This is a genomic window from Kribbella caucasensis (genome assembly GCF_004361855.1).
GTDB classification, from domain to species: domain Bacteria; phylum Actinomycetota; class Actinomycetes; order Propionibacteriales; family Kribbellaceae; genus Kribbella; species Kribbella caucasensis.
The window spans coordinates 113,861-206,550 of the sequence record NZ_SNWQ01000017.1 but is presented as its reverse complement, the minus strand read 5'-3'; the positions used below and the strand labels follow the sequence as shown (position 1 = coordinate 206,550).

The following is a 92,690-nucleotide window of genomic DNA, read 5'->3' as shown; positions in this document are numbered from 1 at the left end:
ACCCCACGCCACATGCACGACACGCCCCTGTTCACCACAACGTTGCTCCAGGCAACAGCGCCGCGCAGTCAACCAATGCCCGGTGAGAAAACCTCCCTGATCCTCGAAACGTAGTGAAGCCTGCGTGCTCTACGCAAGGGACATCGTCTCCACGTAGGTGTTCTCCGATGGAATGTACTCGTAAAGGACAGTGGTCGGCATCATGTTCCAGTAGTGGCCAAGCATCAGCGCTGTACCGGCAGGCGCGGCGACGAACATGTGCACGCGCCGGGCGCTACTACTGGCGACCGTCTGCCGGACGGTCTCGCGGGCAGCCCGAGCCCATCCAGCCGACCAGTCCCCGCCCGGCACTGCGGTGTGGCTTGGCGCTCCGTCGGGGCCGAGGACGAGCAGACGGCCGATGGCCGAGCCGTTGGACGCTGCCCAGGTCTCGATGCTCACGGTGGGGTCGGACGTGAGCGCGACTGCCACGGCGAGGTCTGCGCCGCCACCCAATTGGCGGTCGCTGAACACGCGCGGCGCGACAGTCGCTGGGGCAGCGGTTACCCACTCCTCGCCATGCTGGTCCCAGCTGAGAACCCAGCCGCGCACGTCTGGCAACGCCCGGCCCACGGCGAACAGCATCGGCAGGCGCATCGACCCGGTCGCGTGAACCCGGCGCGGTCCGTACGCCTCCAGCTCCCGGACCTTCTCCCTCAGGAGCGGCAGCACACGGTCGTTCCAGTCACGGGGCTCGCGCAGCTTGCGCCGTGCAAACGGTTCCTCGCCCTCGTACAGATCGACGATGTCGAGTTCCACGGTCGGCTGCACCCGGTCCGGCGTCCGATCGATGGCGTGAACGGCGAAGACCAGCGTCCCCGACCGAGCCAGCAGGCCCTTTTCGGCGACTTGGCGTCGGAGCTCGTCTCGGCTGTGTCGGCCGAGCCCTTGCTTGACCCACTCCCGCACCATTGTCTTGCCGATGACCACAGCGTCCGGGTCCGCACGCAGCCCGACGTTGCGCATCACCGCCTGCGAGGCCCTGTCCACCGATGACTCGTTGCCTTCGGGGAGCAGCCGCAGGTCGCCGAGGAAGGCGAGCAGGTCATCGGGATCGACCTCGAGGTGCTTCGTCCAGCGGTCCCGTGCCTTGCCGAGATTCGAGCGAGATCCAGCGGTGCGGATTTCGTCGGTGCGCAGCTTGCCGTCGTACAAGCTCCGGGCCGCCCCGAGGATGGGATGCCCTCCGTCGAAGCCGCGGTTGGCGACGAGGGCGAGCTCGAGCGGTTCCCCGGCGTCGCGAAGGGTGCGCCATGTGTCGTGGAAGTGCTGGAGCGGGCTGGACCCACTCTCGGTCTTCTTCGTGAGCAACCAGTCCTCGGTGACCATGGTGTCGCCGTAGTTCGAGCTCTTGACCTGCCAGTAGACGTTCGGCTGCGTGCGTCGCCGGACGACGATGTCGTCGAACGCTCCACCCTCCCTGTCCTCGATGCTCACCGACTCGACGTCCGGGTCGTCCAGGGCCTCGCAAACCCACTGCCAGCCGATGGCATGTTGATAGTCGTCACCGCGGAGTGCTGCTGCGCGAGCAGGAAGTTTCATGAGTGGATCCTCGGGTCCTGGCGGGAGACGGAGACAGAGCAGGCGCGACCGCCATGCGCTGCGGATATGTCGAGGGTCTCGTCCGGTAGATGCACGATGAGCAGCAGCGGATAGGCGTACTGCTCGGACGTAGCGGCGAGCGACCAGATGTCGCGACCACTAGCGCCACATACCTCGGGGTGCGAGTGCCAGTCGCCGATGTATCCGAGCAAGGGGTGATCCAGGTCAGCCAGGGCGGTCTGGAGCACGCGCTTGGCGACCCGGGGTCGACGAGTCCATGAGAAGCGGGTTGCCCGCTGGTCCGGAACCTCGAGGGCGTGCCGCACGACCAAGGCGCCGTCGTCCCACCAGCCCACCAGCAAGCCGCCGGTCTCCCGCGGCCTGGCAGCGCTGGCCAGGCCGGCGATCTCCGTCGCGACCGGCCCGGCGAGCCACACGCGGAGGGGCCCCCTCACCGGTCCGACCCCGGGTCGGACGTCAAGGTCCGGAGCGTGTCGTAGGGCGCGTCGGGCTGCGGCCGGAGCACGCGAAGAACGGTGGCGGGCAGTCGGCGGTCGTTGGTCAACTCGTCGAGGCTCACCTGGGTGGCGAGTTCGGCGGCAGCCACTACAGCCGACGGCGGGGTGGGCGAGACGATGTCGCCGCAGCCACGCTCCCGGTACGGGCCGGGCAGGTCGTCGCGCGGTGTTACAGGGGGCCGGTGCCGCTCATCAAATCGGAGCGGGAACCGGTCCACCCGGGCGACGCCGCCGTCGCGCATGACCGCGACCGAGACCAGCGGACGTTGGGTCTGCTCGGCAGCCCACCGGAGCACGGCAGTCGCGCGCTCGTCGGCAGTGGCGTCGACGACAACGTCGTGCGTTTGCAGCAGCGTGATGGCGGCAGTCGGGTCCGTGACCGAGGTGACGTGCGTATCGACGTGCGTCACGTCGAGGCCCGTGGCGCTGAGGCAAGCCTTCGTCGCGGCGACCTTCGGGAGCCCCACATAGATGTCCCCGGCGAGGTGCCGAATGACGTTCCCGGGTCGCAGCTTCTGCGGATCCCGCAGGTCGAGGTGGCTTACACCGTCGCGGAACAACATATCGGCTGTGAACGAGCCCACCGCGCCGCAACCGACGATGGCCACCTTACGGTCGGCGACCTGCGCAGAGATCGCGCCGGACCGCAGCCGACGAGACGCCTCGCTGGAGTCGGCGGCCTCGCAGCGGCGGAGGATCGGCTTCCCATCGAGTTTGGCCGTAGCCAGGACGAGTATTCCGGGCCGGCGGCCGCGCCGGTAGCGGAGCATGAGCAGTTCGAGCGAGCCCTGCATCACGAGACGCCGCACCGTCGCCGCATCGGCCCCGAGGGCGCTTTCGACCTCATCCCATCGTGTCAGCGGTCGGGTTACGTTCCCCAGGTCGGCCAGCCAGGCGAGGTGCTTGGCGCTGCGCTGAACGCCTTTCTTGGGTCGTTGCTGGGGCGGCACGCCGCGTGGCTCCGGCAGCACGGTGATCGTCGTCTCACGCTCGTCGGTCTTCGTGCTTAGACAGCCCCCGAGCCCCGCCAGCTCAGCGTCGTCGTACATGACCAGTCGCGCGTCGACATCTGCGTCGATGTACCGCTCGAGATCAGTGTCGTCGTCGTCCGGCCACCCCTGAGCCGTCTTGGTGAGCCAGCCCGCTACCCGCTCCAGGAGCCGCTCAGAGTCGGTCCAGGGAGCGTCGTTGACCGGCTCGGTGTTGTCCCAGAGGCACAGGGCGCCGTTGTCCTCGACGTGGAAGGTGACGTCCAGCTCAGTACCGGCCTCGACCAGCTGGACCCGCGGCGGGCCAAAGGGGTACCGATCGAGGATGGTGACGTCGATGGTGGCCGTGGCGATCCCCGTGGTGGGGTGGGTCCACACCACCGGTCCACGCAGCACCTCGCCGTCGTCGGCGAAGCCGAGCGCCCCAAGTCTGCGACGCAGCTCCGCGCGTGCCGCCGCGAGCTCGCGGAGGTGCGGCTCCGTCACGCGTAGCGGCCGGTGCCCGCGGGCGAGCCGGCACCCTTCACCGTCGTGGCGGTCGCCCGGCGGGTGCCGTCGGCGTTGCAGTACTCCGGGGTAGGGAACACCTGCTCGTCTTCCGTGGTCTCGCCGAGTAGGCGTTGCCATAGAACGGCGGCCTGGCAGTCGTCGTCCTCGTCCAGGGCCTCGCGCGCGAGCTCGCTGGCCTCGTCGAACTTCTTGATCGCAATCTTGAAGTCTTCCTCGGTCGCGCGGGTGGCGATCTTCTTGCCGTCGAGCGTTGGGTCGTCGAGACCGTCCTCGGCGACGTTAGGCAGCACATCGGCGATCTGCTCCAAGACGAGGGTGAGGTACTCGGCCTGACTGCCGCCCTGGGGCTCGTTGTCGCGGAACGCCCCGTACGTCATCAGCTCGAAGAACAGGCCGCCGGGCTGATCGCCTAGCCACGTGCGTCGGATCTGACGAACGAGCTTGACAGTTGGCACGTAGATTCCCTTGCCGTTGAGGGTGAAGTCCGTGTTCGCCTGCGTCGTGAGCTCGTTGAGCCTGAGAGGGTTGGTCTCGATCCAGCTCGCGCGGTTGTCCTGGTCGGTCTTCTTCGGGATCTCCCAGTTGTCGCCAGCCCTGCGGGCGGGGACGACGTCGACGGTGAGGTCGTAGTCTGGGAAATCGACCTTGAATGACCGGTGCTGTGTGTGGACGCGGTTCTTGTCGTATCCGCCCAAGAGGGCATCATGGAACAGCTCGAGAGCGTAGCCGGGGCGCAGCGTGTCGTCCGCGGCGTCCAGCCGGCCGAAGACGTCGACGTCTTTCACGCGGCGGATGGAGACGTTGCGCTTGTATGAGCCGATGAGAACGGGGTTGATGCCGAGGGCCCGCAGGTCCTGCGACTGTTGCAGAACATTGCGGACTTCGGCGTGGGCATCCCTGGCGTGGTCGGCGTCCTCGCCGGGTTCAATGTTCTTCAGGGCCTCGCGAAAGTAGCTGGAAAGCGTCGCCATTGGTCCTCCTGGTCGGCGTGCGCGGTGGTGGTCTGGTTGCGGTGCGCGCCACCTGAGGGCCCGTCCTGCTAACAAACCTGCTAAGACCAGGCTAGGCGTCGGGTCGGACAAATCCCGTGGTGTCCGAGCCCAGCACCGAGCGCTTCGCCCGGAGTGAGGCGCGGACACCTGGTAGATGGCGTGTCCGCACCATGAGCACGGCCAGTGCACCGGCACAGCCAGCTTGCCGACACATCGACGATGTGACCCCCCCCCCCGAAGCTCCGGCCAATCATCACGATAGGTCTCGACGGAGCAGGGACGGAGCACACGCGATGGAGCCAGGCCGACAAACCTACTCGGGCGTATGGCCGACATGGACACCAGGTGGCGAGCGTTCCTCTGACCTGCGGTTAACTCGTCAGCCCAGGCCCTTCAACAGCTGGCGGGCCATGACGATGCGCTGGACCTGGTTGGTGCCTTCGTAGATCTGGGTGATCTTGGCGTCGCGCATCATGCGTTCGACTGGGTAGTCGTGGGTGTAGCCGTAGCCGCCGAGGAGCTGGACGGCGTCGGTGGTGACGGCCATGGCGGTGTCGGAGGCGAAGCACTTCGCGGCGGCGCCGAAGTAGGTGAGGTCCGCATCACCGCGTTCGGAGCGGGCGGCAGCGGCGTACGTGAGCTGGCGGGCGGCCTCGATCTTCATGCCCATGTCGGCGAGCATGAACTGCAGGCCCTGGAACTCCGCGATCGCCTTGCCGAACTGCTTGCGCTCCTTGACGTAGCCGAGCGCGTAGTCGAGCGCGCCCTGGGCGATACCGAGGGCCTGGGCGGCGATCGTCACCCGGGTGTGGTCGAGGGTGGCCATCGCGGTGCTGAAGCCGGTGCCCGGCTCGCCGATGAGACGCGAGGCGGGGATACGGACGTTGTCCAGGTAGACCTCGCGGGTCGGCGAGCCCTTGATGCCGAGCTTCTTCTCCGGCGCCCCGAAGGAGACGCCCTCGTCAGACTTCTCGACCACGAAGGCGCTGATGCCCTTCGAGCTGGCGTCCGGATCCGTCACCGCGAAGACCGTGTAGTAGTCGCTCACGCCGGCGTTGGTGATCCAGCGCTTCACGCCATTCAGGACAAAACCATCCCCGTCGAGCACCGCGCGGGTCTTCATCGAGGCCGCGTCCGAACCGGCTTCGGGCTCGGACAGGCAGTAGGAGAACATCGCGTCACCCGCCGCGACCGGCGGCAGGTAGCGCTGCTTGACCTCGTCCGAGGCGGACAGCAGCAGCGGCAGCGAGCCGAGCTTGTTCACCGCGGGGATCAGCGAGGTCGACGCGCAGGCCCGGGCGACCTCCTCGATCACGATCACGGTGGCGAGCGCGTCCGCCCCGGCCCCGCCGTACTGCTCGGGGATGTGCGGCGCGTGGAAGTCCGACGCCTTCAGCGCGTCGTACGAGGCCTTCGGGAACTCGGCGAGCTCGTCCGCGTCACCGGCGTGCGGGGCCACTTTGGCGTCGCACACGTCGCGGACCGCCTCGCGGATCGCCTGGTGCTCCTCGGACAGCGCGTACAGGTCGAATGAGTTACTCACGAGTTGCAATGTACGACGGAACGCCCGCGACGGGGACCCGTGATAGGCGGAAAGTGACGAACGGCGCACAGGAAATGAACGGTTGGACATGATCCGGTCACCAGGTGATAACCGGCCTGGGTAAAGTCCCTCGCATGACTGAAGGCACGCCCACCAGCGAGCGACCGCTGCGGATCGCGGTGATCGGCACCAACTACCTCGGCGCGAACACCGCCGCGGGGATGGCCGAGTTCGGCTTCGATGTGATCGGGGTCGAGATCGACGAGCACCGGCTGAAGCTGCTCAGCGACGGCAAGGCCCCGCTCTACGAACCCGGGCTGGACCCGCTGCTGAAGAAGCACACCGACTCCGGCCGGCTGCGCTTCACCAAGGACTATCACGAGATCGCCGACTGGGCGGACGTGCACTTCATCTGCGTCGGTACGCCGCAGACGGAGGGTAGCGACTCCGCTGACCTGGCCCAGGTGAACTCGGTGGTCGACATGCTCGCGCCGTTGCTGACCCGGCCGTGTCTCGTGGTCGGCCGGTCCACCGTGCCGGTCGGTACGTCGAAGCGGGTGGAGCAGCGGTTCCACACCGAGGCCCCGGCTGGTGCGGGTGTGGAGATCGCCTGGCAACCCGAGTTCCTCCGCGAGGCGCACGGCGTCGACGACACGTTGCACCCGGACCGGCTGGTGTTCGGCGTCCAGTCCGCCGCGGCGGAGGCCACGCTGCGGCAGGTGTTCGCCACGCCGATCGCCGAGGGTTCACCGGTCGTCGTCTGCAACCTGCCCACCGCCGAACTGGTCAAGGGCGGCGCGAACGCCTTCCTGGCCACCAAGATCTCGTTCATCAACGCGCTCGCCGAGATGGCCGACGCGACCGGCGCGGACGTCACCCAGCTGGCCGACGCGCTCGGCTTCGACAAGCGGATCGGCCGCGGCATGCTGAACGCGGGCCCGGGGTACGGCGGCGGCTGCCTGCCGAAGGACCTGCGCGCGTTCATGGCCCGGGCCGGCGAGCTCGGCGTCGAAGAGGTCATCACGCTGCTCCGCGAGGTCGACGACATCAACTACCGCCGGCGGGCGCGGATCGTGGACACCGCCCACGAGCTGCTCGGCGCCGAGTGGGTCGGCCGCAACGTGACCGTGCTCGGCGCCGCCTTCAAGGCCGGTACCGACGACGTCCGCGACTCGCCCGCGCTCGACGTGGCCGGCCGGATCCAGCTGCACGGCGCGACCGTCAGCGTGTACGACCCGGAGGCGATGGAGAACGCGCGCCGGGTCCGCCCGACGCTGCGGTACGCCGCGTCCGCGGCCGAGGCCTGCGAGGACGCACACCTGGTCCTGCACCTGACCGAGTGGCCGGAGTTCCAGCAGCTGGACCCGGTCGCGCTCAAGGACGCGGTGTCGATCCCGGTGCTGCTGGACGCCCGGCTGTCCCTCGACAGCGCCCAGTGGCGCGCGGCCGGCTGGACCTATCGGGCCCCCGGCAAGCCTTAGGAGACTGTCGCGTTTCTCAGGACGGGGCGGGTAAGGGCGATGGCTCCGATCAGCGCCGAGCAGATGCTGATCCCGAGGCAGACCCCGGTGATCCCGACCCCGTCCAGGTCCGCGAACGTGCCCAGCACCGGGTTCATCACCACCAGCGCGAGGCTCTGGCACAGCACCACCACCGACTGCAGCCGGGACTGGTACTCGCGCTCGACCGAGTTCATCAGCAACGGCAGCACATGCCCGGTGAACGTCCCGACCCCGATACCGCTCACCACAGCGGCCGCGATCGTCAACGGCAACGGCTCGAACACCGACAGCCCCAGCAACCCGACCCCGGCGAGCAGCAACCCCATCGCCGCGACCATCCCCGGCCGGGGGAAGGCCCCGCGCAACAGGATCCGCAACGCGATCACCCCGACCCCGAGGCTCCGGCTGGCGACCAGCAGACCCGCCGTCGCCGCGTCCCATTGGTGATCTCTGGCCAGCAACGGCAGCAGCAACGCGTCCATCGGCATCAGCAACCCGGCCGCGACTGTCATGGTGATCAGCAGCGCGCGCGTCAGCGGCCGCCCGAACGCCATCTTCACGCCGTCCGCGATGGACCGGAACATGCCCGTCGTCACCTTGCCGGTCGGCGCGATCGTGTTCCGCAGCAGGATCAGCACCACGATCATCACGGCGAACGTCAGCGCGTCGAACCCTGCCGCCGCGGTCAGGCCGGCCCAGCTGACCAGGACGCCGCCGACCGCCGTACCGGTGACCGCGAAGACCACGCCGGTGACCTGGAAGCTCGCCAGCGCGCGGGGGACCTGCTCAGGCGGGACCAGTAGACGGGGCATCGACCGGGACGACGGCAGGAAGAACGCGTCGATCACGCCGACCACCAGCGCCGTACCGAGCAGCAGCGAGACCGGTTCGTCGATCGCGAGCGTGACCGGGACCAGGGCCGCGGTGACGCAGAACATCGCCATACAGCTGAACAGCAGGACCCTGGGCGCACCGAACCGGTCGCCGACCGCACCGCCGATCAGCAGCAGCGCGGCCCGGGGAGCCGCGGCGAGCAGCAGGACCAGGCCGGCGATGCGGCCGCCGTGGGAGCTCGCCGACCAGCCGATGGCGAATGTCATGGTGAGATCGCCGAGGAGCGAAACGACAGCGCCGAACAGCCAGAGCCAGTATCTGACCGGGATGCTCTGCGTGTCCGGTTCTGCGGGCGGAGTCACGATCGACGACCTTAGACGACAATGGATGGGATCACACGGCTACCCATCCCAAGTGTGCGGAAAACCGTTACGAGGTCAGCCTTGACGCAGCTCTGCCGCGCCGTTACGCACGGTACTTCCCTTGCCCCGGGCCAGCTCGGCGAGCGACTCCTGGAAATCACTCATCCGCTCCCGCAGTCCGTCGTCGGACGTCGCCAGGATCCGGACCGCGAGCAGCCCCGCGTTCCGCGCGTTCCCGATCGACACCGTGGCCACCGGTACGCCGGCCGGCATCTGCACGATGGACAGCAGCGAGTCCATCCCGTCCAGGTACTTCAGCGGCACCGGTACGCCGATCACCGGCAGCGGGGTCACCGCAGCGAGCATGCCGGGCAGGTGGGCGGCCCCACCGGCGCCCGCGATCAGCACCTTCAACCCCCGCTCGTGGGCTGACCGTCCGTAGTCGATCATCTCGACCGGCATCCGGTGCGCGGAGATCACATCTGCCTCAAAGGGCACATCGAACTCGACGCAGGTCTCGGCCGCGGCCTTCATCACCGGCCAGTCGGAGTCCGAGCCCATCACGATGCCCACGCTCATGCTGCCATCCTCAAATTGAAAACCAGGCTCATTCGTCGATCGTGCCGGTCAGGTACGCCGCCGCGTGGCGGGCGCGCTCACGGGTCTCCTCGAGGTCGTCCCCGTACGCCGTGACGTGGCCGATCTTGCGACCGGGCTGCACGGACTTGCCGTAGAAGTGCACCCTCAGCCCCGGGTCCCGGGCCATGCAGTGCAGCAGCCCGAGATGCATGTCCTCGACGTCGCCGCCGAGCACGTTCACCATCACCGTGTACGGCGCCCGCGCGGCCGGTGATCCGAGCGGCAGGTCCAGTACGGCGCGCAGGTGGTTCTCGAACTGACTGGTGACCGCACCGTCGATCGACCAGTGACCGGTGTTGTGCGGCCGCATCGCCAGTTCGTTGACCAGCAACCGGCCGTCCCGGGCCTCGAACATCTCGACCGCGAGGATCCCGACCATGCCCAGCTCGCCAGCGATCCGGAGCGCGGTCTGCTGCGCCTGAGCGGCCTTCTCCGGCGGCAGCCCGGGTGCGGGCGCGGTCACCTCGACGCAGACACCGTTCTCCTGGACGGACTCCACGATCGGGTAGGCGACGGCCTGGCCGTGCGGGCTGCGGGCCACGATCGCGGACAGCTCGCGGACGAAGTCGACCTTCTCCTCGGCCAAGATCGGGACGCCGGCTCCGAAGGCCGCCTGGACGCCCTCGTCATCGGGGCCGTCGACCACCCAGACGCCCTTGCCGTCGTACCCGCCGCGGGTGGTCTTCAGGATGATCGGGAAGCCGCCGATCCGTTTGGCGAAGTCGGCGACGTCCTCGCGCGTGGCGACCATCTGGTGGGCCGGCGCGGGCGCGTCGAAGGTGTCCAGCCGCTGCCGCATCACCGCCTTGTCCTGGGCGTGTACGAGGGCGTCCGGCCCCGGCCGTACCTTGATCCCGGCGGCCTCCAACTCGTGCAGCAGGTCGGTCGGCACGTGCTCGTGATCGAACGTGACCACATCCGCCTCGGCGGCGAAGCGGCGTACCGTCTCCGGGTCGCGGTAGTCGCCGACCGGCGCGTCGGCCACCGCCTGGGCCGCCGACACCGTCGGCCCCTCGGCCAGCACCCGCAGCTGGATCCCCAGCGCGATCGCCGTCTCCTGAGTCATCCGGGCCAGCTGGCCGCCGCCGATCATCCCCACCACGGGCGTGCCGACCGGGAGGTCCTTGCGCTCAAACTTCACGGTGGGAGCCTAATGCCCGCACGAATTTCGTGTCGGCCCCGTCGTTGGGTACCGTGAAGACTGCCCTCACCCGTCGTCCGTCTTCACAGAGAGTCTTCCAGTCCGTTGAAGGTCGTCACCGCGCTGTATCGCCAGGTCGAGCATCTGGTGCACGAAGTGGCCAAGTTCGGGCTGGTCGGTCTGCTCGGTATGGTCGTCGACCTGCCGATCTACAACTGGCTGGTGTTCAACAACCCGCTGGTTGTGGTCGGCCACCACGGCGACGGCATGCTGGCCGACAAACCGGTCACCGCGAAGTTCATCTCGGTGACCGTGGCCACCGTGGCGACGTACTTGGGCAACCGGCACTGGACGTGGCGGCACCGCGAGCGCTCCGGGCTGCACCGGGAGTACGTGCTGTTCTTCGTGCTCAACGGCATCGGTCTGCTGATCGCCGCCGGCTGCCTGGGCTTCTCCCGGTACGTCCTGGACCTGCACACCGCGCTGGCCGACAACATCTCCGCCAACGTGATCGGCCTGGGCTTGGGCACGCTGTTCCGGTTCTGGTCCTACCGCAAGTGGGTGTTCCGCGAGGAACTCGCCCTGGACGAGGTCGAGCACAACACCAAGACCCCGGACTCCCCAGCCGACCTCGACGCCGAATCCACCGGCGACCTCCCCGTCGTCCGCTGAGCTCAGCCGCGTTTCAGGACTTCCCCCAAGCGAGTCAGCCGTGATCGAGCGTCGTACTCGCGGGCAAAGGAACGCTTAAGGGCAGGTCTGCCGGAGCGTTGATCCGAGCGTTGAGGAGACCGGGTGATGCGGTTCAGCGTGCTGGGCCGCTGGAGGTGCTGGCGGACGACGGGGAGGTCCTGTCGGCTGGGAGCCCGAAGCAACGAACGCTGCTTGTCCTGTTGCTGCTCGCAGAAGGCCGGGCGGTGCCTGCCAGCTCGAAGAGGGCTCCAGCGGCCCCCGGCATGACGCTGGCCGAGGTTGTTGACCGGCTGCTGCGCTAGCTTCGGTCGTTGTCGTCCGAGCTGAACAGGGTCTCGCTGTCCGGCTCCTGCCGCTGCTGGCGGCGGCGCTGCTGCTGCTGCTGTTCCGCCGGGTTCTCGTCGTCGAGGATGCCGTCACCGGGCCTGCCCTCCGGCCCGCCGAAGAGCAGGTCGGACATCTGCAGGTGGACGTGCTCGACGTGCGGGACGTCCGGCAGCACCACCTGACCGCGTTCCCCGGCCGACTCGATGTGCAGGGTGCCGCAGCCGAGGATCCGGTCGACCAGGCCGTGCTCGTACGAGACGTCGTTGATCCGCATCAGCGGGATGTCCCGGCCGGTCCGGGTCAGGATGCCGTGCCGGGTGATCAACCGCCGGTTGGTGATCGTATAGGTGGAGAAGAACCAGTTCAGGAACGGCTTGGCCGCGAACGCCACCAGCAGCACCACGCCGACCGCGAGAATCGCGATCCGGGCGGGCGTCTGGAAGCCGCCGTCCGGCACGATCGCGGCCAGGAAACCGCCACCGGCCGCCACCGCCAGGAGCAGGAAGACGGGGAAGATCAGCGCCTTCCAGTGGGTCCGGGTGCTGACGACGACGTGCTCGTCCTCACCCAACAACTTCGCCGAGATCGCCATGGGTCCAGTCTCACAGCTTCCGGGGCGACTTGGCACCAGGCACTCTCGGGCACCTCAGCGGGTCCGGACGGGCACAGTCGGTGATTGAACACTTCACAAATTGCATACAAGTGGGTCAGGATGCGCGATGGGATCCACCACCTGGGGGGTCGATACCTGAAGGAGCCGTGATGGGCATCTTGTCGGTCCTCGATCGGGAGCACACCATCGCGCCGCCGGGATACAGCCGCTGGCTGATCCCGCCGGCCGCACTGGCGGTTCACCTGTGCATCGGTCAGGCCTATGCGACATCGGTCTACAAGACCTCGCTGATCAGGCACTTCGATGCCTCTCAGACCGCGATCGGGGTCATCTTCAGCATCGCGATCGTGATGCTCGGCCTGTCCGCCGCGGTCGGCGGCACCTGGGTGGAGCGGAACGGCCCGCGCAAGGCGATGTTCGTGTCCGCCTGTTTCTGGGCCACCGGCTTCGCGGTCGGTGCCCTGGGCATCGGCACCGGCCAGCTCTGGATCGTCTACCTCGGGTACGGCGTGATCGGCGGCATCGGCCTCGGCATCGGCTACATCTCGCCGGTGTCGACGCTGATCAAGTGGTTCCCGGACCGCCCGCCTGGCCACCGGCCTGGCGATCATGGGCTTCGGCGGCGGCGCCCTGGTCGCCAGCCCGCTGTCCCGGCAACTGCTCAGCATGTACGACGACAACTACGACCCGGGCAACTCCGCGTCGGTCGCCGGTGGGGGTGCCCTGGTCGCGTTGTTCCTCACCCTCGGCATCGGCTACTTCGTGATCATGATGTTCGGGGTGTTCAACATCCGGGTCCCGGCCGACGGCTGGAAACCGGACGGGTTCGACCCGGCGACGGTGAAGCGGAAGAGCCTGGTCACCACGGCCAGCGTGTCGGCCGCGAACGCGATCAAGACGCCGCAGTTCTGGTGCCTGTGGGTTGTGCTGCTCTGCAACGTCACCGCCGGCATCGGCATCCTCGAACAGGCCAGCCCGATGATCCAGGACTTCTTCCGCGGTGCCGACGGCAAGTCCACGGTCGCGGTCGCGGCCGCGTCCGGTTTCGTCGGCCTGCTGTCGATCTTCAACATGGCCGGCCGGTTCGCCTGGTCCAGTACGTCGGACATCATCGGCCGCAAACCGATCTACGCGATGTACCTCGGCGTCGGCATCATCGCCTACTTCCTGCTGGCCACGGTCGGCCACCACAGCACGGTGATCTTCGTCCTGCTGGCGGCCGTGATCCTGTCCTTCTACGGCGGCGGATTCGCGACCGTTCCGGCGTACCTGCGCGACCTGTTCGGCACCTACCAAGTCGGCGCGATCCACGGCCGACTGCTGACCGCCTGGTCGGTCGCCGGGGTCGCCGGACCACTGATCATCAACGGATTCCTCGACCGGGAAGGTAAACCGGGCACACTGACCGCCGAGGCCTACCGCCCCGCGCTGTTCACCATGGTCGGCGTCCTGGCCCTCGGCTTCGTCGCCAACCTGCTGATCCGCCCGGTCGCCGCCCGATTCCACCAGCAGACCACCGAGAAGACCGTGGAGGCATCGAAATGAACCAGACCCCTCGCCTGGTCATCTCCTGGCTCCTTGTCGCCGTCCTGCTCGGCTACGGCATCATCCAAACCCTCATCACCGCCGCCAAACTCTTTACCAGTTGAGCGAAAACGATCAAGCGAGTCGCCGGTGGCAGGTCCGATGATGGATGGATGAACCAGCCCACCGACGTCTTCGCGACCTTCGTCGACGTGCTCGCCGAGGCACTGGACGACCACGACGTCACCGGGGCGGAGCTGGCCGATCGGGTTCAGCTCTCAAGGTCGCACCTCGACCGGCTCGTCGCGGCCGCCGCCGGCGAACGACCCGGGGCTTTCCGCCGGCGAGTCCTGCTCGAGCGGGCGGCGTATCGGCTGCTCACCGCGACGGGCAGCATCCTCGACATCGCGGTCGAGGCGGGCTACTCGTCCCACGAGGCCTTCACGCGTGCGTTCAGCCGGGCATACGGCATGAGCCCCGGCCGGTGGCGGGAGCGTCCGGCCCGGCTGCGGCTTGAGGCGCCTAGCGACATCCACTTCCACCCGCCGAGCGGCCTGCGGGTGCCGGCCCGGGACAAGGTGACCTCCATGGATCTTCTCCGCACGATGGTCGACCACCACATCTGGCTGGTCGGGCAGATGATCGACCGGGCGGCGACGCTGACCGGCGAGCAACTGGACGCGCGGATCGAGCTGTCCGTCGAGGGCATCGACGACGAGCCGACCCTGCGATCGCTGTTGTCCCGGCTGGTCGGTCAGCTGGGCATGTGGCACGCCACGCTCGCCGGTGAGGAGTACGACTTCGGTGTGGAGCGGGGCGAAAGCGTGCTGAGCATGCGGCAGCGGTTGGCCGACGTCGGCCCGGCGTTCGCCGGTCAGGTCGACGAGATCTGCCGGGACGGCCGGCTCGACGAGCTGATCGTCTGCCCGGGCGAGCGGGTCGAGGTCTACACCAACGGCGCGATGATCGCGCATGTGCTCACGTTCGCGGCACACCGCCGGACGCTGGTCGCTGGCGCCCTGCACGACGCCGGTTTCACCGACCTCGACGGTGGGGACCCGATCCGCTGGATCACCGGGGCGACCTGATGACAGCGAAACGTCCGGCGCAATCATCGGAGCTGGCCGAACGCGTTGTCCGGCGTGGATCAGGAGTCAGTTCGCGGGGCGCAGGTGAGTGACGTCGCCGGCGGCCAGCGGACGCGGACCGTCGGCGGTGTCGATCACCAGCCGGCCGTCATCAGCGAGGGCGGACGCCACGCCTTCGAGGAACGTCCCGTCCGGCAGTTCCACGCGGACGGATCGGCCTAAGGTCGCCGACAACTCTTCGTAGTCCGGCAGGATCACCGAAGGGTTGCCTTCGGCATCTACCCATTCCTGGTACCGGGTCGCGAGATCGCGGAGGATGGCGGCCATCACGGTCGCGCGGTCGGTGGTCGCCGCGTTCTCCAGGGCCAGCGAGGTCGCGGTCGGCAGGGGTCGCTCGTCGGCTCGGAGCGTTACGTTCAGGCCGATGCCGACGACTGCGGCCGGGCCGTCCACCCGTTCCAACAGGATCCCGGCGAGCTTGCGGTCCTCGACCAGTACGTCGTTCGGCCACTTCACCTGTGCGGGGATCTCCGCGACCCGTCGTACGGCGGACGCGACAGCCAGTGGAACCAGCAACCCCAACCAAGGCCACCGACCGGCCGGGACAGCTGTCGGACGCAGCAGGGCCGACATCAGCAGCGCAGATCGGGGCGGAGTGGTCCAGGTGCGCCCCAGCCGCCCGCGGCCCGATGACTGGTACTCCGCTGCGACCAGCAGCCCCTCGGGCGTCCCCGATCGAGCAGCAGCGGTGACAACGGCGTTGGTGGACTCCGTCTCGGCCAGTACGTCGATCCGCGTCCACAGCCCGCCCGGTTTGACCAGACGCGCCCGCAGGAACCGCTCATCCAGGGGCGGGCGGTCCAGGTTCGAATAGCTCCCCATCAGCCGGTGTTCTGCAGGCCGGCGGCCACACCCGACACGGTGAGCAGCAGCAGTCGCCTGGTCCGCACGATCTGCTCTTCCGTCAACGAGTCGTCCGTGCGCAGGGTCCGCAGCGCGCGCAGCTGCAGGTAGCTCAGGGCGTCGACGTACGGGTTCCGCAGTTCGACAGCGCGGCCCAGCACCCGACGTCCACTCAGCAGCCGCTCACTGCCGAGTACCTTGAGCACCCACTCGGTGGTGAGCTCGTGCTCGTCCAGCATCTGCTGGGTCAGGTCCGGCCGATCCCCCAGCTCGAGGTACCGCCCGAGGATCCGCCGGTCCGTCTTCGCGAGCGACATCTCGGCGTTCTCCAGCATCACCTGGAACAGCGGCCAGTTCTGGTTCGCGTCCTGCAGTACGGCGACGTCGCCCACCGCCGCGAGCGCGGAACCCAGTCCGTACCACCCTGGCGCGTTCACCCGGGCCTGGGACCACGCGAACACCCACGGGATCGCCCGCAGGTCCTCCAGCGACGACACCGCGACACCACGACGGGCCGGCCGCGACCCGAGCGGCAACTGCCCGAGCTCCTCCAACGGTGTCACCCGGCCGAACCACTCCGCGAACCCGTCCGCCTTGACCAGCCGGTGGTACGCCGTCCGGGCGGCCTCGTCCAAAGTCTTCTCCACCACGGCGAACCGCTCCGCCGCCGCGGCCGCGCGCTCCTCGACGGCAGGCGTGGACGCCAACAGGGTCGCGGCCGTCACCTGCTCGATGTGCCGCTGCGCGATCGGCGCGTTCCCGTACCGGGCCGGGATCGCCTCTCCCTGCTCAGTCAGCTTGAACCGCCCGGCCACAGACCCCGGAGCCTGCGCCAGCACTGCGCGGTTCGCGGGGCCACCACCACGACCGAGGGCACCACCACGACCGTGGAACAGGGTCAGCCGGATCGCGTTGCGCTGGGCCCAGGCGGTGATCCGCGCCTGCGCGTCGTACAGGGCGAGCGTGGCCGACACCGGGCCGACGTCCTTGGCGGAGTCGGAGTACCCGAGCATCACTTCGAAGCGACGGTCGTTCGCGGTCAGCCGGTGCCGGACCCGGGTCAGCTGGATCGCGTTGTCCAGCACCTCGACGGAGTTCTGCAGGTCCTCGCCGGTCTCGAACAGCGGGACCACGTCCAGCTCGATCGGCCGGCCGTCCATCGCGGCGTCGGCCAGCTCGTAGACGGCGGCGAGATCACCGGCGTTGCGGGTGAAGGACACGACGTACCGGCGGCACGCCTCGGGGCCGAACCGCTGCTGGATCTGCCCGATCACCCGCAGCGTGGCCAGCACCTCCTCGGTCTGGTCGGACAGCTCACCGCCGCTCAGCACCTCTTCCAGCGCCTTGGCGTGCACCGACGAGTGCTGCCGGACCTCCAGCTCGGCCAGGTGGAAGCCGAACGAGCTCACCTGCCAGATCAGCTGCTGCAGTTCGCCGTACGCCTGCCGCTGGGCGCCGGCCGTGACCAGGGAGTCCTGCAGCACCTTCAGCTCGTGCAGGAAGTCCGCGGACCGGGGGTAGCCGAAGTCGGCGTCGCGGGACCGGGTCGCCGCCAGCCGCCGGGCCGCCAGCAGCAGGAACTGGCGATGCGGTTCGGAGGGCGACCGGGTCTCGATGTCCGCGATCAGGTCGGGGTTGACGGCCCGCGCGTCCTCCAGGATCCGCCGGACCGGTGCCGACGGAGGTGTGGTCGACGCGTCCAGGGTGAGCGCGCGGCCCAGCTCGTCGGTGGCCTGCTCGAGCGCCCGCAGGACGTGGTCGGCCTGGATCTGCATCGCCTCACGGGTGATCGCGGCGGTGACGTTCGGGTTGCCGTCCCGGTCGCCGCCGATCCACGAGCCGAGCCGGACGAACGGCGCGACCACCGGCGGCCTGGTCCCGGCCGCATCACCGGCCAGCGCGTCGTCGAGCCGGCGGTAGACGCCTGCGACGACCTCGAACAGGGTCTCCTCGAACACCGCCATCGCCGAGCGCACCTCGTCCAGCGGTGACGGCCGGCTGGTCCGCAGCTGCGACGTCCGCCAGAGGATGTCGACCTGCTCGATCAGCCGCCGCCGGTTCTCGGCCAGCTCGGTGTCCCCGGTCCGCGGATCGTTGCGCTCCTCCAGCAGGGCCGAGATCCGCCGGATGGTCGCCAGTACGGCGCGCCGCCGGGCTTCGGTCGGATGGGCGGTCAGGACCGGGCGGAACTCCAGGCTGTTGAGCAACGCGCGAGCCTGCTGCTCACCGGACTCGGTGGAGATCTGCTCGACCGCCTGGGCCAGCTCGGACACTACGGGGGCGTCCCCCGCGCGGTCACGCGCGCGTAGTACCCGGGCTCGGTGCAGTTCCTCGCTCAGGTTGGTCAGGTGGAAGTAGCAGGTGAAGGCCCGGGCGACGTCCTCGGCCCGCTCGTACGGCCAGGACGCGACCAGCCGCTCGGCCGCCGCGCCGTCGCCGGCGATGGTCAGTTCCCGCAGTTTCTCGACGTCGTCCAGCAGCGGCTGACCGGCGTACTCGACCAGGACGCGGCCGAGGATCTCACCGAGCAGGCGCACGTCGGCGCGCAGTTCCTCGGGCACCTCGAAACGCGCTCGGGTACGGGTGCGGGCACTCGCCTGACTACCGGTCTCGGTCACGTTCGCCCACCCTATCCAGCGGCGCCCGATCCCGCCTCCCGTTCCGACCTGTGGGCACGAACTAGACCGTACGGAATCCGCCGCCGACGATCTGCGACACCACCTGGGCGAGCTCGCGGGGGGTGCGGTCGGTGCCGTCGACGGCGAGCATCCGGGCGCAGCTCTCGGTCATCGAGGCCAGCATCTCGGCCAGCACCGGCAGGTTGGCATCCGGATCGGTCACGCCGGGCAACGACTTCAGCAGCGTCAACCGCAAGCCCTCGACCAGGAAGGCACGGGCGGCCCGGACCCGCTCCGCCACCGCAGGCGCCGCGCCGTACTGCGCGCCGAACACGATCCGCCAGGAGTGCGGGGTCTTCGCGGCGGTCTCCAGGAACGCGGTCAGGCCGTCGAGCACGTGCTCCTCGGGCGTCCCCACGGTCGGGTCGGCGGGCAGCGCGGCCATGATCGAGAGCACCAGGTGCTGCTCTTCCCGGGCCAGCAGGGCGAGCAGCAGTTCGTCGCGATTGGCGAAGGAGTCGTAGACCACCGGTTTGGTCACTCCGGCGGCGTCGGCGACCGCCTGCATCGTCGTACCGGCGTAGCCGCGCTGGTCGAACACTTCGAGGGCGGCATCCAGGATCAGTGGGCGGCGGCGCTCCGGACCGAGGTGCGCGGCCCGGCGGCGCGGCTCTTCGGCATCCACCACTTGACAAAGCTAGCAGCACATAGGAAATTCCTACGGTCTGGTAGGAACTGCCGGGGAGGTCGGATGGCCGAGCGCGGCAGTGGCTACTGGCTCGAGTCCGGCGATCTCGCCGCGCTCGATCCCGCCGAGCTGGCCCGGTTGGTGGACCGCACCTCGGACCGGGAACTTCGGCATCGGCTCATCGGGGGTGTGCGAGAGATCGCGGTGCGCGAGATCTTTCGCCGGATGCCGGAGTACCTGCGCCCCGCCCGCGCCGCCGGATTCGATGCGGTCATCGCCTGGCAGATAACCGGCGCGGGACGGGGCGGGGCGGGCGGTCGGCCGGGCGTCGACCAGTACTGGATCCAGGTCCGCGGCGGCCGCTGCAGCGTGCTGACGGAGCACGCCGAGCCGGCCGAGATCTCGGTCCGCACCGATCCGGCCACGCTGCTGAAGATCGTCACCGGCAACGAGGACCCGGTCACCGCCGTCCTGAAGCAGCGCCTCTCCGTCCGCGGCGACCTGGCCCTGGCCGCCCGGCTGAGCAAGGTCTTCGCCGTCGGCCCGGCCTGATCCTCAGCGCTCCCGGCCGCGGGGACCCGGCTGCTCGCCGGTGGCAGACCGGGCTGCCGTCGGCGCGCTGCCCGGAGCCTTGGCCTTGCCCAACGGCTGCATCGCCGGATCGCCTCCCGCGAACCTCGCCGCCACCTCCTCCGATCCGCCGGCGGCTTCGCGCTGGTGGCGCAGGATCTCCCGGTCTGCGACTTCGCTGGCCTTGTCGATCGCCTCCGCACCCAGCTCGACGGCGTCCACCCGGTCCAGGTAGTCGCTGGCAATGCCTTCCGGTACGTCCCGCAGCGGCTTCTCCACGTCAACGTTCGGCGCGAACCTGGCCTCGATGTGGTCGGTGACCACGTCCGCGATCTGGTACCGGTCCAGCGGCGGTACGTCCTCGTACTCGGGCTTCGTGCTGAGCAAGATCTCCGCCGCCAGCCGGCCGGCACCGCCTGATCCGGCCCCGGCCAGGTCGCGCAGCTCCTCATCGGGCGACCGGCCGGTCCGCGAAGCGAGACTGACGGCCAGCGACCACCCTTCCGCGGCGTAGCCCTGCCGCTGCCGCTCGGGGAACTCGCCGAGTTCGGCGGCACCACCGTCGGTCAGCAACTCCCGCATCAGGCGAGGCGTCGCGGTCTCGGCGTACGCGCTGGCGACCGCAACGGTCAGCGGCTCGCGCCAATCCCCCGGCTGAAGGCGGTGCTGCAGGTTGTCCGGCTCCAGCCCGGCCACGCAGTACCGCACGACCGCTGTCGCCGCCCGCCGGATCTCCGGCCGCAGATCCGGCTGGCCGGTCCCTTTCGGCAGCAACCGGGTGGGGATGTCCCGGTTCAGGGCGAGCGGCTCGATCGCGTCGCGGATCTGCTGCGGGATCTCCGGGATGGCGCCCGGTGGCGACCAGCCGCCGGTGTCACGCATGACCAACCGGTTGATACTGCGAATGAGGTCGTCCACATCGGATGCCGCCACCCGAGAGAAGTTACCGACGAGTGGGTTCAACCGGGGCTGCGGCGGACGTCACAGCACCTGGTACCGGATATTGAAGTTAGGCTGCCCGCTTATGGGAGAGACCGTGAACATCCACACCACCGCCGGGAAGCTCGCGGATCTGGAGCAACGGCTGGACGAGGCCGTGCACGCCGGGTCGGAGCGCGCGGTCGAGAAGCAGCACGCCCGCGGCAAGAAGACCGCCCGGGAGCGGATCGCGCTGCTGCTGGACGAGGGGTCGTTCTCCGAGCTGGACGAGTTCGCCCGGCACCGATCGACCGCGTTCGGCCTGGACGACAACCGCCCGTACGGCGACGGCGTGGTGACCGGGTTCGGCACCATCGACGGCCGCCAGGTGTGCGTGTTCGCGCAGGACTTCACCATCTTCGGCGGCAGCCTGGGTGAGGTGTTCGGCGAGAAGATCGTCAAGGTGATGGACCTGGCGATGAAGATCGGCTGCCCGCTGATCGGCATCAACGACTCCGGCGGCGCCCGGATCCAGGAAGGCGTGGTGAGTCTCGGCCTGTACGGCGAGATCTTCCGCCGCAACGTCCGCGCATCCGGCGTGATCCCGCAGATCTCGCTGATCATGGGCCCGTGCGCGGGTGGCGCGGTCTACTCCCCCGCCGTCACCGACTTCACCGTGATGGTGGACGAGTCGTCGTACATGTTCATCACCGGCCCGGACGTGATCAAGACCGTCACCGGCGAGGACGTCACCCAGGAGGAGCTCGGCGGCGCCCGGACGCACAACACCAAATCCGGTAACGCGCACTACCTCGGCAGCGACGAGGAGGACGCGATCGAGTGGGTGAAGACGCTGGTCGGTCACCTGCCGCAGAACAACCTGGAGGACCCGCCGGTCTACGACTCCGCGGCGGACCTGGAGCCCACCGAGACCGATCTCGCGCTGGACACACTGATCCCGGACTCGCCGAACCAGCCGTACGACATGCACACCGCGCTCGAGGCAGTGCTGGACGACGGCGACTTCCTCGAGGTGCAGGCGTTGTTCGCGCCGAACATGATCGTCGGCTTCGGCCGGGTCGAGGGCCGACCGGTCGGCGTGGTGGCGAACCAGCCGATGCAGTTCGCCGGCACCCTCGACATCGACGCGTCCGAGAAGGCGGCCCGGTTCGTCCGCACCTGCGACGCGTTCAACCTGCCGATCCTGACGTTCGTCGACGTACCGGGCTTCCTGCCGGGCACCGACCAGGAGTGGAACGGCATCATCCGCCGCGGCGCCAAACTGATCTACGCGTACGCCGAGGCGACCGTGCCGATGATCACCGTGATCACCCGGAAGGCGTACGGCGGCGCGTATGACGTGATGGGCTCGAAGCACCTCGGCGCCGACATGAACATCGCCTGGCCGACCGCGCAGATCGCCGTGATGGGCGCGCAGGGTGCTGTCAACATCCTCTACCGCCGTGAGCTCGCGGCCGCCGAGGACGCCGAAACACGCCGGCAGCAACTGATCACCGAGTACGAGGACCATCTGGCCAACCCGTACGTGGCGGCCGAACGCGGCTACATCGACGCCGTGATCAAGCCCAGCGAGACCCGCGCCGAGATCATCCGCGCCCTCCGCCTCCTCCGGACCAAACGCGACACCCTCCCACCCAAGAAGCACGGCAACATCCCGCTCTGATCGGAGACCGTGGTCATGTCCGATACCCCAGTACTACGTGTCGTCAAGGGCGACCCGACTCCCGAGGAACTGGCCGCCGTGGTCGCCGTGGTGGCCGCCCGCGCGGCCGCCCCTACTCCCCAAGCGGAGCCGGGCCGCGCCAGTGACTGGGCGACCTACTGGCGCCACGCCAAACGCCCCCTGCACCCCGGCCCAGGTCGTTGGCGCGCCAGCGCTCATCCGTGACACTGGCCGTATGGCCAAGTACGCGGTCGACCCGGTGGCGGTCGAGCAGGCGAAGCGGCTGATCGAGAGCCGGCAGTATGTGCTGGACAGCGAATGGGGTGAGGTTCAGCCGAACGCCGAGGCGCAGAACGCGTTCCTGGCCAACCACAGCTGGGACGAGTACGCTGCCTGGCACCTTGGGCTGACCGAAGGCGCCAATGACGAGACGAAAGCGCGGTACGCCTTCGTGTACGGCGACTTCCGGCGCATCCACCGGACCGGGCTGATCGCCTGCGTCTACCGAGCCGCCGAGTGGCGGCACAAGTCCATCGAACTGGCCGCCCACGACCTTCTACAGTTGCTGGACGCGAAGGCCGGGATCAAGGACTAGCCAAGGCCCTCAGCCGAGGGTGCGGCGGAATCGGACCAGCGGGTACAGCGGATCCGGGTGATTCCCGCGCGACTGGTTCACGCCGGTGAACGTGGTCGCGGCGTCCAGGACCAGCCCGTACTGCGCGGCGCGCGCGACCAGCAACGCGAGGGAGTCCTGCGATCGTTGGTCCTTCGGGGTGCGCCCGTCGGCGACCCGGCTGGCCTCGGACTTCTCGGTCGTGGTGATGAAAACCCCGTCGGGGCGTAGTACTCGGGCCACTTCGGCCAGCACCGGCTCGCTGTCGTCCAGGAGATGCAGCAACCAGACCGCGACGATCGCGTCGCACCGCCGATCGGCAAAAGGCAACCGCTCGGCATCCGCGGCAGCAACGTGTCCCGGCAGCCGGACGCGGGCGTGCCGCAACATCGCCGGCGACAGGTCCACCCCGTGCACCAGGTTGCCCAGAGCAACCAGTTCGGCGGCGACGATGCCGGTGCCGACGGCCAGTTCGATCACCCGTCCGCCCTTCGGCAGCAGGGAATCCACCGCCTCCGCCGCGGCTCGGGCCCGCTCCGGACCACCACGCGTCTCGTCGTACTTCGCGGCCTCGTCCTCGTCGTACGCGAAGTACGGCGACTCCCACAACGCCGGCCACGGGATGCCGACCTCGGCCAGCATCCGGCGTACCAGCGGCAGCGAGACGCCGACCACGTTGTGGTAGTCGCCTTCGATCCCGGTGACGAACGGCCCACCGAGACCGTCCACCGTGAACGAGCCGGCCACCACCAGCGGCTCGCCCGTCGCCACGTAGGCGTCGATCTCGTCGTCGGTGAGATCCGCGAAGTACACGGTCGTGGACTCCAGCTCACGCAACTCCTGCTTGCCGGCCGTGTCGATCAGGCAGTGCCCGGTGTGCAGGATGCCGCTGCGTCCACGCATCGTCCGCAACCGTTCGCGCGCGACCTCGGGCGATTCGGGTTTGCCGTAGGCGACACCGTCGATCTCCAGCACGGAGTCGCAGCCGAGCACGGTCGCGTGCTCGGTCAACGTCGCCACCACCGCGCGCGCCTTCAAGGTCGCCAGGACTCGCGCCAGCTCGCCCGGGTTCTCCGCGGTGACGTGATCCTCGTCGACCCCCGAGACGATCACCTCCGGCTCGACCCCGGCGCTGCGCAGCGTCTGCAACCTGGCCGGCGACGCAGAGGCGAGGACGAACCGCGGCCTCTTCGCTCCCGGATTCACAGCTTCGCGAGGGCGCGGCGCAGCGGGTCGAGACCGAGCGAGCCGAGGTTCAGCGCGTCGGAGTGGAACTTCCGCAGGTCGAAGGCGGCACGTGCGCGCTGCTTGGCCTCCTCCCGGGCCTGCAGCCAGATCCGCTCGCCCACCTTGTACGACGGCGCCTGCCCCGGCCAGCCGAGGTACCGGTTCAGCTCGGCCCGCAGGTAGTCGGTCTCCATCCGGCAGTGCGCGCGGAGGAACTCGAACCCCCGCTCGGCGTTCCAGATCTCGCCCGGACGCCAGCCGAACGGGTTGTCCTGCGGCACCGCCAGCTCCAGGTGCATGCCGATGTCGACGATCACCCGGGCCGACCGGAACGCCTGCGCGTCGAGCATGCCGAGCCGGGCACCCGGTTCATCGAGGTACCCGAGCTCCTCCATCAGCCGTTCGGCGTACAGGGCCCAGCCTTCACCGTGGCCGGAGACCCAGCACCCCATCCGCTGCCAGCGGTTCAGCTGGTCGGCGCGGAGCATGGTCTGGGCGACCTGGAGGTGATGGCCGGGCACGCCCTCGTGGTACACGGTGGTGACCTCGCGCCAGGTGGCGAAGTCCTCGACGCCGGCCGGAACCGCCCACCACATCCGGCCGGGCCGGCTGGTCAGGTCCTCGCTCGGGCCGGTGTAGTAGATCGACCCGTCGGACGTCGGCGCGATCATGCACTCGATCCGCTTGATCTCGTCCGGGATGTCGAAATGCGTCCCGGCCAGCTCCCCGACCGCGCCGTCGGCCAGCCGCTGCATCCAGTCGCGGAACGCCTCCTTGCCGTGGATCTTGCGGTCCGGGTCCTGGTCCAGCCGCGCCGCGACGGCCTCGATGCTCGGGTCGCCGTCGTTCAGCGTGGCGGCGATCTTCTGCATCTCGCCCTCGACCCGGGCCAGCTCCTGCCAGCCCCAGGCGTAGGTCTCCTCCAGGTCGATCGCGGCGCCGAGGAAGTTGCGCGAGGCCAGCTCGTACACCTCCCGGCCGACCGCGTCCCGCTGCGGGGCCTTCGGCAACAGCTCGGTGGTCAGCCACTCGCCGAACTGCTCGTACGCCTTGCGGGCGGCGGTCGCGGCGGCCTCGACCGTCGCCTTCACCCCGCTCTGCGGAGCCCGGGCCGCCAGCCCGGCGAAGAAGTCGTCGCCGTCGGCACCGGCCCAGCTGGCGATCCGCTTGGCCAGGTCCTCCACCTGCCGCGCCGCCGACACCCGGCCCTGGCCGGCCTGGTCGAGCAGGGACTCGCGGAACCCGTCCAGCGTCGTACCGACCTGGTTCAGCCGGATCGCGATCGTCTCCCAGTCCGACTCGGTCTCGGTCGGCATCAGGTCGAACACCTGCCGGATCTCGGCCGGCACCGACGCGAGCGCGTTCAGCTGGTACTGCGGTACGCCGGCCTCGTACGTCTCGAGTTCGAGGCCGAGGCGCTCGAGCAGGGCGTCCTTGGCGACCTCCTCGCGCGGACTCCCCGGTACGGCGGCGGTCGCGTCGGCGATGGTCCGGCGGTTCAGCTCGGTCAGAGCCTCGAACCCGGCCGGGGAGAAGTCGGGCAGCCGGTGGTCGTGCCCCGGGATCCCCATGTAGGTCGCCGCGGTGGGCGAGAGCTCGACGTAGGCCTCGAGGAATCGCTCGGAGATCTCGTCGATCGGGCTGGTCGGTGTGGTGGCGTCCGTCACCCGGCCGACACTACCCCGCGAAATGGCCGCGCCGCCGGGTAGTGTGTCGCTCTCTTCAGCGCTGTGGCTGACAAGTCAGTGAAGGGGACGGGGTTGAGCCAGACACCGTTCGGTCCACCTAACCAGCCCGGTCAGTGGGGGGCACCTCCTCAGTACGGCCCGCCGGCGCCGCAGTACGGGCCACCCCAGTACGGGCCGCCGCAGTACGGGATGCCGCAGTACGGGCCGGCTTCGGTGGCGCCGCAGCAGGGCGCGAGCTTCGGTTGGGGGCCGCAGTTCAGTCCCGAGCCGCCCAAGAAACGGTCGAAGGGCCCGGTGTTCGCGATCCTGGGCCTGGTCGTGCTGGCCGGTGCGGGTCTGTGGGCGTTCGGTGTGATCAAGAAGAACGCGGACGGCAACGTCACCCAGCCGACCGTGCGGCCGACGGTGCACCGCAACACCCCGACCACCGGCATACCGACCGAGGAACCCACCGAGGAACCGACGACGGAGCCGACGACCACGCAGACCACGACGTACAAGCCGCCGAAGCCGCGGCTGACCGACAACCAGATCGTGCAGCAGAACAAGCTGTACCGTACCGGCAAGCAGCGCTCGGTCAACTGCAAGGAACCGAACATCCGGCCGAGCAACAACCGCGCCGCCGCGGCGTACTGGGCTCGTGTCAAGCCCTGCCTGGATCGCGCGTGGGCCCCGTACGTGCGGGCCGCGGGCTACCAGTTCCGCGCGCCGCAGATGTCCTACTGGTCGGGCAGCGTGGTCACCACGCCGTGCAGCAGCGGCGCCAAATCCGTACCGTTCTACTGCTCGGCCAACGAGATGATGTACATGAAGGTTGACGTCTTCGCCGAGGTCTACAACGAGTACCCCGACGTGCTGACCAAGGCGTACGCGCGGATGTGGTACACCCGGTCGATCGCGCACGAGTACGGCCACCACCTCCAGTACCTGACTGGCATCCTGGAGGCGTCCCACAACCGCCGCTACGAGGCGTCCACCTCCGCCGGCGTACTGCTCGAGACCCGCCGGATGGAACTCCAGGCGAACTGCCTCGCCGGCGTCTTCCTGGCCGCGAACAAACGCAGCTACCCGATCAACGGCAACCTGCTCACCGCCTGGAACCGCTGGGTCGTCACCGCCGGCGACCCACCCGGCCGGGGTACCCACGGCAGCACCGCCAGCCAGAAACGCTACATGGGCAAGTCCTTCGTCACCGCCAACCTGGCCACCTGCAACACCTTCAGCGCCCCGCCCCGCCTGGTCGACTGAGCTCGGGCGGGGCCACCTGGCGCCACGAGTCCAGCAGAATGTCGTAGAGCTCGCCGGCGTCCTCAAGGGCTTCCAGGCGGGCGCGGACCCAGGCCGACGGGGCCTCGTGGGGCGGGACCCAGAACTTGTGCGGTTCGGCGGCGATGAGTTCGTCGCGCTCGAGCTTCGGGCAGCGCACCGCGAACGAGGTCTGGTCGTCGGGGATGGTGACGAACATCCGGCCGGCCACATCGAAGGTCGGATGATGCCAGCGTTCCTTCTCCACCGTCTCCGGGAAGGACAACGCGATACGGCGAACGTCGTCGGCATCGAGCACGGGGTCAGACTACAAGCGGCGGCGGCCCGGGAGGAGGAGGGCGAGGAAGGCGCCGGCGGCGACGATGGCGGCGCCGACCCAGACCGCCGGGACCAGGCCGTCGACGTAGCGGGCCGGGCTCTCGTACCCACCGGCCGAGGCGAACACCGACGCGAGCAGCGCGACGCCCAACGCCACGCCGACCTCGCGGATCGTGTTGTTCGTCCCCGAGGCCACCCCGCGGTCGGTCTCGGCCGCACTCGCCATCACCACACTCGCCGACGGCGCGAACGTGAGCCCCATCCCGACCCCGGCGAGCACGAACGGCACGACGTACGAGCCGTAGGTGACGTCAACCGTCGTGACGAGCGCCATCCAGCCGAGCCCGACCGCGAGCAGAACCTGTCCGGACGCGATCAGCACGCGGGGACCGACGCGATCCACGATCAGCCCGGCAATCGGAGCGACCACCATCGGCGCCATCGTCCACGGCATCGTCCGCAGCCCCGACTCCAGCGGGCTGTATCCCTGCACGACCTGGAAGAACTGCGCCAGCAGGAAGACCGACCCGAACACGCCGACCGAGAAGGTGACCCCGGCCGCGTTGACGACACTGAACGCCCGCGACTTGAACAACCGCAACGGCAACATCGGCGTCGGATTACGGCTCTCCCAAACCAGGAAGGCCACCAGCAACGCGCCGCCACCGATCAGCGCGGTCAACACGCCGCCGGAGGTCCAGCCGTCTTCGGCGCCGTTGATGACACCCCAGACGATGCTGAGCACACTGACCGCCGACAGCACCAGGCCGACCGGGTCGAACCGCCGCGCGCCGCCGAAGGACTCGGTCAGGATCCGGGCCGCGAACGGCAGCATCAGCACCCCGATCGGCACGTTCAGCCAGAAGATCCACTGCCAGTTCAGGCCGTCCACCACGGCCCCGCCGATCACCGGGCCGACGGCGACACCGAGACCGGAGATGCCACCCCAGATCCCGATCGCGGCGCTGCGCATCTTCTCCGGTACGGCGGCCGACAGCAACGTCAGCGACAAGGGCATCACGGCCGCCGCGCCGACCCCCTGGATCGCGCGGGCGGTGATCAGCATCCACGGCTCGGTGGCGAGCGCGCAGGCCGCGGAAGCGACCGTGAACAGCGCGATCCCGGCCAGGAAGATCCGCCGCCGGCCGAGCCGGTCACCGATCGCCGAGGCGGTCAGCAGCAGCGTGGCGAACGACAGCGTGTACGCGTTGACGAACCACTGCAGGTCGGTCAGCGAAGCGCCCAGCTCTGCCTTGATCACCGGCAGCGCGGTGGTCACCACCAGGTTGTCCAGCGTGACCATGAACATCGGGATCGCGACCACGGCCAGCACCGTGGCGAGCGAGCGCCGGACGACCGGCCGCGCGGCCAGGTCCTCGGGCTCGAGGGCGGTCGAAGTCATCGCGGTTCTCCTTCTCGGGCAAGTTGTTGTAATTGACTGATAACTAGGCTCAGAGACCAAAGTATGCATCGACTGATAACATGTCAAGTGATGACGGAAGGAGCACCGATGACGAGGACCCGGCTGACCGCGGCCGAGCGCGGCGAGGAGGTACTGCGGGCCGCCGTGCTGGCGTTCGGCGAGTCCGGCTACGCGGGCACCAAGACCGACGAGATCGCCCGGCTGGCCGGCGTGTCCCAGCCGTACGTGATCCGCCTGTTCGGCACCAAGCAGCAGTTGTTCCTCGCCACCGTCCAGCGGGTCTGCGACCGGGTCGAGCAGACGTTCCGGGACGCGGCGGCCGAGCAGCCCGACCTGGCCAGCCTGGGCGACGCGTACCACTCCCTGATGACCGAGCGGGAGCTACTCGTCGTCCTGCTGCACGGATTCTCCGCCAGCGCCGATCCCGCGATCGGCGACACCGTGCGGGCCCGGTTCGGCGGCATCTACAAGCTGGTCCGCGAACTCACCGGCGCCTCGGCCGAGGAGGCCCGCGAGTTCATCGCCACCGGCATGCTGCTCACCGTGATGGCCGCGATGCAGGTCGCCGGCCCGAAACCGTTCACCTGCGACTGGTCGACCGAGATCCTCGACACGTTGGACGGTTAGTCGGAGCCGATCGACTGACCGGAGGCGAACCAGATCGCGGCGGTGGCCGCGGCCAGCGCGCCGACGGTGACCAGCAGCGAGCCCGGTACGGCGGCACCCCGGACCAGGGCAGCGGCGATCGCCACCACCGGACCGAGCAACAACGCCACAGTTGCCGGGAGCAACCAACGGCGAACGGCCCGGCGGCTGACCTGCCCGTACGACGGGATCTGCCCGGCGAACGCGGACGCCAGGTGCACCACGACCAACGCGATCCCGGTGATCACCACGGACACGCTGACCTCGGCCGGCGCCCGCACGATCCAGCCCAGCGCGACGAGCACGATGAACACCAGCGCCGGCGCCGAATCCGGCAACACGATGCAGACGACCAGCAGCGGTACGCCGACGACCGGCACGGCGTCCAGCTGGTTCCACGACTGCACCGCCGGGACCAGCAGAGCGACCGTCCCGGCCAGGGCGATGGCAGCCCGCGCAATCAGCGACGCCGACCCGGACGCCCGGATCTCCGCCAACCATCGGGTCACCCGCTCCGCGCCGCTCACGACCGCATCCTTGGCGCAGCGGAGACGCGTGCGGCGTCCCGCAGTACTTCGTCCAGGGTGCCTGCCCCGCGCCAGCGAACCGTCGGTACGCCGAGGTCGCCGAGCCGGTCGAGTTCGCTACGGCGTTCGAGCAGCCGCAGTCGCCAGGCCAGCGGCCACGCTCTCGGATCGTGCTGCTCGAGATCGATCACGTCAGCCACCTCTTCGGGCAGCGTGTCGACCGCGATGACCGTGCAGCCCGAGTGGACCAGCGTGACGATGTAGCCGAGCATCGACTGTCGCAGCAACGGGCTCAGCACCAACACGAGGCTGTCCGCGCGGACCCGGTGCCGTCGGGCGAGCTGTACCTCGTCCTGCTGCCGTCCCTTGCGATCCGCGTGCACCAGTACGTCGAGGATCCGCCGCAGGTGCGCCCGTCCGCTTCCGGCCCGGACACCGCGAATAACTGTGCCGGTGTCGACCAATCGCACCCGGTCGCCGTGCCGCAGGTAATGCTCAGCGATGGACGCGGCCGCCCGTACCGCGGTGTCCAGGCTGCTCGACCGACCGTCGATGCCCTCACTGATCCCCACCTCCTGCCCGGTGTCGAGCAGGATCACCACCTCTGTGTCCCGGTCGGACCAGGTCGAGGTGACATGCAGTTCGCGGGTCCGGGCGGAGACGGACCAGTTGATCCGGCGCAGCCTGTCCCCAGTGCGGAACGGCCGCACCCCTGCGATCTCGGTGCCCTCCCCCGGCCGACGGGACCGGTGTAACCCGACGAGCCCGGCAGGGCGTGGTACGGCGTCGACTGCTTCGAACCCCTCACGCAGCGGCAGCGTGGTCACGCTCACGGCACCCGCCGAGGCGGCCTGCATGCGATAGGCGCCGAGGACCGAGGTGGCGATCACCAGCGGGCGTTCCAGTTGCCGTAGGCCCCATCGCTCGGAGCGGACGCCTACCTCCAGCGACACGGTCCCCGACGATGCGGGCTCGGCTACCGCTGCCTGTGGTGGGTCGTACCGGAACCACCGGCTCCGGGGTAGCGCCGCGACCACCAGATCGATGTCGGGGTCGAGTGTCCCGGTGACGCGCAACCTGTACGTCGTGGCCTGCCCCTCGAACAGTACGGGCGCGTCCAACTCGGTATGGACCTCCGGTTGCTCACGCGGCCGGAAGTAGCGACCCCAAACCGCCAGGAACGCCAGTGGCAGACCGAGCACGGCGGCGTCGGGTCGCCGGGCGAGGACAGCCACCACCAGCAGTCCGGCGGCCGCGGCGACCACCCGGATCTGCGCGTGGGTCGGCCGCCAGGTCACTGCCGAGCGCCTACGACGGTCGGAGGCGTCGGCACCGATCCGAGGACCGCACGAACCACGGTCGCGCCGGTGACCTCGTGCAACCACAGCTCGGGCCGGACAGTGATCCGGTGTGCCAGCGCGGGGATCGCGACCGCCTTGACGTCCTCCGGTACGACGTAGTCCCGGCCCTGGATCACGGCGTACGCGCGCGAGGTCAACAGCAACGCCAGCGAACCGCGTGGGGACGCGCCGACCAGCACCTGGGAGTCCCGACGGGTCGCGGCAGTCAGCTCCACGCAGTACCGGCCGACGGTGTTGTCCACGGTCACGGTCTCGATCGCGCGTTGGGCGGCGAGCAGTCCGGCCGCGTCGGTGACGGGCTCGACGGTCTGGTCCTCCTTGCGGCGGGCCATCCGGCGCTGCAGCACCTCCCACTCCTCGTCGGCATTCGGATAGCCGAAGGCGATGCGGAGCATGAACCGGTCGAGCTGGGCCTCCGGGAGCGGATAGGTGCCCTCGTACTCAACCGGGTTGGACGTCGCCAGCACGTGGAACGGCTGTGGCAACGGGAAGGTCTGGCCCTCGACGGTGACCTGGTGTTCCTGCATCGACTCCAGCAGGGCGGCCTGGGTCTTCGGCGGAGTCCGGTTGATCTCGTCGGCGAGCAGCAGGCCGGTGAAGATCGGGCCGGGCCGGAAGACGAACTCGGACTCCTTCTGGTCGTACACGAAGGCGCCGGTGACGTCGGAGGGCAACAGGTCCGGGGTGAACTGGACCCGGCGGAACTCCAGCCCGAGGGCCTGCGCGAACGAGCGTGCAGCGAGCGTCTTCGCCAGCCCCGGGTAGTCCTCCAGCAGCACGTGCCCGCCGGCCAGGATGCCCGCGAGGACCAACTCCAGGGCGTTCCCCTTGCCGACCACGGCCTCACCGACCCGGTCGAGTACCAGGCGGCTCAAAGCCGACACATCGGTCGGTCGAAGTTCCAGCTCAGTCACGGTCCCTCACAACTTCTCGATGGTCTGGACAGCCTGCTCGATCTCGGCCAGCGACGCCGTACGCACCTCGGTGCCGGTGATCAGGTTCCACAACTGGTCGCCGGTCAGCTCCCGGGCGCGGTGTGGATCCAGCTGCGGATTGATGCCGTGCCGGTGGATCAACCGGTCGGTGGTCAGCTCCAGCAGTAGCGGCTGGATCCGGCGGGTGAAGGTCAGCGATCCCTCGCCGGCCCGGCGTTCCCGGTCAGACTCCTGCACCCAGGTGGCGAGGAACTGGGTCCGGTTGTCGTTGCTCCTGGCCCGTAGTTCCGCCAGCTTCTCGTCGTACCGGGCCGGCCAGGACGTCTCCAGCACGTCGGGGTAGCTCAACCGGATCGCCACCGCGGCGAACGCGATCGCGAGTGCCATCGCGACGAACCAGAGTGGTCTCGGCTGGGTGCCGGCCAGCCCGAAGCCCGCGATCAGCAGCAGGCTCACGACCACGGCGATCACCAAGTACTGCAGGACGACTTTGTTGATACCCCTCATGCCTCACCCGCTGAGATCGTGGCCGCGGTGAGCTCGTCGCGGAGGCGGAGCAGGGCGGTGCGGGCCTGGGTGCGCGCTTCCTCGGTCGAGCCGTGGGTGGAGTAGCGGGCCTCGCGATACAGCTGGGCGAGCCGGAGCAGCTCGGGTTCGGAGATGCCGCCAATGCCGAGCACCCGGACGGTGAACTCGGCCGGCGTCTCCGCGGGATCACGCGCGACCCCGGCCGACGCGGCTGCCTCCTCGAGCGCCACCCAGCACGCGATCACCGCGTCGGTCGCCGTACCGGAGTCCATCGACGCGAGGCCGGACTCGACCGCTTCGGCCAGCCGGTCGACCTTCACCCGCTCCCAGTCGGCGCCGTCGTCCTCCGCCTCGGGCAACTGCACCTGACGCAGCATCCGGTACAGCTGCCGGAGCAGCAGGAGCACGAGCAGCGCCGCCAGCGTGTACACCACCGCCTGCCAGAGCGCCTGCACCCACTGGGGAATCTCCGTCGGCTTCAGCTCCCTCGGCGTCGGTCCCTCACCCGGCGTCGGTACGTCGATCGACGCCGTCTCGTTGTCGGTCGGGATCGGGCGCGGCGACGCGGTCAACGTGCTCTCGCTGACCGGCTGCACGCTGCCGCCGGCCGACGCGAACACCACCAGCGCAACGGCGGCCACGCCCACCACGAGCACGACGACCAACGCCACAGCACTGCGCGGGCTCGGTCGCATCCGGGAAGCCTTTCAGAAGCCGGTGTCGAGCCAGGGTACGCGTTTTCCGAGGAACGAATGGGAGGTCCGCGCCAGCGCCCCCTGGGTCCGCTCCTCGACCAGGCCGGCCGCACCGAGCAGCCGCAGCGACGGCTTGCCCAGATACACCGCTCCCAACTCCCGTACGTCGAGGAGCAGGTCGGCCGGGCGATCGGTCTTCTCGCAGCTCGCGCCGTCGGGTCCACCGGTCAGGTGCCAGTTGCCCGCGTTCCACGGGAGGAAGTCGTCGGTGATCCCGAGCACCACGTCGAGGTCGCTGACGTACCGCCGGCCGGCCAGCGCGCGGCCCACATCGGCGAGGCGAACCCAGAGCCCGTCCATCGTGGTCGCCTTCGGCGCACGGGGATCCACCAGCAACGACAGCAGTGGGTCGTCAGACGGAAGCAGCTCGTACGTCGTCTCGCGCAACAGGTCCTGGTTCAAGAGGAACTGCCAGAGCGCGATGTGGGACGCGAGATCCTTGGCGTGCACGCGGGACACGTCCACGAACCCCCTGTCCGTGCGCTTCGTCCGGAATTGCGCGTACCCGGTCACCTCACCGTCGACCGACGCGAGCACACAGCGGAGCGGGGATCCGCCCTTGGTGTCCGTCACCACGTTCTCGCCGGCGACGTAGTCCTGCCAGCGTTCGTCGTACTGGAACATGCCGGGCCGGGTTGCGGCCTGCTCGTTGTGGATCCTGGTGGTGATTTCCTGCGACTCGGCCGGATCGGCGTACCGGATCTTGACCGCGTCGACACCCACGACCGGGCGGATGGCGCGGGACACCTTCGGCACCGTGATCTCCTGGTGGTCCGAGCCGAGCCCGTACCCGAAGCGCCCGTAGATCACCGGCTCACTCGCGGTCAGTACGGCGACAGCCTCGGAACCGGATTCGTACAACTCGGTGAGCTGGGTGCGCATCAGGTCCCGCAGGATCCCGCGTCGCGTGTGGGTCGGGCTGACGCAGACCATCGTCACGCCGGCCACCGGGAGCTGCGCACCAGGCACAGTCATCTGGAACGAGAACGCCGCCGTATGCCCGGTCAGCTCCTTGTCCTCCTGCGCGACGATGCTCCGGGCCGGCTCCCAGACCTTCCGCTCCGCCTCCAACTGCGCCTCGCTCCACGGTGCCGCGAACCCCAGGTTCAGCAACCGCACGAGCTCTGCCCACTCACCCTCGAAATGCCCGATCCCGTTCGTCATGCCCCCTGCCTACCAGACCCGCCTACCGTCCGCCCCTGACTTTCCGAGATTCCGCGGCACGGTGCGGAAATTTGCCGGTATGGCGGGAAAGCCGACTGACCCCAGCTCTGGACTGATGAAAACCGTTTTCATATACTCCTGCCATGGCCGCCCCTCGGAAGATCCCGCTGACCCTGCTCGTCGGGCTCTCGACGACCCTCCGCCAACCCGTCCTGGACGCCATGACCGACGCCGCCACGGTGGTGATCGCGGTCGATCAGGACGAGCTCACGCGCCGGGGTGTGCTGGCCTGGCAGGTGTTCGACGCCTCCGGGCCGATCGACGCCGGGGAGTTCACCGTCGGCGACGACTGTGGCGCCTGCCAGCTGATCGAGTCACTCCTGCCGTTGCTCGGTGCCCTGATCGAGCGGGGCCACTGGCGACACGTCGTACTGGCCGCGCCGCCCGCGATGGAGGCCCGGCCGCTCGCGAGCGCGCTGGTCGCGACGATGCCCGAGATCGAGGTGGACACCGTGACCTGCGTGGTCGACGCGGTGCTCCTGGTCGAGCAGCTCTCCGGTGACGAACTGCTGGCCGAGCGCGGCCTGGCACTGGGTCCACCCGACCGGCGCAACGTGGCGGAACTGACCGCGCGGCAGATCGAGTACGCCGATGTCTGCGTGCTCGCGAACGCCCATCGCAGCGCGATCCCGGAACGCCTGCACAACCTGCTCCTCCACCTGAACCCGCGCACCACAGTCGTCGACGCGGACCCGGCCGGCGTACCGAGTGGCGTGGTCGCACGGACCGGGCTGTTCGACTTCGTGGCCGCCGAGGCGTGGGCGGGTGAGCTCGCGGCCGAGGACCGCCTGCAACCCAGTGGCGACGGTGTCACCACGGTTCTGTGGCGCTCGACCCGCCCGTTGCATCCGGTCCGCCTGAACGACGCGTTGGAGGACATCGTCAACGGCGTGGTCCGCAGCCGCGGCGTCGTCTGGCTGGCCAACCGCCCCACCCAACGCGTCCGCTGGGAGTCAGCCGGCTTCAGCGCTTCGCTGGGCATGCTCGGCGAGTGGTCCGACACCGAACACCTGGCCGAGTGCACCCTGGTCGCCACCGGCGTAGGCCTCGACCCGGTGCGCCTCCAGTCCGTCCTGGACGCCTGCCTGCTCACCGAATCCGAGCTCGCCACCCTCGACTGGCAATCCCTCGACGACCCCTTCGCCGGAGTCTTCTAGCAGCACCCCACCATCACCTCAGACAGGCACTCGGGACCCCAGACAAGAACCCAGGGCGCGGACCGTGGACAAGAACCCGGTACCTCGGACAAGAACCCGGGACCTCGGACAGGAACGTACGGTGTCCGAAGTCCCCGGAAATTGTTCAAGGTCCCCAGAAGCTGTTCGGGGTCACGGGTTAGTGCCCGCTAGTACGCCGGGTCGCCGGGCTCGCGTCGGTTTGTCAGGCCGATGGTGGCGAGGTGGTCGGCCGCGATGGACTGGAGGTGGTCCAGGTCGGAAGAGACCGTCGCGAAGGTGTAGCCCTCGGAGAGGCGGCGCTTGGCGGTGTCGCCGTTCTTGGTGTGGATGCCCGCGGCCACTCCGGCGTCAGCCGCAACCTTCGCGATCCGGGTGATGGCGGCCTCGAACACGTCGGCCACGTCCGGGTCGCCCGGATACTTGCCGCCCACGGCCAGGCAGAGGTCCGAAGGGCCGACGTAGATGCCGTCCAGGCCGGGCGTCGCGCAGATCTCGGCGACGTTCTCCAGGGCGGACCGGGTCTCGATCATGGCGAGCACGACCGTCGCAGCGTCGGCGTCGGCAGGGGTCGGCCCGATCCGCAGACCTGACCGGGTCGGTCCGTAGGAGCGGATCCCTGCCGGTGGGTACCGGGCCGCGGCCACCGCCCGCGCCGCGTCGTCGGCGGTGTCGATCAGCGGCACGATCACGCCGGCAGCACCCGCGTCGAGCGCCCGGCCGATCGGCGTCGCGTTGTTCGCCTCGACCCGGACCAGGCCGACCGTGTCCGTCGCGGCCGCGTCGATCGCCAGCAGACCGTCGAGGATGCCGCGGGCACTGAGCAGACCGTGCTGCCCGTCGAGCACCACGTAGTCGTACCCCACCCGGGCGATCCGTTCGGTCGCCGGCGGCGCGTCCAGCACCACCCAGTACCCGACAACCGAATCACGTGCACGCAATCGTTCGCAGAAGCTCTTGGCAGTCACCCGTCTGTTCTACCCGATCGGCCGCGGGAGCGCCCGTCCAACGGCCCGACCGCCATCCCCCGGCACCGCGTCGGCCGCCCGAACCTAAACTCGTCGCGACCCCAGCCCATGGCTCGGCAGAATGGCGGCCATGCCCGGAACCGAAGCCCTGTTGCACGATCTCCTCGCCGCGGCCGGGCTCCCCGACGCGACCTCCATCGAGGTGCTGTCGCTGTATCTGGTGGTTGGGCAGGCTGCCGCTGGCGGGTTATGTGGTCGCTGGCGGGTTGTATAACACGCTAGCGGTGACCCAATCCGCCAGCCGGGGCCGCGCTTCCCACGATGCGGAACCTGACCGCTCGGGATGCGGACATGCCGACCGGGCCGGGTGTCGGAGGGTCCGAAGTCCCGGCGTGAGCGGACGTTTGAGGGGTTTTGACCCCTGGAGTTGTGGGATCTCCACCCTCAGCACGAGTGGGCAAACCATGTTCTCGAAGGTCAACCCCTCAAATGGCGCACCCACGCGGCTGCTATCTCGACCAACCACCAGCACCGCCCCAATTGAACGGAACGTGTTCTAGACCGGCGGGACCCCGTGCCGTTTGGAGCTGAAGTGGCGGTCCTTGGTCTGGGCGGCGGCGAGGCGGGCGATCAGTTCGGTGCGGAGGTTCTCGGGTTCGACGATGGCGTCAATGACCAGGTCGGCGGCGAGCCGGAGGATGTCGATATCGGTCTCGTACTCCTCGCGCAGCTTGGCGACGTACTCGACCCGCTCGGCCTCGCCGGGGATCTCCTGGATCTTGTTGTAGTAAACGGCATTGATCGCCGCCTCCGGGCCCATCACCGCGATCTTCGCGGTCGGCAAGGCGATACATGCGTCCGGCGAGAACCCCGGGCCGCACATCGCGTACAGGCCGGCGCCGTACGCCTTCCGCACGATCACCGAGACGGTCGGGACGGTCGCCTCCGAGACCGCGGTGATCATCTTCGCGCCGTGCCGGATAATCCCGGCCCGCTCGACTTCGCTTCCGATCATGAAGCCAGGTACGTCGCACAGGTACACCAGCGGCACGTTGAACGCGTCGCACAACCAGATGAACCGGGCCGCCTTGTCCGCCGAGTCGACGAACAGTACACCGCCCTTCACAGCCGGCTGGTTCGCCACGATCCCGATCACCTGGCCGGCCAGCAGCCCGAAGCCGACCACGAGCTCCGGCGCATACGCGGGCTTGATCTCGAAGAAGGTGTCCGCGTCCACCACCGCGTCGATCACGTCGTGGATGTCGAACCCGACGCTCTCCTCGGCCGGCACCAGGTCCCGGGTGAAGTCCCGGGCCGGCGCCGAGGCGTCGTACGACGGGGGCCGGGTCTGCCAGGATCCGGGCAGGTAGGAGAAGTACTGCCGGGCCAGGTCGATCGCCTCGGTGTCGTCGGCCGCGAGCAGATCGCCGCAGCCGGACACGCTGGTGTGCATCCGGGCGCCGCCCATCTCCTCCAGCGTCACCTTCTCGCCGACCACCATCTCGGCCATCCGGGGCGAGCCGAGGTACATCGAGGCGTTACCGTCGACCATGATCACCAGGTCGCAGAACGCCGGGATGTACGCGCCACCCGCGGCCGACGGGCCGAACAGGCAGCAGATCTGCGGCACCTTGCCGGACAGCGCGACCTGGTTGTGGAAGATCCGCCCGGCACCGCGACGGCCGGGAAACAGATCCACCTGGTCGGTGATCCGGGCGCCGGCCGAGTCGATCAGCCAGAAGATCGGCAGCTCGTCGCGCAGCGCGACCTCGGTGATCCGGACGATCTTCTCCACCGTCCGGGCACCCCAGGAGCCGGCCTTGACGGTCGGGTCGTTGGCGACGATCAAGGCCGCCCGGCCGTCGACCAGCGCCCGCCCGGTGACCACGCCGTCGGCGGGCAGCCCGGGGTTGAGGGCGTTGGCCAACTGGGCGTCCTCGACGAAACTGCCCTCGTCGACGAGCAACGCGATCCGGTCCCGGACGTACAGCTTGTTCTGCGAGGCGAGCTTGGCGGCAGCCTTCTCCGGCGGCGCCAGCGTCGCCTCGCGGGCGACCTTGACCTCGGTCCAGTGATCGCGCGTCATACCGGCAATCCTGTCACTCGACCGGGAGGCCGAGGCCGCGGGCGATCAACATGCGCTGTACTTCGGACGTCCCCTCGCCGATCTCGAGGATCTTGGCGTCCCGGTAGAACCGGGTGACCGGGTACTCCTCCATGAAGCCATAGCCACCGAACACCTGGGTCGCGATCCGGGTCGCCGTCACCGCGGACTCGGTCGCATACAGCTTCGCCACCGACGCGGCCTGCCTGAACTCCTGCACGGACGCGCCGGCGTCCTTCAACGCGGCGGCCCGGTAGACCAGCAGCTCGGCCGCGTCCGCCATCACCTTCAGGTCGGAGATCTGGAAGGCGACCCCCTGCTTCTGTCCGATCGGTACGCCGAACGTCTTGCGCTCGCCGGCGTACTGGACCGACATCTCCAGGCACGCCTTCAGGCACCCGAGCGCGACCGCCCCGATCGCGACCCGGCCGTCGTCCAGCGTCGCGAGGAACTGGCCGAATCCCTTACCCCGCTCGCCGAGCAGGTTCTCCTTGGGGACGCGACAGCCGGCGAACGACAGCGGATGCGTGTCCGACGCGTGCCAGCCGAGCTTGTCGTACTGCGCTTCCGCCACGAAGCCCGGCGTACCGGCGGGGACGATGATCGTGGAGATCTCCGGCCGGCCGTCGGGCTTCTCCCCGGTCCGCGCGGTCACCGTGACGACCGAGGTGATGCTGGAGCCGGAGTTGGTGATGAACTGCTTGGACCCGTCGATCACCCACTCGTCACCGTCCAGTACCGCGCGGGTCTTGGTCGCGCCCGCGTCGGACCCGGACTCCGGCTCGGTCAGGCCGAAGCCGGCCAGCTTCCGGCCCGCCACCAGGTCGGGCAGCCACTGCTGCTTCTGCTCATCGGTGCCGTAGGTCAGGATCGGGTTGATCCCCAGCCCGACCGCGGCCTCCAGGGTGATCCCCATCGACTGGTCGACCCGGGAGATCTCCTCGATCGCGACGCACAGGCTGGTGAAGTCTCCCCCGGAGCCGCCGTACTGCTCGGGCGCGGTCAGGCCGAAGAGGCCGAGCCGGCCCATCTTCTGCACGGTCTCGACCGGGAAGTAGTGCTTGCGGTCCCACTCGGCGGCGTGCGGGGCGATCTCGGCCTCGGCGAAATCGCGCACACTGCGGCGGAACTCGCGGTGCTCCTCGGACAACTCGAACGACATGACCACTCCCCTACGATTGACGCTTACGTAAACGTAAAGCACGATGGGGTGTGTGCACAATAACCCGGTGACTGTGGATGCGAGCACGTGGTCCATCGCCGAACTGGCCGCGGAGTACGACGTCACCCTGCGCACGATCCGGTTCTACGAGGACCGCGGCCTGCTCACCCCCGAGCGACGCGGCACGGTCCGCGTCTACCACCCGCGCGACCGGGTCCGGCTCGGCCTGATCCTGCGCGGCAAACGGCTCGGCTTCAGCCTCGACGAGATCGCCACCATCGTCGACATGTACGACGCCGAACCCGGCGAGGAGGGCCAGCTGGTCTACCTCCTCGACCAGATCACCACCCGCCGCGCCGAACTGGAACAACGCCGCCGCGACATCGACGAAACCCTCCGCGAACTCGACGAGGTCGAACGCCGCTGCCAGTCCGACCTCCGCACCCTCCGCCACCGCTGAGCCGCCGCTGAGCCGGGCCGCGCTCAGATCGCGTCTTCGTAGGCCCTCAACGTCTGGACGAACAGCTTTCGCTGCTCGTCGGTGAGGGGCTCGAGGGCCACCCGCCAGGCCCGGGCGCCACGGGCGAGCCAGTTGTCGATCGCCTCGCGGTGGGCGTCGGCGAGGGTGATGATGGCGCGGCGGCGGTCGGCGGGATCCTCGCGGCGCTCGAGGATGCCCTTGCGGCTGAGTTCGCCGACCATCAGGCTCACCGTGGCCGGCGTGACCTCCAGCCGCTCGGCCAGTTCGTTGACACCGAGCGGGCCGTCGAACAGCAGGTAGGCGAACAGCGAGAGATGCCGGGGCGCCAGGTTCATCCCGGCCAGTTCGTCCGGGATCTTCGCCCGCTTGGCCCGGCCGACCAGTCGCGGCATCAACAACAGCAACGTCCGGATGCTCTCATCGGTGCTTGACATACCTTTGTCCTCAAAACTATTTTGCTTGCAAAGCTAAATCTTCTGGGGCATTGTGAGGGTAGACCGTGAGCGACTTCAACCGCGCCATCATCGACGAGTTCCGCGCCAACGAGGGGCGGGTCGGCGGCATGTTCGAGGGCGCCAAGCTCGTCTTGCTGACCACCACCGGCGCCCGTTCGGGCCGGCCGCACACCACCCCCGCCGCGTACGCCGAGGACGCGGGCCGGCTCATCGTCTTCGCTTCCAACTCAGGCCTGCCCACCGCACCAGCCTGGCTGCACAACCTCCGCGCGAACCCGGCCGTCATCGTCGAACTCGGCTCCACTCGCTTCGATGCCATCGCCACTGAAGTCACCGGCCCCGAACGAGACCGCCTGTACGCCGACCAGTCGGCCCGCGACCCCGCCTTCGCGGCGTACCAAGCCGGAACGACGCGCAAGATCCAGGTGGTTGAGCTGATCCCGGCCCGGATCGGCGCCGCAACCGCCCAGCTCAAGGAGGTCCACGCCGCCCTCCGCCGCCAATTAGCCGACCTCCGCACGGCGGTCGACGCACAACTGGCCAGTGCGGGGCGCGACCCCGCCGACACTGGATCCAACTACGCCGAAGGGCCGAATCCCGCTAACCCACCGGATCTCGCTGGAGAGCTGACTGACCTCAGGACGCACTGCCTGTCGTTCTGCGGAGCTCTGCACGCCCACCACACCCGCGAGGACGGTGTACTCCCCCACCTGGCCGCGGGCTTCCCCGAGCTGAAGCCGGCCATCGACCGCCTCCAACGCGAGCACGAAGCAGTTGCCGTCCTCAACGAAGAACTGGCCGCCACCGTCGAGCGCCTCACCACTCACCCTGGAGAGGCCGAGAACCTTCGAGACCAGCTCATGCGGCTCGCTGCCGAACTCGAGTCTCACTACCTCTACGAAGAACTCCATCTCGGGCCGGCGTTGGACCAAGCATCGGCAGGGTGAGCGGGAGTGGTTCGCGTCTCCGGGCACCGCGAAAACCCACCAACGCCGCAGCACGGTAACGAATTGCGCAGAGGGATGGCGACCAAAAGTTACCGCCGGGCGACCTCGAGGGTCACGATGTACCGATCAGCAGGTCGGCGGCGGCGGGTGGGGTGGCAGGGCGGGGTGGCGGGGTGGGGTGGTCGGCGGGGTGGCCCGGCGGGGTGGGGTTACGGGGTGCTGACTAGGGAGGTGGTTAGGGCGGCTTCGTAGCGGGTTAGGGCCAACTCGGCGATTCGGGGGTCGGCGCCTAGGGGTGGGGTTACGGGGCGGCCGGTGGCGAGGTGGCGGACTCGGTCGGCGAAGTAGCCGGGGGCGAGCATGTAGGTGGCTACCGCGGTTCGGCGGGGTGAGCGGGACAGGACCGAGGAGAGGCGTTCGCCGGCGCCGGAGACGTAGCCGACCTCGACCGGGCGATCCACGAGGGAGGCGAGGGAGGCGGCGACGGCCGAGCAGTCCAGGAGGGCTCGGTGGTCGGACGAGCCGGCCGCGGCCATGACGATGCGGTCGATGTGGCGCAAACTGCCCAGCCGCGAAGCCAGTACGTCGGCGAGCACGGGATCCGGGCCCAGCGCACCGGCAGCGACAACGAAACCAGGGCGGCGGGTGACTTCGGCGGCGACGTCGACGGAGATGTGGTAGCCGCTGCTCAGCAACAGCGGCACCACCACCGCCTGGTTGCTATCAGCAACAACCCGGGATACCAGCGAGGGCAGGTCGGGCAGATCGACGTCGACGAAGCCGAGGGACATCGGTACGTCGGGACGCAACCGGGACATCATCCGGACCAGTGAGTGGACCTCGCGGATGCCCCGAGGATCCGCGGTTCCGTGGGCCGTGGCGACCAGGTCGATCATGACGGGACCGCAGCCGGCTCGACGGCGAGCCGGTAGCCGCGCCGTACCACTGTCCGGACCAGTTCGGGTTTGCCTACCGCAGTGCGTAGCCGGTTCACGGTTACCTCCACAGCATGGACGTCCTCAGCACCAGGAAGCACCGCGAGCAACGCCGGTCGCGACACCACATCACCACCGGCCGCCACCAGAGCAGCCAGCACTGCGCGCGGCCCCGGTCCAAGGGGGAGCACCACGCCGTCGAGCACAGCAGCACCGCCACGGATCACCAGTTGTCCGAAGGCGGTTTCGATCGAGCGGGCGTTGTCGTCGGTCAGCCGGTCCGTGACGATCCGGATCAGCGCGCCCAACCGGAATCGGTCCGGTACCAGCGGCTCCAACCCCAACGCCTCGAAGGGCCCTGCGGTCACCGGACCAACACATGCGTTCAGCACGCGCCCGGTCCGTAGGGAGCTCACCAGTGCGTCGTACTGACCGTTCAACGCGGCCGCGTCCAGCAGAGCCTGCGCACCCGGCGCAGACGTGTGAACTACGGCGTCGACCGCGCCTGAGCAGACCTGCGAGATCAGCTTGTCCACCGCCCCCGGATCCGGTGCCGGGCCCCAGCGGTACACCTCCAGCCCACGCACCGACGCCCCCGCAGTGCGCAGTGCATCCTGCAGCGCGGGGTCCGACAGGCCGTGCAACTGGACGACGATCTTCCGCCCGGACACGCCCTGATCGCGCAACCAGTCCACGACCTCGGCTGTCGTCTCGGAACGGGCCGACCAGTGTTCCACCAGCCCGGCCGCGCGGATCGCCCCGCGCGCCTTCGGACCCCGCGCAAGCAATCGGGACTGCTCCAGCGTGCTCAGCAGGTCGGCCGCGAGACCGGCCGTGTCCGCCGCCTCCACCCACCCCCGAAATCCCACCGCCGTGGTGACCACCACGTCGTCCGGCGGATTCGCGATCACCCGCCGGGTCGCCTCGATCAGCGCGTGGTCGTCCGCGACAGGCACGATCTGCAGGGTCGGCGCATGCAGGATCTTCGCGCCGCGACGCTCGAACGACGCGATCAGATCCTCCGCCCGCCGGTGGGCGGTGACGGCGATCGTGCAGCCACTGAGTGGCCCTGGCCTAGTCGTCACCGAGGCTCACCAGTACCTGACCACTGTCGATCTGCACCCGGTACACCGGGACCGATACGTCCGGGTCGTCCAGGCAGATCCCGGTGCGCAGATCGAACACCTGCTTGAACATCGGCGACGCAACCGTCGGTACGTCGCCCCGGCTGCCCACGATGCCCCGGGACAGCACGTTCGCCCCGCTGAACGGGTCGTGGTTGCCCAGGGCGTACACGGCACCGTCGTACGTCCGGAACAGCGCGATCTGCAGGTCCCCGACCAACGCGGCGACCCCTCGCTCCGGCAGCAGCACGTCGTACGCGCAGATCGCCACCGTCTCCGTCATCGTCGGGACACTCATCGACGTACCTCCAATCGGGGGCCGGCCAACAGCACCGGCTCCAGCTGTCCGCGTTCGGCCTCGGTGGCCGGCCGGGGCTGATTGCGTTCGACTACGTACCGCAGGTCGGCGTCGGGCTGGTCGGGCGCGTTCACGAAGGAGACGAACCGGGCCAGCTTGGCCGGGTCCTTCAGGGTGGCCTGCCACTCGTCCTCGTAGGAGCCGATGTGGGCGGCCATCGCCGCGTCCAGATCGGCCGCGATCCCGAGGCTGTCGTCCAGCACGACCTCGCGGACGTGGTCCAGCCCACCCTCGATCTCCTGGATCCAGGTGGCCGTGCGCTGCAACCGGTCGCCGGTGCGGATGTAGTACATCAGGAACCGGTCGATTGCCTGCAGCAACTGGTCGTCGGTCAGGTCGGAGGCGAGCAGCTGCGCGTGCCGCGGCGTCATCCCGCCGTTGCCGCCGACGTACAGGTTCCAGCCCTTCTCGGTCGCGATCACGCCGACGTCCTTGCCCCGCGCCTCGGCACACTCGCGCGCGCACCCGGACACGCCGAGCTTGAGCTTGTGCGGCGACCGCAGTCCGCGGTACCGCAGCTCCAGCGCGATCGCCATCCCGACCGAGTCCTGTACGCCGTACCGGCACCAGGTGGAACCGACACACGACTTCACCGTGCGCAACGCCTTGCCGTACGCGTGACCGGACTCGAACCCGGCCTCCACCAACCGCTTCCAGATCGCCGGCAACTGCTCGATCCGGGCGCCGAACAGGTCGATCCGCTGGCCGCCGGTGATCTTCGTGTAGAGCCCGAAGTCCTTGGCCACCTGGCCGATCACGATCAGGCCCTCGGGGGTGATCTCGCCACCCGGGACCCGCGGCACGACGGAGTACGTGCCGTCCTTCTGCATGTTCGCCATCACGTGGTCGTTGGTGTCCTGCAGCGTGGCCCGCTCGCCCTCGAGGACGTGTACGCCGGGGTCCAGGCTGGCCAGGATCGAGGCGACCACCGGCTTGCAGATGTCGCACCCGCGACCGGTGCCGTGCCGGTCGACGATCTCGCTGAAGGTCCGCAGCTCGGTCACCCGGACGGCGTCGAACAACTGCGCGCGGGACATCGCGAAGTGCTCGCACAGCGCCTTGCTGACCTCGACACCCGCGGCGGCCAGCTCGGCGTTCATCAGGTTCTTCACGATCGGCAGGCACGAACCGCAGCTCGTCCCCGCCTTCGTCTTGCCACACAGCGACTTCAGGTCGCCACAGCCCTCGTCCCGGACCGCGCACCGGATCGTGCCGGCCGACACGTTGTTGCACGAGCACACCGGCGCGTCGTCCGGCAGCTCGAGCTTGACTGGCCCGGCGCCCTCGGGCAGTAGGAACGCCGCCGGGTCCGCACCGAGTTCGCGGCCGACCATCGGCCGCAGTCCCGAGTACGCCGACGCGTCGCCGACCAGGATCCCGCCGAGCAGGGTGCGCGCGTCGTCGGACAGCACGAGCTTCTTGTAGACGCCGGCCACCGGGTCGGCGTACACGATGTCGAGCGCGCCCTCGGTCGCCCCGAAGGCGTCACCGAAGCTGGCCACGTCCACGCCGAGCAGCTTCAGCTTCGTCGACGAGTCGGCCCCCGGGAAGGTCGCCTCGCCACCCAGCAGGCGGTCCGCGACGATCTCGGCCATCGCGTAGCCGGGGGCCACCAGGCCCCACACGCGACCCTCGATACAGGCTACCTCACCGATCGCCCAGACCCCCGGCACCGACGTCCGGCAGGCGTCGTCGACGACGACACCACCGCGTTCGCCGACCTGCAGGCCGGCCGCGCGGCCGAGTTCGTCCCGCGGCCGGACACCGGTGGCGAACACCACCACGTCGGCCGGCAGATCGGGGCCGTCGGCAACGGCCATCGCGCGGGCGGCGCCCTGCGAGTTCTGCTTCACCCGGGTCACCTGGGTCGACGTCAGCACGTCGACGTCGAGGCTGCGGATCAACCGGGCCAGGGCGCTGCCGCCACCTTCGTCAACCTGCAACGGCATCAACCGCGGCGCGAACTCGACCACCCGCGTCGTCGCACCGAGCGCCCGCAGCGCACCGGCCGCCTCGAGCCCGAGCAGACCACCACCGACGACGACACCGCTGACCTCTTTGCGCTCGGTCCGCAGCCGCTCGACGTACACCCGGAGCGCCGCGACGTCGTCGATCGTCCGGTAGACGAAGCAGCCGGTCGCATCGCTGTTCTTGACCGGCGGCACGAAGGCGTTCGACCCGGTCGCGAGCACCAGCTCGTCGTACGAGATCACCTCGTCCCGCGTAGTCCGCACGGTCTTCGCCTCGACGTCGAGCGAGGCGACCGTGACGCCCTTGCGCAGGGTCACCGCCGGGTCGTCCCACAGCTCGGGATCGCCCAGCGCCAGGTCTTGCGGGTCGCGGCCGGAGAAGTAGCTGGTCAGCGCGACCCGGTCGTACGGCAGCCGCGGTTCCTCGGCCAGCACGGTCACTCGCCAGCCGACGTCGGTATCGCGGGATCGCAGCGCCTCCACCAGTCGGTGCGCGACCATGCCACCACCCACGATCACCAAGTGCCGGGCGTTGGTCAGTTCTGTCATGGTTGGCCTCCTGGCCGGAACGGGTTCGGTTTCCCCGCTCCGGAGTCGGTCGAGAAGATTGCCGATCGCACCGATGCAACTGCCGCACCCGGTGGTCGCCCTGGTCGTCGCCGCGATGCCGGCCACACTGTCGGCACCCCCCTGCCAGGCCGCTTCGATCGCGGCCCTCGTCACTCCGTTGCACCGGCACACCGTCACCGGCTTCTTCGGCGGTGGCGGCGCGGCCAGCAACGCATCGGCCTGGACCGGAGTCCGCCGATCCGCCAGCAACACCAGCTCCGCCGCTACCTCCGGCGCCCCGATCGCGACCGCCGCCCGCACCACACCATCGCGGAGTACTGCCCGCACGTACCGTTGGTCATCGTCCAGCCGCACGACCTCGCCCTCGGCCTCCGCGGACCCCAGTACCAGGACGTCCAGCCCACCCGCGGTGAGCCGGACGACCTCCGCGTCGAGCTCGTACGCCGTGCCGCCGGTGGTCAGGTGATCCGCAAGCACCTCGGCCTGCTGCCACGCGGACGCCACCGTGCCCGTGATCGTGCCGTCGAGTTCAGCGCAGTCGCCGATCGCGTGCACTCGTGGATCCGCCGGGCTCGTCCTGGTTTCGTCCACGACGATTCCGCCGGCCGGTCCGACCGGCAGCCCCGCCTGGACAGCCAGCCCGGTCCGCGGAAGCACGCCGCAGGTGATCACCAGCAGTTCGCCGAAGACCGCCCGGCCGCCGACGAGATGCAGCGCCCGGAACCGGTCGTCGCGCGACTCCGCCGTCACCACCTCGGCGTTGAGCAGAACCTCGATCCCGAGCCGACGGACCGCCCGGGTGATCCGGCGGCCGGCAGTGAGGCGAACGCTCTTGTCCAGCAGGGTTTCCCCGTCGTGGACCAGCGTCACCGCGACGCCACGTTCGCGCAGCGCACACGCTGTCTCGACACCGAGCACACCACCACCGAGTACTACGGCTCGGCGGGCTCGTCCGGCGGCCTCGACGATCGCTGTCGCATCTGTTGCCGAACGCAACAAGTGGACACCGCTCGCCGCTGCCGCCTTCACCGGAACAACCGGATCAGCGCCCGTTGCGAAGACCAGCCGGTCGTACCCGTGCTCCCGGCCGAGGCTGTCCACGACCGTCTGCGCGGCCCGATCCACCCGGACCGCCGACACGAGTTCTTCGTTGCCCACAACGGGTTCCGGCGCCCGGCCGGCGACGTACTCGGTCAGCCGGTTCCGGTGGTAGGACCCCTCGTCGCCGAGCACCGTCACGTCGTACGAGCTGGTCAGCAGGCCGGCCAACCGGTTGCCCGCCATCCCGCGACCGATGATCACCACGCGTTCGTTCATGCGGGCACCTCCCGTACGGCGAGCTCGGCGCTGACCTCGACCGCGCACGCCTTGAACTCCGGCATCCGCGAGATCGGGTCGAGCACGTCGTTGGTCAGCTCGTTCACCGCACCCGCCCCGCCGTAGTGGAACGGCACGAACACGGTGTCCGGCCGGACGTCGGTGGTCACCCGGGCGGCGGCCACCATCGAGCCGCGCGCGGTCCGCAACCGCAGCGGCGCTCCCTCGACGATCCCGAGCGACGCGGCCACCCGCGGATGGATCTCCGCGAACACCTCCGGCTCGGACTCGGCGAGCTCGAGCACACGTCGCGTCTGCGCTCCGCTCTGGTAGTGCTGCAGGAGCCGCCCGGTCACCAGGTAGAGCGGAGTCCCCGCGGTCAGGTCGTCCGCCACCGGCCGGTGGTCGACGGCGATCACGCGCGCCCGGCCGTCCGGCGTACCGAAGCGGTCCGCGAACAGCCGCGGGGTGCCCGCGTGGTCTTCGGCCGGCACCGGCCAGAACAGGGCTTCACCGGCGTCCAGCCGGGACCAGGTGATGCCGCTGTAGTCGGCGATGCCACCCGCGCTGGCGAGCCGCAGCTCCTCGAACACCTCGGCCGGGTCGGTCGGGAAGGACGCTGCGCAGCCGAGCCGTTGCGCGATCCCCGCGAAGATCGCCAGGTCGCTGCGCACCTCACCAGGCGGGGCCAGCGCGGCGTTCCGGCGCAGTACCCGCCCTTCGAGGGACGTCATCGTGCCGTCCTCCTCGGCCCACTGGGTGACCGGGAAGACGACATCGGCGAGCAGCGCGGTCTCCGACGGGACGACGTCGGCCACGACCAGCAGGTCGAGCGCGTCCAGCCGATCCCGGACCGAGGCCAGCCGCGGAGCCGACACGACCAGGTTGCTGCCGTGCACGAACAACGCGCGCGGGCCGTCCGGCGTACCGAGTGCGTTGATCAGCTCGACCGCACTCTTCCCCGGACCCGGAAGCTCATCGGGGTCCACACCCCACACACCCGCGACGTACGCCCGCGCGGCCGGGTCGGAGATGCTCCGGTAGCCCGGGAGCTGGTCCGCCTTCTGCCCGTGTTCGCGGCCGCCCTGGCCGTTGCCCTGTCCGGTGATGCAGCCGTATCCACTGCCGAGCCGACCGGGCAACCCGAGCGCAAGCGCCAGGTTGATGCAGGCCGTCACCGTGTCCGTGCCCTTGCTGTGCTGCTCGGCGCCACGCCCGGTCAGGATGTACGCCCCAGCACCACCGTGCACCGGCGCAGCCGCCGCCAGTACGCGCGCCGCCCGCCGAATGGTCGCCGCCGGTACGCCGGTCACCCGCTCGGCCCGCTCCGGCCACCAGGCAGCCGTGGACCGGAACAACCCGTCCGGGTCGTCCGTCCGGTCCGCCAGGTACGCCGTGTCCGCCAGTCCTTCCTGCAGGACCACGTGCGTCAGCGCCAGCACCAACGCCAGGTCAGTACCCGGAGTCGCCTGCAGGTGAATCCCCTCGGCGTCCTCGGTCAGCTGTGCGGTCGCTGTACGGCGTGGGTCGACGACCAGCAGGCCGCCCGCCTCGCGGACTCCCGCGAGATGGGCCACCGCCGGCGGCATCGTCTCGGCGATGTTGCTGCCGACCAGGAGGACAGCCCCGGCCCCGGCGACATCGGTCAGCGGGAACGGCAGTCCCCGGTCGATCCCGAACGCCCGGTTCGTCGCCGCCGCCGCGGACGACATACAGAACCGGCCGTTGTAGTCCACGTTCTTGGTGCGCAGCGCGACCCGGGCGAACTTGCCCAGTGCGTACGCCTTCTCGTTCGTCAGCCCGCCGCCGCCGAATACCGCGATCGAGTCGTTGCCAGACTCCGCCTGCAGGGCCCGGACCCGGTCGGCCACGAAGTCCAGCGCGTAGTCCCAGGTCGTCGCCACCAGCTCGCCGGCCTCGTTCCGGACCAGGGGCGAGGTCAGCCGGTCCGGGACGGTCAGCACCTCGGCCGCGGTCCAGCCCTTCCGGCAGAGCCCGCCCCGGTTGGTCGGGAACTGGCGCGGCTGCACCGACACCGCACCCGGCCGGTCAGCCGGGTGCAGTGTCGTGGCGCATTGCAGTGCGCAGTACGGGCAGTGCGTTTCCGTCACACGCGCTCCCCGCTGAGCGGGCCACCCTTGCGCAGGTAGCAGAAGTACGTGACCGCCAGGCAGACCACGTAGAAGCCACAGAAGGTGTACAGCGCCGGTACCAGCGAGCCGAAGTTGCTGGTCGACATCGCGAACCCGCGGGGGACCAGGAAGCCGCCGTACGCGCCGATCGCGGAGGCGATCCCGATGCAGGCCGCCGCCTCGCGCCGGGCCCGGACCAGGTCCGTCTTGCCGTCCAGGTCCTTGGTCGTGTTCCGGAACACCGCCGGGATCATCCGGTACGTCGACCCGTTGCCGGCACCGCTGGCCACGAACAGCACCAGGAAGCTGATCAGGAACCCGGGGAAGCTCTTGGCGTTCAGCGACACGATCGCCGACAGGATGCCGAGCCCCATCACCACGAACGCGCAGACCGTCACCCAGGCGCCGCCGAGCCGGTCGGACAGCTTCCCGCCGAAGGGCCGGGCAAACGACCCGACCAGAGCGCCGAGGAAGGCGATCTTCACCGCCGCGATCTCCGGGAACGTCGTCTTGATCAGCAACGGGAACGCCGCCGAGAAGCCGATGAACGAACCGAAGGTGCCGATGTAGAGGAACGAGATCACCCAGGTGTGCGCCCGCTTCGCCGCCGCGACCGAGGCCGTGAACGACGAGGTGGCCGCGGACAGGTTGTCCATCAGCTTCCAGGCCAGGATCGTCGACAGCAGGATCAACGGGATCCACATCAGCCCGGCCCGGTTCAGGCTCAGCCCGGCCCCGGCGACGATCACGATCGGCACCAGCAGCTGGACCACCGCGACACCCAGGTTGCCACCGGCCGCGTTGATTCCGAGCGCGAAGCCCTTGTCCCGCTCCGGGTAGAAGAAGGAGATGTTAGTCATCGAACTGGCGAAGTTGCCACCACCCGCGCCGGCGGTCGCGGCGACCAGCGCCATCAGCCAGAACGGTGTGTCCGGCTGGGTGACGAAGTAGGCCAGCCCGGTGGTCGGGATCAGCAGCAGGGCCGCGGACACGATGGTCCAGTTCCGGCCGCCGAACTTGGGCACCGCGAACGTGTACGGCAGTCGCAGGGTGGCTCCGACCAGGCTCGGTACCGCGATCAGCCAGAACATCTGATCGGTGGTGTAGGCGAAGCCCGCGGCCGGCAGCGACACCACGACGATGCTCCACAGCTGCCAGACGGAGAACCCCAGAAACTCCGCGAAAATCGAGGGCCACAGGTTCCGCTGGGCGACCTTGCGGCCCTTCTCCGCCCAGAACGAGGTGTCCTCCGGGTCCCAGACGTCGATCCAGCGCCCTCTCCGTGGCGCCTCGACGGTGCCCACCGCGCCGACTTGCTCGCGCGGGGCGACGACCTCAGACCGTGCATCGAGCGTCATGGTTCGTCTCCGATCATTCTGACCTCACTGATTAGGCCAGGACGCTATGACCGGGGTGTTTCCGAGCGGTCATCTCGTTGTTACGCCATCGAAACGGCCTCCGCACACCTGCCCGGCGCCGGTGAGAGAACGCGATAGGACCACCTGATCGAAGGTCTGGTGGCCCGGCAGACTCGTGATGGAAGGTTGGGCCCTGGAGAAATTCGACGGTGTGATCCAGCTCTCCGACTGATCCTCCTCACCGGCCCCTGCCCAAGTGAGCCGGTGTCGGGTCGCCTGGGCGCCGGATGTTGGTTATTGTCCGAAGCCGGGGGGCGACTGGGAGTGAGGAGCCCCATGACAGAGACCGTGTCCACTGATCAGGGCAGATTCAATCTGCCCACCAAGAACCTGCCCGCACCGCAGGTCCGCGACCTGCCCGAGCCGCCCAGCCAGACCTGGAGGATCGTCGGCCCCGGCATGGTCGGCGCCGGCGTCGGGCTGGCCTCCGGCGAGTTCATCCTCTGGCCGTACATCTCGTCCCAGGTCGGGCTGGTGTTCCTCTGGGGCGCCGTCGTCGGGGTGTGCATCCAGTGGTTCCTGAACATGGAGATCGAGCGGTACACGCTGGCAACTGGTGAGACAGCGTTGACCGGCTTCAACCGGTACGGGAAGCACTGGGGCCTGTTCTTCGCGATCATGACCTACTTCGCGAACCTGTGGCCAGGCTGGGCGACCAGTTCGGCGTCGATGCTGACCTATCTGTTCGGCGCCGGCAACCCGCGCTGGATCGCGATCGGCATCCTGGTCTCGATCGGCGCCATCCTCACCCTCGCCCCGGTCGTCTACGTGATGCTGGAACGGCTGATCTTCGTCAAGATCGCGGCCGTCCTGCTGCTCGTCGTACTGGCGCTGATCTTCGCGATCCGTGGCCGCACCTACAGCGCGCTCGGCGACGCGGTCACCGGCCCGCAGTTCCCGGTCGAGACGCTCGGCTTCGCGCTGATGATGGGCGCGATCGCGTACGCCGGGGCCGGCGGCGGGCAGAACCTCTGCCAGAGCAACTGGATCCGGGACAAGGGATTCGGGATGGGCGTGCACGTGCCCCGGCTGACCTCGCCGGTGACCGGCGAGAAGGAGGCGGACCCGACCGCGAACGGCTACACCTTCCCGCCGGACGAGGCGAACCTGGCTCGCTGGCGGCGCTGGTGGAAGTTCGCCAACCTCGAGCAGGCGCTGACGTTCGGCGCCATCACCGTGGTGACGATCCTGTTCACCTCGATGCTCGCGCACGCCACCCTGTTCGGGAACGACGCGGTGGAGAACAAGATCGGCTTCCTGAAGATCGAGGGCGTCACCCTGCAGTCCCTGGTCGGCAGCTGGTTCGGCTACCTGTTCTGGGCGATCGGCGCGTTCTCCCTGTTCGCGGCGGCGGCCGGCATCGTCGACTACACCTCCCGGCTCGCGGCCGACATGGTCAAGGCCCGGTACCTGCGCGACTCCACCCTGACCGAGTCCAAGCTGTACTTCTTCCTGGTCTGGGGATTGGTTGCCTTCGGCATCATCGTGCTGCTGGCCGGACTGGACCAGCCGCTGGTGCTGCTGGTCATCTCCGCCTGCACCGCGGGCACGATGATGTTCGTCTACTCGGGCCTGCTCTGGTGGATGAACTCCCGGGCGCTGCCGAAGCAGATCCGGATCAGCCGGCTCCGCACCGGCGTACTGGCCTTCGCGTTCCTGGCGTTCGGCTTCCTGGCCGTCTTCACCATCATCGACCAGATCAAGAAGCTGTAGTTCTCCGGTTCCTCGCCCGGGCCCATCCTGGTCTGGGCTCGGGTGGGGATCCGGTCAGCGCGGGTCGTACGGTTGGCGGCCGCCGGTGACCGTGGTGTAGAGGGAGTAGACCGACGTGGTGGCGGTGAGGAAGAGGCGGTTGCGCTTCTCGCCGCCGAAGCAGAGGTTGGAGACGGTCTCGGGGACCAGCAGCTTGCCGAGCAGGGTGCCGTCCGGGTGGTACACGTGGGCGCCGTCGCCGGCCGCGCCCCAGATCCGGCCCTCGGAGTCGAGCCGGATTCCGTCGAAGATGCCGTTGCCGCACTCGGCGAACAGCTCGCCGCCGGACAGCGCCGTACCGTCGTCCGTCACCTTGAAGACGCGGATCGTGCCCTCTTCGCTGTCCGTGACGTAGAGCAGGCTCTCGTCATTGGAGAAGGCGATGCCGTTCGGCCGGTTGAAGTCGTCGGCGACCCGGCTGATCACGCCGTCCGGGCCGATCCGGTAGACGTGGCAGCCGCCGGTCTCGACCTCGCCCTTGTGCCCCTCGTAATCGCTGTCGATCCCGTACGCCGGGTCGGTGAACCAGACGGATCCGTCGGACCGGACCACCACGTCGTTCGGGCTGTTCAGCCGGTGTCCTTCGTAGCCGTCGGCAAGGACACGGACGGAGCCGTCGTGCTCGGTCCGGGTGACGCGGCGGTTGCCGTGTTCGCAGCTGACCAGCCGGGCCTCGGTGTCGCGGGTGTGCCCGTTGGTGTTGCCGGCCGGCTGCCGGTAGACCGAGACCTGGTACGACGTCTCGTCCCAGCGCAGGATCCGGTCGTTCGGGATGTCGCTCCAGATCAGGTACCGGCCGTCCGGGGAGTACGCCGGGCCCTCCAGCCAACGGCCGCCGGTCCACAACCGCTCGAGCAGCCGGTCACCGCGGATCCCGGCGAACCTCTCGTCCAGCTTCTCGAACACGGCGGGCGCGGTACCGGCCAACGGCTCCGGGATGGTCGTCATCATCACTCCAGCGAATCGGCTGCACGTCACCGGTGAGCTTATGTGTTCTCCGGCCGGTGAGGAGGGGTCGGTGCACCCTTGCGTGGTGGACGATTGGCGCGCGCCGGACGGGGCACAGCAGGCCGTCGCTTCTTGACCAGTCAATCACGTGATGACGTGGAGAGATCCTTGAAGCTCGACACCGTTCGCGAGGACAAGGCGATCCAGAACCTGACCACCAGGCTCGCCGAGAACTTCGCCGATATCCACGGCGACACCGTCGTACAAGGCGAGGCCGCGGAGAAGAAGGTACTGCCGAAGGTCGCGCCACTGTTCGTCGACCAGGGGTACACCGACACCTCGAGTGAGGGCCCGTTCGAGGACTACCTGTCGCTCGGGATGGGCAAGACGCCGATGGTCAACGTCTACGAGGCCCAGTTCGCCGACGCGGCCATCCACGGCAAGCTCAAGCCGGGCATGGTGCTGATGTACCCGTCCCCGACCGTGCTGTCCAAGCACACTCTGCTCTCCCTCACTCCCGAGGGCGACAAGCTCGGCATGCTGCTCTCCATCGACGTGAAGCTCCAGCAACTGGCCGCACAGCACGGGTTCCGGACCGCCGACCAGGACCAGTTCGCCAAGGTGGTCGCGCAACGCAAGGTGCCGGTCGCCAAGGAGATCATCGACGTCGCCGACACCCCCACCTACGACACCCTCGAACACCTCCTCGACGGCGTCTCGAAGTCCTACCGCTAACCCACCCCGCCAGCTGTTGCCGTGCGGGCGTAGAGCGGGATCAGCACTGCGCCGACGACCAGGTGCATCGACAGCAGGGACCACTGGGCCGCCGTGTCGATCTCGCCTGAGTTGAACGGCATCACCAGCGAGAGCAGCAGTACTACGACCGCCGTGCCGATCCAGATCGTCCGGGCTCGCGCGGTGAAGCGCTCGAGTAGCGCCAGGAAGGCCCAGCCGACGAGCGCGGCCCCGAGCGACATCCCGATCACCATGCCGGCGTCCACCACGGTCGTAGTACCGGATCGGGTGACGGAGAAGTCGACGCCGGCCACCGGATCGGCGACCAGCCAGACGAGGAAAGCGCCCACAGCGGCCAGCACCGCGGCGGTCGCGCGGGCAGTACGGCGAGCCGACACGGAACGGCCCAAAGGGACAAGGGCGGGAGCAGACATCGGAAGTCCTCGATTTCTGGAGATCATCAATAATGGAGTTTCTCCAGCATTGCCTCAGATGCTGGAGGATGTCAACTATCGAGATCCTTCAGCTAAGCTCGAGAACATGGCCAGGACCGAGAAGGAGCAGCTCGCCGGGATCGCGCAGCAGGTGATGGACGTGTCGATGTGGATGGCGCGGCACTACAACATGCGGTTCGCGAACGAGCTCGGCCTCACCGATACCCAGGCCCGCTCGTTGCTGCAACTGGATCCCGACCGGCCGGTGCCGACCCGGGCCCTCGCCTCGATGCTCGGCTGCGACCCCTCGAACGTCACGCCCTTCGTGGACAGGCTGGAGAAGGCGGGCCTCGTCGAGCGACAGATCGACCCGCACGACCGCAGGGTCAAGACGCTGGTGGTGACCGCGGCGGGCCGCAAGAAGCTGGCCCAGATGGACGACATCCGGGGCACCGACTCGCCGCCACTTCAGGCGCTGACCGAGACCGAGCGGGACACCCTGGAGAAGCTGCTCGGCAAGGCCTGGACCGCCGCGAAGGACTACGAGGCCGAGATGTGCGCCCAGGTTCAAGCGAGGACCCGCGCGAAGATGTGAGAAACGCCCTGTCTCCTGACCGGTAACTTGACCCTAGACTCAGGCGACGCCGAAGGGAGTTCAGCTGTGTCAGACAGCAAGCAGATCACCAAGGTCCTGGTCGCGAACCGGGGTGAGATCGCCGTCCGCGTGATCCGCGCCGCCGCCGACGCGGGCCTGGGCAGCGTCGCCGTGTACGCCGACCCCGACCGCGACGCCCTGTTCGTCCGGCTCGCCGACGAGGCCTACTCGCTGGACGGCGCGACTCCGGCGGACTCCTATCTGAACATCGCCAAGATCCTCGACCTGGCGGCCCGCTCCGGCGCGGACGCGGTGCACCCCGGCTACGGCTTCCTGGCCGAGAACGCCGAGTTCGCCCAGGCCGTGATCGACGCCGGCCTGATCTGGATCGGCCCGCCGCCGGCCGCGATCGACTCGCTCGGCGACAAGGTGAAGGCGCGGCACATCGCCGACAAGGTAGGTGCACCGCAGGTCCCCGGTACGCCGGACCCGGTCGCGGACGCCTCCGAAGTGGTCGCCTTCGCCGAACAATACGGACTCCCGATCGCGATCAAGGCGGCGTACGGCGGTGGTGGTCGCGGGATGAAGGTCGCCCGCACCCTGGACGAAGTACCGGAGCTGTTCGAGTCCGCGACCCGCGAGGCGGTCAGCGCCTTCGGCCGCGGTGAGTGCTTCGTCGAGCGGTACCTGGACAAGCCGCGGCACGTCGAGACGCAGTGCCTGGCCGATGCCCACGGCAACGTCGTGGTCGTGTCCACCCGGGACTGCTCGCTGCAGCGCCGGTACCAGAAGCTGGTCGAGGAGGCCCCCGCGCCGTTCCTCACCTCCGCGCAACTGGAGACGTTGTACTCCGCTTCGAAGGCGATCCTGCGCGAGGCCGGGTACGTCGGCGCCGGCACCTGCGAGTTCCTGGTCGGCCAGGACGGGCTGATCTCGTTCCTCGAGGTGAACACGCGGCTGCAGGTCGAGCACCCGGTCTCCGAGGAGGTCACCGGCATCGACCTGGTCCGGGAGATGTTCCGGATCGCGAACGGCGAAGAGCTCGGGTACGACGACCCGGTGGTGTCTGGTCACTCGATCGAGTTCCGGATCAACGCCGAGGATGCCGGCCGCAACTTCCTCCCCGCACCCGGGACGCTGACGAAGTGGCACGCCCCGTCCGGTCCTGGTGTCCGGCTCGACGGCGGGTACGACCAGGGTGAGACCGTGCCGGGTTCGTTCGACTCGCTGGTCGCCAAGCTGATCGTGACCGGCCGGGACCGGACTCAGGCGCTGGAGCGGTCCCGTCGCGCGCTGAAGGAGTTCGTCGTCGAGGGCATGCCGACGGTGATCCCGTTCCACGCGACCGTGGTCAGCGACCCGGCGTTCGTGGGCACCGACGGGTTCGCCGTACACACCCGCTGGATCGAGACCGAGTTCGACAACCAGATCCCGGCGTACGACGGGATCGCCGAGACGGCGGAGTCCGCCGAGCGGGAGACGGTCACGGTCGAGGTCGGCGGCAAGCGGCTGGAGGTCGTGCTCCCGGCCGGCCTCGGCGCATCCGCCGTCGCGGGTGCGGGTGCGGGCGCGAAGAAGAAGCCTGCCCGGCGCGCGGGTGGCAGCGGCAAGGCGGCCGCGGCATCGGGCGACTCGCTCAGCTCGCCGATGCAGGGCACGATCGTCAAACTCGCCGTCGAGGAGGGCGCGACGGTCGCCGAGGGTGACCTGGTCGTGGTGCTGGAAGCGATGAAGATGGAGCAGCCGCTGAACGCGCACAAGGCCGGCACGGTGACCGGGCTGACCGCAGAAGTAGGTGCCACAGTCGCGGCCGGCGCGGTCATCTGCGAAATCAAGGACTGATTTACAGCCGTTTCTCAGCCTCAGGCGGTACGTTCCCTCCAGCAACCGCCCGGGTGAAGGGGAGCACTGAGCATGTCGAAGAAGACCCATCAGCAGCAACTGGCGGCGCGGAAGGCGGCTCGGCAGGCGGAACGTGCCGCCGAGCAGGCCCGGCAGCGCCGGATGCTGGCGATCACCATCACTGCGATCGTGTCGGTGGTCGCGGTGATCGTCGTGGTCTTCGTGATCGCGGCGAACACCGGGGACGACACCCCGGCCGCGAGCGACACCCCGTCGACGGAGCTGCCGGCGTCCGCGGGCCCGAGCAACAAGCCGGCGTCGATCCCGACCGCGCTGGCGGCGCCGCTGGTCCGGCCGACACCGCTCCCGGCCCAGGTGGACTGCACCTACACCAAGACCACCGAGGCCGCCGCGAAGGCCGTGAACGCGCCGGCCAACGGCAAGACCAAGGCCACCGGAACGACGCCGCTCACCCTGAACACGACGATCGGCGCGCTCAAGCTCACCCTGGACAACGCGCTCGCGCCATGTGCGGTGAAGAACTTCGCCAGCCTGGCCAGTCAGAAGTACTTCGACAACACCGTCTGCCATCGGATGACCGTCGGCGCCGGCCTGCAGGTGCTGCAGTGCGGCGACCCGTCCGCGAGCGGCTCGGGCGGACCGGGGTACAGCTTCAAGGACGAGGTGTTCCCCGAGATGAAGTACGGCCGCGGCACCCTGGCGATGGCGAACTCCGGGCCGAACACCAACGGCAGCCAGTTCTTCATCGTGTACGGCGACGGGTCCGGCCTCGACCCGGCGTACACGGCCTTCGGCACGGTCGACGAGGCCGGCCTCAAGGCGATCGACAAGGTCGCGAACGCGGGTGTGATCCCCGAAGGCGGGCCCACCGACGGCAAGCCCGCCACCGAGGTCAAGATCACGTCCGCGACGTCGGCCGACTAGCCCTAGGCCAGCTTGTTGTACTGGCTGCGGGGCCAGGCGAGGAGTGCGTCGATCTGGACCATCGCGGACTGCTCCAGCAACTGGACCGGTCCGTCGACGAAGTGGAAGAGGCCCGTTTCCGGATCACGGGCCTCATTCCACGCCCGATTCGAGTACGCCGACATGGCGGCCTTGTACCGCGGGTCGTGCGCGACCGAGTCGAGGATCAGCAGGTTCTTGAACCAGATCGAGTTGAACCGGGTCGGCTGCTTCCAGAGTCGGTCCTCGCTGCCGTAGAAGGCGAGTGAGGCGTTCGCGACCGACTTGGCGTCGTTCAGGTACTTGCGCTCACCGGTCGACTTGTAGAGCAGCACGCCGGCCCCGAGCATGACGCCCTGGTTGTAGGACCACTGGGTCTTCTCGACGTTGCCGGCGAGGTCGATGTGGTCCCAGTAGAGGCCGTTCGGGGCGAGCATGCAGTCCTGCGCCCACTGGTACATCCGCTTCGCCCAGGTCAAGTACGACTTGTCCCGGGTGAGCAGGTACAGGTGTGCGCCGAGTTCGGCGCCCGGGCCGTTCGACACGGTGTTGCGGTCCTGGCTCCAGGGCGCCTGGGTCCAGTAGACGCCGCCTGCGCACGGGTGCGTGGGGTCGGTGTCCCAGCCGTGCACGACGAGGGCGAAGATCTCCTTCGCTCGCGCCAGCGACGAGCGGTCACCAGTCCGCTGGTAGTGCTGGATGAGGTTCAGCCCGATCCACTCGTTGTCGTCGTAGAACTTGTCACCGCCATGACCGAGCGGCGGCCGGACGTACGAGTCGTACCCCTTCGGCGTGGTCCCGGCGTTCCAGTACGGCTCATAACCGTCGAGCCGCTTCTCCGCTTCGGCGTTCCACTGGCGGCCGATCCCCGGGATGCCGGCCAGGTTCTCCGCGCCGATCACGGCCTGCGAGTACGGCCAGATGTAGGAGTACGGGTTCTGCTGCTCGTTCGGGTACTCCTCCAGCAGCAGGCCCTCGCCCGCGTCGAAGTACTGGTTCATGGCCCGGTACGACGCCGCTGCGCGGGCGGCCGCGCTCCACGTCCCGTCCTCACTGGCGCCGGCGGCGGGCGTGTGCATGGTGCCGAGCAGTGCGATCGCGAGCACTCCGCCTGCGATCCTGGTTGATATACCAAATTTCCTGACCATCGGCCTGTTCCTCCTGGGCGGCAAGCGGTTGACAGCGATGTCACGTTCTAACCGGTGCGGGGAATCGGCGTCAATGGCTCAAGGTCAACCGGTGGTTGGTATATCAAGCGGAGCAACCCCGGCAAAGGTGAACCAGGCCGACCGGAGCCCGAGCCGGGCCCGGACCTGGTCGCCGGTGAACACCTTCCTGCCGTCGGCACCGATCGCCTCGACCGTCTGCACCCGGCCGCCGGTGGGACCGACACCGGTCCGGCCGGTCACCTTGAGGCTCCGCAGCGCGCCGACCCCGAAGGCCGCGCGCAACTGGGCGCTCGTCCGGGTGACCGTCCAACTGGAGTTGGGGTTCTTGTTGCCCGGGTACGCGTCCCAGCCGTCCACCTTGACCAGCAGGTACGGCGCGTCGCCGGCCGCCGTGGCACCGCCGTTGGAGGACGAGAACTCCGCGATGATCGGCACGTTCCGGTGGACCCGGATCTGGCCGGCCGTGGCCGCGATCGCCTCGTTGGTCGAGGGTTTCTCGGAGTCGTAACCGCCGTACACCTGACAGGCGACCGTGTCGCACAGGTCGTACGCGCGCTCGCTCGCCCGCTTCCGGTGGTACGACGAATAGGTGCGCGCGGCAACCGCCTGCGCCTGGAGCGCAGCCGGCCGCCAACTCACGATCGCCTCACGCGGGACGACGCCGCGCAGGTAGGCCTCCAACGGCAACACGTTCACCGTGTCGAGATGCGCCCCGGCCGTGTCGACGGCTCGCAGTACGCCGCGATACCCGGCCGTCGAACCACTTGGCAGGACCAACGCGGTGACCGGCGGGCCCTCGAACTGGGCCATCCCCTTCAGGGTCCGCCAGAGAGTCCAGGTCCGCTTCTTGGCGTCGAAGGAGCTCACCCGGGTGCCGTGCTCGCCGTACGGGTCGATCGACCACTCGTTCCGGGTCGATGCCCTGGGCAACTGATAGACCTTGCTGGACCTGAGATCGCGGAGCTTGAGGCCTTGCGTCGCGACCACCCGGACGCCGTCGGTGGTGTCCTTGGTCAGGCGGATCCTGATCATCCCGGTCGCCTTGGCCGTCGCCGTACCGGGGTAGTAGAAATCGAGGATCTGCTGGACGTTCTTGCCGGCCAGCGCGGCCCCCTGAGCGCCGTACTGCGACATGCCGCGGCCGTGCCCGAAACCGCGGCCGGTGATCGTCTGAACCGCCTCCGACTCGGGCTCGCCAGGTTCGCCGGGTTCGCTCGCCACCGCCAGCCCGCTCGGCAACGTCGCCAGCACGAGCCCGACGACGATCGCGCGTTTCACGACTCGTACACCCGGCCGGTTCTGGTGCTCAGCGTCAGCTTGCCGCGCTGGAACCGTTGCTGGATGCCACCATTCACCTTGTACGTCGGGGAGGTGGGCAGGCCGAGTCGGGATCGCTCCGCGCCGAGTGCGCCGTACCTGCGGGAGATCAGCCCGTAGACCGCGTGCATCCCGGTCGGCGGCGACCAGTAGAGCGCGCCACCGCGGAAGGCTTGCAGGCGACTCCCGGAAACACCGCCGTTGCGTTGTTCGGCGACGGGCAGACCTAGGACGCCGGCCGGACCGAGCTGCCGGAAGCGGGCGCGGAAACCACCTTGCAGGCTGCGCGCGCCGGTCTGCGGCGACCAGTAGATGTCGCGGGCACCGAAGTACGTCGCGCGGCCGCCCTTGATCGGATGCTCGCCCCAGAAGGGCTGGCCGATCGCGCGGTAGCCGCCGAGCGCTTGCGCGTACCGATAGATCTCGGTCGAGATGCTCTTGCCCATCAGCGTGTCGACTCGTTGCCTCAGCCAACTGAGTTTGCTGTAGAGGTTGTTGCCCGGACACGCTGTCGCCTTGGTGTCACGATGGCCCGAGACCGTGTTCAGCTTGGTGCCGGCGAGGACGACGGTGCCGAGTGGGGACCGGTAGTTGGCGTCCAGCTTCCAGGCGACGATCCGGGCGGTCATCTCCAGCATCTGGGCGCTCGGCGCGGTCTTCTCGTAGTTGCCGATCAGCGAGACGCCGAAGGAGCTGGCGTTGAACGAGCCGGTGTGCGCGCCGAGCACGGGCAGCTGCATCCCGCCGTACCGGCCCTCCCAGGCGCGGCCGAACTTGTCGACCAGGAAGTTGTACCCGAGGTCGCACCAGCCGCGGCTCTTCACGTGGTACGCGTACATGCTGCGGATCATCGCTGGCACCTGTGCGCGGGTGTAGTCGTTGCGGTCGGCCGTGTGGTGGACGAAGGCCGCCTGGACGGTGCTCGTGTACTTCGGCTTCGCGCAGGCGGCGCCGTTGTGGGACCTGAGGCGTTCGTCGGCTCCCCAACCAGGCCGGCCGATGATCGCGGGGATCGGGTACGGGGCGCCGCTTGTGGCATCAGTGCTGATTGTGGTGGTCGGTTGCGGGTCCGTGTCGGCCGGGCTGGTGCCGGGCTGGATGAGGGCGATCTTGGCGTCCTCGACCGTCGTACCGTCCGTCGTCGTGAGGGATGCCTCGACTCCTCCTGCGTCGCCGACCCAGAGCGGTTCGGTGCCGGAGCGTTCGCGGCCTTCCTTGGCAGCCGGGTCGGGGGCGTGCTCGTCCTCGACCGTGAGCTTCTGCCAGGCCGACCAGGTGCCGTTGCGCTGCACCCGGACCTTCACCTCGACCTGGGCTGAGCTGGTGCGATACGGCCACGTCACGCCGACAAGGCCGAACGGTTTGGTCTGCGGAACGGCAGTGCTCGCGTACGACTTACCGGCAGCCGGGTTGAGCGGTAGCTCCTCGTACGACGGTGCTGTAGCTGGTGTTGTCGCGGCAACTGGGGTCGGCGCGGTGTGCAGTGGGATGAACAGGACGAGTCCCGTCACCGCGGTGAGCGCCAGTCGAAGGGATCGGGTGGTGCGCATCGGGAAGCCTCCGGCCGATCTGGTGCTTGATCAGGCAGCAGTAACTGATTATGCGCAAAGAGTGACCGGAATCCGGGCATTGCCGTCGCTCTGCGTGGCGCGGAAGGCTGTCCTTTCAGCGGAATTGGCCAGACCGGGGTGGTGGGGCGGGGAACGAAATTGGAAGGCTTCGGTAGGCTCGACGTAAAGCCCGTCGAGGAAGGCGAGTCATGGAATACATCCTGCTGATCGCGGTCGTCGTGATCGCAGTACTGGCCTATCGGTCGTACCGACGCACTCAGCTGCAGTCCCGCAAGCAGCAGGAGATCACCGCGGCCGAAATCGAGTCGGTGAAGCGAACCGCCGACGAGGACATCACCCGGTTCGGCGAGGAGCTCCAGGACCTTGACCTGGACATGGTCGGCAAGGACCTTGGCGACGGCGCCCGGCAGGACTACCAGCGCGCCCTGGACGCCTACGAGTCGGCCAAGCAGGCCGTCACCCAGGTGACCGAGGCCGAGCAGATCAGGCACGTGATCGAGATCCTCGAAGACGGCCGGTATGCGGCCGCTTGTGTGCGCGCCCGGGTGAACGGCGAGCCGCTCCCGCAGCGCCGCCCGTCCTGCTTCTTCAACCCGCAGCACGGTCCGTCCGTGGAGGACGTGATGTGGGCGCCGCCGGGTGGCGCGCAGCGTGAAGTGCCGGCCTGTGCGGCCGACGCCGAGCGGGTCCGCGCCGGGGCCGAGCCGGACGTCCGCAAGGTCATGGTCGGCCCGCAGCGGGTGCCGTACTGGGAGGCCGGCCCGGCCTACTCGCCGTACGCGCAGGGCATGTTCGGCGCCCTCGGCGGTGTGATGACCGGCATGTTCCTCGGCACCATGCTCGGCGGCATGTTCGCCGGCGGCGGCTACGGCGACTACGCCGCGGGCTACGACGCAGGCCAGGCCGACGGCGGTGACGGTGGCGACAGCGGCGGCGACTTCGGTGGAGACTCCGGCGGCGACTTCGGCGGCGGCGACAGCGGCGGCTGGGACTTCGGCGGCGGCGACTTCGGCGGAGACTTCTAGGTCACGCGGCGGTTTCTTCGACCACCCGGGAGGCTTCCTCCCGGGTGGTTTTCTTTGCGTGGAAGGTGAGGACGACTGCGGCCGCGAGGGTGAGCCAGAGGTAGGCGTTGCCTTCGAGGTGCTGGGCGAAGGTCCAGGTGAGTTCGCGGTTGTCGCGGCGTGGGGGCCACCAGATGGGGGCGATCGCGAACAGGCCGAACCAGAGCACCCCGGCGAAGGGGCGCCAGCGGAGGTCGATGGCTTGGAGGAGGGCAACGCCGAGGGGGATGCACCAGACCCAGTGGTGGGACCAGGAAACCGGCGAGCAGTAGAGGGCGATCATGGCGCAGACGGAGACGGCGGCCAGGTGCTGGTTGCGGATCCAGAGGACGCGGGTCAGGTACAGGCCGGCCAGGACGGTGATGGCGAGCAGGAGTTGCCAGGTTCGGCCGCCGCCTTCGAGGTTGCCGGTGAGGCGGATGAGATAGCCGTTCCAGGACTGGTTGCCGGAGTACGCGAGGCCGCCGATTCGGCTGGTGTCGGCGAGCAGGTTGGTCCAGTAGTCGAGGGCGGTCCGCGGGGCGACCAGGAAGCCGATGGCGACCGTGGCGAAGAAGGCTGCCGTGGCGTGCAGGAGGGCCTTCCACTGGCGGGTGACCAGGAGGAGTCCGAAGAAGACGAGTGGGGTCAGCTTGATGCCGGCGGCCAGGCCGAGCCAGATCCCCCTCCGTGGATGCTTGGTGTCGAGTACGTCGTACAGGATCACCGCGCAGAGGACCAGGTTGATCTGGCCGTACGAGAGGGTCTCGCGGACCGGTTCGAGGAGCAACGAGGCTGCGACGAGGGCGACCAGTACGGCGGGGTGGCGGTCGCCGAGGCACATTCGCCAGATCACCGCGAGCGCTACCAATGAGGCCGCCATCGCGGCGGAGTACGCCATCGCCCACGGCAGCAACGCGACCGGCACCATCACCAGCGCGCCGAACACCGGATAGGTGAACGGCATCGAGATCTCTTTCAGCCGGGCCGTGTAGAGCGTCGCCGGGTCGGCCAGGATCGTCGAACCGCCAAGCCGGTACACCTTCAGGTCGGCACCCGCATGGTCCCAGACGAACGGCAACAAGATGCCCACGACAACTACCACCGCACCGGCCAGCCACCACCGGGCGGACGCCCCCAGTTTCCCCGTCACTTCACCGAGCGTGGCATCTCAGCGGGCCAAAACCGACCTAGACCACGCGGCAGCTTCCTGCCACCTTGTTCATTGACAGCGCAGGCAACTCAGCTTAGGTGCGCGCACCCAGATGACATCTGACATAGAGGAGTTGCGGGACCTCTTGCCACACCGGTCCGTCGTCGCGCGGTGGTTCACGCATCTGCTCGATGACGAGGTGTGCGCCCGTCAACGCGTTCACGTAGGTGCTCAGCGTCCGGTGATAGGCGCCCAATGGAAGCGCGCCTCGGTGTTGGCCCGGGCCATCCCAGTAGCCCTCCGCGAAGTAGCGTCCGACCGTCCGCCGGACGCTCTTGTTCGTGTGGTCGATGAGCTCCCCGGTCGCGGGGGTCTTGAAGCACGGGTGCGTGATCGTGAAGACGAACCACCCACCCGGCCGGAGGATGCGAGCGACGGATTGCAGAGCACTGTCCAGGCTCGGAATGTCCATGAGCGCCATGTAGCAGACCATCCCGTCAAACGAACCGGTCGCCAGGCCCTCGAGCGTGTGCGCATCTCCGGACAGGTAGGAGATGCCGAGCGGTTCGACCTCATCGTGCCGCCGGGCGATGGCGAGAAGGTTCTCGGACAGATCGACGCCGGTCACGGTCGCACCCGCTCCGGCCAGGTAGCGCGCCTCCCGACCCGGCCCGCACGCGACCGCGCAAACCTGCTGGCCCGCTACCTCACCAACGAGGTCCACGAAGGTGGGATCAACCAGAGCCGCGCCCACCCAGCGGTCGTACTCGTCCGCCACCTCGTCGTACTTCGCCTCGACATCCATATCCGAACCAACGAAGACCTTGCTCGAGTAGATCCCGTTTGTTCACGACCAGCACCACCACCGCGATCAGGGCTGCGATCAGGTAGGCGTTGCCGAGGAGCTGGTTGCCGAAGGACCAGTACAGCTCGCGGTTGTCGTGGTTTGGCGGCCACCAGATGGGGGCGATCGCGAACAGGCCGAACCAGAGGATGCCGACCATGATGCGCACCCGACCGTGGAGGACCTGCAACAAGCAGACGCCGAGCGGGATGGCCCAGATCCAGTGATGGCTCCAGGAGACCGGGGAGCAGAGGAGGCCGATCAAGGCACAGATGGAGACCGCAGCCAGGTGCTCCGAGCGGAACCAGAGGGTGCGGCAGAGCCAGAGTCCGCCTAGTACGGTCGCCGCGGCCAGCGCGAGCCAGATCATGCCACCGCCGTCGAGGTCACCGGTCAGGCGGATGAGGAAGCCGTTCCACGACTGGTTACTGGCGAAGGCGAGGCCGCCGATACGGGTGGAGTCGGAGATGAGCTTGGTCCAGTACTGCGTGGACGCTTCCGGCGCCACCGCGAAGCCGACGAGCACCGTGGTCACGAATCCGGCCGAAGCGTGCAGCAACGCCTTCCACTGGCGGGTGAAGAAGAGCAGGCCGAAGAAGACCAACGGGGTCAGCTTGATCCCGGCGGCCAGGCCGAGCCAGATCCCCCGACGGGAGTGCTTGACGTCGAGTAGGTCGTACAGGATCAGGGCGCACAGCATCAGGTTGATCTGGCCGAAGCCGAGGGTCTCGCGGACCGGTTCGAGCAGCAGCGACCCAGCGACCACCGACAACAGCAGCGCGGACCGCAGCCCAGGGAGGCAGAACCGCCAGACGATCACCAACGAGGCGACCGTGCCGAGAGTCCAGACCACCACGGCGACCGGCCAGGGCACAGCCGCGAACGGGACCATCACGACCGCGGCGAACGGCGGGTAGGTGAATGGCAATGGAGTCCCGCCGAGTCGTACGTCGTACAGGGCTGCCGTGTCGTCCAGCAGCGTCGTTCCACCCAGCCGGTAGACCTTCAGATCGACCAGGGAATGCTGCCAGAGCATGGGCAGGACGATGCTGGCGGCAACGCAGACGACCCCCGCGAGCACCCACAAGATCTTTGTGCGCACCCACCAGATGCTACTGATGAGAAGGCTCTCAGCGACGGCTCATCGCTCGCTCATGCTCGCTCGGCAGAGTTCAGGGCATGACAGCACAGCAGCCCCTGACTGGCCCCGAAGCGGGCGAGCTCCTCGCCGTGGCGGTCGAGGCCGGAGGTGGCCGACTGGTCTCCTGGCGGGCGAACCACGTCGACGGTCCGACCGTCGGCTATCGGGTCCGGGTCAGCCGGGACGGTGCCGAGGTCGAGGATCTGCTCGGCGCGACGACTGCCCAGCCCTTGCCCGGGGGCGTGACCGTGCTTGGCGACGGCGCCTCGCAGGTCGGGGTCTGGCGCGCGGCGCATGATCCGGCGCTGCCGGGGATGCGGGTGGTGCTTGGAGCTGGGCACGGACACGTCAGGCTCCGGTCGTACCGGCCGTTGAAGCGGGCCGTGTTCGAGGTCGTGGGGCCTCGGGGACGGTTCTTCGTGAAGGTCGTGCCGCCGTCCAAGGTGCGCGACCTGCGACTTCGGCATCAGCTCATCACCGAGGCCGGGATCCCGGCGCCGCGGTGTGTCGGCTGGAGCGAAGACGGTCTGCTGGCGCTCGAGGCGCTGAGCGGACGGAACCTGCGGTCCTCGCTGACCGCTTCGCCGACTGAATTGATCGGGTTGCTCGATCGGCTTCCCGCAGGACTGCTGGTGCTGCCGAAGCGGAGCTCGTGGCTGGCGCGGACCTCGTACTACGCCGAGGTCGTGGCGGGCGCAATACCGGAGTTGTCGTCGTGGGCAACGGAGCTGGCATCCTCGGTCGTTGCTGCTGGCCACGAAGGGCCGATTGTCCCTGTGCATGGGGATTTCTACGAGGCGCAGTTGATGGTCGGTGCTTCGGGCAACGTCACGGGAGTGCTCGATGTGGACACCGCCGGGCCTGGGGATCGGCTCGACGACCTCGGCTGTCTGCTCGGGCATCTCGGTGTGCTCGCTCAGGTCCTGCCTCATCGGGCCGCCGCGATCGGGCGGTTCGAGGCCGAGTGCCTGGCTGTCTTCGACCGGGTGGTGGATCCGCGGCAACTGCGCCTGCGGGCCGCTTCGGTCGTCCTGTCCCTCGCCACCGGCCCGCACCGCGTGCAGGAAGCCGGCTGGCAGCAAGCAACCCGGGACCGTCTCCAGTTGGCGTCACGCTGGCTGGAATCCGCGGACCGGGCCAACCGAAAAGAGAGGAACCACCATGTCAGCAACGCGTAAATGGGCCATCGTCGGAACCGTCGCCGCCGTCTCCGGCATCGGCCTGGGCACCGCCGCCTACGCCGCCCCCGCGGACGTCAACCCGCCGGCCCAGCCCGGCACGACGCTCAACTCGGGCGCAGGCGACGCGCACGCGAGCACCGCAGCCGACTCAGCCGGCTCCCCCGGCGACACCTCGTCCGCCAACACCCCAACGGACACGTTGTCTGCCGACAGCCCCGCCAGCTCCTCGTCAGCCAACAGCCCGGCGGACAGCTCGTCTGCCAACAGCCCGGCCGGTACCTCGTCCGCGAACACGCCGGGCGACACGTCCTGGTCCTCGGCCGGATCCCCGAGCGAGGACTCCGCCAACAGCCCCAGCTGAGAATCCGCCCGGCCGCAGGCTCGCCTTCAGTTGCGGAGGTGGAGCCGGCGGCCGGCCTCGGCGATCGAGCCGGAGACCGACGGGTAGACGGTGAAGGACTGAGCCATCTGATCCACGGTCAATCGGGCCCCGACCGCCAGCGAGATCGGGTGGATCAGCTCGGACGCCCGTGGCGCAACGACAACGCCACCAACGACGATCCCCGTGTTCGGCAGGCAGAACAACTTCACGAACCCGTCACGAACACCTTGCATTTTGGCCCGCGCGTTGTCCGCCAGCGGCACCTTCGCCACCAGCGCAGTACTCCCGCCGGCATCGACAACCGCCTGCGTCAGCCCGACAGTCGCGATCTCGGGCGCGGTGAACACGTTCGACGAGACCGTCGACAGATCCAGCGGCGTCACCGCGTCACCGAGCGCGTGCGACATCGCGATCCGCCCCTGCATGGCCGCAACCGACGCCAGCATCAGCACCCCGGTGCAGTCCCCGGCCGCGTACACGCCGCGGGCCGTAGTACGGGAGACCCGGTCGGCCGTGATGAAGCCGCCGTCGCCCAGCGACACGCCCGACTCGACCAGGCCCATGTCGTCGGTGTTCGGCAGCGATCCGACCGCGAGTAGCGCGTGCGAACCCATCACCTTCCGCCCGTCGGTGAGCGTCACCACCACGCCGTCGACCTGCCGCTGGACCGACTCCGCGCGGGACTTGCCGAGCACGGTCAGCCCGCGCCGCTGGAATACGTCCTCCAGCACGGCCGCCGCGTCCGCGTCCTCGCCCGGCAGCACCCGGTCTCGCGACGACACCAGGACCACCTCGCTGCCGAGCGCGTCGTACGCGCTCGCGAACTCGGCACCGGTAACACCGGACCCGACCACGATCAGCTTCTCCGGCAGTTCGTCGAGTTCGTAGACCTGCTCCCAGGTGAGGATCCGCTCGCCGTCCGGCTCGGACCCCTTCAGCACCCGAGGCCTGGCCCCGGTGGCGATCAGGACGACATCGGCGGGCAGCCGCTCGTCGTCGACCACCACGGTCTCCGGGCCGTCCAGCCGGCCGCGGCCGTGGATCACCCGGACCTTGTCGTCGGCCAGCCGCCGGGCGATGCCGTCCGACTGCGCCGCCGCCAGCGCCTTGACCCGTTGGTTGACGACGGAGAGATCGACACGCACGGAGTTGGCCGGATCGTCATCTCCGTCATCGAGCCGGACACCCAGCTCGCCGGCCTCCTCGACTTCGGTCATCACCTCCGCCGTCGCGATCAGGGTCTTGCTCGGCACACAGTCGGTGAGCACGCAGGATCCACCGATCCCGTCGGAGTCGACGACCGTCACCTCCGCCCCTAGTTGGGCGGCCGCACTCGCCGCTTCGTACCCGCCTGGACCGCCACCGATGATCACAACTCGCGCCACGGGACGCCATTCTTCCGTATCCTGTGTCGTCGTGACCCTGTACGCCGCATTTGCGTCGAATCTGGACCCGAAAGTGATGGCCGAACGGTGCCCGTACTCGCCCCTGCGCGGGACCGGGTGGATCGTCGGCTGGCGGCTGACCTTCGGCGGCGAGGAGCTCGGCTGGGAGGGCTCGATGGCGACCGTCGTCGAGGACCCGTCCGACCCGGCCAACCAGGTTTTCGTCGCGCTGTACGACGTCCACCCGCGCGATGTGAAGCGGCTGGACGAGTGGGAGTGGATCGACCAGGGCGTCTACCGCAAGATCCAGGTCCGGGTGCAGACCCTGGACGGTGAGCAGCTCGCCTGGATGTACGTGCTGAACGCCTACGAGGGCGGTCTCCCGTCTGCCCGCTACCTCGGCATCCTGGCCGAGGCCGCCGAGGCCGCCGGCGCCCCCGACGACTACGTGGCCGACCTCCGCGCCCGGCCCTGTCAGAGCTCGGGGCACTAGAAGGCTCTGAACCCGGCGGTATCGTGCGGGCGTGACCGTCAACGATGATGTTCGTGCCGCCGCCGAAGCCTGGCTGAGCGAGGACCCCGACCCCGACACGCGCGCCGAGCTCCGGGAGCTGCTGGATTCGGGGGACGAGCCCGAGCTCGCGGACCGGTTCGCCGGGACGCTGGAGTTCGGAACGGCGGGTCTGCGCGGTGCCGTGGCAGCCGGGCCGAACCGGATGAACCGCATGGTCGTGATCCGCGCCGCGGCCGGGTTGTGCGCCTACTTGCAGGCCAACGGACTCACGGACGGTCCCGTCCTGATCGGGTACGACGCCCGGCACAAGTCGGACGTCTTCGCGCAGGACACCGCAGCCGTGGTCCGAGGCGCCGGACTGGAAGCCGTACTCCTGGACCGGCCTGCACCGACGCCAGTGATCGCCTTCGGGATCGGGCATCTGAAAGCGGTCGCCGGTGTGGTTGTCACCGCCTCGCACAATCCCCCGCAGGACAACGGGTACAAGGTGTACCTCGGCGACGGATCCCAGATCGTGCCGCCCGCGGACTCCGAGATAGCCGCAGCCATCGAAGCGGTCGGCCCGATGGCGTCCGTACCGCGCGGGGACGACTGGCAGACGATCGGCGACGAACTACTCGACGCCTACCTCGACCGGATCGCGACCCTGGTCCCGGCCGATGCACCGCGCGAGCTGACCGTGGCGTACACGCCTTTGCACGGAGTCGGCCGCGTCCTGGTGGAGAACGCGGTCGAGCGCGCGGGGTTCGCAGTACCGGCTGTGGTGGCGTCGCAGGCGGACCCGGATCCGGACTTCCCGACCGTGTCGTTCCCGAATCCCGAGGAGCCGGGGGCGATCGACGCGGCGCTGGAGCTCGCTCGGTCGCAGGGGGCCGATCTGGCGGTCGCGAACGATCCCGATGCGGATCGCTGTGCGGTCGCCGTACCGGATCCGTCGGCCGAGGGTGGTTGGCGGATGCTGCGCGGGGACGAGTTGGGGGCGTTGCTCGGGGAGTTCTTGCTGTCGTCGCGGCCGGACGGGGTGGCCGCTTGCTCGATCGTGTCGTCGTCGCTGCTGGGGAAGATCGCGGCGGCGTACGGGGTCCGGTACGCCGAGACGCTGACCGGATTCAAGTGGATCGGGCGGGTGCCGGGACTGGTGTTCGGGTACGAGGAGGCGCTCGGGTACTGCGTGGATCCGGCTGCCGTGAAGGACAAGGACGGGGTCTCGACGCTCGTCCGGGTGCTGCAACTGGGGGCGGGGGCGAAGGCCGAGGGGCGGACGCTGCTGGATCTGCTGGACGACCTGGCGATCAAGTACGGGCTGCACGCGACGGACCAGTTGTCGGCCCGGGTCGAGGATCTCAGCCTGATCGCGGCGGCGATGGACCGGTTGCGGGCGACGCCGCCGACCTCGCTGGGTGGGCATGCCGTGGAGCGGGTCGACGATCTGAGCGAGGGCAGCGAGGCGCTGCCGCCGACGGATGGGTTGCGCTACACGCTGTCCGAGGGCGCGCGGGTGGTCGTCCGGCCGTCCGGTACCGAGCCGAAGCTGAAGTGCTACCTGGAGGTCGTGATCCCGGTCTCGGACTCGGACGTCGCCGCAGCGCGCACCCAAGCAGCCGAAGAACTGGCCGCTATCAAGAAGGACCTGGCGGCAGCCGCCGGTATCTGAGCAACACGAAAGGGCCCCTGGTGTCAGGGGCCCTTCGTGCTGTCTGGAGTTGTAGCTGACCTGGCTGAGATCAGCGAATGCCGGCGGCCTCTTGCTCGGCCTGCTCGGTGCGGAGCGAGCTCTGCAGCGAGGCGTGCAGGATCCGCAGGGTGCTAGTCGACTGCATCAGCGCATCCCGCTCGTCCGGGTTCCGGTTCGCCAGGGTCGAGATCTCGGTGATGCTGAGCTCGATCCGGGCGATCCGGTCGGCGACCGTGCCCTCCTGGCTGCTGGCCCGGCGGATCGCCTCGGAGGTGACCGTCCAGACGTCCTCCTTGTCGTTCGTCCGGCGGGAGAGGTCGACCATCTGGCCGAGCGCGGCCAGGTCGCTGTCGATCTGCGCCCGCTCGACCGGCCCGGTGATCCCGGCGGTCGCCTGGCGCAGCCGGGTGACATGCCCGGACAGCTCCGACCAGCTGCACTTACCACTCTTGATCTTGTCCAGCACCTTTGTGTACTCGGTGTTGAACTCGTCGTAGTTCACTGTCCTTGACTCCTGCCGTTCGACGTTCGACCCAGACTCTAAGGCGTGCGGACCAAAAACACGGTAACCACACGATCGCAGATCGTGTACGTGTCGGCAAAACGCGAAGGCGCCCGGAATGCCAACGCATTCCGGGCGCCTTCGTTACGCGTGCTGTAACCGGTCAGGCAACCTTGGTCGCCGGCACAGACCAGGTCTGGCAGCTACCAGGGTGGCTGTAGGTGCCGTTGCCCTTGAAACCGGCCTGCGACCAGAAGTTGTGGCTGGTCCAGGAACCGTGGTCCCGCGGGTAGCCCGGACGGTCGCCGGAGTGCGAGACGACGTAGTCCCACATGTCCTTCAGCCCACCGGTCATCGGGTAGTACGCCTTGTTCGAACCGATGTAGGCAGAACCGAAGCAGGACGCCTGCAGCTCACGACGACGGCTCTCCTGCAGCCCGGCCTCGTACGACATGTGGTCCTGGCGCCAGTGGGACGCGGTCAGGATGCCGGCCATGTGCTGCACGTGGTGACCGTACTCGTGCGCGATCGTGTTGGTCGCGTACGCGACGGCGTACGTCGGGTTGTCCGCGTAGTACGTGACGATCTGGCGCCACGGGATGTAGATCGTGCCGTTGCCGGCGCTGCAGTAGAACGAGATCCAGCCGGTGACGCTGCCACACGCGGACTTGACCGTGTTGTAGCCGTGCACCACCAGTGCCGGCGTCACGTTCCACTTCGCGGCACCCGAGCGCCACAGGTTGGTCTTCCAGACCGTGGACATGCAGCGAACGAGTTCCTGCTCGAAGTACCGGACCCGGTACTCAGTGTTCAGCGCGACGTTCGGCCGCTTGCACTTCGAGGCCGGGATCGCGTACGTGTTGTAGATCCGGTTCTTGGCCACTGCGTTCCAGGCGCTGGCGGAGGACCACGCGTCGCGGCCGGAGTCGTAGACCTTGCCGTCCTGTCCCTGAACCGGGACCGGGGGCAGTGCCCCCGTCGGGGCGGCCGCGACGGTCGGCGCGCCTTGCGCGTTCGGTACCGCGAGGACCGCGCAAGCGGCCACGGCACCGACCGCGACCAGACCGCGCAGCTTCTTGCTCACTCGTAGTTTCATGCGCTCCACTCTCGAGTACTGGGGGACTTACGGAGTCATCCTGGATCACCGGGAGGTCAACTCCGATCGAACACGGGCTCCGACGCGGCACTTCGGCGTGAAGTTCCCCTCATTCGGCCAAAATCCGGCCCAGGAACCGCAGTTGGTCAGGCAGCATGCGGCGCCAGTAACCAGCGGTATGGCGCCCCGGCCTGCAACCCGCCCTCGGCCCGAACCTCGATCCGCAGATCCCGGGTAGCACCGGCGAACGGATCGTCCCGCCCACAATCGATGCGCAGAGCAACATTCCGGAACTCGCCGGTCCGGCCGAACACCTGATGCGCCCGGAAGTCGTCCGGCCCGTCGAATGCCCCGTCCGTCGTGTCGCCGTACTCATGCCAGAGCGCCGGACTCATCGCCCCCGCAGCCACCAGCCCGCTTCGCCCACCCGTCGCGAGCAGGAGCGCACCGTACCCGCCCATCGACCACCCGAGTACGCCGTACCGGTCGGTCCGCAGGCCGCGTTTCGTCAACAGGGGAAGGAGTTCCGCGGTGAGCATACGCTGAGGATCGTCGCCGGTCGCGCGCCGATGCCAGTAGTTGTCCCGGCCGCCGTCGACCGCGACAAGCGCGAACGGCGTAGTACCGGATTGAACGACCTGACTCAGAAACCGGTCGGCCCCGAGATCATTGATCGCCGATGAGTGGTCGCCGCCGCGACCGTGCAACATGAGGACGACCGGGATCCGAGCGTCGGGTCGCTGGCCGTATGGGTAGATCACGGTGTAGCCGACCGTCGTACGACGCGCCGCGGACGCGAAGCTGCCGGACACGGTCGGCCCGGCTGGAACGTCCGGTACGACACCGTCCTCGCCGGTCAACCCCAGTACGTCGTGCACGCGGGCGCGGCCCGGGAGTACGCCGGCCTCCAGTAATCCGACGCCGCCCGCCAACGCAGCGACACCGCCGATCAGGAACGCGCGGCGGGTTCGTGGGGTCAACGGAGGAATTGGGCAAGCACGCCGACGACGACCAGGGCGGCCAGGATGTAGAGCTCGGGCTTGGCCCAGCTCGTGACGATCTTGGCGTCGGGGTCGGCCGTCGACGCGTACCTCTCGCGGTGGTTCTCGATCCGGTCGACCACGAAGTCGGCGCGGGTGATCGAGTTCTCCGCGCCGAGCTTGCGGCCGCCGACGCGTTGCTTACGCATGTCCTTCATCACCACCTGGACGCCCGGGCAGCGGATCTTCGCGTCCTCCCCGGTGTGCACCCGCAGGATGTCGGTCACGTCCACGTCGGTGATCAGGTTCCACGGCACCTGGTGGTCGCGGACATGGTTACGGATCAGCAGACCGTCGGGGCGCAGTGTGACCGACGGCCGGAACAGCCCGACGTACGTCAGCACCATCAGGATCCCGATCAGCGCGGAGACCAGCAGACCGCCCATCGTCCGCCACTCGATCACGATGTCGATCAGCCCGACCAGCCCGATCAGCATCACCACGGCCCCGGTGATCCGGTTCGACTGGGACAGATACTGCTCGTTCTCAGACACCTTCGGTTTCACCCGGACAAGGTAGCTCCCGCCAGCAGGGGGTGGGAATCGGACTAGACTGCCGAGGGTGACGACTATCGACAGCGGCGTCGGTGCCGGCGTTGACGGGCTGGCCGACGTGACCTCTTCAGAGGATCGGCTGCGCCGGTTCCTGCTGGGGTTGCCCGGCGTTGACCAGGTCGGCGCCGAGGCCCGGGCCGCGACGCTGAGTACCCGGTCGATCAAGACCACCGCCAAGGCGTACGCGCTCGATCTGGCGATCCAGATGATCGACCTGACCACCCTGGAGGGGCAGGACACCCCGGGCAAGGTGCGGGCGCTGTGCGCGAAGGCGAGGCGGCCCGACCCGGCCGACTCGACCGCGCCGCAGGTCGCCGCCGTCTGCGTGTACCCCGACCTCGTCGCCACCGCGAAGTACGAGCTCAGGGGTTCGGGGATCAACGTGGCGAGTGTGGCGACCGCGTTCCCGAGTGGGCGGTCGAGTCTGGCGATCAAGGTGCAGGACACCAAGGACGCGGTGGCCGCCGGCGCCGACGAGGTCGACATGGTGATCGACCGGGGCGCGTTCCTGTCCGGCCGGTACGGGATGGTCTTCGACGAGATCACCGCGATCCGCGAGGCGGCCGGTGACGCTCATCTGAAGGTGATCCTGGAGACCGGCGAACTGGTCACCTACGACAACGTCCGGCGCGCGTCCTGGCTGGCGATGCTGGCCGGCGCGGACTTCATCAAGACCTCGACCGGCAAGGTGTCCCCGGCGGCGACGCTGCCGGTGACGCTGGTGATGCTGGAGGCGGTCCGGGACTACCACGAGAACACCGGGCTGCACATCGGCGTCAAACCGGCCGGTGGGATCCGGACCTCGAAGGACGCGATCAAGTACCTGGTGATGGTCAACGAGACGGCCGGACCCGATTGGCTGGACCCGGAGCTGTTCCGCTTCGGCGCGTCCAGTCTGCTGAACGACCTGCTGATGCAACGCACCAAGCTGGCCACCGGGAACTACTCCGGACCCGACTATTTCACGCTGGACTGAGGCATGAGCAGATTCGAGTACGCACCGGCGCCGGAATCCCGGGCCATCGTGGACATCAAGTCGTCGTACGGCTTGTTCATCAACGGCGCCTTCGTCGAAGCGACCGACGGTAAGCCGTTCAAGACCGTCAGCCCCGCGTCGGAGGAGGTGCTGGCCGAGGTCAGCGAAGCCGGTCCGGCCGATGTGGACAAGGCGGTGAAGGCGGCCCGGAAGGCGCACGAGAAGGTCTGGGGCCCGATGCCGGGCCGCGACCGGGCGAAGTACCTGTTCCGGATCGCCCGGTTGATCCAGGAGCGGGCCCGCGAACTGGCGGTGCTGGAGTCGCTGGACAACGGCAAGCCGATCCGCGAGTCCCGCGACGTCGACGTACCGCTGGTCGCCGCGCACTTCTTCTACTACGCGGGCTGGGCCGACAAGCTCGAGTACGCCGGCGCCGGCCCGGACCCGCAGCCGTGGGGGGTCGCGGGTCAGGTGATCCCGTGGAACTTCCCGTTGCTGATGCTGGCCTGGAAGATCGCGCCGGCCCTCGCCGCGGGCAACACCGTCGTACTCAAGCCGGCTGAGACTACCCCGCTTACCGCGCTCGCGTTCGCGGAGATCTGCCAGCAGGCCGACCTGCCGCCGGGTGTCGTCAACATCATCACCGGCGCGGGCAGGACCGGCGAGAATCTGGTCACCCACGAGGGCGTCGACAAGGTCGCGTTCACCGGTTCGACCGCGGTCGGCCGGGCGATCGCCAAGGCGGTCGCGGGCACCGACAAGAAGGTCACCCTCGAGCTCGGCGGCAAGGCAGCGAACATCGTCTTCGAGGACGCGCCGATCGATCAGACCATCGAGGGCATCGTCAACGGCATCTTCTTCAACCAGGGTCACGTCTGCTGCGCCGGATCGCGCCTGCTGGTCCAGGAGAGCGTGTACGACGAGGTGCTGGCCCGGCTCAAGCGCCGGATGGGCACCCTCCGAATCGGCGATCCGCTGGACAAGAACACCGATATCGGCGCGATCAACTCACCCGAGCAGTTGGCCAGGATTCGCGAACTGTCGCAGGTCGGCGAGGACGAGGGCGCCGAGCGCTGGTCGCCCGAGTGCGAGCTGCCGTCGCAGGGCTACTGGTTCCCGCCGACGGTGTTCACTGGGGTGTCGCAAGCGCACCGGATCGCCCGCGAGGAGATCTTCGGGCCGGTCCTGTCCGTGCTCACCTTCCGGACCCCGGCCGAGGCGGTGGAGAAGGCGAACAACACCCCGTTCGGGCTGTCCGCCGGCGTCTGGACCGAGAAGGGTTCCCGGATCCTGTGGATGGCGAACCAGCTGCGCGCCGGCGTGGTCTGGGCGAACACGTTCAACCGCTTCGACCCGGCCTCGCCGTTCGGCGGGTACAAGGAGTCGGGCTACGGCCGCGAGGGTGGCCGGCATGGTCTGGAGGCCTACCTTGCCCACTAGAGAACCTGGGCGGCTCGACGTCCGCAAGACCTACAAGCTGTACGTCGGCGGCGCCTTCCCACGCAGCGAATCGGGGCGCTCGTACGTCGTGACCAATGCCAAGGGCAAGTTTCTCGCGAACGCGTCGCAGGCCTCCCGCAAGGACGCCCGGGACGCCGTCGTCGCGGCCCGCAAGGCGTTCGGCGGCTGGTCCACCCGGACGGCGTACAACCGCGGCCAGGTGCTCTACCGGATCGCCGAGGTGATGGAGGGCCGGCACGACCAGTTCAGCGCCGAGGTCGCGGCCGCCGAGGGACTGTCGATCAGCAAGGCCCGGTCCCTGGTGGACGCCTCGATCGACCGTTGGGTCTGGTACGCCGGCTGGGCGGACAAACTGGCTCAGGTGGTCGGCTCGAGCAACCCGGTGGCCGGCCCGTACTTCGACTTCTCCTTGCCCGAAGCAACTGGTGTGGTGGCGCTACTGGCGCCGCAGGACGACAGCCTGCTCGGCCTGACGAGCGTGATCGCGCCGGCGATCGTGTCGGGCAACACGGCCGTTGTGGTCACCTCGTTCGAGCGGCCGGTGCCGGCGATCACGCTGGGCGAGGTGATGGCGACGTCCGACGTACCGGGTGGGGTGGTCAACATCCTGACCGGGTCCGCCTCGGAGATCGGCCCGTGGCTGGCGTCCCACCTGGACGTGAACGCGATCGACCTGTGCGGGATCGAGGATCCGGACGAGGCCCGCGAACTGGAGGCGGCCGCGGCGGAGAACCTCAAGCGGGTCCGCCGTCCGGCCGAGGAGGACTGGTTCGCATCGCCGGGGCTGTCCCGGCTCACGCAGTACCTGGAGACGAAGACGGTCTGGCACCCGATCGGGGTCTGACCCGGCTTATGCGGGCCGGCGGGCGACGGCGAGCAGGGAACCGCCCGCCGGGAAGTTGAGGCCCGCGCGGACCAGCGCACCCTCGAGCCGCATCACCGCGTAGCACGCCTTGTTCAGCGGCGCCGCCATGTCGAGTTCACCCTCGACGTCGGCGGCGTCCTTCTTCAGCAGCCGCGACAGCATCATCGCGGGCAGCAGCAGCGACACGAACGACGCGATCCGCACCGGCTCGAACCCGGCCGCCCGGATCTCCCCGGCCAGCTCCCTCCGGGTGTACCGCTTGACGTGATGAGCCGCGACGTCCGCGCCGCTCCACAACCACTTGTGCTGCGGAACGGTGATCAGCAGCCCGCCACCCGGCTTCACCGCCTCGAACATCCCGGCGAGTACGGCGGGCGCGTCCTCGATGTGCTCGATCACGTCGAAGGCACCGGCCACGTCGAACTCCGCGGCGTACGGGTTGCGAGTCGCATCCATCTGGGTGAGCTCGACGCCGGACGGCATCCGGATCCGGGCGTTCGCCAGGCCCTCCTCGAACAACTCGGTGCCGACCAGCCGCCAGTCCGGGTGGATCTGCCGGACCCGATCGATCACGTAACCGTTGCCGCAGCCCAGTTCCAGGAAGGAACGGGCGGACGGGAAGTAGCGGTCGAGCGCCCAGTTGATCAGGTCGCTGCGCGCACGGAACCAGAAGCTGGTCGAGTCGAGCGCGAACAGCGACTCGAAGTGCTTGGGGTCGTAACCGCCGGGAGCGCCCGAGCTTGTCATCGCACGAACGTACCGACTTCCTGCCCTTTTCGCCAAGCAACCCTGGGATACGGTCGCGTCATGATCTTCACAGCCAAGCCCGTGCTGGGTGACAAAGTTGCCGTGGTCTCGCCGTCCGGTGGACTGCCCGAGATCTTCCCGGCGCCGTACGAGCTCGGGCTGCGGCGGCTGAGCTCGTTCGGGCTGGAGCCGGTGGAGTATCCGACGACCCGGAAGCTGGCGTCGACGCCGGAGCAGCGGGCAGCCGATCTGCACGCGGCCTGGTCGGATCCGTCCATTCGGGCGGTGATCGCGACCATCGGCGGGGACGATCAGCTCACCGTGCTGAAGCACCTCGATCCGGCGGTCTTCCGGGCCGACCCGAAACCCTTCTTCGGGTACAGCGACAACACGAACCTGCTGAACTTCCTTTATTCGCTGGGAATTCCGGCGTTTCACGGCGGGAGCGTGATGGTGCAGTTCGGCCGGGGCGGCGCGATGCACCCGGACAGCGAGCGATCGCTGCGGGCCGCGCTGTTCACCTCGGGCGACTTCGAGCTCACGCCAGCGTCCGGCTGGACCGACCGGGACCGCGACTGGGCCGATCCGAGCTCACTTGAGACTGAGCCGGAGCTGTTCCCTGGGACCGGTTGGACCTGGCACGGCTCAGCTGAGCAGGTGAGTGGGCGGCTGTGGGGTGGATGTCTGGAGATCATCGACTGGCAGCTCGCGGCCGGGCGCTGGATGCTGCCGGCCGAGGAGTACTCCGGGGTGCTCTTCCTGGAGACGAGCGAGGAGCTGCCGAGCGCACCGCAGGTGTACCGCATGCTGCGCAATCTCGGCGAGCGCGGCCTGCTGAGGCGCTTCGACGCCGTGCTCTGGGGCCGCCCGAAGGCCTGGTCCCTCGAGCAGCACCTGACGGCCGACGAGAGCACCGCCTACACGACCGACCAGTACGCCGCCGTCAGCCGCGCGCTCGCGGAGTACAACCCGGCGGCCCTGCTGGTGACCGGCCTGGACATTGGCCACACCGACCCCCAGCTGATCCTCCCCTATGGCGGCATAGCGCAGGTGGACGCGTTGAACCAGCGGATCACGGTCACTTACTGATCAGCGGCCAAGGAGAAACCATCCACCCGCCGCCGCGGCGGCGAACACCACCGGCAGGGCGACCAGCAACCATCCGCGGCCGCGCCGACGTCGCGACTCCCCAGCGGCGGCCGCGATCGTCGTACCGATCTCGTCGACGTTGCCGACGGTGGTGCGGCGCGAGGCGAGCAGGGGTGCTTCCTGTTCGAGCCGGTAGGCCTCGGCCTCGAGGCGGTCGGCGAGGGTGTCGGCGCGGTTCCAGCGGTCGCCGACGCGGTATGCGCAGGCCCGGGCGAGGATCTCGTCGACAGGTCCGATCGCGTCGTGCAGCAACGGCCGCAGGCTTGGCGGGTTGCTGTCCGGGTCGCGGCCGAGCACGTCGTTGATGGTCGCCGCCACGAACGGCGCCCGCCCGGTCAGCAGGGCATACGTGACCGCGCCAACGGCGTACACGTCGGCCCGCTCGTCGAAGCCGCCGTCGCCTCGGCCCTGCTCAGGCGCCATGTACGACGGGGTCCCGACCGCCTGGGTCAGCCCGGAGGCCTCGGCCGCGCGCTTGGCCAGGCCGAGATCGGCCAGCACGATCCGATGGGTGCCGCCGCCGGACTCCTGGCCGTTGGCGGGCCGGAGCAGCAGGTTCGCCGGGGTGATGTCACGGTGTACGACGCCCTCGGCGTGCAGGGCGGCGACCGCGCGGGCCAGGTCCGCACCCCACCAGAGCGCGTCGGCCGGATCCACCGGCCCCTCGGCCAGGAGGCCCGCGATCGTGCCGCCGCCGACGTAGTCCATCACGAAGTACGGCCGGCCGTCGGGCAGCTCACCGAGATCGAACACCCGGACCACCCGGTCGCTGGCGATCCGGCGCATCAGCCGCGCCTCGGCCAGGAACCGCTCGCGCACATCCGACCGGGACGCCCAGTTGTCCGCCAGCACCTTGACGGCCACGTCGACGTCGAGATCGTCGTCGTACCCGCGCCAGACCGTTGCGAAGGCACCCGCGCCGATCTTCGACTGCAGCCGGTACCGCCCGATGACGTCCATCCCGGCTATTGTCGGTGACTGAGGGGACATAAGCGAACACGAGCTTTGGGGGAGCATGAACGAGGACCTGGAGGACCTCGCGGCGCAGGCGTCGCACGGCGACCAGACCGCGTTGGATGAACTGCTACAGGCGATCCGCCCGCAGGTGCAGCGCCGGGTCGCCAAGTTCCTGCCGTTCCGCGAGGACGCCGAAGAGGCCGCGCAGGACACCCTGATGACGGTGGCGACCAAGATCCACACCTTCAAGGGCACCGGAAGTTTCGCCGGCTGGCTGACCGTGGTCGCGACGAACCAGGCCCGGCAGACCTACCGCTCGCTCAAGCGCCGCTCGGTCGAGTCCTCCGCCGAGGTGTTGCCCGAGGCCGTCGACCCGCGGACCACGTCGGTGATCGCCGGCTCCCGCCTCGATCTGCTGGAGGCACTCGAGGCGCTCGAGTCGAACCACCCGAAACTGGTGCAACCGCTGGTACTCCGGGACCTCGGCGCGATGTCGTACGCCGAGATCGCGGACGAGCTCGACGTACCGCTCGGCACCGTGAAGGCCCGGATCCACCAGGCCCGCAAACAAGTCGCCGAGCACCTCACCGTCCGCTGAGCCGCAGCGCCCCTGGATCCACGGTCCTCGACTGGATCGTGGTGTCGACCGGAGCGGCCATCCACTGCTGCAGGATCCGGGTCGCCTCGGTGCGAAGCGCGGCCGGCAAGGCACCGATGTTCGATCCGTGGTTGCCGGCCGGGACGGTGTACCAGTGCGAATCCCTGGTCCCCGGCCCGGGCTCGAACTTCTCCGCGCTCCACGGATCGTTCTCGCCGTACACGAACAGCATTCGCCGGCCACTCGTCTTCAGCCACGTATCGACATCGCCCATCGCGAGCGGTTCGTGCTTCGGCTCGATCGCATCCGGTACGGCGGCCGGGGCGTCACCGGCTTCCCGATAACGCAGCAAACCCTTCAACCACGTGGTTTTGCTCGCCACATCGGGCCAGTTCAACTGCTGCGTCGCCTGGTAGAAGTACGGCAGGAACGGCGCTGTGCCCTCGTCCGAGTAGAACGACCAGCCCGCGATCCGGTCGACGAACTCGAACAACTGCTGGTCGGTCGCGGTCGCGCTCCCGGGCACGACTGCGCAGTCCAGCTGGGTTCCGTACTGCCAGAACGCGAACGGCGTGTCCAGCAGGGCCGCCTCCAACGCCCGATCCGCCGAGCCGAAGGTGCTCTCGTACGTCAGTCCGTTCGCGGCGGCGAAGTCCTTCAGTTTCGCCACCATCGCCGGCCGCCGGAGCAACGTGTTGCGCTGCAGGTTCCGCAGAGCCAGGTTGCACTGCGGATCCTGGCCCGCCCGCTGGATGAAGTCGACGTACGAGTCGCGCCGGTTCACCACGTCCTGCGGCGCCACGTAGGCGACCGTCGCGTCCACGTCATCCGGGTAGAACCGGCGGTGGTAGACCGATGTCATCCCGCCCTTGGAAGCGCCGGTGGAAACCCAGCGGCCCGGATACAGCGCCTGCTTGAACGCCTGGATGATCCGGTGATGATCGCTCGCGGCCTGCCAGATGTTCAGCTTGGTCCAGTCCTGGCTCTTCGGGGTCGAGTTGTTGAAGAACCGCTGCTCGACGTTGAGCTGGTTGCCGTCGACGAGTCGCGTCGGCTCGGCCGTGAACGCGCCGCCGACACCGCCGTACCCGGTCGTGTGCAGGACGGTCGGCCGGTCGAAGCCGCGATGCCACAAGGTCACCCGCTGCTCGAACTTCTCGCCGTTCGGCCGCTTGTGATCCGCGGGCTGGGTGTACCAGAGCACGAAGAACGGCTTCCCGTTGACCGTCGCACTGCTCTCGATCCGCAATCCCGGGATGGTCGCCAGCTTGGCTCGCACATCGTCGACCGGATCCGCGGCCGCCGGCGTCACTCCCGAGAGGACGAGCAAGGTGGTGACCAGGAACAGCTTGAGCAGACGCATGGGCGGACTCCTGGGTGTGGGGCGACACTCCACTACCGAGGGTAACCTGCTGCGCGGTGAATGTGATCGGCCAGGGCGCGGCCGGCCGGGGTCGCGCGGCGCCTGCCGCGGGCGAGGAGATGGCGGCGGAGGGACCACGGATCCTCCAACGGGCAGAGGTCCAGCTCGAGGTTCTCCGGTACTGCGGGGCGCGGGACGACGGCCAGTCCCGCACCGGCCGTCGCGAGGGTGATCAGAGTGTGCAGATCGGGGACGAGGGTGCGGAACCGGGCGACCGGCGCGTTCTTCGCGAGATGCCGGTCGATCCATTGACGCAGGGACGAATCCAGGGAAAGCCCGACCATCGGGTGCTCGGCGGCCTCGCGGTACGTCATCCCGGTCCGCCCGCTGAGGACGCCGCCGGCCTGACCGATCACGACGAGATGGTCGTCGCTTAGTGGTTCGATCGGCAGTTCGGTCTCGCCTGCCTCGTCGTGCAGCACGATCCCCAGATCCGCCTCGCCATTAGCGAGCAACCGCAGGCTTTCCGGGGTCCGATGCTCGGAGACCGACACGTCGTACTCCGGGTGGGCGCGCAGGAAACTCGTCAGCGCCAGCGGGACCAGCCGATGCATCGCCGAGGCCCCCGCAACCAGTACGACGGGCCTTCCGGGGGCCGCCGTGTAACTCCCGACCGCGCTGTCGAGCCGGGTGGTCTCGGCCAGGACAGCCTGCGCATGCCTTGCCAATGTGGTTCCCGCAGGTGTCGGTCGAACCCCTCTGCGTTCGCGGATCAACAGAGGCACACCGGCCTGCGCCTCCAACGCTCTCACCCGCGCACTCGCCGACGGCAGGCTCAGGTGCACCTGCTTCGCCCCTGCGGTGATGGAACCTTCGCTGACCACGTGAACGAACAGCCGCAGATCATCGAGGTCGTAGCGCATCCCACCAGCCTACGTCTGAGCCTTACCCACGGTGCACGAATTCCGCATTGTGCACGAGGTCGTCCCGGCCGGATCCTCGTACTCGGAGGTGACCATGCCGGACTACAGCCCCGCGGCGCGCGCCCGGGTAGCCCTGTCGTACGAGGCCTGCCAGCTCGCCGAAACCGCCCGCCGCGCCGTACCCATCGCCCCGACCGAACTCCACGCCGACGGCACCCCGGCCTGGGCCCTTGACATCGCCACCGACCTACTCGAGGCGACCGCGCGGTACCTCGAAGCGGTAGTCGTCTTCACCCGCCTCACCGGCGCCCACCTCGATCTCCCCGAAGGCCCAACCACCACCGACTGGTGGCGCACCCACCTACTCCAAGACCCCTTGGAAGCCGCCCAAGACCTAGACGACTGGCTCCACCACCACACCGACGAGCCACTTCCCCCGAACCCCGTCTCCGGTCCACTGGCATGACTGGGTCCCGCTGCGTGCAGGTGAGGGGCACGCAGCGGGACGTTGTTGGGGCTAGTCAATGAGGTTTTGGACGATGGTGGTCATTCGGTCTACGGGGATGGCGAAGCCGATGCCGATGTTGCCGGAGCGGCTGGAGGAGCCGAGGGTGGCGATGGCGGTGTTGACGCCGACCACCTGACCGGATGCGTTGACCAACGGGCCGCCCGAGTTGCCGGGGTTGATGGCCGCGTCGGTCTGGATCGCGGTCTGCCGGCTGCCGCTGTCGCCGAACCGGGCCTGCCGGTCGACCGCGCTGACGATGCCCGCCGTCACCGTGCCCTCCAGGCCGAGTGGTGAACCGACGGCCAGCACCGGATCACCGACCCGGAGTTCCGACGACTTGCCGAGCGTGAGCGCCCGCAGGCCCGAGTTGCTCGCGTCCGCGGCGACCTGCAGGACGGCCAGGTCGTTGTCCGAGTCGACGCCGATGATCTCGGCGTCCAGTGACCGTCCGTTGGACAGCACCAGCGTCACATTGCTCGCTCCTTCCACCACGTGGGCGTTCGTGACCACGTGGCCCTGCTGGTCGATCGCGAACCCCGAACCGGTCGCCCGACCGGCTCGCACCGACACCACACCGGGCAGCACGCTCGCGGCCGCCGAAGCGATCGACGAACCACCCGAGCCCGGTGCGGACGGAGCCGACGCCTGCGGCAGTTCCGCAGTCGCGACCGACGGCGTGTCATCGCCCCAACCACCTGTCACCGCGCCGGCGAGACCACCCGCCAGGATCGCCCACGCGATCCCGGCGGCCAGCGTGCGCCCGGTACGGCGGCGTACCGGAGCTGCCACGGGTCGGTCCGTCACCCCGGCCTGAGGTGCCGCGGCCAGAGAGGGGGGTTCCGACGGGAAGGGGGGCAAAGGTCTGGCGGAGGCCGGGGTGACGGGGAACGGGAAGCCAGTCGGCGCCGCGGGTGGTTCGGGTGCGACTGGCGGTGGACCGGGGGTGTAGTCCGGTCCGCGGAACGGATGACCAAGATGAGGACTCACTAGAACTCCAACCTGTTCAGGAAGTTGCTCATGGCAACCGCGAGAACCACAACAGGGATGCCAGGCCGGCCAGCAGCGCGGCGGCCAGGGCGATTCCGGCGACCAGGTTGGTGATCTCGCGTTCCTCGGTGGTCCAGCCGATCGACGACTGGAGGTCGGAGTAGACGTCGCGCAGTTCCTCGTCGCTCTCGGCGGCGTAGAAGGAACCGGCGGTGTCCTGGGCGAGCCCACGCAGGGCCTCGGTGTCGGCGGGGACCGGGATCGTCCGGCCTTCGAGGTTGATCGTGCCCTCCGCGGTTCCGTAGGCGATGGTCGAGACCGGTACGCCGGCCTGCGACGCCGCCTCGGCGCCTTCGTCGATCGAGCGGCCCGAGGTGTTCGTTCCGTCGGACAGCAACACGATCCGGGCCGGCGGCGGGTCCTCCGCGGCCTGCGCGTCCAGTGACCGGACCGCTTGCAGGCTGGTCAGTACGGCGTCCCCGATCGCGGTGCTGTCGTTCATCGTCAGCCCCCCGATCGCGTCGACGGTCGCCTGGTGGTTCGTGCTCGGCGGCGTCACCACGTTCGCCGTACGGGCGAACGAGACCAGGCCGACGTTGAACTGCTCCGGCAGGTTGTTGACGAACTCGGTCGCGGCCTGTTTCGCCACCTCCAACCGGTTCGGCTCCACATCGGTGGCGGCCATCGAGTTGGAGACGTCCATCGCCACCACGACGGTGGCCCGCTCCCGTGGCACCTGGACGTCGGCGACCGGGCGGGCGATCGCGATGGTCAGCACAACGATCGCGGCCAGGAACGCGAACGCCGGCGCGTGCCGCCGCCAGCCGGGCCGGCTCGGTGCGACCTTCTCCAGCATCGGCAGGGTCGCGAACCGTACCGCGTACTTGCTCCGCCGGCGCTGCGCGACGACGTAGGCGACGACCAGCGCCGCGGCCACCAGCAGCAGCCAGAGCCACAGTGGTTGCTCGAATCTCATCGGATACCGGTCCTCCCTCGGGGGTTTCGGCGGGCCGCTGCCCGGCGGCGGGCGGTCGTGAACGCGGCCACGTCGCGAACCCAATCGGTGTCTGTGCGCAGCACCAGATGGGCAGCACCGGAAGCCCGGATCGCCTGTGCGGTGTTGGCACGTTGCTCGGCCATCGCGGCGGCGTACCGCTCGCGCAGCCGTTTCTTGCTGGTCTGTACTTCGCGGCGGCGGCCCGTCTCCGGATCGACCAGGGTGAGCAGGCCGACCTCGGGCAGTTCGAGCTCCCGCGGGTCGAGGATCTCGACCGCGAGCACCTCATGCCGAGCGGCGAGCCGCCGCAGTGGACGGGCCCAGCCGGATATTCCGCCGCTGGCGCCGTGGAAGTCGGAGACGACCACTCGGAGTCCGGGCCTCGGGTGTTCTCTGTTCAGCCGGGTGATCGCCCGGCCGAGGTCGGTCGCCGGATACTCGCCAGGTGTTGCCCTGGGCAACGAGAGCAGGGTCCGTAGCGTCCGGCGCCGGGCGGCCGCGCCGCCGACGTCGGGGATCCTGCGGAGCTCGTCGCCCAGGGCAACCCGGACGCCGAGGCGGTTGCCCGGGCCGTCGGCGAGCAGGCCGACGGCGCCGACCACGGCGACCGCCAGATCGCGTTTCTCGCTGAGCGCGGTGCCGAAGTCCATGCTGGCGGACGCGTCCACCAGGGCCCAGGTCTCCAGCTCCCGCTCGGCCAGCGGCGCCCGGACGTGCGGTTCGAGCGAGCGGGCGGTCACGTTCCAGTCCATCCGGCGGACGTCGTCCTGTCCCGCCTGGTACGGCCTGGCCTCGTTCGGCTCGCTGCCGGGACCGCTCCGCAGCCCGGTGATGTCGCCGTGCAGGAACCCTTCCAGTTTCCGCTTGACCGACAACTCCAGCGACCGCAAAGCCCGCTCCCGCCCAGCCAGCAGGTCCGGACCGACCAGCTGACCCGGCGTACCGCCCTGCACGTCCGGACTGGTCATGCCGCCGACCCCTGTACGCCGCCGGTCGGGTCGAACCCGCCTGCCGTGTTGATGCCAGGAGGCGTGTCGTCAGCCGGTACGACGTGCGGCTGCTCGACGGCGCTCAGCACCCTCGACACCACCGCACGCGGGTCGACCCCGTCCGCGAGGGCGTCGAACGTGAGGACCATCCGATGCGCCATCACGTCGTGCGCCACGTCGTACACGTCGGCCGGCAACACGTAGTCCCGGCCGCGCAGCAACGCCAGGGCCCGGCCCGCCGCGACCAGACCCAGCGTGGCCCGCGGGCTCACGCCGAACTCCAGTACGCCGCCAAGGTCGTTGATCCCGTACTGCTGCGGCGCCCTGGTCGCGTGGACCAGCCGGACGACGTACTCCGCAACCGCGTTGTGCACGAAGACGTCCTCGGTCGCCTCCTGCAACTCGCTCACCATCGCGGGCGTCAGGACCGCGTTCGCGTGCGGCCGGTGCGCACTCATCCGCTGCAGGATGGTGAGCTCCTCCATCGGGGTGGGGTAGTCGACCGTGATCTTCAGCAGGAACCGGTCCCGTTGCGCCTCGGGCAACGCGTAGACGCCCTCGGACTCGATCGGGTTCTGCGTCGCCAGCACCAGGAACGGCTCCGGCAGCGGGTAGCTGTGGCCGCCGATGCTGACCTGGTGTTCGGCCATCGCCTCGAGCAAGGCCGACTGCACCTTGGCCGGGGCCCGGTTGATCTCGTCGGCCAGCACGAGGTTGGCGAAGATCGGGCCGAGTTCGGTGTCGAAGCCCTCGGCCGACGGCCGCCAGATCCGGGTGCCGACGATGTCGCCGGGGACCAGGTCGGGGGTGAACTGCAACCGGGTGAACCGGCCGCCGATCACCTCGGCCAGGGTCCGCACGGCCAGCGTCTTGGCGACGCCCGGAACACCTTCCAGCAGGCAGTGGCCGCGGGCCAGCAGGCCCACCAGCATCCGCTCCACCAGTTGGTCCTGGCCGACGACGACCCGCTTCACCTCGAACAGGGCGCGCTCGAGTACTGCGGTCATGCGTTGCTCTGCGGGTCGGCCTGCTCGGGCTGGGTCTGCTCGGGCTGCGACGGCTGGGTCTGCTCAGGCTGGGCCTGGCCCTGTCCCTCGCCGCCGCCGTTCTTCTCCGGGCAGTCCTCGGCGCTTCGCCGGCTGTTCTGGCCGTCGCCCTGGGTGCCCGGGGACGGGGTGGTGGCGCCTTCCTCGATGGTCACGTAGCCCTGCTCGGGCGCCGGTTCGTCGCCGGCCGCATAGGCGATACCGCCGATGCCCAGCGCGGCCGTGGCGACCGCGGTACCGAGCAGGATGCGCTTGCCGGGGAGGTTCATGCCTTGCTCCTTCGAATCGGGATGTTGGCCACCAATTCATCAGGTCGGCCCGAAAACGACCGGAAAGTGCGGCGAAAGTCCACCGAAAGAGCACCCCGGGGTCCGCTGGCAGCACGGTTACCTTTGGGATGTGCGACTACTGGTGGTTGAGGACGAAGAAGGCCTGGTCAGCGCTCTGCGCTCGGGACTCGGCCGGGCCGGCTATGCGGTCGACACCGCGTTGACAGGTGCCGAGGCGGTCGAGAAGCTCGCGACCACGGCGTACGACCTGGCCATCCTGGACATCACGCTGCCGGACACCAGCGGCCTGGATCTGTGCCGCGCCGTCCGCCGGGGTGAGATCGAGGTCGCATCCGGGCGCGAGTTGCGGGTGCTGATGCTGACCGCGCGCGCCTCGCTGGCCGACCGGGTTCGCGGGCTCGACGAGGGCGCCGACGACTACCTGACCAAGCCGTTCGCGCTGGTCGAGCTGCTGGCCCGGATCCGCGCGCTGCTCCGCCGGGACGTGACGAACGGCAGCACCCAGTTGCACGTCGGCGACCTCGTGCTGGACAGCTCGCGTCACCTCGCCACCCGGGCCGGCCGGGAGTTGCCGTTGACGTTGAAGGAGTTCGGCGTACTGCGGTATCTGATGTCGCGGCCGGGGCACGTCGTGTCGGCCGAGGAACTGCTCGAACACGTCTGGGACGAGAACGCCGACCCCTTCACCCAGAGCGTGCGCGTCACCGTCGGTACGCTGCGGCGCAAGCTCACGACGGACGGCGAGGAACCCGTGCTGGAGACCGTGATCGGCCGGGGCTACCGGCTCAGAGGTGAAACATGACCACGCGACTGCCGTCCTGGACGCAGACCATCCGGTTCCGCTTGACGCTGACGTACTCCGCCGTACTGATCGCGTTGTCCGCATTGCTTCTGGGCGGCGTGTACTTCGCGCTGTCGGCCCTGCTGGACGCGAAACCGCTCGACCCGATCACGGTGAACAAGGTGTACCGCGGCGCCGACGGCGAGCTGAAGGTCAAGCCGAACGTGGTGATCCAGGCCGCCGAGATCTCCAGTATCGAGTCGGCGGTGAACCACCAGACCCTGCAGACGTTGCGGAACTACTCGGCCGCGGGGATGGGCGCGCTGTTCATCGTCAGCCTCGGTACGGGCTGGTGGTTGTCGGGTCGCGCGTTGCGGCCGGTACGGCGGATCACGGCGACCGCGCAGGAGATCACCGCGACCGATCTGTCCCGGCGCATCGCGTTGGAGGGTCCGCGCGACGAGCTGCGGAATCTCGCGGACACCGTCGACGACATGCTCGAGCGACTCGAGTCGGCCTTCGTCGCGCAACGGCAGCTGGTGGACGACGCGTCCCACGAACTGCGCAACCCCTTGGCGGTGATCCAGGCCAACGTGGACGCCGTACTGGCCCACGACGACACGCCGTCCGAGGACCGGGCTCAAGCGACCGCGATCGTCGCCCGTGCGATCCAGCGGATGACCCGCCTGGTGGAGGACCTGCTGGCCTCGGCCCGGCGTTCGTCGCCCGCCTTCGTCGACGCCGACGTGGATCTCGCCTCGATCGCCGGCGAGGCCGCGGAGGAGTACGCCCTGCTCGCCGCCGACCGCGAGCTCCACCTGGTCCGCCGGCTCTCCCCCGGCCCGACCGCCGCGGGCGACGCCTCGGCCTTGCGCCGGGCCGTGGACAACCTGCTCTCGAACGCCGTCCGGCTGGCCCGCGGCGGCAGCGAACTCGTCCTCGCCGTCGGCAGCCGCAACGGCTGGGCCTGGATCGCCGTCCGCGACGAGGGCCCCGGCATCGCCGAAGACGACGCCGACCGCGTGTTCGACCGCTTCTTCCGCTCCGGCGCCCGCCAGTCCCCCGCCACCGTCCAGTCCACCGGCCAACGCCGCGCCGGCCTGGGCCTGGCCATCGTCCGCCAGATCGTCGAATCCCACGGCGGCACCGTCACCCTGCACTCCGAACTGGGCGTAGGCAGCACCTTCATCCTCTGGCTCCCCGAACGCTCCCTCACCAACACCACCCGCCGCACCCCCACCCCACCCAACGAAGACCCCCTAGGCCCCCGCCCCTGACCCCTGGACGGTCGGGTTGGGCCGGGCAACCCTGACCCATGACCACCGCACACCTGACCCGCTGGGAACGCACTGCCGAGTGGCCCTTGGCCGCCCTCGCCATCCTGTTCCTCGTCGGCTACGCAACACCGATCCTGGTGCCCGACCTGAGCGACAGCGCCAGCACCTGGTGCCGTGTCATCACTTGGATCGCCTGGGCTGCATTCGCGGTCGATTATCTGGTACGCCTCGCGCTCGCCCCGTCACGCCCGCAGTTCATCGGCAGCAACCTGTTGGACTTGGCGGTGCTCGTCCTCCCGCTTCTCCGCCCGCTGCGAATGCTCCGGCTGCTGACCTTGCTCAACGTCGTCAACCGGTACGCCGGTGCCACCCTCCGCGGACGCGTCGCCGTCTACGTCGCCGGCTCGTCGGTGCTGCTGATCTTCGTTTCCGCCTTGGCAGTTCTCGACGCCGAGCGTTACGCGCCGAACGCAACGATCAAGACCTTCGGTGATGCTGTCTGGTGGGCGTTCACCACTGTCACGACCGTCGGCTATGGCGACCGCTTCCCGACAACCGGCACCGGACGGGTCGTCGCGATCGGACTCATGCTGGGCGGAATCGCCCTGCTCGGCGTCATCACCGCGTCGCTCGCCTCCTGGCTGGTGCAACGGGTCGCCGAGGTAGAAGACAAGAGCCAAGCCGCCACACGAGCCGACCTACTGGCGTTGAGTGCTCAGATCACGGCTTTGCAGAAGCAGTTGGCGGTACTCCGCGAACCCCCACCGGAGCACTGATCATCAGGTGCCGGAGTTGGTGGTTTTGAGGGTCTTCTTGGCTTTGGTTACGGCGGTTTCGGTAGCGCCGGCTACGTCTTCGGGGAAGCCCATGACGGTGAGGGCGATGACCACATCGGCTACGCCGGTGGTGACCATCGTCAGTTCGAGGCCTTCGAGGGGGCCGCTGGTGGCGGTGAAGCGGACGGCGACCGGGGTGGTGCCGGCTTGGGGTGGGGAGACCTCTCGTACCTGGACCGTGGAACTGCCCTCGTTGGGGACGCGGAGGGTGAGGGTCTTGCAGCTACGGATCGCGGAGCGG

The 92,690-nt window shown here is 69.0% G+C and carries 90 protein-coding genes and 1 pseudogene (1 of these 91 cut by a window edge); 35 read left to right on the top strand and 56 right to left on the bottom strand.

Annotation, left to right across the window (positions count from 1 at the left end; genetic code table 11):
* Positions 1 to 129 precede the first annotated feature (129 nt).
* The 5 genes from EV643_RS30810 to EV643_RS30795 form a co-directional block, all read right to left on the bottom strand.
* Positions 130 to 1,581 carry an SAVED domain-containing protein gene (locus EV643_RS30810; protein WP_133803683.1) on the bottom strand — a complete coding sequence of 484 codons (1,452 nt, stop codon included), beginning with the start codon at positions 1,579 to 1,581 and terminating at the stop codon, positions 130 to 132.
* Complete coding sequence (locus EV643_RS30805; protein WP_166665635.1) at positions 1,578 to 2,036, bottom strand: Mov34/MPN/PAD-1 family protein; 459 nt, start codon at positions 2,034 to 2,036, stop codon at positions 1,578 to 1,580. Before EV643_RS30805 ends, EV643_RS30810 begins: the two co-directional genes overlap by 4 nt.
* Positions 2,033 to 3,574: a ThiF family adenylyltransferase gene (locus EV643_RS30800; RefSeq protein WP_166665634.1), complete on the bottom strand. Its 1,542-nt coding sequence runs from the start codon at positions 3,572 to 3,574 to the stop codon at positions 2,033 to 2,035. Before EV643_RS30800 ends, EV643_RS30805 begins: the two co-directional genes overlap by 4 nt.
* Positions 3,571 to 4,569: a nucleotidyltransferase domain-containing protein gene (locus EV643_RS44345; RefSeq protein ID WP_166665633.1), complete on the bottom strand. Its 999-nt coding sequence runs from the start codon at positions 4,567 to 4,569 to the stop codon at positions 3,571 to 3,573. The genes EV643_RS30800 and EV643_RS44345 overlap by 4 nt, the downstream gene beginning before the upstream one ends.
* Positions 4,570 to 4,969: 400 nt before the next feature.
* Entirely contained in the window at positions 4,970 to 6,133 is a 1,164-nt protein-coding gene (locus EV643_RS30795) for an acyl-CoA dehydrogenase family protein (protein ID WP_133803680.1), read from the bottom strand.
* A 134-nt stretch (positions 6,134 to 6,267) separates the two neighbouring features.
* Here EV643_RS30795 and EV643_RS30790 point away from each other — a divergent pair, with 134 nt between their 5' ends.
* The gene (locus EV643_RS30790) at positions 6,268 to 7,614 is read left to right on the top strand and encodes a UDP-glucose dehydrogenase family protein (protein ID WP_202869837.1); all 1,347 of its coding nucleotides are present in this window, start codon (positions 6,268 to 6,270) and stop codon (positions 7,612 to 7,614) included.
* On the opposite strand, the gene EV643_RS30785 is transcribed toward EV643_RS30790, so the two are convergent.
* From EV643_RS30785 to EV643_RS30775, 3 genes are all read right to left on the bottom strand, one after another.
* Complete coding sequence (locus tag EV643_RS30785) at positions 7,611 to 8,831, bottom strand: MFS transporter (RefSeq protein WP_133803679.1); 1,221 nt, start codon at positions 8,829 to 8,831, stop codon at positions 7,611 to 7,613. The genes EV643_RS30790 and EV643_RS30785 overlap by 4 nt on opposite strands.
* A gap of 75 nt (positions 8,832 to 8,906) precedes the next feature.
* Complete coding sequence (purE, locus tag EV643_RS30780; RefSeq protein WP_133803678.1) at positions 8,907 to 9,410, bottom strand: 5-(carboxyamino)imidazole ribonucleotide mutase; 504 nt, start codon at positions 9,408 to 9,410, stop codon at positions 8,907 to 8,909.
* Positions 9,411 to 9,438: 28 nt separating this feature from the next.
* Positions 9,439 to 10,611, bottom strand: coding sequence for a 5-(carboxyamino)imidazole ribonucleotide synthase (locus EV643_RS30775; protein WP_133803677.1), 1,173 nt, complete (start codon positions 10,609 to 10,611; stop codon positions 9,439 to 9,441).
* A gap of 105 nt (positions 10,612 to 10,716) precedes the next feature.
* Here EV643_RS30775 and EV643_RS30770 point away from each other — a divergent pair, with 105 nt between their 5' ends.
* Positions 10,717 to 11,283: a GtrA family protein gene (locus EV643_RS30770; RefSeq protein WP_133803676.1), complete on the top strand. Its 567-nt coding sequence runs from the start codon at positions 10,717 to 10,719 to the stop codon at positions 11,281 to 11,283.
* Positions 11,284 to 11,602: 319 nt separating this feature from the next.
* Here EV643_RS30770 and EV643_RS30765 read toward each other — a convergent pair whose 3' ends face one another.
* Positions 11,603 to 12,223 carry a PH domain-containing protein gene (locus EV643_RS30765; protein ID WP_133803675.1) on the bottom strand — a complete coding sequence of 207 codons (621 nt, stop codon included), beginning with the start codon at positions 12,221 to 12,223 and terminating at the stop codon, positions 11,603 to 11,605.
* 170 nt (positions 12,224 to 12,393) lie between these two features.
* Between EV643_RS30765 and EV643_RS46550 the strand changes: the two are divergent.
* From EV643_RS46550 to EV643_RS30755, 4 genes and pseudogenes are all read left to right on the top strand, one after another.
* A pseudogene (locus EV643_RS46550) lies at positions 12,394 to 12,765 on the top strand (MFS transporter); the annotation flags it as partial.
* Between the two features lie 88 nt (positions 12,766 to 12,853).
* The gene (locus EV643_RS30760; protein WP_255513056.1) at positions 12,854 to 13,789 is read left to right on the top strand and encodes an MFS transporter; all 936 of its coding nucleotides are present in this window, start codon (positions 12,854 to 12,856) and stop codon (positions 13,787 to 13,789) included.
* On the top strand, positions 13,786 to 13,893 hold the full coding sequence (locus EV643_RS47185) for an MFS transporter small subunit (RefSeq protein WP_440589982.1): 108 nt from the start codon (positions 13,786 to 13,788) through the stop codon (positions 13,891 to 13,893). Before EV643_RS30760 ends, EV643_RS47185 begins: the two co-directional genes overlap by 4 nt.
* A 48-nt stretch (positions 13,894 to 13,941) precedes the next feature.
* Positions 13,942 to 14,856 carry a helix-turn-helix transcriptional regulator gene (locus tag EV643_RS30755; RefSeq protein WP_133803674.1) on the top strand — a complete coding sequence of 305 codons (915 nt, stop codon included), beginning with the start codon at positions 13,942 to 13,944 and terminating at the stop codon, positions 14,854 to 14,856.
* A gap of 66 nt (positions 14,857 to 14,922) precedes the next feature.
* Here EV643_RS30755 and EV643_RS30750 read toward each other — a convergent pair whose 3' ends face one another.
* The 3 genes from EV643_RS30750 to EV643_RS30740 form a co-directional block, all read right to left on the bottom strand.
* Positions 14,923 to 15,738, bottom strand: a complete 816-nt coding sequence (locus tag EV643_RS30750) for a biotin--[acetyl-CoA-carboxylase] ligase (protein ID WP_133803673.1) — start codon at positions 15,736 to 15,738, stop codon at positions 14,923 to 14,925.
* On the bottom strand, positions 15,738 to 18,377 hold the full coding sequence (locus tag EV643_RS30745) for a phosphoenolpyruvate carboxylase (RefSeq protein ID WP_133803672.1): 2,640 nt from the start codon (positions 18,375 to 18,377) through the stop codon (positions 15,738 to 15,740). The genes EV643_RS30750 and EV643_RS30745 overlap by 1 nt, the downstream gene beginning before the upstream one ends.
* Positions 18,378 to 18,438: 61 nt before the next feature.
* Positions 18,439 to 19,065, bottom strand: a complete 627-nt coding sequence (locus tag EV643_RS30740; protein ID WP_133803671.1) for a TetR/AcrR family transcriptional regulator — start codon at positions 19,063 to 19,065, stop codon at positions 18,439 to 18,441.
* Positions 19,066 to 19,128: 63 nt separating this feature from the next.
* Between EV643_RS30740 and EV643_RS30735 the strand changes: the two genes are divergently transcribed.
* Complete coding sequence (locus tag EV643_RS30735; RefSeq protein WP_133803670.1) at positions 19,129 to 19,617, top strand: SCP2 sterol-binding domain-containing protein; 489 nt, start codon at positions 19,129 to 19,131, stop codon at positions 19,615 to 19,617.
* A gap of 3 nt (positions 19,618 to 19,620) precedes the next feature.
* Here EV643_RS30735 and EV643_RS30730 read toward each other — a convergent pair whose 3' ends face one another.
* Positions 19,621 to 20,568 carry a hypothetical protein gene (locus EV643_RS30730; RefSeq protein ID WP_133803669.1) on the bottom strand — a complete coding sequence of 316 codons (948 nt, stop codon included), beginning with the start codon at positions 20,566 to 20,568 and terminating at the stop codon, positions 19,621 to 19,623.
* Positions 20,569 to 20,659: 91 nt separating this feature from the next.
* On the opposite strand from EV643_RS30730, the gene EV643_RS30725 reads away from it, so the two are divergent.
* The 3 genes from EV643_RS30725 to EV643_RS30715 are packed head-to-tail and all read left to right on the top strand — an operon-like array spanning position 20,660 to position 22,832.
* Positions 20,660 to 22,237, top strand: a complete 1,578-nt coding sequence (locus tag EV643_RS30725) for an acyl-CoA carboxylase subunit beta (protein ID WP_133803668.1) — start codon at positions 20,660 to 20,662, stop codon at positions 22,235 to 22,237.
* 15 nt (positions 22,238 to 22,252) lie between these two features.
* Entirely contained in the window at positions 22,253 to 22,462 is a 210-nt protein-coding gene (locus EV643_RS30720; RefSeq protein ID WP_133803667.1) for an acyl-CoA carboxylase subunit epsilon, read from the top strand.
* A 10-nt stretch (positions 22,463 to 22,472) separates the two neighbouring features.
* Positions 22,473 to 22,832, top strand: coding sequence for a hypothetical protein (locus EV643_RS30715; RefSeq protein WP_133803666.1), 360 nt, complete (start codon positions 22,473 to 22,475; stop codon positions 22,830 to 22,832).
* A 9-nt stretch (positions 22,833 to 22,841) separates the two neighbouring features.
* Here EV643_RS30715 and EV643_RS47025 read toward each other — a convergent pair whose 3' ends face one another.
* Together EV643_RS47025 and EV643_RS30705 are read right to left on the bottom strand one after the other, a co-directional pair.
* Positions 22,842 to 24,056, bottom strand: a complete 1,215-nt coding sequence (locus tag EV643_RS47025; RefSeq protein ID WP_133803665.1) for a Maf family nucleotide pyrophosphatase — start codon at positions 24,054 to 24,056, stop codon at positions 22,842 to 22,844.
* Positions 24,053 to 25,744: a DUF885 domain-containing protein gene (locus EV643_RS30705; protein ID WP_202869836.1), complete on the bottom strand. Its 1,692-nt coding sequence runs from the start codon at positions 25,742 to 25,744 to the stop codon at positions 24,053 to 24,055. The genes EV643_RS47025 and EV643_RS30705 overlap by 4 nt, the downstream gene beginning before the upstream one ends.
* Before the next feature lie 93 nt (positions 25,745 to 25,837).
* On the opposite strand from EV643_RS30705, the gene EV643_RS30700 reads away from it, so the two are divergent.
* Entirely contained in the window at positions 25,838 to 27,013 is a 1,176-nt protein-coding gene (locus EV643_RS30700) for a neutral zinc metallopeptidase (RefSeq protein ID WP_133803664.1), read from the top strand.
* On the opposite strand, the gene EV643_RS30695 is transcribed toward EV643_RS30700, so the two are convergent.
* Both EV643_RS30695 and EV643_RS30690 read right to left on the bottom strand, forming a co-directional pair.
* Positions 26,985 to 27,329, bottom strand: a complete 345-nt coding sequence (locus EV643_RS30695) for an MmcQ/YjbR family DNA-binding protein (protein WP_133803663.1) — start codon at positions 27,327 to 27,329, stop codon at positions 26,985 to 26,987. The two genes, EV643_RS30700 and EV643_RS30695, sit on opposite strands and share 29 nt — an antisense overlap.
* A gap of 9 nt (positions 27,330 to 27,338) precedes the next feature.
* Positions 27,339 to 28,751 carry an MFS transporter gene (locus EV643_RS30690; protein ID WP_133803662.1) on the bottom strand — a complete coding sequence of 471 codons (1,413 nt, stop codon included), beginning with the start codon at positions 28,749 to 28,751 and terminating at the stop codon, positions 27,339 to 27,341.
* A gap of 108 nt (positions 28,752 to 28,859) precedes the next feature.
* Between EV643_RS30690 and EV643_RS30685 the strand changes: the two genes are divergently transcribed.
* Positions 28,860 to 29,399: a TetR/AcrR family transcriptional regulator gene (locus EV643_RS30685; RefSeq protein WP_133803661.1), complete on the top strand. Its 540-nt coding sequence runs from the start codon at positions 28,860 to 28,862 to the stop codon at positions 29,397 to 29,399.
* On the opposite strand, the gene EV643_RS30680 is transcribed toward EV643_RS30685, so the two are convergent.
* The 6 genes from EV643_RS30680 to EV643_RS30655 are packed head-to-tail and all read right to left on the bottom strand — an operon-like array spanning position 29,396 to position 34,687.
* Positions 29,396 to 29,944: a hypothetical protein gene (locus EV643_RS30680; RefSeq protein ID WP_133803660.1), complete on the bottom strand. Its 549-nt coding sequence runs from the start codon at positions 29,942 to 29,944 to the stop codon at positions 29,396 to 29,398. The genes EV643_RS30685 and EV643_RS30680 overlap by 4 nt on opposite strands.
* Positions 29,941 to 31,242 carry a DUF58 domain-containing protein gene (locus tag EV643_RS30675; RefSeq protein WP_133803659.1) on the bottom strand — a complete coding sequence of 434 codons (1,302 nt, stop codon included), beginning with the start codon at positions 31,240 to 31,242 and terminating at the stop codon, positions 29,941 to 29,943. Before EV643_RS30675 ends, EV643_RS30680 begins: the two co-directional genes overlap by 4 nt.
* Entirely contained in the window at positions 31,239 to 32,219 is a 981-nt protein-coding gene (locus EV643_RS30670; protein ID WP_133803658.1) for an AAA family ATPase, read from the bottom strand. Before EV643_RS30670 ends, EV643_RS30675 begins: the two co-directional genes overlap by 4 nt.
* A gap of 6 nt (positions 32,220 to 32,225) precedes the next feature.
* Positions 32,226 to 32,747 carry a hypothetical protein gene (locus EV643_RS30665; RefSeq protein WP_133803657.1) on the bottom strand — a complete coding sequence of 174 codons (522 nt, stop codon included), beginning with the start codon at positions 32,745 to 32,747 and terminating at the stop codon, positions 32,226 to 32,228.
* Complete coding sequence (locus EV643_RS30660; protein WP_133803656.1) at positions 32,744 to 33,463, bottom strand: DUF4129 domain-containing protein; 720 nt, start codon at positions 33,461 to 33,463, stop codon at positions 32,744 to 32,746. The genes EV643_RS30665 and EV643_RS30660 overlap by 4 nt, the downstream gene beginning before the upstream one ends.
* Before the next feature lie 12 nt (positions 33,464 to 33,475).
* Positions 33,476 to 34,687, bottom strand: a complete 1,212-nt coding sequence (locus EV643_RS30655) for a GNAT family N-acetyltransferase (protein ID WP_133803655.1) — start codon at positions 34,685 to 34,687, stop codon at positions 33,476 to 33,478.
* A gap of 143 nt (positions 34,688 to 34,830) precedes the next feature.
* Between EV643_RS30655 and EV643_RS30650 the strand changes: the two genes are divergently transcribed.
* Positions 34,831 to 35,904 (top strand): CobW family GTP-binding protein, encoded by a 1,074-nt coding sequence (locus EV643_RS30650; RefSeq protein ID WP_133803654.1) that lies wholly within the window; start codon positions 34,831 to 34,833, stop codon positions 35,902 to 35,904.
* A gap of 188 nt (positions 35,905 to 36,092) precedes the next feature.
* Here EV643_RS30650 and EV643_RS30645 read toward each other — a convergent pair whose 3' ends face one another.
* Positions 36,093 to 36,890, bottom strand: coding sequence for an HpcH/HpaI aldolase family protein (locus EV643_RS30645; RefSeq protein WP_133803653.1), 798 nt, complete (start codon positions 36,888 to 36,890; stop codon positions 36,093 to 36,095).
* Between the two features lie 130 nt (positions 36,891 to 37,020).
* Here EV643_RS30645 and EV643_RS44340 point away from each other — a divergent pair, with 130 nt between their 5' ends.
* Entirely contained in the window at positions 37,021 to 37,164 is a 144-nt protein-coding gene (locus EV643_RS44340; RefSeq protein ID WP_166665632.1) for a hypothetical protein, read from the top strand.
* A 282-nt stretch (positions 37,165 to 37,446) separates the two neighbouring features.
* Here the strand turns inward: EV643_RS44340 and EV643_RS30640 are convergent, their stop codons facing one another.
* Together EV643_RS30640 and EV643_RS30635 are read right to left on the bottom strand one after the other, a co-directional pair.
* Positions 37,447 to 38,976, bottom strand: a complete 1,530-nt coding sequence (locus EV643_RS30640; RefSeq protein WP_133803652.1) for an acyl-CoA carboxylase subunit beta — start codon at positions 38,974 to 38,976, stop codon at positions 37,447 to 37,449.
* A gap of 13 nt (positions 38,977 to 38,989) precedes the next feature.
* The gene (locus tag EV643_RS30635; protein ID WP_133803651.1) at positions 38,990 to 40,156 is read right to left on the bottom strand and encodes an acyl-CoA dehydrogenase family protein; all 1,167 of its coding nucleotides are present in this window, start codon (positions 40,154 to 40,156) and stop codon (positions 38,990 to 38,992) included.
* 67 nt (positions 40,157 to 40,223) lie between these two features.
* Here EV643_RS30635 and EV643_RS30630 point away from each other — a divergent pair, with 67 nt between their 5' ends.
* Positions 40,224 to 40,616 (top strand): MerR family transcriptional regulator, encoded by a 393-nt coding sequence (locus EV643_RS30630; RefSeq protein WP_238165901.1) that lies wholly within the window; start codon positions 40,224 to 40,226, stop codon positions 40,614 to 40,616.
* A 23-nt stretch (positions 40,617 to 40,639) separates the two neighbouring features.
* On the opposite strand, the gene EV643_RS30625 is transcribed toward EV643_RS30630, so the two are convergent.
* Positions 40,640 to 41,071 (bottom strand): MarR family winged helix-turn-helix transcriptional regulator, encoded by a 432-nt coding sequence (locus tag EV643_RS30625; protein ID WP_133803649.1) that lies wholly within the window; start codon positions 41,069 to 41,071, stop codon positions 40,640 to 40,642.
* A gap of 65 nt (positions 41,072 to 41,136) precedes the next feature.
* Here EV643_RS30625 and EV643_RS30620 point away from each other — a divergent pair, with 65 nt between their 5' ends.
* Positions 41,137 to 42,039 (top strand): nitroreductase/quinone reductase family protein, encoded by a 903-nt coding sequence (locus EV643_RS30620; RefSeq protein ID WP_133803648.1) that lies wholly within the window; start codon positions 41,137 to 41,139, stop codon positions 42,037 to 42,039.
* A gap of 209 nt (positions 42,040 to 42,248) precedes the next feature.
* Here EV643_RS30620 and EV643_RS30615 read toward each other — a convergent pair whose 3' ends face one another.
* Genes EV643_RS30615 through EV643_RS30590 form a run of 6 tightly spaced genes read right to left on the bottom strand, consistent with a single transcriptional unit; the run spans position 42,249 to position 51,803 of the window.
* Positions 42,249 to 42,935, bottom strand: coding sequence for a sirohydrochlorin chelatase (locus EV643_RS30615; RefSeq protein ID WP_133803647.1), 687 nt, complete (start codon positions 42,933 to 42,935; stop codon positions 42,249 to 42,251).
* Positions 42,932 to 44,059 carry a uroporphyrinogen-III synthase gene (locus EV643_RS30610; RefSeq protein ID WP_133803646.1) on the bottom strand — a complete coding sequence of 376 codons (1,128 nt, stop codon included), beginning with the start codon at positions 44,057 to 44,059 and terminating at the stop codon, positions 42,932 to 42,934. Before EV643_RS30610 ends, EV643_RS30615 begins: the two co-directional genes overlap by 4 nt.
* Entirely contained in the window at positions 44,049 to 44,396 is a 348-nt protein-coding gene (nirD, locus tag EV643_RS30605) for a nitrite reductase small subunit NirD (protein ID WP_202869835.1), read from the bottom strand. Before nirD ends, EV643_RS30610 begins: the two co-directional genes overlap by 11 nt.
* Complete coding sequence (gene nirB / locus EV643_RS30600; RefSeq protein WP_133803645.1) at positions 44,393 to 48,313, bottom strand: nitrite reductase large subunit NirB; 3,921 nt, start codon at positions 48,311 to 48,313, stop codon at positions 44,393 to 44,395. The genes nirD and nirB overlap by 4 nt, the downstream gene beginning before the upstream one ends.
* Entirely contained in the window at positions 48,310 to 50,424 is a 2,115-nt protein-coding gene (locus EV643_RS30595) for a molybdopterin oxidoreductase family protein (protein ID WP_133803644.1), read from the bottom strand. The genes nirB and EV643_RS30595 overlap by 4 nt, the downstream gene beginning before the upstream one ends.
* Complete coding sequence (locus EV643_RS30590) at positions 50,421 to 51,803, bottom strand: MFS transporter (protein ID WP_133803643.1); 1,383 nt, start codon at positions 51,801 to 51,803, stop codon at positions 50,421 to 50,423. Before EV643_RS30590 ends, EV643_RS30595 begins: the two co-directional genes overlap by 4 nt.
* A 336-nt stretch (positions 51,804 to 52,139) precedes the next feature.
* Between EV643_RS30590 and EV643_RS30585 the strand changes: the two genes are divergently transcribed.
* Entirely contained in the window at positions 52,140 to 53,576 is a 1,437-nt protein-coding gene (locus tag EV643_RS30585) for an Nramp family divalent metal transporter (protein ID WP_133803642.1), read from the top strand.
* Positions 53,577 to 53,630: 54 nt separating this feature from the next.
* On the opposite strand, the gene EV643_RS30580 is transcribed toward EV643_RS30585, so the two are convergent.
* Complete coding sequence (locus tag EV643_RS30580) at positions 53,631 to 54,563, bottom strand: SMP-30/gluconolactonase/LRE family protein (RefSeq protein WP_133803641.1); 933 nt, start codon at positions 54,561 to 54,563, stop codon at positions 53,631 to 53,633.
* Positions 54,564 to 54,719: 156 nt separating this feature from the next.
* On the opposite strand from EV643_RS30580, the gene EV643_RS30575 reads away from it, so the two are divergent.
* Positions 54,720 to 55,298, top strand: coding sequence for a hypothetical protein (locus tag EV643_RS30575; protein WP_133803640.1), 579 nt, complete (start codon positions 54,720 to 54,722; stop codon positions 55,296 to 55,298).
* Here the strand turns inward: EV643_RS30575 and EV643_RS30570 are convergent.
* Positions 55,295 to 55,732, bottom strand: coding sequence for a DUF6069 family protein (locus tag EV643_RS30570; protein WP_133803639.1), 438 nt, complete (start codon positions 55,730 to 55,732; stop codon positions 55,295 to 55,297). The genes EV643_RS30575 and EV643_RS30570 overlap by 4 nt on opposite strands.
* 106 nt (positions 55,733 to 55,838) lie before the next feature.
* Between EV643_RS30570 and EV643_RS30565 the strand changes: the two genes are divergently transcribed.
* From EV643_RS30565 to EV643_RS30555, 3 genes are all read left to right on the top strand, one after another.
* Positions 55,839 to 56,327 carry a MarR family winged helix-turn-helix transcriptional regulator gene (locus tag EV643_RS30565; protein WP_133803638.1) on the top strand — a complete coding sequence of 163 codons (489 nt, stop codon included), beginning with the start codon at positions 55,839 to 55,841 and terminating at the stop codon, positions 56,325 to 56,327.
* 66 nt (positions 56,328 to 56,393) lie between these two features.
* Positions 56,394 to 58,169, top strand: a complete 1,776-nt coding sequence (locus tag EV643_RS30560) for an acetyl/propionyl/methylcrotonyl-CoA carboxylase subunit alpha (protein ID WP_133803637.1) — start codon at positions 56,394 to 56,396, stop codon at positions 58,167 to 58,169.
* Positions 58,170 to 58,241: 72 nt separating this feature from the next.
* Positions 58,242 to 59,114 (top strand): peptidylprolyl isomerase, encoded by an 873-nt coding sequence (locus tag EV643_RS30555; protein WP_133803636.1) that lies wholly within the window; start codon positions 58,242 to 58,244, stop codon positions 59,112 to 59,114.
* A 2-nt stretch (positions 59,115 to 59,116) separates the two neighbouring features.
* Here the strand turns inward: EV643_RS30555 and EV643_RS30550 are convergent, their stop codons facing one another.
* From EV643_RS30550 to EV643_RS30540, 3 genes are all read right to left on the bottom strand, one after another.
* A complete protein-coding gene (locus EV643_RS30550; protein ID WP_238165900.1) occupies positions 59,117 to 60,238 on the bottom strand; it encodes a glycoside hydrolase family 76 protein in 1,122 nt (373 codons plus the stop codon).
* A gap of 126 nt (positions 60,239 to 60,364) precedes the next feature.
* Positions 60,365 to 61,579, bottom strand: coding sequence for a SpoIID/LytB domain-containing protein (locus EV643_RS30545; protein ID WP_133803634.1), 1,215 nt, complete (start codon positions 61,577 to 61,579; stop codon positions 60,365 to 60,367).
* A complete protein-coding gene (locus EV643_RS30540; RefSeq protein WP_133803633.1) occupies positions 61,576 to 63,168 on the bottom strand; it encodes an N-acetylmuramoyl-L-alanine amidase in 1,593 nt (530 codons plus the stop codon). Before EV643_RS30540 ends, EV643_RS30545 begins: the two co-directional genes overlap by 4 nt.
* 209 nt (positions 63,169 to 63,377) lie before the next feature.
* Between EV643_RS30540 and EV643_RS30535 the strand changes: the two genes are divergently transcribed.
* Positions 63,378 to 64,214, top strand: a complete 837-nt coding sequence (locus EV643_RS30535; protein WP_133803632.1) for a hypothetical protein — start codon at positions 63,378 to 63,380, stop codon at positions 64,212 to 64,214.
* 1 nt (position 64,215) lies between these two features.
* On the opposite strand, the gene EV643_RS30530 is transcribed toward EV643_RS30535, so the two are convergent.
* The 3 genes from EV643_RS30530 to EV643_RS30520 all read right to left on the bottom strand — a co-directional run bounded on the left by EV643_RS30530 (position 64,216) and on the right by EV643_RS30520 (position 67,331).
* Positions 64,216 to 65,385 (bottom strand): glycosyltransferase 87 family protein, encoded by a 1,170-nt coding sequence (locus EV643_RS30530; protein ID WP_133803631.1) that lies wholly within the window; start codon positions 65,383 to 65,385, stop codon positions 64,216 to 64,218.
* 94 nt (positions 65,386 to 65,479) lie between these two features.
* Positions 65,480 to 66,190, bottom strand: a complete 711-nt coding sequence (locus EV643_RS30525; protein WP_133803630.1) for a class I SAM-dependent methyltransferase — start codon at positions 66,188 to 66,190, stop codon at positions 65,480 to 65,482.
* Entirely contained in the window at positions 66,120 to 67,331 is a 1,212-nt protein-coding gene (locus EV643_RS30520; protein WP_238165899.1) for a glycosyltransferase 87 family protein, read from the bottom strand. The genes EV643_RS30525 and EV643_RS30520 overlap by 71 nt, the downstream gene beginning before the upstream one ends.
* Positions 67,332 to 67,408: 77 nt before the next feature.
* On the opposite strand from EV643_RS30520, the gene EV643_RS30515 reads away from it, so the two are divergent.
* Both EV643_RS30515 and EV643_RS30510 read left to right on the top strand, forming a co-directional pair.
* Complete coding sequence (locus EV643_RS30515) at positions 67,409 to 68,548, top strand: aminoglycoside phosphotransferase family protein (protein WP_133803629.1); 1,140 nt, start codon at positions 67,409 to 67,411, stop codon at positions 68,546 to 68,548.
* Positions 68,532 to 68,912, top strand: a complete 381-nt coding sequence (locus EV643_RS30510) for a hypothetical protein (RefSeq protein ID WP_133803628.1) — start codon at positions 68,532 to 68,534, stop codon at positions 68,910 to 68,912. Before EV643_RS30515 ends, EV643_RS30510 begins: the two co-directional genes overlap by 17 nt.
* Positions 68,913 to 68,938: 26 nt before the next feature.
* Here the strand turns inward: EV643_RS30510 and EV643_RS30505 are convergent, their stop codons facing one another.
* Complete coding sequence (locus tag EV643_RS30505; protein ID WP_133803627.1) at positions 68,939 to 70,318, bottom strand: NAD(P)H-quinone dehydrogenase; 1,380 nt, start codon at positions 70,316 to 70,318, stop codon at positions 68,939 to 68,941.
* 31 nt (positions 70,319 to 70,349) lie between these two features.
* Between EV643_RS30505 and EV643_RS30500 the strand changes: the two genes are divergently transcribed.
* Both EV643_RS30500 and EV643_RS30495 read left to right on the top strand, forming a co-directional pair.
* Positions 70,350 to 70,811, top strand: a complete 462-nt coding sequence (locus tag EV643_RS30500; RefSeq protein ID WP_133803626.1) for a gamma-glutamylcyclotransferase — start codon at positions 70,350 to 70,352, stop codon at positions 70,809 to 70,811.
* A gap of 31 nt (positions 70,812 to 70,842) precedes the next feature.
* On the top strand, positions 70,843 to 72,486 hold the full coding sequence (locus tag EV643_RS30495) for a phospho-sugar mutase (protein ID WP_133803625.1): 1,644 nt from the start codon (positions 70,843 to 70,845) through the stop codon (positions 72,484 to 72,486).
* 70 nt (positions 72,487 to 72,556) lie between these two features.
* On the opposite strand, the gene EV643_RS30490 is transcribed toward EV643_RS30495, so the two are convergent.
* From EV643_RS30490 to EV643_RS30475, 4 genes are all read right to left on the bottom strand, one after another.
* Positions 72,557 to 73,009, bottom strand: coding sequence for a hypothetical protein (locus EV643_RS30490; RefSeq protein ID WP_133803624.1), 453 nt, complete (start codon positions 73,007 to 73,009; stop codon positions 72,557 to 72,559).
* A 163-nt stretch (positions 73,010 to 73,172) separates the two neighbouring features.
* Complete coding sequence (locus EV643_RS30485; RefSeq protein ID WP_133803623.1) at positions 73,173 to 74,105, bottom strand: neutral zinc metallopeptidase; 933 nt, start codon at positions 74,103 to 74,105, stop codon at positions 73,173 to 73,175.
* A 146-nt stretch (positions 74,106 to 74,251) separates the two neighbouring features.
* Positions 74,252 to 75,085, bottom strand: a complete 834-nt coding sequence (locus EV643_RS30480) for an alpha/beta hydrolase (RefSeq protein WP_238165898.1) — start codon at positions 75,083 to 75,085, stop codon at positions 74,252 to 74,254.
* The gene (locus EV643_RS30475) at positions 75,082 to 75,651 is read right to left on the bottom strand and encodes a PH domain-containing protein (RefSeq protein ID WP_238165897.1); all 570 of its coding nucleotides are present in this window, start codon (positions 75,649 to 75,651) and stop codon (positions 75,082 to 75,084) included. Before EV643_RS30475 ends, EV643_RS30480 begins: the two co-directional genes overlap by 4 nt.
* 55 nt (positions 75,652 to 75,706) lie before the next feature.
* Here EV643_RS30475 and deoC point away from each other — a divergent pair, with 55 nt between their 5' ends.
* From deoC to EV643_RS30460, 3 genes are read left to right on the top strand one after another with little or no spacing between them, the layout of a single operon-like run.
* Positions 75,707 to 76,675, top strand: a complete 969-nt coding sequence (gene deoC / locus EV643_RS30470) for a deoxyribose-phosphate aldolase (protein ID WP_133803622.1) — start codon at positions 75,707 to 75,709, stop codon at positions 76,673 to 76,675.
* 3 nt (positions 76,676 to 76,678) lie between these two features.
* Positions 76,679 to 78,115 carry an aldehyde dehydrogenase family protein gene (locus EV643_RS30465; protein ID WP_133803621.1) on the top strand — a complete coding sequence of 479 codons (1,437 nt, stop codon included), beginning with the start codon at positions 76,679 to 76,681 and terminating at the stop codon, positions 78,113 to 78,115.
* Entirely contained in the window at positions 78,105 to 78,980 is an 876-nt protein-coding gene (locus EV643_RS30460; protein WP_202869834.1) for an aldehyde dehydrogenase family protein, read from the top strand. Before EV643_RS30465 ends, EV643_RS30460 begins: the two co-directional genes overlap by 11 nt.
* Positions 78,981 to 78,986: 6 nt before the next feature.
* On the opposite strand, the gene EV643_RS30455 is transcribed toward EV643_RS30460, so the two are convergent.
* Positions 78,987 to 79,748 carry a class I SAM-dependent methyltransferase gene (locus tag EV643_RS30455; RefSeq protein ID WP_133803619.1) on the bottom strand — a complete coding sequence of 254 codons (762 nt, stop codon included), beginning with the start codon at positions 79,746 to 79,748 and terminating at the stop codon, positions 78,987 to 78,989.
* 60 nt (positions 79,749 to 79,808) lie between these two features.
* On the opposite strand from EV643_RS30455, the gene EV643_RS30450 reads away from it, so the two are divergent.
* Positions 79,809 to 80,837, top strand: coding sequence for a S66 family peptidase (locus tag EV643_RS30450; protein ID WP_133803618.1), 1,029 nt, complete (start codon positions 79,809 to 79,811; stop codon positions 80,835 to 80,837).
* Here EV643_RS30450 and EV643_RS30445 read toward each other — a convergent pair whose 3' ends face one another.
* A complete protein-coding gene (locus tag EV643_RS30445) occupies positions 80,838 to 81,857 on the bottom strand; it encodes a serine/threonine-protein kinase (protein WP_133803617.1) in 1,020 nt (339 codons plus the stop codon).
* 55 nt (positions 81,858 to 81,912) lie between these two features.
* Between EV643_RS30445 and EV643_RS30440 the strand changes: the two genes are divergently transcribed.
* Positions 81,913 to 82,452 carry an RNA polymerase sigma factor gene (locus EV643_RS30440; RefSeq protein WP_133803616.1) on the top strand — a complete coding sequence of 180 codons (540 nt, stop codon included), beginning with the start codon at positions 81,913 to 81,915 and terminating at the stop codon, positions 82,450 to 82,452.
* Here the strand turns inward: EV643_RS30440 and EV643_RS30435 are convergent.
* Together EV643_RS30435 and EV643_RS30430 are read right to left on the bottom strand one after the other, a co-directional pair.
* Entirely contained in the window at positions 82,439 to 83,815 is a 1,377-nt protein-coding gene (locus tag EV643_RS30435; protein WP_133803615.1) for a S28 family serine protease, read from the bottom strand. The two genes, EV643_RS30440 and EV643_RS30435, sit on opposite strands and share 14 nt — an antisense overlap.
* Positions 83,816 to 83,847: 32 nt before the next feature.
* On the bottom strand, positions 83,848 to 84,738 hold the full coding sequence (locus EV643_RS30430; RefSeq protein ID WP_133803614.1) for a LysR family transcriptional regulator: 891 nt from the start codon (positions 84,736 to 84,738) through the stop codon (positions 83,848 to 83,850).
* A gap of 31 nt (positions 84,739 to 84,769) precedes the next feature.
* Between EV643_RS30430 and EV643_RS30425 the strand changes: the two genes are divergently transcribed.
* Complete coding sequence (locus EV643_RS30425; RefSeq protein WP_133803613.1) at positions 84,770 to 85,204, top strand: hypothetical protein; 435 nt, start codon at positions 84,770 to 84,772, stop codon at positions 85,202 to 85,204.
* Between the two features lie 51 nt (positions 85,205 to 85,255).
* Here EV643_RS30425 and EV643_RS30420 read toward each other — a convergent pair whose 3' ends face one another.
* The 5 genes from EV643_RS30420 to EV643_RS30400 form a co-directional block, all read right to left on the bottom strand.
* A complete protein-coding gene (locus EV643_RS30420) occupies positions 85,256 to 86,035 on the bottom strand; it encodes a S1C family serine protease (protein WP_238165896.1) in 780 nt (259 codons plus the stop codon).
* 226 nt (positions 86,036 to 86,261) lie between these two features.
* The gene (locus EV643_RS30415; RefSeq protein ID WP_133803611.1) at positions 86,262 to 87,209 is read right to left on the bottom strand and encodes a VWA domain-containing protein; all 948 of its coding nucleotides are present in this window, start codon (positions 87,207 to 87,209) and stop codon (positions 86,262 to 86,264) included.
* Positions 87,206 to 88,198 (bottom strand): DUF58 domain-containing protein, encoded by a 993-nt coding sequence (locus EV643_RS30410; protein WP_166665631.1) that lies wholly within the window; start codon positions 88,196 to 88,198, stop codon positions 87,206 to 87,208. The genes EV643_RS30415 and EV643_RS30410 overlap by 4 nt, the downstream gene beginning before the upstream one ends.
* Entirely contained in the window at positions 88,195 to 89,226 is a 1,032-nt protein-coding gene (locus tag EV643_RS30405; protein ID WP_133803610.1) for an AAA family ATPase, read from the bottom strand. Before EV643_RS30405 ends, EV643_RS30410 begins: the two co-directional genes overlap by 4 nt.
* Positions 89,223 to 89,534, bottom strand: a complete 312-nt coding sequence (locus tag EV643_RS30400) for a hypothetical protein (protein ID WP_133803609.1) — start codon at positions 89,532 to 89,534, stop codon at positions 89,223 to 89,225. Before EV643_RS30400 ends, EV643_RS30405 begins: the two co-directional genes overlap by 4 nt.
* Positions 89,535 to 89,664: 130 nt before the next feature.
* Between EV643_RS30400 and EV643_RS30395 the strand changes: the two genes are divergently transcribed.
* From EV643_RS30395 to EV643_RS30385, 3 genes are read left to right on the top strand one after another with little or no spacing between them, the layout of a single operon-like run.
* On the top strand, positions 89,665 to 90,357 hold the full coding sequence (locus EV643_RS30395) for a response regulator transcription factor (RefSeq protein WP_133803608.1): 693 nt from the start codon (positions 89,665 to 89,667) through the stop codon (positions 90,355 to 90,357).
* The gene (locus tag EV643_RS30390) at positions 90,354 to 91,613 is read left to right on the top strand and encodes a sensor histidine kinase (RefSeq protein WP_133803607.1); all 1,260 of its coding nucleotides are present in this window, start codon (positions 90,354 to 90,356) and stop codon (positions 91,611 to 91,613) included. The genes EV643_RS30395 and EV643_RS30390 overlap by 4 nt, the downstream gene beginning before the upstream one ends.
* Positions 91,614 to 91,651: 38 nt before the next feature.
* Positions 91,652 to 92,389, top strand: a complete 738-nt coding sequence (locus EV643_RS30385) for a potassium channel family protein (RefSeq protein ID WP_133803606.1) — start codon at positions 91,652 to 91,654, stop codon at positions 92,387 to 92,389.
* Between the two features lie 3 nt (positions 92,390 to 92,392).
* Here EV643_RS30385 and EV643_RS30380 read toward each other — a convergent pair whose 3' ends face one another.
* Positions 92,393 to 92,690: the final stretch of a sensor domain-containing protein gene (locus EV643_RS30380; RefSeq protein WP_133803605.1), read on the bottom strand. Its footprint extends 467 nt past the window's final position; only the last 298 of its 765 coding nucleotides appear in the window; the start codon falls outside the window, past its right edge; the stop codon is at positions 92,393 to 92,395.

What these genes read in the sequence shown, in the direction of transcription:
- EV643_RS30810 (WP_133803683.1), bottom strand. Translation starts at nt 1,581, where the DNA reads ATGAAACTTCCTGCTCGCGCAGCAGCACTCCGCGGTGACGACTATCAA.
- EV643_RS44345 (WP_166665633.1), bottom strand. Translation starts at nt 4,569, where the DNA reads ATGGCGACGCTTTCCAGCTACTTTCGCGAGGCCCTGAAGAACATTGAA.
- EV643_RS30790 (WP_202869837.1), top strand. Translation starts at nt 6,268, where the DNA reads ATGACTGAAGGCACGCCCACCAGCGAGCGACCGCTGCGGATCGCGGTG.
- purE (WP_133803678.1), bottom strand. Translation starts at nt 9,410, where the DNA reads ATGAGCGTGGGCATCGTGATGGGCTCGGACTCCGACTGGCCGGTGATG.
- EV643_RS30765 (WP_133803675.1), bottom strand. Translation starts at nt 12,223, where the DNA reads ATGGCGATCTCGGCGAAGTTGTTGGGTGAGGACGAGCACGTCGTCGTC.
- EV643_RS30760 (WP_255513056.1), top strand. Translation starts at nt 12,854, where the DNA reads ATGGGCTTCGGCGGCGGCGCCCTGGTCGCCAGCCCGCTGTCCCGGCAA.
- EV643_RS47185 (WP_440589982.1), top strand. Translation starts at nt 13,786, where the DNA reads ATGAACCAGACCCCTCGCCTGGTCATCTCCTGGCTCCTTGTCGCCGTC.
- EV643_RS30755 (WP_133803674.1), top strand. Translation starts at nt 13,942, where the DNA reads ATGAACCAGCCCACCGACGTCTTCGCGACCTTCGTCGACGTGCTCGCC.
- EV643_RS30750 (WP_133803673.1), bottom strand. Translation starts at nt 15,738, where the DNA reads ATGGGGAGCTATTCGAACCTGGACCGCCCGCCCCTGGATGAGCGGTTC.
- EV643_RS30735 (WP_133803670.1), top strand. Translation starts at nt 19,129, where the DNA reads ATGGCCGAGCGCGGCAGTGGCTACTGGCTCGAGTCCGGCGATCTCGCC.
- EV643_RS30725 (WP_133803668.1), top strand. Translation starts at nt 20,660, where the DNA reads ATGGGAGAGACCGTGAACATCCACACCACCGCCGGGAAGCTCGCGGAT.
- EV643_RS30720 (WP_133803667.1), top strand. Translation starts at nt 22,253, where the DNA reads ATGTCCGATACCCCAGTACTACGTGTCGTCAAGGGCGACCCGACTCCC.
- EV643_RS30715 (WP_133803666.1), top strand. Translation starts at nt 22,473, where the DNA reads ATGGCCAAGTACGCGGTCGACCCGGTGGCGGTCGAGCAGGCGAAGCGG.
- EV643_RS30690 (WP_133803662.1), bottom strand. Translation starts at nt 28,751, where the DNA reads ATGACTTCGACCGCCCTCGAGCCCGAGGACCTGGCCGCGCGGCCGGTC.
- EV643_RS30685 (WP_133803661.1), top strand. Translation starts at nt 28,860, where the DNA reads ATGACGAGGACCCGGCTGACCGCGGCCGAGCGCGGCGAGGAGGTACTG.
- EV643_RS30665 (WP_133803657.1), bottom strand. Translation starts at nt 32,747, where the DNA reads ATGAGGGGTATCAACAAAGTCGTCCTGCAGTACTTGGTGATCGCCGTG.
- EV643_RS30660 (WP_133803656.1), bottom strand. Translation starts at nt 33,463, where the DNA reads ATGCGACCGAGCCCGCGCAGTGCTGTGGCGTTGGTCGTCGTGCTCGTG.
- EV643_RS30655 (WP_133803655.1), bottom strand. Translation starts at nt 34,687, where the DNA reads ATGACGAACGGGATCGGGCATTTCGAGGGTGAGTGGGCAGAGCTCGTG.
- EV643_RS30650 (WP_133803654.1), top strand. Translation starts at nt 34,831, where the DNA reads ATGGCCGCCCCTCGGAAGATCCCGCTGACCCTGCTCGTCGGGCTCTCG.
- EV643_RS44340 (WP_166665632.1), top strand. Translation starts at nt 37,021, where the DNA reads ATGCCCGGAACCGAAGCCCTGTTGCACGATCTCCTCGCCGCGGCCGGG.
- EV643_RS30640 (WP_133803652.1), bottom strand. Translation starts at nt 38,976, where the DNA reads ATGACGCGCGATCACTGGACCGAGGTCAAGGTCGCCCGCGAGGCGACG.
- EV643_RS30635 (WP_133803651.1), bottom strand. Translation starts at nt 40,156, where the DNA reads ATGTCGTTCGAGTTGTCCGAGGAGCACCGCGAGTTCCGCCGCAGTGTG.
- EV643_RS30625 (WP_133803649.1), bottom strand. Translation starts at nt 41,071, where the DNA reads ATGTCAAGCACCGATGAGAGCATCCGGACGTTGCTGTTGTTGATGCCG.
- EV643_RS30615 (WP_133803647.1), bottom strand. Translation starts at nt 42,935, where the DNA reads ATGATCGACCTGGTCGCCACGGCCCACGGAACCGCGGATCCTCGGGGC.
- nirD (WP_202869835.1), bottom strand. Translation starts at nt 44,396, where the DNA reads ATGAGTGTCCCGACGATGACGGAGACGGTGGCGATCTGCGCGTACGAC.
- nirB (WP_133803645.1), bottom strand. Translation starts at nt 48,313, where the DNA reads ATGAACGAACGCGTGGTGATCATCGGTCGCGGGATGGCGGGCAACCGG.
- EV643_RS30590 (WP_133803643.1), bottom strand. Translation starts at nt 51,803, where the DNA reads ATGACGCTCGATGCACGGTCTGAGGTCGTCGCCCCGCGCGAGCAAGTC.
- EV643_RS30585 (WP_133803642.1), top strand. Translation starts at nt 52,140, where the DNA reads ATGACAGAGACCGTGTCCACTGATCAGGGCAGATTCAATCTGCCCACC.
- EV643_RS30580 (WP_133803641.1), bottom strand. Translation starts at nt 54,563, where the DNA reads ATGACGACCATCCCGGAGCCGTTGGCCGGTACCGCGCCCGCCGTGTTC.
- EV643_RS30570 (WP_133803639.1), bottom strand. Translation starts at nt 55,732, where the DNA reads ATGTCTGCTCCCGCCCTTGTCCCTTTGGGCCGTTCCGTGTCGGCTCGC.
- EV643_RS30565 (WP_133803638.1), top strand. Translation starts at nt 55,839, where the DNA reads ATGGCCAGGACCGAGAAGGAGCAGCTCGCCGGGATCGCGCAGCAGGTG.
- EV643_RS30555 (WP_133803636.1), top strand. Translation starts at nt 58,242, where the DNA reads ATGTCGAAGAAGACCCATCAGCAGCAACTGGCGGCGCGGAAGGCGGCT.
- EV643_RS30540 (WP_133803633.1), bottom strand. Translation starts at nt 63,168, where the DNA reads ATGCGCACCACCCGATCCCTTCGACTGGCGCTCACCGCGGTGACGGGA.
- EV643_RS30535 (WP_133803632.1), top strand. Translation starts at nt 63,378, where the DNA reads ATGGAATACATCCTGCTGATCGCGGTCGTCGTGATCGCAGTACTGGCC.
- EV643_RS30525 (WP_133803630.1), bottom strand. Translation starts at nt 66,190, where the DNA reads ATGGATGTCGAGGCGAAGTACGACGAGGTGGCGGACGAGTACGACCGC.
- EV643_RS30515 (WP_133803629.1), top strand. Translation starts at nt 67,409, where the DNA reads ATGACAGCACAGCAGCCCCTGACTGGCCCCGAAGCGGGCGAGCTCCTC.
- EV643_RS30510 (WP_133803628.1), top strand. Translation starts at nt 68,532, where the DNA reads ATGTCAGCAACGCGTAAATGGGCCATCGTCGGAACCGTCGCCGCCGTC.
- EV643_RS30485 (WP_133803623.1), bottom strand. Translation starts at nt 74,105, where the DNA reads ATGAAACTACGAGTGAGCAAGAAGCTGCGCGGTCTGGTCGCGGTCGGT.
- EV643_RS30465 (WP_133803621.1), top strand. Translation starts at nt 76,679, where the DNA reads ATGAGCAGATTCGAGTACGCACCGGCGCCGGAATCCCGGGCCATCGTG.
- EV643_RS30455 (WP_133803619.1), bottom strand. Translation starts at nt 79,748, where the DNA reads ATGACAAGCTCGGGCGCTCCCGGCGGTTACGACCCCAAGCACTTCGAG.
- EV643_RS30450 (WP_133803618.1), top strand. Translation starts at nt 79,809, where the DNA reads ATGATCTTCACAGCCAAGCCCGTGCTGGGTGACAAAGTTGCCGTGGTC.
- EV643_RS30445 (WP_133803617.1), bottom strand. Translation starts at nt 81,857, where the DNA reads ATGGACGTCATCGGGCGGTACCGGCTGCAGTCGAAGATCGGCGCGGGT.
- EV643_RS30440 (WP_133803616.1), top strand. Translation starts at nt 81,913, where the DNA reads ATGAACGAGGACCTGGAGGACCTCGCGGCGCAGGCGTCGCACGGCGAC.
- EV643_RS30435 (WP_133803615.1), bottom strand. Translation starts at nt 83,815, where the DNA reads ATGCGTCTGCTCAAGCTGTTCCTGGTCACCACCTTGCTCGTCCTCTCG.
- EV643_RS30430 (WP_133803614.1), bottom strand. Translation starts at nt 84,738, where the DNA reads ATGCGCTACGACCTCGATGATCTGCGGCTGTTCGTTCACGTGGTCAGC.
- EV643_RS30415 (WP_133803611.1), bottom strand. Translation starts at nt 87,209, where the DNA reads ATGAGATTCGAGCAACCACTGTGGCTCTGGCTGCTGCTGGTGGCCGCG.
- EV643_RS30410 (WP_166665631.1), bottom strand. Translation starts at nt 88,198, where the DNA reads ATGACCAGTCCGGACGTGCAGGGCGGTACGCCGGGTCAGCTGGTCGGT.
- EV643_RS30405 (WP_133803610.1), bottom strand. Translation starts at nt 89,226, where the DNA reads ATGACCGCAGTACTCGAGCGCGCCCTGTTCGAGGTGAAGCGGGTCGTC.
- EV643_RS30400 (WP_133803609.1), bottom strand. Translation starts at nt 89,534, where the DNA reads ATGAACCTCCCCGGCAAGCGCATCCTGCTCGGTACCGCGGTCGCCACG.
- EV643_RS30390 (WP_133803607.1), top strand. Translation starts at nt 90,354, where the DNA reads ATGACCACGCGACTGCCGTCCTGGACGCAGACCATCCGGTTCCGCTTG.
- EV643_RS30385 (WP_133803606.1), top strand. Translation starts at nt 91,652, where the DNA reads ATGACCACCGCACACCTGACCCGCTGGGAACGCACTGCCGAGTGGCCC.